This window comes from Candidatus Limnocylindrales bacterium (assembly GCA_035559535.1).
Classification (GTDB): Bacteria; Moduliflexota; Moduliflexia; order Moduliflexales; family JAUQPW01; genus JAUQPW01.
In genome coordinates this window covers 288,357-403,699 of the sequence record DATMBG010000051.1, presented here as the reverse complement: position 1 = coordinate 403,699, position 115,343 = coordinate 288,357, and the positions used below count along the sequence as shown (strand labels likewise).

Below are 115,343 nucleotides of genomic sequence, written 5' to 3'. Positions count from 1 at the left end.
TTTAAGGAAGATAGGCTCCTTGGAGCTGCCCACTGGTGTGAGAAGGTACTGGGATTTAAAGAAAAACCTCGCCTGTAAAGGCGATCCGATCATCGAATTATCGAAGTGTGTACCTTCGAATAAAATCCTCATTGAGTTCGACCCCCAATCCAGGTCCTTTGGGGGCATGCAAATAACCTTCGGCGTCCACCTGCAGAGGTTCCTGGATCATGGCCTGATTCATTTCTACGCTTAAAGTTTCAGGATCATAAGGGTATTCAAAGAACGGGCAATTTGGAACCGAAAGGGCAACCTGTAGATTGGCTACCAGACCGAGCCCATTTCCCCAGGTATGGGGAATGAACAGTTTGTTCTCCAGATAGGCCATGTGGGCAATCTGGCGCATTCGGAACAGACCGTCGGATTGCATGGCATCGGGTTGGAGGATATCATAGCAGCCCTGATCCAGAAGCCACTTGAATTCGTGGATGGGTCCGTTCCATTCCCCACCTGCAATATAGATATCGGTCTCCTGGGTTAATCGTGCGATTCCTTTGAAATTATAGATATAGAGAGGCTCTTCCAGATAGTAGACCTTTAATTTTTCCAATTCTCGGGCCATCATCAAGGCCCGTTCATAACTCCAGATCGGATGAGGTCGGGGACTGTTAAGTAACAGGGCCTGGTTGGCGTCCACCATGATCTCCATTCGATCCCCTACCTCATCCCGAACCGCTTCCACAATGGCCAGATCGTCCTTAGGATCTTCATTATGGAGGCGGAGCTTGATGGCTTTGAATCCTTTTTCCAGGTAGTGATGAACTATCTCCCGGTGCTCCTGGGGGGATCGAGGCTCCGAAGGGGCTCCATAGGCCAGGATTTTATCTTGAAAGCCTCCCCAAAGTTTATAGAGGGGTTGTCCGGCGGCTTTTCCTACAATATCCCATAGGGCCTGATCTACAAGCCAGAGGGGAGTTCCAAAGTAACGGGCACTGTAGATTGTCTCAATATGCCGTTCCGTGGCCAGGGGATCTTTTCCTATCAGGAAAGGGGTTAGGAGGTTATGAATACTGTGGACAACTTCTTCTCCAAAACAGATATGAGAAGCCCCAATCCCGGTAATACCTTCATCGGTGAAAATTTTGACCAGTGTAAACTGGATGGATTTTACGGCAGATCCCGGGACCCAGGCATAATGGTGCTCTTTAGGTAGAGGGATCTCAATGAGATTGGCTTGAATTTGGGTAATTTTCATCCTTGAGGTGTCAGGAATTGGGAGTCAGGATCCGGGAGCCGGAGGAAATATGGATCCCTGGCTGCTGACTCCTGATCCCTGCTGTTTATTTTTTGTACCTGGCTATGGCCTCTTCATCCAACTCCACGCCCAATCCCGGACCCTGGGGAACGTGAATATAGCCTTCTCCATCGACTTCGAGGGGTGTTTTAAGCATCCCGAAATAAGCTTCCTTAGTAAAGGAGGGAGGATCGTAGGGATACTCCAGATGAGTACAATTGGGAATCGAAGCCGCTAAATGGAGGTTGGCTACGAGTCCCAGTCCGTTTCCCCAGGTGTGGGGAATGAACCGTTTACCATCTACATGGGCGATTCCGGCTAACATTCGTAATTGAAAAAGACCTTCGGAGAGGGTTGCATCGGGTTGAAGGATATCGTAGCAATCCATATCCAGAAGCATTTTAAGTTCTCGAATTCCTACATTGGCTTCTCCACCTGCGATGGGAAGATCTACTTCCTTGGTAAGGCGTGCTAATCCCTTAAAGTCATATCGGTTGAGGGGTTCTTCCAGCCAGCTTACGTTGAGTTTTTCCAATTCCCGGGCGGTCATCACCGCCCGAGAGTAGGACCAGGTCGGATTGTATCCGGGACTGACCAGTACTCCGGCTTGATTGGCATCTACCATGATTTCCATCTTATCTCCGATGGCTTTGCGAACTGCTGTAACCAGGTTCAGATCCTCTTTCATCTCAGGGTAATGAATGCGAAGTTTTACAGCCCGGAAGCCTTCTTCATAATACCGATAAACGTCTTCGATACGCCGTTCGGGAGGCCGGAGTTCGCCACTACTGGCGTAGGCCTTGATTTTGTCCCGATAACCGCCCCATAATTTATAAATAGGAAGATGGGAGGCTTTTCCAATGATATCCCAAAGGGCGATTTCAATGGGCCAGGGCAGCCCTCCGTGGGGTCGAGCGTTTCGCAAAGTCTGGATATGTTGCTCCACCGCAAAGGGATCTTTTCCCAAGAGGTGGGATTTTAGGGAGTTAAACGTCGGAATCTCGCTTCCAAAGGTCGATGCAGCGGCTATTCCGGTAATTCCTTCATCTGTTAAAATTTTAATGATGGTCACCCCTATCCCTTTTTCACTTCCGCCGGGCGCCCAGGCCGGATGAAAATCTTCCGGGAAGGGGAACTCTGCTACTTCCAGGATTAGATCGGTAATTTTCATAGGTTACAGGAGACAGCGGGCGGTAAACAAGGGACCATAAAAAAGGTAGTTATCCCCTGGCTTCTGCCCACCATTTTTTAGCTTTCCAGGACCCTCTTAATTTGCTCTTCTGCCCAGGTTATAGCCGCTTTGATGGGTGTTCCCGTGACGACCTTGGCGGCCATGTTGGGGAGAATATAGAGATCGTTGATCCGCTGGACATAAGGATTCGGAGGGGAAGGCCAGCCATGGACATGGCCAAATCGGGCTTCACCGGGGAGAAGCTTAAACTTGGGATGCTCGGTCCAAAGAGGGTGATTCTCATAGGCCCGTAAGGGGGCCTGGCTATATCCCCTGGCGGCTACCAGCCAGTCAGAATAATTCTCCGGCTCATAAAGGTATCTGATAAAGTTCTTGGCCAGTTCCTGATTTTTTGAGAAATTCCAGATTCCCAAACTCGCCACCGAGAGTTCCACATGCTTCCCGGCCGGTCCGGCGAGTGCCGAGTGGATTCCCAGTTTATCGGCAATTTCCATTTTTTTATCTACCGCCGTTATATAAGGACTGATGGGATTGTGAATCCAGCAACCTTTCCCCGATAGTAAAAATCGATTGTTGCTGGCATCATCCCAGGAGAGGACTTCTGGATCCATGGCCTCTTCATATAACCTTTTGTAATAGTCCAGAGTGGCTTCGGTTTCCGGAGAGTTCAGGGCTAAACTTTTTCCATCTGCCTCCAGGACTTTACCTCCGAAGGACCAAAGGATCGACCAAAAGGTATTGTAGGCATCATTGGTCTGGCTGATGGCAATTCCTACAGGATGCCCTTCTTTCTTCAAGATCCGCCCGGCATTCAAAAGGTCTTCCCAGGTCTGAGGAATCGGATATCCGGCGTGTTGAAAGAGATCTTCACGGTATATTCCAGGCCAGGTTAAAAAGAACCAGGGAATCGACTTCCAGGAATCTTTCACAAAGTCACTTTCCTTAACAAAGGAATACCATCCTCCCCGTTTGGCCCCCAGGTCCTCAACCACATCATCTACGGAAATTAAATGTTCATGATAGAGCCAGGGGGCCGTTTCGACCATATAAACGATGTCATGTCCGGCTTGAGCATGGATCTCGGCGGCTAATTTAGTCGGAAGTTGTAGGTGGGGAATCGTATCGATTCGGATGATTACCCCTTGTTCTCGGGCAAATCTGGCTGCCTGCTCCTTTAATTTTTCATCTGCTGCCGGTACAAAGTGGTTCCAACTCAACATGGTAAGTTCCGGGGTTGCTGCCCGAACCCGGGCGGGCCTGAAGAGATAGGAGCCGGATAAACTGGCAACCGTACCGAGCGTCTTTTTAATAAACTGGCGACGATTAATGGGTACATCGTACATGGTTTGTATACCTCCTCTAGTTTCTATCAGTGGTAAAACAGACCGGGAGGTTTGTCAAGAAAAACCACTACCAAGGGAACCGATGATAAGTCTAAAAATCCCTTGACGCGTTCTATCTGTAGGCATACGCTATTCCATACCAACCTTTAAAATAAGAGTATGAAGTAAAATCATGGATATTAAAACATCCGAATACGGATTTAGAATAAACGGGTTTTCAGATTCCTATCAACCTGTTCATTCTATAAGTCCGTGTCTGGGTACAGAAGAGAAAATACCCCGATGTCAAATACCAACCGACAAATTACCCTGGCTTCAAGACCTGTAGGATATCCTAAATTATCCGATTTCAAATTAGTAGAATCCCCTATTCCGGTCCCCGGGGAGGGACAAATACTGGTCCGTACCCTTTACCTTTCCTTAGATCCCTATCAACGGGGACGAATGAGCGATGCCCCCTCCTATGCAAAGCCGGTCCAGATCGGTGAGGTTATGATCGGTGAGATCGTCGGGAAGGTAATTGAGTCCCATCATCCGGACTTTAAAGAAGGAGAAATCATTGCAGGATACCTGGGCTGGCAAGAGTATGCTGTATCCGATGGTAAAGGCCTACGAAAAGTAGACCCCACATTGGCTCCCATTTCGACAGCCCTGGGAGTTCTGGGAATGCCAGGTATGACGGCTTACTTCGGTTTGTTAGATATAGGTAAACCCCAGCCAGGAGAAACGGTCTTTGTCTCCGGTGCAGCAGGAGCTGTGGGCTCTATTGTAGGGCAAATTGCAAAAATTAAGGGTTGTCGAGTCGTGGGCTCTGCAGGAGATAATACGAAAGTTGATTTTCTTGTTAAAGAGCTCGGTTTTGATGCCGCCTTTAATTACAAGACCGTTTCGGATTATTATGAAAAACTCAAGGAACTCTGCCCCAACGGAATCGATGTCTATTTTGATAATGTGGGAGGTCCTTTGACCGATGCGGTTTTTCGCTGGATCAACGTAAAGGCGCGTGTCGTGATCTGTGGACAAATTCACGATTATAACCTGGAAAAACCGGAACTGGGTCCCCGCTTTCTCAGGCAATTGATCATTAAACGGGCTAGAGTAGAAGGTTTTTTGGTCTTCGACTATGCCGATCGATATGGAGAAGCACTCCAACAACTGGCCGAATGGTTCAAAGCAGGTAAGTTAAAGTATCGAGAGACCATCGCAGAAGGAATTGAAAATGCTCCCCAGGCCTTCATCAGCATGCTAAAGGGTGGAAATATCGGTAAACAGTTAGTCAAGATTTCAGAACCTTGATAAAGGGTTGCCGCAGATAAACGCCAAAGGATACTTATCTGGTCCGCGTTTATCTGCCTCTATCGATGGTTTTTTAGACTATCTTTTCCTGACTTCGGATCAACCTCTCTTTTACGATCCAAATCTTAAAAAGAATTTTTCCTCCTTGACTTTGCCTTGAATCAATGGGATAAAATGCATAATAATCCTGAAAAATTAAGAGGACCCAGTAGTTTAAATCTGAGGTTATAAGAGTTATCCTATGATAAAAGTCGGTTTGTTTATCCCCTGTTACATAGATCAGCTCTATCCCCAGGTAGGTATGGCTACCCTCAAAGTATTGGAGAGATTTAACGTGGAGGTAGACTACCCTTTGGATCAAACCTGTTGTGGACAGCCCATGGCAAATGCCGGATGTGCAGCAGATGCAGCTCCCCTTGCGGAGAAATTCTATCGGATCTTCAAAGATTATCCCTATGTGGTTTGTCCTTCGGGGAGTTGTACTTCCATGGTTCGTAATCATTACGATGATTACCTGAAAGGAAAACCTGGCCTGGAGGAGTTAAAGAAGAAAACCTTTGAGCTGTGTGAATTTCTTACCGATGTTTTGAAATTAGAAAAGATAGAAGGACGTTTCCCTTATAGAGTTGGATTGCATCAGAGCTGTCATGGCCTCCGTGAGTTACGTCTGGCCAAGTCCAGTGAACGGATGGGAAACCCCTTCAGCAAAGTGAGTCCCCTTCTGGAATCTTTAGAGGGTATAACCCTTGTGAAGTTGAGTCGTCCGGATGAGTGTTGTGGATTTGGGGGGACCTTTGCCGTGGGTGAGGAAGCCGTATCCTGTATGATGGGAAAAGATCGTATTGCCGATCATGAACAGTCTGGAACCGAAGTTTTAACCGGGGTTGATATGTCCTGCCTGATGCATCTGGATGGATTGATCCGTAGGGCCGGAAAACCGATCCGGGTGATGCATATTGCCGAGATATTGGCAGGAGATTAAGAAAATAGAAGTCAGGAGCCAGAAGCCAGGCGATAGGCTTTTCTGCTATAAACTTAAGGTATCTGGCCCGTGACACCTATCGAGTTATGGATCATTCAACAAGAGCGGCTCAATTTATCCGTAATGAGGCCAGGGTCCACTGGCATGATCAGGCACTCTGGTATGTCAGGGTCAAAAGGGATAAAATGGCCCAGAGCGTACCCGAGTGGGAAAATCTCCGGGAGATAGCTGCACAGATCAAAGCCCATACCATGTCCAGGCTTCCAGATTATCTGGAGATGTTTGAGGAAAATGCCACCAGACTGGGAGCTAAGGTTCATTGGGCTGTTGATGCCAGAGAACATAATGAGACGGTCTATCAGATCTTAAAAAATCATGGGGTCCAGCGGGTGGTTAAGAGTAAATCCATGTTAACCGAGGAATGCCACCTCAATCCTTTTCTGGAAGCCCGAGGAATTGAAGTCGTAGATACGGACCTGGGAGAGCGAATTGTTCAATTGGCTCAAGAACCTCCCAGTCATATTGTACTTCCGGCCATTCATAAAAAGAAGGAAGAGATCGGTGAGCTGTTTCATCGATATCTGCATACGGAAAAAGGAGCCTCCGATCCCACCTATCTCACCGAATCGGCTCGCGGTCATCTGCGGGAGAAGTTTTTGAAAGCCGATGCCGGCATTACCGGAGTGAATTTTGCCATAGCGGAAACGGGAGGATTGGTTATTTGTACCAATGAAGGGAATGCAGATATGGGGACTTCCTTGCCTCCTCTTCATATTGCCTGTATGGGCTTCGAGAAGTTGATCCCTAGAGCCCGGGATCTCGGGGTTTTTCTCCGACTTCTGGCTCGTTCTGCTACGGGCCAGCCGATTACTACCTATTCGGCTCATTTTCATGGGCCTCGTCCGGGAGGCGAACTCCATATCGTCATTGTGGACAATGGACGGAGCCAGATCCTACAAAAACCGGAATTCAGACGTACCCTCTCCTGCATACGTTGTGGGGCCTGCATGAATACCTGTCCGGTGTATCGGAGAAGCGGAGGACATAGCTATGATTCGGTGGTCCCGGGTCCCATCGGATCAATTTTATCCCCCGCCCAGGATCCTCAAAGATACTACAGTCTGCCCTTTGCGTCCAGCCTCTGTGGTTCTTGCACGGATGTTTGCCCGGTAAAAATCGATCTCCATCATCAACTCCTTGCCTGGAGAAAGGAATTGGTACTTCAGGGATTAATTCCCTTTTCTAAGCGACTGACGATGAAAGTCGTGGGATGGGTGTTTCAAAACACCTGGGCCTATGAAGGAACCGGTCGGTTAGTCCGCTGGATCGTACCCAAGCTTCCCCGATCCGTCCTTTATAATAGATGGAATGTCTGGGGAAAACAAAGAGAACTTCCGCCTTTCCCCAAAGAAAGCTTTCGGGAAATGTACCGGAAAAGGAAGGTTCAGGGGTCGGAGGCCAGGAACCGGAAGTAAAAATTTTGGTTTTTGACTCCCGGCCGCTAGTTTATGACCAGTAAACAAACCATTCTACAGGCCATCAAAAAATCTTTACCCCCTGAGGTTCCTTTGCCAGATCTTCAGGGTCTCGGAGTTTGTTATGAAAACCCGGAAGCCCAGTTTGCCGAAATCCTGAAGGCAGTTGGCGGCTCTTTTTTTCGAGTGAAAGATATAGAAGCCCTGAATCGAGAATTAAAAAATCTAAAATTTTATCAGAACGCGCGCAAAATAGTCTCTCTCCTACCCGGGGTAGGCGAACCCACCGTAGATCTCGAATCTGTAGAAGATCCGCATCATCTCGAAGATGTAGAAGTAGCCATTCTAAAAGGGGAATTTGCCGTAGCCGAAAATGGGGCAGTTTGGGTGACAGATCGAGGACTCCGCCACCGGGCCATTTATTTTATTACCCAACACCTGATCCTGGTGGTGGAAGCCCATCAACTCGTCCACAACATGCATCAAGCCTACGAGCGTTTGGCCTTTATAAATCCAGGATATGGAGCTTTTATCTCCGGACCTTCTAAAACCGCAGATATTGAACAGGCTCTGGTCATCGGCGCCCACGGGCCAAGATCCTGTACCGTGTTCCTGGTAGGATAACTATTTCTCTCCCCCATAAGATTTGTTCTCAAATTCCTTGACAGAGATAGGTTATCACGGTACGATGAGCTCATATCAACTTTAATTTGCTTATTCTTTGCTGTAGAGATACAAAGAGTATCCGAGCATATTTTCTATTCGGTATATCTGAAAAGGATGCTCTGGACCTGGCATTGTGAACCCTTCGATACCTCAGAATAAGCTCCGCGAAGCAATTTTTAGAGGTTCGAAGAGGGTTCTGTTCCCTTCGCTTCAATTTGGGCTTCAGCCCCATTGCCCCTTGTAATGACTCTGGGGGTGAGTTACAACTAACCGGGCAAGAGGGTAATTTTTTGAGTTTTGGTATCTTTGCAGCAAACTCTGAGGAGGATAGCGCAGTGAGCAAAATCAATCGCGTTGAAATCCATGAATTTACTTACGAGGCCCCCAACATAGGTTTGGATGCCAGTGGTTTCAATTTAGTCTATCAACCCAATGGACGACAAAAGTTAAGTAAGTATGCCATCGTTATCCAGACGGAGGATGGAGTTCGGGGTGAATATGTGGCCCTTTGGGTGGCAAACCGCATATCCTTAGGACAAACCCTTACGCTGGCTCCCCATTTAATCGGGCGGGATGCCATGCATCGGGAACAAATCTACGATGATTTTAAGCGAGCCCTTCGGCAGTATGATCATATGGGGCATGGACCCATAGACATCTGTCTTTGGGACCTGGCCGGTAAGAAATTCGGTGCTTCCATCACAACCCTGCTGGGGGGTTGGCGTAAACGCCTGCCGACCTATGCCAGTACCCTGCATGGTGACCGAAATGGTGGGTTGTCTTCTCCGGAAGCTTATGCGGACTTTGCAGAGCAATGTTATGAAATGGGCTATCGGGCCTTCAAGATTCACGGATGGGGCGAAGGCAACGTGGCGGAGGAAGTAGCAACCATCCGGACCGTAGGAAAGCGGGTGGGGGACCGTATGAAACTCATGGTTGATCCGGCCTGTGAATTGCGAACCTTTGCAGATGCTCTGGCAGTGGGTCGTGCCTGTGATGAAGCCGGTTTCTTTTGGTACGAGGATCCGTTCCGGGATACCGGAGTCTCCGCTTACGCCCATCGTAAGCTCCGTCAAATGATCAAAACGCCTCTCCTGGAGACCGAACATGTCCGTGGCCTTGAACCGAAAGCGGATTTCTTAATCGCGGAAGCAACCGACTTTCTCCGTGTTGATCCGGAATATGATATGGGTATCACAGGGGCTATGAAAATTGCCCATCTGGCCGAAGCTTTCGGTGTCGACGTAGAGGTCCACGCAGCCGGTCCGGCCCACCGCCATTGCATGGCTGCTATCCGAAATACGAATTTTTACGAACTGGCCCTGGTTGGCCCCAAATGCGGTAATCCCTTACCCCCGGTCTACGCCTGTGATTACACCGATGAACTGGATGGGGTTGGTAAAGATGGTTGTTTCCCGGTACCGGAAGGGCCTGGTTTGGGAGTTACTTACGATTGGGATTGGATCGCAGCCCACCGAACCGCTTTACATGTTTTTGAGTAAATCGACAGCAAGACTCTTTAAAAATTCTCCGACAATCCCAGGTACCAACCCTAAGAAAATAACCGAATTGAGATTCCTGTCACGGGTGATTACCTTAAACGAGATTCGGAGAGAATTTTAGAAAAATGGATGCTAAGAACCGGTAATTTTAAGGGACAGTAATTCTCAACACCGGAAAGTCAGGCCAAAGAGGAAACAAGAAGTGGAAAGCTAAAAAAGAACAACCTTAATCCACTTTACCTGTTTAAGGGTACTGGAGAATGTATAAAATCTGAGAAGGACCTGTAGGATCTATACGTAGAGTGGCTCTAAAAAGATAGAAGCAACAAATAGAATGGAAGAGGTTATGAAAACACTTATAACTTTACTCAACTTTGTTCTTCTTATTATAACTTTCGCCGTTCAAACAGCCCTTGCCGAATTGTCTCCCTGCTCCTACAAAGAGATGCAGAAAAATGCACCAGAGTATCTCAACCTGCAGATACTATCGGTAAAGACTGAGAAAGCATCAGAAAGTATAAACGTAGAGATTGAAGCAAAAGTGATGGCGGTCCACCAATCCAAATCCCAGGTTAAGCCAGGAGACGTTATCCACCTGCATTATGTTCACAACACGAAACCGCTGGTTGGTCCGCGCCCGATTCCGATTTTGGAAAAAGGAAAGGTATATCCGGCTTTTTTGACAAAATCAGAGGATCAGGAATTTTACGAACCTGCAGCTATGGGGAGAAGTTTCGAGGTTATAAATAAAGTAGATTGCTAACCTATCTTCGAATCGTAAAAGGCAAGGTTATCCTTCAGGTTTTTATACCCTCCTGCCTCAGAAGGGGGGTCTTGGGTTATCTTCAAATTTTACTACAAGGATGTATCTTTTCCATAGCCTCGGCTGGGTAATTCCTTAATAGAATTTCCTTTTCTTTAATCTCGGTGGGGTGACCTGCCAGTAGTTATAGAGAGAAAGATTCCCTAACTAAACTGGTTAACTATGTATACGCACCAGGATAAGAAGGTTAGCCCCATGGGGGCAACCTGGGGATAGCCCCTGGTGTAAGCCAGGGGAAACAGAGTCCTATCCACCAAATGGGGACGTTTAACCTACTAAACCCCAGCAGGGCGACCTGTTTAACAGGACGCTACCGGGGAGCTTAAAAAAATTCTGAATTCTGAATTTCCCGATTTGCGTCGGGAGCTACCAACTATTCGCCCCTGACGGGGCTTTTAGCTTAAGCTGATGCTTAGGCTCCTCGACCTCTTAACCGGACGTTCTTATCTTCCTTTACAGGCCCTCCAAATCCCCCTCTTCTCTTGTCTGGCTGCCTGCTCGGCTTCGAAGAAGTATATCTGATAATTATACGAGGTCTCGTAGTTGAAGGTTTTAGCAAAACCCTCCCGGATCATGAGGTAGTTGAAGAGCTTGCCATCCACCCAAATATATCGTAGTAATCGACCATTTATAAGGCCCTTCCCCAGGGCAGGATCTGCTTCGAGTTTTACCATCTTAGCCGTTAAAAGCTGCATGGCTCGACTTTGGGCTTCCATCCCGTAACACTGTAAAGGATTGGTCTCAGGGGCATCAACACCGATAGGTTCGACAATAAAGGACTTATTACCGATGTTCATCACAAAGGTATCTCCATCGGTAATAACCATCACAGGGACCTGGATTTCGTCGTAGAAAGGAGGCGGTGGAGGTTGGGCAAAGGAAAGACAGGAGGTAAAGCCGATAATCCCAAGAATACTTACCAGGTAATAGATCCTCTTCGAACAAATCTTCAGGCAGGTCAATGGGTCGGTCGGTATCAGCCAGAAACGACTTTCCGGTGGATTTCCATCATCACCCTTAGAACAGGGGGTTTTCGGTTTAGATCCATAAGCAGTAAGGAATTTCGATCCTTTGGGATTTTTATGATTAAACTGAGCATATAACATAAGAATAATTTCTTGCTAGGGTTTGAAAAATTTTTATACCCTGATTTGTTCCTGTCAACATTTTTTATAGACAAACCTATTTTATATTATAGATTTGGTTAAGGTTGACGGCGTAATTCTTAAAAGGAGAAAGTAAACCCAGACTTTGCAGGGGGGACGGTTTACCATCATTCACTTTGCAGGTTTGAGGGATAAGGATTTTGGATGAAATATAAAATCCTGGGTAATACCGGCGTCAAGGTTTCCAGCCTGTGTTTTGGAACCATGTCTTTCGGGACCGATGCCGACAAGGAAGCATCGGCAGCCATGTTCCATCGTTGTCGGGAAGTAGGAATCAATTTCTTTGATTGTGCCAATGTTTATGGAAAAGGACGTGCTGAAGAGATTTTAGGGGAGCTTATTTCGGGTTGTCGGGATGAAGTGATTATTACGACCAAGGTTTATGCCCCCATGGGTTCTGATATTAACAGTGGAGGTACTTCTCGACGTCATATCATGGCGGCGATTGAGGCCAGTTTGAAACGGCTCAAGACAGATTACGTGGATCTTTATTTTCTGCATCATTTTGATACTTCAGTAGCTTTGGAAGAATCCTTACGGGCCCTGGATGATTTGGTTTCTCAAGGGAAAGTTCTTTACACTGGAGCCAGCAACTTTGCGGCCTGGCAAGTTGCCAAAGCGTTGGGCATATCTGCCAAAGAAGGTTGGGTTCAGTTTAAGTGTATTCAACCCATGTACAATCTGGTCAAGCGTCAGGCCGAGGTGGAGATCTTACCCATGGCCCAGTCCGAGAACATCGGGGTTATTTCCTATAGTCCTTTGGGAGGTGGTCTGTTGACCGGAAAATATACCTCTCGACCTCAACCCGATGCCCATGGAACTTCCCCTAAGAGTCGCTTCTTTGAAAGTAAAATGTATCAGAACCGTTACGGTGAGGATTGGATGTATGAAGTGGCTCAGAAGTTTGTCCATTTTGCCAAAGAGCGAGGTTTCAATCCGGCCGGACTTGCCGTAGCCTGGGTTGCCAGTCATCCGGCAATTACGGCTCCCATTCTGGGTGCACGGAACGTTACCCAGTTGGAAGATTCTCTCAAGGCTCTGGAAATCAACATGACGCCGGAGCTTCGTGCAGAGATCTCGGCCCTATCTCCAGAACCTCCACCGGCTACGGATCGGAGTGAGGAGCGGAAAAGGTGAGCTGGGTAACCGGGTTGAGAGACGGATACTTTAAATAAAAACCAATCTTTAAACCTTTACTAAGAACGGAGTAAAATTATGGATATCGGTATTATCATGTTTGTAACCCACAAGTCCATTGATATTATTACCCTGGCCCAGAAGGCCGAAGCTTTGGGATTTGAATCCCTATGGATTCCGGAGCATCCCATTATCCCCGTCCATATGGAAACCCGATTTCCAGGAAGTCCAGATGGGAAGCTTCCAGAATTTTACAAGCAATTGGTCGATCCTTTTGTTGCTCTGGGAGCGGCAGCGGCTGCAACCCAGAAACTGAAAATAGCTACGGGGATTTGTCTGGTACCGGAGCGTAATCCGATATTGTTAGCTAAAGAAGTCGCAACGCTGGACTTGATATCTAAAGGTCGGTTTTTGTTTGGAGTAGGGGCCGGCTGGTTGAAAGAAGAAACCGAGATCATGGGTGGGGATTTTGAACACCGCTGGCGTCAGACCAAAGATGCCGTTCTCGCTATGAAAGCCCTGTGGACCCAGGATGAGTCTTCTTATCAAGGATCTTACTATAAATTTCCTCCGGTCTGGTGTTATCCCAAACCCGTTCAAAAACCCCATCCACCTGTTATTTTAGGTGGTGAAGCGGCCAACGTTTTTAAGCGTGTCATCGAATGGGGGGATGGCTGGCTACCACGAGGAAATTATATCAGCCTGGAAAAGGTCGCCGAAGGACGTAGGGAGTTGGATCGTCTGGCTATGGCCGCAGGTCGAGATCCGAAATCCATCAGTATCACCATTTATCGGGCCGATCCGAATCCTGACTCCAACGCCCGTTATGCCGAAGTAGGAGTTAATCGGGTTTTGCATCTGATCCCTTCCTTGCCTGAAGCTGAGGCGATAGATGCTCTGGAAAAGCTGGCAGCTACCGTAAAGCCAGGAACCGCCCGTTAATTTTCGGGATTGCTTGCAAAGGCGTGAAGAAGGTAGTAGCCTGGGACGTTCTTTACGCCTTTGAAAGAAAGGAATGGAAGTGAGTTTGACAGAAAAGGTCCGAACTGCCTGCAAAACCGTGGCCGAGAAGGCAACCCATGTTCGTATTCACTACGATCGTATTCCATCCTATGCGGCTTCTCTACCTTTAGAACAAATTAAATCTCCAGAGTTGGATGCAAATTGCCATTATTTAGGCCATGGAGAGGATACGGTTGCCTTCCTTTTGACACTGGATACGATTAACTTTGGATCCGGCTATTTTCCGTACTTACGTAAACGCCCCGGTATGTCGGGATACTTCACTGTTGCTTCTTCCCTCAACGATTACTATAAAAATCATGGGCCGCTTTCCCCGCAGGAACTGGTTCGGCTGACCTTAGAAGATTGTGCAAAAATATTCCATCAAGATCTTCAAAACGAGCCGGTGCGGGAGCTTATGCAGCTTTTTGCTACGGCCTTGAATGACCTCGGTCGGTATGTGCTTGAGGATTTTGATGGAAGCTTTGTTGGTTTAGTTGAAGCGGCGGATTCATCGGCGGAGCGACTGATACAGCTACTGATTAAAATGCCCTACTTTAACGATATCGAACCGTATGGCGAGGGGATGGTACCGTTCTATAAACGGGCCCAGTTGATGGCTGCAGATCTTCACCTGGCCTTTGGTGGGGAGGGACCTGGTCGATTTTACGATTTGGACCGCTTGACCATCTTTGCGGATAATCTGGTACCCCATGTTCTCCGGGTGGATGGTATTCTGCGTTATACTGAAGAATTAGCCGTACGGATTGACGCCGAAGAGTTGATTCCTTTTCGTTCTCCCGAGGAAGTCGAAATTCGGGCGTGTGCTGTTCATGCCGTGGAACTTTTGGTTCAAGAGCTAAAAAGATCGGGACAGGAAGTCACGGCCATGAAATTAGACTATCTTCTCTGGAATCGAGGACAACAACCTTATTATAAGAGGATAAAACCGAGACATAGAACGCGAACGGTTTTTTACTGAAAAACCTATTTTAACAGATCCTATACTTTTGCCGTTTTTAAATATGCCTCCAGGGAGGACCACAAAGAGTATGGGAGTATAGGAGTTGTGGGGGGTATGGGGTATAAGGGTAAATCTCCCTATACCCCCCCCCTCACTTCCACACTTCAGTACTCTCATAGTCTTTCGTGGATAAATAAAATCCATGGCTTACGAGAAAATGCAAAAGTATAGTAAGAAAGGAGAAACGAAGATGGGAAAAAAATTACTTAAGTTAGTAGGACTGGGCTTAATCCTTTTACTGGGACAGGGTATATCACAGGTCTCTGCGGCCAATATAACGAAAGTGGGTTTGGTGACCGATGTAGGCAAGATAAATGATGGTACTTTCAATGAATCCGCCTATAAAGGCATGATGCGGGCCGTTCAAGAGTTTGGTCTTAAAAGCGCTTTTATTGAAACACGCCAGCCTACAGATTATGAAAAAAACATTGAACAGCTTATATCCGAAGGGTATGAGATGATTATCACGGTGGGTTTTCTGGTTGGGGATGCGACCAAGAAAATGGCCCAGAAATATCCCAATGTGAAGTTTGCCATTGTAGATTTTGCCTACGACCCATCGGTTCCTAATATTCTGGGTCTTATCTTTGCAGAAGATCAAGCAGGCTTCCTGGCTGGTTCGCTGGCAGGTCTTATGACCAAGAGTAAAATTGTGGGAGCCGTCCTCGGAATGGAGATTCCGCCGGTAGTTCGATTTAGAAAAGGTTACGAAGCCGGGGTAAAGTACGTCTGCCCGGACTGTAAAGTACTGGCCGTTTATATTGATAGTTTTACCGATCCGGCACGGGGTAAATCTGCTGCGCTTTCCCAGATCGACGAAGGTGCAGATGTGATCTTCGGTGGGGGTGGTACAACTGGCTCTGGGGCGATTCTGGGTGCTGCCCAGGCAGGGGTATGGGTCATTGGCGTGGATCAGGATGAGTATATGACCACCTTCAAAAAAGGGGAAGCTCCCGGGGCTAAAAAATTACTGTCCAGTGCCATGAAGCGTGTGGACAATGCTGTATATGGTGCCGTGAAAGCGGCTGTTGACGGCTCTTTTAAGGGAGGAACGGCTCTATTCAATGCCGGTAATGATGGTATTGGATTGGCTCCCTTCCATGAAACCGAGACGGCCGTTCCCGATACGGTAAAAGCCAGACTCAGAGAAATTGCCGATGGGTTAAAGGCGGGGAAGATTAAAACAGGGGTCTAGAAAAAGGCGAGGAGGGAAAGGCACAAGACAAAAACCGGGAATAGGATCTGAAAAAATTAAAGTGTTTTTACTTCGGCCTTTTACCTTCTCATACCTTTTCCAGTTGATCTTGGGATACCGGAACTGTCCTTACAGGGAGTGATGGGAACCGAAGCTATCTTCTGGCTTCAACAGATCGCTTCGCTCCTGGGGTTGCTGGCCATAACCCTCCAAAAGGACCATTTTCAACTTGAAAAGGTATAGGCTTTAGTGACTTTGGTATTGGAAATGCGGGGAATCACAAAGCGATTCCCCGGGGTGGTGGCTAATGATCATGTGGATTTCCGATTGGAGAAGGGAGAGATTCATGCCCTCTTGGGTGAAAACGGCTCCGGTAAGACAACCTTGATGAATATCCTGTATGGCCTCTACAGGCCGGATGAGGGTCAGATTTTCTTGAATGGAACCAAAGTCCATTTGACGAGTCCCAAGGATGCTATTGCCCATGGTATCGGAATGGTCCACCAGCACTTCATGCTGGTACCGGTTATGACCGTTACCGAAAATATAATTCTCGGAAATGAAGTAACGCGGGGAGGCTTGTTTCTGGATTTGAAGCAGGCGGCAGATCGAATTCGGGAGTTATCCGAGCAATACCATCTGGAAGTTGATCCTCAAGCTCTTATCCAGGATCTACCCGTAGGTATTCGTCAGCGAGTGGAAATCCTTAAGGCCCTTTATCGACAATCCAACGGAGAATCTAAGTCCAAAAGCTCGATTTGGGCGGACATTCTGATTTTGGATGAGCCCACGGCGGTACTGACTCCAGAAGAATCTGAAAATTTATTCCGTACCCTAAGTTCACTGGCCCGGCAAGGCAAATCCATCATCTTTATTACCCATAAACTAAGGGAAGTCTTCCATGTGGCCCATCGTATCACCGTCTTACGCAATGGGCGGGTGGTGGGAACGACAACCTCTAAGGAAACTACGGAAACCCAACTGGCTTCCATGATGGTGGGACGTGAGGTTATTCTGGCCGTAGAGAAAAAACCCCTGGAGTTTCAGAGGGAAGTATCCGACCGAAAACCTGTCTTGCATGTTCAGGATTTGCAGGTGACAGATGATCGTGGTTCTGTCGCTGTGAAAGGAGTATCCCTGGATATTTATCCAGGCGAAATTCTGGGGATCGCTGGAGTACAAGGTAATGGACAGACGGAGTTAGTTGAAGCCTTGACCGGTTTGCGAAAAACAATCGCCGGTAGTATCCACATAAACGGAGTTGATATGACCCCCTTTATTCACTCCGGCTATTCGGGTCCGAGGAAAATCCTGGAACAAGGTGTGGCCCATATTCCCGAAGATCGCCATACCTATGGCATGGTGGATAGCTACCCCCTGACCGATAACCTGGTTCTCAATATCTATTACCAAAAACCTTTTGCACGAGGGATTGTAAGGAACCAGGCGGCTATTGAAGAACATGCAATGCGTCTGGTTACGGAGTTTGATATTCGGACCCCTAGCATTTTCATTAGAGCCGGGAATCTGTCCGGCGGTAATCAACAGAAAATGGTTGTTGCCCGGGAATTCTCTCGATCGATTATCCTACTGATTGCCGCCCAGCCTACCCGCGGCCTGGATGTTGGATCTATAGAATTTATTCACAAGCAGATCCTACGGAAGCGGGATCAAGGATGCGCGGTCCTTCTGGTTTCTGTAGATTTGGATGAGATTTTATCCCTCTCGGATCGAATTGCCGTAATGTATCGAGGTCATATCCTTGCTACCGTGGATGCGAAAGAGGCATCCCGAGAAGTTTTAGGGTTGTGGATGGCTGGAATAAAATAAATAAATGAAAAGTAGAAGGCAGATGGTACCGATCTTTAGAGAAATCCTCATCCCTATCCTGGCCGTATGTACGGCATTAATCCTGGGTGCCGTCCTGATCGAAATAAGTGGAGTCAACTTTCTTGAAGCCTATCGGGGTTTGTTTGAGGGAATGATTGGATCACGGCGTGCGCTTATCGAGACGTGTGTTGCTGCGACTCCTTACCTGTTAACAGGCCTTGCGGTTGCCATAGGATTTCAAGGGGGTTTGTTTAATATCGGCGCGGAAGGGCAGTTTTATATGGGAGCCCTGGCCTCCGTGATTGTGGGTTATGCCGTACAGGGATTACCTGCCTGGCTTCATTTACCCTTAGCTCTGGTTGTTGGAGCTATAAGTGGGGGTGTTTGGGGTTCCATTCCGGGTCTCCTTAAAGCCAAATTAGGTGCCCATGAGGTAATCAATACCATCATGATGAATTATATTGCCCTCAAACTGGTGGATTATTTGGTAAAAAATGTCTTTCGTGATCCTGCGGCCAGCATGGATCGTACGCCTTACATTCTTCCGACAGCCCAGCTACCGAGAATTTTTGGACCCGATTATCGATTGCATGCCGGTTTTCTCCTGGCACTGGCAGCTGTTGTTTTTACCCACTGGTTATTATTCAAGACGACCCTGGGTTTTGAGATTCGCACGGTCGGAGCCAATCCCGGCGCGGCCAGATATGCCGGGATGAATGTAGGCGGTAATATAGTTCTGGCCATGGCCATGGCCGGGGCCATGGCCGGATTGGCCGGGGTAGGGGAAGTATTGGGGCTGAATCATACCCTACCGGCAGCTTTTTCTGCCGGCTATGGGTTTGATGCCATCGCAGTCGCTTTATTGGCCAAATCGAACCCTATAGGTATTATACCTTCGGCCTTTCTTTGGGGTGGTCTCCGGAATGGGGCCGGTCTGATGCAGGTTCGAACCGGAATCTCCATTGATCTGATCAGTATAATACAAGCTCTGGTCATTATGTTTATTGCAGCAAATCAAATTGTGCGCTGGATATATCGAATCAACTGACAATTTGATTTTTGCTTTCTAACTTGGGCCTGTTTTATTTACTCTTCGGTGTGTTTCTCTTATGGAGTGCTTCAGCTATGGCACCCCATATGACCTCCTCTTTGCGCTTCTCTACCCTGGGAACCCTAAAACTCCCCACCCAATTTACCTTTCTGATGTGTGGAATGATTTCTATTATCCTGGGGATTTTGTATGCCCCACTCCCATTTTCCTTCCGGCTGGAGAAAAGATTAGGGAGGGTTTTTCAGCTCCTGCCCCGGAGAATCGCACCATTCCTCATGGTGTTTATTGTACTTATCTGGGCCGGTGCGGGACGACAGATCGATGTAATCGGGATGCTTGCACAAAGTTTGCGGTTAGCCACACCGATCGGTTTAGGTGCTCTGGCAGGTATCCTTTGCGAACGCTCCGGAGTGATAAACGTGGCTATTGAGGGGATGATGCTCACTGCAGCATGTACAGGATTTGTGGCAGCTCTTTATACACAAAACATTTGGTTGGGATTGATTATTGCCGTCCTATCCGGTGGCCTTACGGCTGCCCTCCATGCCGTACTCTCCATTCGATTTTTAGTAAACCAAATTATCAGCGGGATGATCCTTAATATTCTGGCCATTGGAATTACCGGATTTATTCGCAAGGCTTTTATTGTGGATAGCCCTTTACCAGCTCCCCCGGTTTTTCCGGCCTGGCAGATTCCTGTTCTCTCGGACCTGCCTCTCATCGGTCAAGTCTTCTTCCGTAATCAACCCATGGTATATGCCTTATTAATCCTGGTTCCTACCTTGCATGTTCTTATCTTCTATACCCGTTGGGGGTTACGAACCCGTGCGGTGGGTGAGCATCCCCAGGCGGCCGATACATTGGGAGTCTCTGTTTTCAAAATACGATATATCAATGTCATAGTGGGTGGTTTCCTCGCAGGGCTTGGAGGGGCCTGGTTCTCGCTGGAAACGGTGGGTAACTTTGATGATATGATGACCGAAGGCAAAGGATTTATCGCCCTGGCAGCTATGATCTTTGGAAAATGGAATCCAGGGGGGGCCTTTGGGGGCGCCCTTCTATTTGGATTTGCTGATGCCCTTCAGATCAAGCTACAAATCTCCGGCGTCCAGGTTCCCTATCAGTTCCTCAGTATGATTCCCTATCTGGTAACCATGATCGTATTGGCAGGTCTTATTGGACGTGCTACCCCACCGGCTGCGGAGGGGGTTCCATTTGTTAAACATTAAAACGATAACTCCGGCCAGAGGTCCTGAGGGTCGCCGACCTGTTTAGGGAGGTACAGAAAAATTCCAAAAAGATCCATACTGGCAGGATCTTGTTTTGTTTTATGAATACTTTCACGGAGATAACGGTGCAGGCATTGGAGCCAGTCATCAGACGGGTTGGACAGGGCTGGTGGCTAAATTGATGGAACAGAATGGAAGGTAACTCTATCCGGTGAGAAACATCGAATCGCAGGTTACCTTCCCTCACTCCCCTTCCTCCCCCTCCTGAAGCTTCAGGAGAGGGGGGAAGGGGAGTGAGGGACATAGGTGCCAGGAATGGCCTGTTAATAGCTACAAAATTCTAAATAGCCTTAAAGCCCCTTCAGAGCGTCCTGTTTAACAGGATGCTCCCTAAGGAGCTAAAAAACCTTCCACCTTATTACCTGCTCTTAACTTAATACCGTTGAAGCAGAGCCTGGGAACGAAATAAAGTACCCCCTCTAAGTAAAAAAGATCCATGCTTGCCTGTTTGCTTTTTCCTTCGATGGGTTAGGTACCGGAGTCCGGGGAGGCAATAAATATTCCATTACTCAGCATGAGGTCATGATCCCAATTTTGGTCATTCCTTGTTGCGTTAACGTTATTAATCCCGTCTCGCCCTCTACTTTCAAGGGTATAAGAATCTCTGGCCGATACAATATAACGAAAAGGATTACCCCAGCCATCCCGGTCTGGAATAGCCGTTATATAAGTGGGAATTAATACGTTGTTAAGACTGGTATTTGGAGTTGTAACAGTAGTTCCTATCGAACCTCCCAGAGGTACAATACTGTTATCTTGAAGATACTGGGCTATGGCATTGGCGATGGTTTTCATGTCTCCCATGGTTCTACGTTGTCGAGCCCTTTGAGTGGCATTTAATAAATTCGGAACGGCTATAGTTGCAATAATACCGATAATGGTGACTACCACCAGTAATTCAATTAGAGTAAAACCCAACTGGTTCTTTTTAAGCTGAACTGGCCTCATAAGTACGGACTCCTTTCTTCGGCGTAACAGATCGAATAACCTGTCGAGATGATCCTAAGTTTTAAGGTGTTCTTGCAAGAAACCAGGAGTTATTTACCTTTTATATCGTTCCTCGGGAAAATGGATATCCTTGATAAAAGGGGCATGCAATATATATGCTAATTCCTATTCCTGTTAAAATCCGGTATGACCGCCAGGAACAACTCCGGAAAGCCGCCCTGTTAAAGGGTGATCCTGGGGGATCGCCCTGCAGGTTATGTGACCTATTTATTTAGTATTAGAACACTGCAATGTATGAGTACATTGTTTACTTAGTTTTGTTTAACATTTAAGTGGCCCTCACCCCAACCCCCTCTCCCCTCACCCCCTGTCCCCCAGTAGGGGCGGGAGGCCTCCCGCTCCTACAGAGGGGGAACTGGGGGGCTAGGGGGGGAGGAGCGGTTTAAAAGTTACACAAAACTAAGTAAACAAAGTATCAGACGGGGAGTTCTTACGGGGCGCGGAGAAGTTTAGAATGTCATAGTTATAAATAGACTGCTTCTATAGGGCTTAAGCCTTTAAATTACTGTTATTTTCTTTAGGTAATATTTTCCGGTGAAAGGGTATCCGGTTTGAAAAGGTAAGAACTTAGATAGATGTTATGACAAGGAAAAGTGACGAATTTTGTCTCTCCTTTTTTATCTCTTTGGAGTCTCTAAAGCATGCCATGGTGGGGTTTAGGGTTGTTTAGACGAGGATCTTGGCAGGTTGCCAATTTTTAGCCGGTCATATCTATATCCTGCTCCTTTATTCTGAATCCACTTCGCCCATAAACGATAACTCAAAAGTATCGCCAGTATAATGGCGTAAATTGTAGGATTTCGCGTATCTGCTTTAACCAACTGGAAATAGTGGATCACCCCACCCATACCGATGAGATAAATCAATCGGTGGAGGGATTGCCATCGCTTTCCAAGGCGTTTGATCATTTTATTGGTGGAGGTAACGGCCAGGGGGATCAGGAGGAGAAAACTGGTAAAACCCACGGTAATGAAAGGGCGCTTAATCACATCTTTGGTAATTTCATCCAGGGCAAAGAACTGATCGAGTCCTGCATAGCTCAAGAAATGCAGGCAGGCGTAGAAAAAAGCGAATAACCCCAGCATACGCCGAAATCGAATCAGCCAGTCCCACTTTAAAAGATGCTTCAGCGGGGTCACGGCCAGGGTGATTAATAAGAATCTCAAGGCCCAATCTCCCATACTTCGGGTAGTTGCTTCAATAGGGTTAGCACCAAGATGACCGGTCAGGGCCTTGATGATCAATATAACCAAAGGAATCAGGCAAGCAGCAAAGACCATAGGCTTCACCACATACTGTATCCACCGATTCCGGGTCATTAGTCCTTTCTCCCTCATCCATTGTCTGTAGTACCCTGTTACCTTAATTTTCATGGGCTTTCCCCCTCTTGCTTACCTTCCCCTGGAGAGTGCTTATAAATAAGCCTCTTTCCCTGACTCTTCCTTCCTGTAATAGGGGAAGGGGGGCTTTACTCCGAAGTTCCCTCCCCCGGGAAACGGGAAGGAGATAAGATGGGAACGCTTACCAATGAGCACTCCCATAAAACACCTACCTCAGACCTGCCTCAGAAAGCCCACTTCCCCTTTCCTGAAACTTCAGGAAAGAGGGGTGAAATGGGATTAAATTAAGTCCTCCTTCTGGATCTTAAAAATAGGTTCTTAAATCCATATTGGCGTACATATGCGCAACCTGTTCTGCATAGCCATTAAACATAAGGGTTTTGCGCTTGAAAAATTCTCCCACACGCCGTTCCCGGGCCTGGCTCCAACGGGGATGATCTACTTCTGGGTTTACATTGGCATAAAAGCCATACTCATCTGGAGCGGCCAGGGCCCAGGTATTCATGGGCTGTTCTTCCACAAAACGTATCTTAACAATGGACTTAATACTCTTGAACCCATACTTCCAGGGTACCACCAGCCGAAGCGGGGCCCCATTCTGGTTAGGTAAAACCTCTCCATACAACCCAACGGCCAGGATTGTCAGGGGATTCATGGCCTCATCCATGCGTAATCCTTCCACATAGGGCCATTTAAGTATAGCCCGTTTCTGTCCGGGCATCTGTTCTGGATCATACAGGGTGGTAAATTCAACAAATTTGGCTTTGGAGGTCGGTTCAAAGCGTTTGATCAAATCCGCCAGCGGAAACCCTACCCAGGGAATCACCATCGACCAGGCCTCAACACAACGATGTCGGTAAATACGTTCTTCCAGGGTCTTAGGAATCAAATCTTCTAGATGATAAACAGCCGGTTTGTTTATCTCACCTTCTACTGCAACCGACCAGGGGCGAGGTTTGAGGGTTTTCGGGGCTATTTCGGCCGGGGATTCCTTATCGGTCCCAAACTCGTAAAAGTTATTATAGGTGGTGATAGCTGTATAGGAAGTGGGTTTTTCATCGGTGCTGTAAGGCCCTTTAACTACCTCCTCTAACTTTTCCCCTGCCTGGACCGTGTCGGGCCTCAACAGATCCGGACCTAAAGATCCGGAAGCTGCTGTCACCGCAGCCATAGAGGCAGCCCGGATGAACTCACGCCGGTTAAGATAGAGTTTTTTATCGGTAATTTCCGAAGAAGGAATATCCAAATTGGTTTTAATTTTGATGAGCATAGATTTTCCTCGCTTGACGTAATCGGTTAAAAGGTTTATGCTGGTTTTTAAATCATTTTCCTAAACTGTTTAATAAACAGTCGGTTGACAGGTAAAAATCCTTACAGGATCCTCTCCTTTTTATATTACCAACTCCGAGGTTAAAAGAGTCCACAGGATTTATAAAAAGCAAATGATTTTATAGTCCTTCAGGGGGAAGTACCTTTTTAGTTGATAAACGGGGAGATGGACCATGACTAAAACTATATGACTGTCAAAATTTTATGTAAGGATTTCTTGCATGGGACGACCGTTCACCAAACAGGTTAAATCAAGTATTTATAATACTAGTTTTAAGGTATATCCTGGACCTATAAAAAGGGAGGAATAAAATTATGGAAGGTGTTGTGCAACCGTCATCGAGTCGCAAAGGGGCTGCCATTAAGGCTTCCATTTTCATAGTTTTTATCGTGGGAGCCATTTACCTAGTTCGGTTTACCCCGGTTAAGGAATTTTTTACCCCTGAGGTTCTAGGTCGTTCTTTAGAATCCGCGGGCATCTGGGCCCCTTTGATTTATATAGTGATTTATACCGTTGGAGTTTGTTTATTTGTACCGGGTACCGTACTGACTGCTTTAGGAGCTGCTATTTTTGGACCCTACTGGGGTTTTCTCTATGTCTGGCTTGGGGCGATGGCCGGCTCCAGCGTTGCCTTTTTTATTGGACGTACGCTGGGTAGAGATTTTGCCGCTTCTCTCATCGGCGACAGGCTCAAAAAGTATGATGATGCCATCGCTCGCAATGGATTTGCTACTGTACTTTATCTCCGCTTGATCTACTTTCCTTTTACCCCTTTAAACTTCGGTATGGGACTTACCCGGGTCCGGTTTTTAGATTATTTTTTCGGTACCGCCTTAGGAATTCTGGTAGGTACCTTTATTTTTACCTTCTTCGTAGGAACCCTTAAAGAAGTCTTAGCCAGTGGAGATTGGAGTCAGTTACTCTCCGTGAAAGTTTTGTTTTCCCTGGTTTTGTTTGTTTTCTCGTTCTTTATTCCTAAGCTTGTCAAAAAGTTCAAAGAAAACTAATCAAGGAGGAACACTTTTATGAACCCCATGTCAAAGGTACTGTCCGCAAAGGTGCTACCGGATGATAAATATAATCAGATTCTTCTTTCCAATGTTTATCCACCGGATTGGAAAAATCCTGAACCGGCTCCCTGTTATAATCTGGTTGTAATAGGAGCCGGTACGGCGGGATTGGTGACCGCTGCAGGAGCGGCCGGGTTAGGTGCCAAGGTGGCCTTAATTGAAAAACACCTTCTAGGTGGCGATTGTTTAAACGTAGGGTGTGTACCTTCGAAGTGCTTAATTCGATCGTCTCGTGCTGCTGCAGAGGTTCGCAACGCCCGTCAGTTCGGTGTGAATGTTCCGGGAGGCGGAGAAGTAGATTTTCCTGCCGTTATGGAAAGATTAAGAAAACTACGAGCAAGGATTAGTTATCATGATTCAGCCAAAAGATTTCAAGAACTGGGTGTAGATGTATTCCTGGGAGAGGGTCGGTTTACAGGTCCTGACACCCTACAGGTTGCAGGGAAAACCCTTCGCTTTAAAAAAGCCGTTCTGGCTACCGGGGCACGGGCTGTTCATCTTCCTATCCCCGGACTGGCAGAAGTCGGTTGCCTGACCAATGAAACGGTTTTCTTCCTGACCGAACGTCCAAGACGCCTGCTTGTCATTGGTGGAGGTCCCATAGGTTGTGAGCTGGCACAGGCTTTCTGCCGATTAGGTTGTGAAGTAATCCTTGTTGAGATAGCGCCGCAACTCCTGATCATGGAGGACCCGGACGCTGCCAAAATTCTTACAGAGGTACTCCGACGAGAGGGAATCGATATCCGATTAAATACGACCGTCAAGCGAGTTACCATGTCCGGTAAAGAGAAGCTGGCTTACTTACAGAACGGAAATAACGAGGACGTTATCTCCGTGGATGAAATTTTGCTCGGGGTCGGACGTGCTCCCAATGTGGAGGGTCTAAATCTTGAAGTTGTAGGAGTAGAGTATGACAAGAAAAATGGGGTAGTGGTGAATGATTACTTACAGACCACCAACCCTCGTATCTATGCCGCTGGTGATATCTGTTTAAAATATAAATTTACCCATACTGCCGATGCTGCAGCAAGAATTGTGATCCAGAATGCCCTCTTCCTGGGGCGTAAGAAATTGAGTGCTCTGACTGTTCCCTGGTGTACTTACACCGACCCGGAAATCGCCCATGTCGGGATGTCTGAAAAGGATGCTCGAGAAAAGGGGATAGAAGTGAATACTTTCGTAAGGTCCATGGGTGAGGTAGATCGGGCCCTTATTGATGGAGACGAGGAAGGGTTTGTCAAGATTCACGTGAAGAAGGGGACCGATAAAATTGTGGGTGCTACCATTGTAGCCCGTCATGCAGGAGAGATAATCAGCGAGATCACCACAGCGATGGTAGGGAGTATAGGTTTAAGAACTTTGGCAGAGGTAATCCATCCTTATCCCACCCAGGCCGAAGCCATTAAACAGGTGGCAGATGCTTATCGACGCACTTTGTTGACCCCCCGGATTAAGAAACTATTCACAAAATGGTTTGCCTGGACCCGATAAGCCACTTCGTTAGTTTTGTTGTCCATGGTAAGCCGATAGGGATGAGGAAGGTTGTCTCTATAGGGTAACTCAGGTAGAAGGTAGTAGGGACGGGTTTCAAACCTGTTCTTACTATACTGTTACCTTAATTTTGACCTCATAGGGCTGCTTTCACTCCCCAGCTCCCCTCTTCCGCAGCGTGGGAGAGGGGCCGGGGGTGAGGGTCACTTAAACATTAAGCAAAATTAAAGTAACAAAGCACTAGATTGGGAGGAAGGGAAATATCGACGAGAATCTTCCCGAAGTTTTAGGATTCTAGATCGACATCGATAATGGTGATGCCTTCTCGCCGGAGAGTCTGTTCCGGCTTCGTCTCGTAGTTCAAGGAGGCAGGATCTCAGTGCGCAAGGCGGAAGGAAACAGGCCAACGATAGCCAGCCAAACAACCTCCAAGAAACTGAATCGTTTCATGGAAAATCTCCTAGTGTAAATCTTGAAGAGTCATCTGATGAGATAAAAGGCTTATTCCATCAAATAGTTTTTCTTAAAGAATTTTAAGAATTAGAAATGATCCAGGTTAACTAGCTAGTGTGCCATCATCGGTCTACAGGAGGGACAGTTAAAGTTTCTTTTTCTTCCCCCTAGGTAGCCAGCCCCGCCTGGGGGCTCATCTGCTTGCCGACTCAAACTTTGCTTCTACATGCGATTTCTACAGGTAATTCAGTAGGCCCTACGAATAACACAGTAGGGGCACGAACTGTCCGCTCCTCCCTCAGATCGCTCTGAATCCCCCCTACAGGTCCTCCATTCGGAGTTATGTGTCTGCATTAATATTAGGGCCAAGGGCGTATGCGATTCCCCAATAGGCCACGGCGAGTTGTGGATCGAGTTCTGCTCTATCCCCAGGATCTGGGCAGCCTCTTCCAGCGATGGGGTGGTTGCCAGTACATACCGATTACCTGTCCAAAGAGCTGCTCTCCAGGGGTTCCGCGGAGAGGGATACACTGGATACGACAGAGAAGGATTTGGTAGCTCGAGGGCTCCAGGCATGGATGGCCCGGGCCGGTACTCCCTTATCGGTTCCACTTTCTCCTTGAATAAGGATCGTTACATGGCTCTGCGCAATCTGCCGGGCGAGAACTGGTCCTCGCTGCATGGTCGGATTGAAACTGATCAACTCGGTTTCAAGGCTTGCCTGCCCAAGAGCTTCTTGTAGCACCGCTACTTTTTGCTCCAGCGCCCGGATCTCCGCCAGCCTTTTCGTCATAAGACTTACCTGGGAAGGGTTAAAGGGTTTCGACAAGTAGTCTACGGCTCCTCGTTTCATCGCTTTAACCGCCGTATCTACCGAGGCATAGGCAGTGATGACTACGATTTTGATCCAGGGACTTCCCGCCAAAAGCCTCGGGATAAAGTCAAGTCCGGTCTTCGTCCCCAACCGCAGATCTACAAAGGCCAGATCGAAGGGTCTCCTGGAAGCCTCCATGAGAGCATCCTGTGGGTTGTCAACTTCAACAATCAGGTAACCCGGCCCTTCCAAACAAGCCATCAGGATCTCCCAACTGTTCGGATCGTCATCTATGATAAGGATATTCAATTTAGGGGTTATAAATTTCTGATCGGTCATGGAGGATGTCCTCCCTTTTTAGCCTTGGTTTAAAAAACGATACTTACTTGACGTAATAAAGAGATGTGGGTAAGGTAAGAAATAAACCTATGAAGCCTAAACTTTACATACCCACCGATTACCGGGCCTATCGAGTAACCGAAACCGGACATCAAGAACTTATCGTAGATTTCAGTTCAGAACCGAAAAAAAGTGCCAGAGAGAAAATGAATCGGTTCATCCAAGAGAAGAAAGCAGAAGGTTGGGATATTCAGGATGAACGCGAGGGTCTTGCTAAGAGGGTTTGACCGGATTCCGATCCATTTCCAGGATTCACTTTTTCCTGAATTCCTGAATCTGCACAAATTTTCCGTTCTGAACCTGCCAGACCACAAAGGGGGCTTCTACCAGGTCGCCTTTTTCATCAAACTGAATAGATCCTGCGGCTGTGTTAAATCGGGTTTTATGGATAAAGTCTGATAATTTCTTTCCATCGGTACTTCCCGTTGCCTGGATAGCTTCCAGGAGAATATTTGCGGCCACATAGCTATTAATGGTAAACGCACTTATTTCTCTTGCCTGAGGGAATTTCTCTTTAAGCTTTTTGATGAAGGGTTGGGCTGCTTCAATCTTTTCTGGGTCCGGGTAAAACGTAATATAAGATCCCTCGGCTGCCGGACCTGCCCCCTCGATAAACTCTTGGGTAAAGGTGCCGGATCCGTTGAACATGACGGCATTCAAGCCTAACTCCCTGGATTGTCTGGCCAGCAAAATAGCTTCAGGATGAATTCCCCCAAAATAAAGAATCTCCGGGCCTTTCTGTTTGGCAGCAGTTAAAACGGCGGTATAATCTTTATCCCCCTGCACAACCCCGGTGTAGAAGACCGGTTCAACCCCCAGTTTCTTTAACTCTCCAACAACTTTATCGGCCAACCCCTGACCGTAAGTGGTCTTATCGTGAAAAACTGCTATTTTCGTTTTCTTCAAGGTATTTACGATAAAATCTGCCGCAACGATTGCTTGCTGATCATCACGCCCACAGGTTCGGAATACGTTTTTTAAGCCACGGTCGGTAAATTCTGAATTGATGGAAGCGGGGGTAATTTGGGGAATATCGAATCGGGCATAAATCGTTGACACCGGAATAGAACAACTGGAATTGAAATGGCCTACAACTCCGACGACGCCCTCATTAACAAACTTGTTGGCTACAGATACCGCCTGCTTTGGGTCATGTTGGTCATCCCCCCAGATGAATTCAACCTTTTTTCCAAGAACCCCCCCTTTCTCATTCCATTCTTCCATGGCAATGACCGCTCCAATCTTCAACAGCTCACCGAAGACTCCTTGATCTCCTGTGAGAGGACCTGCCAGTCCTAACTTAACCGTCTCTGCGGCCATGGCAGGTTGAGTAAAAAGTAAGCTTAGGAAAATAGCCGTGAAAACAAAAACCAGAATCCGCTGCATCTTTACCTCCCGTCTGTTAGATTTATTGAAAAAGTAATTTTTCCAACCTTTCATCTGACTAAAGACCTCTTTCCAAGGATTTTATAAAACATCCTCTGAATTTTTCCTTCCCCTTATCACCAAAAGACAGTTTCGCAGTCTTATAGGCAGATGTCAATGAAAAAGAAAAGAGTTCGATGGTCCCCCCTCAGAATACCGGGTATGACAGGTATGACAGGTATAACAGGTTGGTCGATAATCCTGCTTTTCCTCAACGGGATCGACCTTTGGTGGAGAATCAGTACACTGAGCTTTGAAGCGTATGCAAATGAGTTGGAAGTGAGCCAGACAGGGGTTTACCGGTCCAGATCCCTCCTGGGGGTAAAAAACAACTGTAGGAACCCGGCGGCGCCGGGTTCCCATGGGATCAAACCGTCTAACGTTTTCTGGGCCTTGGCAAGAAAAATTTAAAGACAGTATCCTGCAAAGATTTAAAGAAATTTGTAAGATTCTGATCTCCGAAAGCCCGGGATCAGATGAAGCGTCACCTGTGCGGGAGGACTCTCAGAACGAGGATGGAAAAACCGATTAAGGAAAACTCTTCTTGGAAAAAACAAAATGGGGTATTGATGGACCTTCTAAGGCCGCTAAGTTATCCGGTCTTAATCGAACTGCCTTGCTGACCAGAGTGAAAAACCGGGTATCGAGAAGGCCAATATCCTGGAATTATCAGCGAGGATAGGGACCTTGCTTTGAGATGAAGGTCTATTTCATCTTTTGTGACCCAGGTACATTTCGTAAATTTCTTGAACTGTAGTGGCCTGTTCGGGAGTTTTATCATCCCGCCATCTCAAAAACCGTGGAAAGCGTAGAGCAAGTCCTCCTTTTTTTAACTTTTCCTTGGCCACAGTGTGGACAGGACTTATCGTCAGTTCAGCACCGGTAACTTCCATCACCAAGGCCGGTTCAAACCATACGTCTGCTTCCATCCCAGTTTCTACCAGGCGATATTTCCCAGGGAGTTGATACCTTGCAAACATCTGAGGTAACGCAGCTAAATCCCGATCTGTAAATCCAGCCCCTACTTTAGTAAAGGAATAGTATTTATTGGTTTCAGGATCAAACGCAGCCACGAGTAGGGAACCGTAGGTTCCCGCCCTCCGCCCGGTACCGTAGATGCCCCCCACAACGACCAAATCAAAGGTATCGGCCAGTTCCCTCTTATACTCCTTTTTGAACTTGATCCACTTCCATCCCCGGATTCCGGCTTCGTAAAAGCTTGTGGCATCTTTAAGCACGACCCCTTCTCCCCCTTGCTCTATGGCTTCTGCAAAGAAATTCTCCATATCTTCGACCTCTTCGGTAAGGATATACTCGGCAAGTGCCAGACCGTTTTTGTTGGAAAAATGTCGCGCCAGCATCTCTTTTCGCTGGGATAAAGGGGTTTTTAAAAGAGATTTCCCATTGAAGTAGAGCATATCGAAGAGAAAATACTTCACCGGAACCTTTTCCACATATTCTTCAACCTTATGTTTCCTGCGCCGGGTCATTAAGACTTGAAAGTTCTGTAACTTGCCGCTTTGGGGATCAATGGAAACTACTTCTCCTTCGATAATGGCTTCTTTTCCTGGAAAGGCCTGTTGGATGGCTGCTATGATATCCGGAAATTGATGGGTAATCTTTTCATGGCGCCTCGAATACAGGGTCATATCTCCCTGTCTGGGAATATGGACTTGAACACGCTCCCCATCATATTTATATTCCACAAACACCTTACCTGGAATGTGTTTCTTAACCTCTTCTAAATCCTCGACTCGCTGGGCAAGCATCATACGAATCGGGATACCAACGACCGGTTGTACCTCTTGAAGGGCTTCCACACCCTTCTGGACTGCTTGATAGGCAACTTCTCCCAAATCTGAAAGTACATTAAAGGCATTCTCTAAAATAGCCTTCTTCTCTTTGGTACCGGTTAAGGCCTTGGATAATCCATACAAGAAGGTCATCTCAGCAACTCCGAGGCGCAGTGTGCCTAAAACGATTCGAACCACATATCTCGCTTCTCGAGGAGAGCATCTGGAAAGCAAAGTGGCTAAGGTTTGAATTTTTGCTTTTTGGGAGGCTTCTCCTGAAGTCCGTGCAATGATTTGAAGTTCATTAAACACTTCTTGAATGGAAAGTCCGGCACTGTTCCTTTCCGGAGCTACGCTGGCTGCAACATCTCCAAGATCCCCGATTTTTTGGAAGTGGCCCTCGACTTCTTTAAGGGATATTCCCCAGGCCTGGCTGAGGGCTCGCATAACCAGCTTCTCTGCAAGACCCAATTTCAAACCTTCATAGTCCGGTGCAACCTTCCCCCTCAAAAGATAGGCCGTAATTCGGGCTTCTTCGGGGGAAATCTCTGAAAAGAAATCGGATAAAATATCTATCATCTTGAGGTTGGAAGAGACTGCCTCCAGTTGTTCAAAGACCGTTGCAAGTTTTTCAAATTTTGTTGCTTGTTTCATAATCATCTTTATTCGGGTTCTAACTATCCTGATAATAATTTATATCTGCTTTTTTGATTTAGGAAGTAGGGGTGCACGGCCGTGCACCCCTACACAGAACTTTTTTCTCCCCTCCATTTCCTTCAAGTTCCCCCCGACCCTTAAAAAGGGTATCGTGTCAAAATATTGACAGGCCGTTATCAGCTTCGTGCGAAGCTAATACTTTGTAAAGTTAAATTTGAATAACCGTCCTGCTCTCACTCCAGGCCCCTCTCTCCCTCCCCTCCCCCCTTCCATCCCCCCATGGACGGGGGGAATCGAGGGGAGGGAGAGAGGGTATTTAGGAAGTTGACCTGGAGATCTTCTCGCTTCCCTCTCCGCCCCCACCCCTTCCCTCCCCGTCCACGGGGAGGATAAGGGAGGGGGAGAAGGACCTGGGGTGAGGGGGGAAGAGACTAACCCAGAATTAACTTTACAAGGTACTAAAAGGAATTTGACTTTTCCCTGCTTCACAGGAAAGGAGATTTTAAAACGAAGATCCTTCCCCTGTAAAACCGAAGAAGAGGCAATTTAATCAGAAGGGTATCTGGGTTTGGCATGGTTTTCGTAAGAGAGGTAGCGGGATCATAAGCATAGAAGCCGATCATGAAACGTATCTTATCTCCTCTGGCTTAATTAAGGAGATATCATTATTATCTTAAAATCGGTCATCTCTTTTAACCTGGCTACTCTTTACTTTTTAAATAGGCTTCTAAGGCTACGGCGCTGTTATGTTCTGTATCGCGTGCACTATACAGAAGGGTTACATTCCCTTCACGGGCTGCTGCCAGGATAGGTTGCCAGGCCTCAGGTTTGCTGTCTAATTCGGCAAAGTAGCGGTGTTTAAATTCTTCCCATTTTCCCGGGTCATGCCCATACCAACGCCGTAGGTCATCACTTGGAGCCACTTCTTTCAACCAACCGTCCATCTGCAGAGTTTCTTTTTTTATACCTCTGGGCCATAACCGCTCTACCAGGAAACGCTTACCATCCCTGGGTTCTGGGGGTTCATAAATACGCTTGGTCTGAATCATGAAAGTACCTCTTCTTGACGAAGTAAGGACCCAGGGTAGCAGGTCCTTTATTCTCATCGTATCAACCTTCAAAGCTAATTTGGCATTTTTTACCGGTAAAGTCAACTAACGGGAATTCATGGCTACTGCGGGGCGAATACCTGGATGTTAAGATAAATTCGATAAATGCTGGGATATCTTCAGGGGGTACACCGGCCTGCCGGCAGGCCGGTTATTTTGTACCCATCGTACCTAAGCAGGGATTATAGCCCATTATAGACTCGATTGTTCGTCGTTCCTTCTGCAGGGTTCTTACAGGAATTTTTGTTTGACCCGCAAAGTAGCCGGAGACCTCACGGTGGGTTTTTCTTGACCGTTTGTAAAGATTATTTTTGTCCGTATCTTTAAAAATGAATAAGCTCTACGCTTCATAAAAAACTTGACGATTTTATTTAAAAACGATACAGTATGATCATTCTGAAACGAGGTATTCCCGGGGCCTTTAACTTCAGGTAGAAAAAATAATAAATGGATTGTGAACAGCCTATAGACCAACATCAAACGACTCAGCCGGAAGTTTGGGTCGATCAACATGGGGATTATTTGTTCAGGTATGCTTTACTTCGACTCCAAAACGCTGAACTCGCCCAGGATCTGGTTCAGGATACTTTCCTAGCGGCACTTCATGCCCGTCACAGCTTTACGGGTCAATCTTCTGAGAGGACGTGGCTTGTAGGGATTTTGAAGCACAAGATTATCGACTATCTTCGTCGAAGTTGGCGGGAATGTCCTGTGGATGAGATCGATTCCTCTTTAAATTCCATAGAGGAATTCTTCCATAAGACAGGGCATATGAGAGATATCTCCCACGGCTGGACGGCTGATCCCGGTGCAATTCTTAAACAAAGAGAATTTCAAAGAATTTTAGAGCAGTGTTTAGCCGAACTTCCTTCCCATACGGCAACGGCCTTTTCGCTTCGCGAAATAGATGGGCTACCGGCTGAGGAGATTTGTAAGATTTTAGAGGTTTCCTCGGGTAATTTGTATGTCCTGTTATATCGTGCCCGTACCCATCTCAGACATTGTTTAGAAATACACTGGTTTGCCAAGACCAGAAAGGATTAAAGCTGATGACGTGTAAAGAAGTCACCCGATTGATATCCGAGTCTTTAGATAAGAAGTTACCTTTCTATCAACGCCTCTCCCTCCATGCACATTTTCGCCTCTGCATTTTCTGTAAGCGCTATGCGCGGCAACTCTTATTTATAAGAGAAACCTTAAGGAGCCTTTCCCAGAGAATAGAAGATCCAGTTTTTCCTCTTCCTTCTCTTTCCGAGGAGGCCCGTGAAACCATGAAACGTCGAATACGTGAGCAGGTCCTGCATTCAGACCAGGGAACAGAGCCCTCCAGGGAAACCTAGAAGAGTAAATTGCTTCCGTGCCTCACCTTTTCCGATACGGGAATAGGTCCCCACTCTCCCCTTCCCTGTGAGGGAAGGGAAGTCGGAGGGATTAGGTCCAAAAAATACCCTTGAGAGGAGGGGGAAGGGGGGGCGTAAGGCAGACGGTCGCATTCCCGGTTAAGCCTTACCCTGGTGCTATGGGGAAGGAGAGTCAAGTAAAGCTTTTCCCCAGGTATCCAGGGTTAACAGAGCTTCTTGAAGGTCCTTCACATGAACCGGGAAGGGTAAGTTGTGGATACTGCTTCCTTCTTTACAGGTAGCCTCCAACCCCAATTTCAGACGCTCCAGACTGACGTTTCCTAAGCCGATTTGACCGAGGGTTAGAGGCAGCTCCAGGCGAGAGAAGAATTCCATCAGGGGTTTTACCTCCTGCTCCCGTTTCTCCAGGAGGAGTTGAACCAGAATACCCAAACCTACGATTTCTCCATGAAAGGCCTGTCGGGTTTCCTCTAAAACCCCCAATCCATAGTATAAAGCGTGGGCTCCCGCCACCCGCATTTTAGACCCTAAACCGCTAATGATACCGGTTAAAAGAATCGTAACTTCGATCATCTCCTCCACAACCGGAGTACAGAGGCCTTTTTTAACATCCTGAAAGGATTCTACCCCTTTATCCAGGATAAGATTCCTGGCCCTTTCGGAAAGTTCCAGGGATATCCGGGAAGGGATATCCTTTTGTATTTTTCCAAAAACGACCCGTCCTTCGTACCATTTTGCAAGGGCATCTGCAAGTCCGGCTGCGAAAAGTCGAGGCGGAGCCTTTGCAATGATCTCGGGATCCACCAGCGTGAGGTCGGCACCATTTCCATTATGAACACGCTTGCGAATGTGGTTTTCATAGAGAACTGCCGAAGCAGATGCTGCAGAGCAGGTGGCGGAGCTGGTGGGAATAGTCACGAAAGGGAGCTGGATGCTGGCCCGAACCAAACGACACGTATCCAGGCTTTTACCGCCCCCGGTTCCCACCAGGATATCCCATTGTCCCTTGGAGAGGAGGATAGTGAGGCGATCAACTTCTGCCTGGTCACACTCTCCCCCAAACCGTTCAAAGTGGGGATCCAGCCCTGCTTCTCGACAACTACGGGTTAGAGGGGTACGGATTTTTGAAAAAACGATATCATCTCCTACAACGAATGGACGTTTTCCTAAGGGAGAAAGGTAGGATCCGGCTTCTTCCAAAAGGTTTTTTCTTTGAATATATCTTTGCGGAGAAAGAAAAATATCAATCCCGTTGTTCATATAGAATAAAAATAACCCGGTGCGCCTGCTTCTACGATCTGTTGTTTATCCTTCATCGAGGTTTTTTGCGTGTCAGATTCGTTCCGGGGTTATAAGTCGGTTGCTCTTGAAACTTCCATTCTCTGCCTACTTTAATCAAGGTGATGGAGTCAGAGACTTCCTTTTCCAGGGAATTTTGCCTTAATTTTAACTTAACCGAAACTCCTGCTCTAAGCGGATTGTTATACCATTTGATCCTGGTGAGTTTATAACTATCCAGTTGGATTTTTTCTTTACTATATGCAGCCAGGGTGTCCGTCTTATTTGAGCCGGAAGTATCGGCAAATACCTCAACCATAGCATTCCAAAGGTTAAATTTCCAGTTTTCATAGTAAGACTTAACAACCTGGATAACCGCTTCTTCTTCTTCCGCATGGGGAGATTGGGCGTAACCCACCGCTATAATTCCGAGCACAAGGCTTAATCCACAGATTGTTCCTTTGAAATTCATAACTACCCCTTTACGCGACCCCTGTTGTTACCGGCATGATTCGGGGTCCTCAAACAAGGACGTTTAAGCCACTACTTGGGTTGAGTAAACAATAACCATCCTGGGAGCTACAAATCCCGAATGGGTGGGATGATAAGCAGATAGGGCGAATCCGAGATTCGCCCGTAAGTACGGTTAAATTAATATTAAGATTTGCGTAATTCCCTATCGAACATGGCTTTTACTTCTTCCCAGGCAGCCTGTGCAGAGGGTGCATGATAGCTGGCTCGCTGATCACAGAAAAAGCCATGCCCGGCATCATAACGCAGAACCTTATGGCGGATGTTGTGCTTCTTGAGTTCATTTTCAATCTTATCGACTTGATCCAGGGGGATGCTGGTATCTTGAGTTCCAAACAAACAGAGAATAAACCCCTTAATATCTTTCGTTCGGTCTACAATGGGGGGTCTCCCACCGGGGGTTGGCGGGGCAGCAATACCGCCTCCATAAAAAGAAGCCGTTGCCTTAATATCTGGCAGTGTAGCAGCCAGATAGGCTACATATCCCCCAAAACAGAATCCTATACAACCGATACGATCTCCTCGAACGTCTTTTCGAGATTTCAAGTAATCAATACCTGCTTTAATATCTGCGAGTAATCCCTCGGTCGTTGTCTGCTTAGCCTGGGCAAACCCTTTTTCAATATCTTCCTGGGTGTAACCCAACTCCATACCCGGAGCGGTACGATGGTAATAATCGATAGCCAGGGCTACATATCCTTCTCGGGCGACCCGTTGGGTTACATCTCGGATGTGGGAATTAACTCCGAAAATTTCCATAAATACCAGAATACCCGGGTAAGGTCCCCCGGTGGTTGGACGGGCGAGAAATCCACCCATGGGAGACCCGTCCACCTGCATGGTTACACGCTCGGTTGTGATTTCCATAGTCTAAAACCCAAAACGTAAAACATAAAACGTGAAGCCAATGGCTTTTCACCCTTTACGCTTTACGTTTTCTCTAAGAGAATAAGAGCTTATCTAATTCACCTCGCTCATTCAGCCTGTACAGGTCATCATAGCCCCCCACATGATACGTTCCAACGAAGATCTGAGGGACCGTTTGGCGCCTGGATATGCGAATCATTTCCTCTCGAGCCTGGTCATCGTATTCAACATCGATTTCCTTGAAAGGAATACCTTTACTTGTAAGCAAAGCCTTTGCTTTCGTGCAGTAGGGGCAGTAGGATTTGGTGTAAATAACCACTTCTTTCATGAACTCGAAACCTCCTTTTGAGCATATTTTTGAGTCTACTTATATTTAGGGCTTCACCGCGGAAAATACCAATAGATATTTTTAAATAATTTCCCTACCTGAAGGAAAAACTTACAATTACCTTGACAAATTTTCTCATGTTTTATACTTGTAGAGAGGGTTTTAGAAATTGAAATTTGGATAAAAAATAGCTAAAAAATAGAGAAAATTAATCTCAACCCACATGCTTTTCCTCTGGATGGTCAGGAGGAATTGAACCTTTCAGGATTTGAAGAAGTTAGAAACTTTTTAAAGGTATTTACATCTACCTTTACAGTAGAAGGTATCTCCATGGTAGAGGGTTGATTTGATGAAGATAAGGTTTTTTCTTCCGACATTTCAGTTTTCATCCCCTACCATTAAAAAAATCGTTGAGGAAAGGAGGTGAGAGAGGATAAAAAACTTGTTTTAGCTGTTTTTCTTCATTCAGGATACAGGGTGTCTACCTACCTAAGGATCGGAATTATTCACTTTATCATTTAAAAGGAGGATATCGATGAAAAAAATTTTATATCTGGTATTGGCCATTTTGATTGCTTTTCCAACCCTGGGCTTTGCACGAGAAAAGAAAGAGCGAAAGCGGGGGTTAAAACAGCTTGAAGTGGTGGAAACGGTAGAAGTTAATGCCCCACCGGCTGTAGTATGGGACAAAATCAAGGATTTTAACGGCTTGCCTGGGTGGCATCCGGCTTTTAAAAATAGCCGATTGGACGAGGCTAACAAATCTATTCGGATTCTGACCTTGCAGAGCGGAGGTCAAATCATAGAAAAGCAGATAAGTTACGACGAAAACAATATGAGCTATACCTACAGTATAGAGAAGGCCGACTACAGGGATGTGCCGGTAGCCAATTACACGGCCACTCTCCACGTCAGACCCGGTAGAGGAGGAGGTTCCATCGTGGAATGGAGAGGGGTCTTTAACCCGCCTCCTGGAATGAGTGCCAAGGAGTCCTTAAAGTTCGTAAAGAATGTCTATACTACGGGTTTACAAAACTTAAAGAAAATCCTTGAAGAGAGGAGATAAATCTGCTTTTAGCTATGAATGGATAGGTATTACCGATAGAAGAGATCTCATAACTTCTTAGTATTTATTATCCTGATAACCCTGAGCGCTAGCAAAAGATTGTGCCTTCGTAAAAGTAGAATCTTTGCTATCGCTCAGAGGGGTAGAAAAGATGGTCAGGATAAAACGCTCTCCCACGCCAGGTCTTCCTTTCTTAAACTACCTCGTTAATTAGCTTGACAATCTATCTTCGATTTTATATACGATCTAAGTGGACGATAAAAACTGTCTGGATTCCCGTTCTATACACGATTAAGAAGGTTAAAGCAAAATCCCCCAACCCTCTTTTCTTTAAAAAGAAGGGAATCAGAAAATCTGTTCTGTCGGTTTTCCTTCTGAGGGAGAAGGTTCAGGGTTGTAGCCTGGGAATTAGATCCCTGAATAAGAAGGAAGCCTTGATATCCCTCCTTTCAGAAAGAAGGTTAAGGGAGATTTTTATCTCTCTAGATGGCCGGCCTTCCAGATCGTGTTTCAGATACCAACTTTATAGTGTGGATGGTCCTGCGATCTCTTTATGCCGGTTTGCGTTTTATAAGGCCATTGGTCCTTGCGAGGAGCCAGGTAAGCCGAAACCCGGCGTGAAGCAAAGAGGATAAAGCAATCCCCCGATAGAGAGATTGCCTCACCTCAACGGCCTGATGGTCGTTCAATTGCAAATCGGTATAGCGTCTTGCCATCTACAGTAAATCAAGGAAAGGATCTCAGGTATGATAGGATTGAAAAAGAGTGTCTTAGGCCTCTTGGCAGGTAGTTTGGGAGTTATCGGTCTCCTGATTTTCTGTGTCGCTGTTCCAGGCTATGGTCAGAATGTGGTTAATGATCGCATGTTGCTCAATGCAGACAAAGATCCTAACAATTGGCTTTTGTATGGTCGTGATTATGCCAGTACCCGGCATAGTCCACTTAATCAAATCAATATCAACAATGTTAAAAAACTGGTTCCCAAATGGGTTTTTCAATTCGGTTACCTGGATGGGCAGGACAGTGAAGCCATTGTTAATAATGGAGTTCTCTACATTACTTCTTCCTGGAACCATGTGTTTGCCCTGGATGCCAGGACCGGAAATATGATTTGGCGATACGATCACCCTTTACCCGAAGATCTGGGCAAGCACCTTTGCTGTGATGTGGTCAACCGGGGGGTAGCTCCTTACCGGGATAAAGTCTATTTTGCCACCCTGGACGAGCATCTGGTGGCTCTGGATGCCAAGACGGGCAAGGTGGTATGGGACAAAGTCCTGGGAGATTATACCTATGGAGAAAGCTTTACCTTAATGCCCATGGCTTTAAGGGGAAAAATTATCGTGGGAACCTCTGGGGCGGAATATGGAATTCGAGGGTGGATTGCTGCCGTTGATGCCGACACCGGGGAGTTAGTATGGAAGACTTATACTATTCCAGGACCCGGCGAGCCGGGCAACGATACCTGGAAGGGAGAATCCTGGAAATACGGAGGTGGCTCTGCCTGGATTACAGGATCCTATGATCCCGATTTGAATATTCTCTACTGGCCTGTGGGGAATCCGGGACCCGATATGGATCGACATATTCGTGAAGGGGACAACCTCTACACCAATTCGACTTTGGCTTTGGATCCGGATACCGGAAAAATAAAATTTTATTTTCAGTATACCCCCAACGATCCCTATGATTTCGATGGGGTTAATGAAGTCATTCTGGCCGATGTAGGAGGGAAAAAAGTTTGGTTGCATGCAGATCGAAATGGTTACTTCTATTCTATCGACCGAACCAATGGGAAGTTCATCTATGGCGTACCTCTTTCCGAAATAAACTGGGCGAAGGGTTTAGATCCCAGTGGTCGTCCCATTATGAACTGGCCCGAAAAGGATGTTCATTTTGATAAAGTCACCAGGAACATCTCTCCCTCTCTGGAAGGGGGTAAAGAATGGCACCCCATGGCCTATAATCCAAAGAAAGGGGTGGCTTACGTACCTACTTTTCAGCTCACCATGGATCTTCAAGCCATGAGACAGGAATGGAAAAGAGGGGAATTGTATTTGGCGGCAAAGGTGCTGGAATATCATCCCGGGTATGGCTCTCTGGTAGCCATTGAAGCGGCCACCGGGAAAACCAAATGGTCCTGGAATAATAAATCTCCCATGACCAGTGGGGTTCTTTCAACGGATGGCGGTCTGGTCTTCGCCGGAAATCCAGAGGGTGAATTTATGGCATTTAATGATGAGACGGGAGAGCTCTTGTGGAAATTCCAAACAGGTTCCGGAATTGTCGGTAATCCCACGACCTTCTCCGTGGACGGGAAACAGTATATCGCAGTCCCTTCAGGTCTCGGGGGTTGGATGGGCTGGGCTACCCTGGGGCAGGGGGGTGCACCCTGGTTAAAAACAGCTACGAAGGGAGGCGCCCTCTTCGTGTTCGGCCTCTTTGAGGAGTAGTCGGCCTTTGGGAAAAGGTAAGGGGTAAAATCCATCTTCCTATCGTTTCCAATTGCTTACTATCTACGTACTAAGGGGTAAAACGTAAACGTAGGGAAGGGACCATTTTCAATCCTACGTTTTACGTTTTACGTTTTACGTTTTATGGGAAAAAAACTCATCTATGCAGGTCTTCTCACGGTCCTGATTCTGGCTGCAGAAAGATCCCCGGCTGCCGATGAGGATCCCGGTAAACAGTTATTCATGGATACCTGCCAAACCTGCCATAGAATTAATGGAACTGGCGGTGATGTCGGTCCTGATCTTTCCAGTGTGGGGGCCAGACGGGATGCGGAATTTATACGACAATCTATCTTAGATCCCAATGCAGTCGTTACCGAGGGATATAAGCCGGATATCATGCCAAAAAATTTTAAAGAACTCTTCACTGAGGACCAATTGAACCAGCTTGTGACGTTTTTATCTCACTTAAAAGAACCTTCTAAGGAAGCTACAGCTACGTCCCAGGATACCAAAAATCCCTATACGGGAAACCCCCAAGCTATTGCCGAGGGGCAAGAAATTTTCCTGCGCCTTTGTGCTCACTGTCATGGAGGAAACGCCGAGGGCGGTACGTGTCCGGATCTGACCGATGACTACTGGATATTCGGTGGAACAGATAAGGTTGTTTACAGAACGATTGTGGTAGGTCGGAAAGGTACGAAAATGTCCGGATTCTGGGATTCGCTAAAAAGTGATGAGGTCTGGAAAGTTATTGCCTATATTCGATCTAAGTATAAGGGGAGTCCTGAAAAAATAGTCTGGTAAGGTATCCTTATCCGTTGAGAATTGTGAGGAAGGTGCTGTTTTTAAGTAACCTTTCACAATTCCCAACGCTACAAACCCTCTCATACAGAGATTGGTTGATTGGTTCTCCGCCCTCTGCAGGTTTTCTGACTTTTAAAATTTTCCTGCCTGAGATTAAACCCCTTCTTTCCTCTTTGGGTCTAATGAATTGGAAGTTGTGGGTAGGCTCTTTTTACCAGGTCTATAGAACATTTAAGGGTTCTTCTAACGATCGGTTATGTTGAAGAACCTGTGAAACCTTATTCGCATGGACAAAACGATTTTTTATCTCATGGTTGCTATCGTTGCGGCTTGTAAAATTGTAGAGTTGGTTCAATACTTGAGGTAAGGATTTGAAAGGCTCCTTGCTTATGTTACCGTGTATCCAGAAGGGAGATCGAAGGGTAGAATCTTAAAAATTTTCCTTCGATCTTCCATTCTAGAATGGGTATTCTTTTTATTAGAAAGCTCTTTACCAAGGGACATAAGGGGTGCAACCGGATAAAATCAAGATGAGACATATCAGCAAGAGTAAGTATGTAGTTCTCATTTTTTGTTTTCCTCCTTATCAGGGTTCCTTTCCTAACATATGTTAGGAAGACTTTTTTCTTTCAAACCCCGCCAATTAACTAACAAAAGTTAATTACAAGGGTAAAAAAAGGACCCTTAGTAAAACTAAGGGTTGGGGTAAAAAACTCAAGCTAATCGATTCGATCCTCGGAGTTAGAAATAAGCTCCGTATGAAGTAAGATTCTTATCTCTACTGCCTGCCGACATTGGATTTTCAGACTACAATACGCCGATGAGAAAGAGGATAAGAATCATGCATAAAACATAAGCAAAGATTGCTTTTTTCCTATCTCGCGAAGAGTACTTTCGCAGTAAATTCTTTCGGACACAGACCTCATAGTGATAAACAAACATCCAGATCCACAGAATGGTTCCTAAGCTATACTTAATGAGAAATCCAGGAAAGGACAGAAATTGGCCTGTCTTGGTTACAAAGAAATAGAGGTAGTGTCCATAATCCAGAGCCAGCGCAACCAGGGTAAAGAAGGTAAGGGCATCCTTTAAAGAGATCTTTTTATGGTATTTCAACTTGTAGTAGATCAGCCGACTAAAGATCCATGTGAAGTAGCAAATAGGAACTAACTGAAAGATACAAACCGATTGATACCTAATAAGCGCTGTATAGATACTCATGATCGGACTCATAATCTTTGCTCTTTTGAATTCTAGAATTTAAAGAAGCTCTTCCTGGAACTCAAAGAATTCCCATATCACCTCCTTTCTTTTAGGAATGAAAAAGGAATTAACACACGTTAAGAATTTGGTCAAGAAAAAAAATGATAAATTTTTGTTGAAAACTTATTCCATTTCCAGGACCTCTCCAAACAATCCTTTGAAAGGACTTTGATTTTCGTGGGTTTCGATATAGGTCATAGCGGCAATATAGTGGAGCATTTTGGTCTGAATATTCTTATCGATCCGTATGAGCCTCTGAACAATTTTATAAAGCAAATCTCGCCGATCAAAACGCATTCCCTCAAAAATGAGGCCGTCAAATGAACGATGGGTTCGTAAATACTCCAGTAATCGGTTTTTTTGTCCCTCATTCAGCTTTTGAATGGCTTCGATAATTTCTCGATCTATAGGGGGAAGTCTGGTGGTAGGGTCAGAGTCTGCATTATAATGGCGCCCTTCCTTCTGTTCACCTTCCAGAATGGCTGCTTCATCCATGTACTTCGTCGCCGATTTAGGGTCCCGATGAAAGTACGCATAATCCCGAAACCACTCCCGATCCACCTGGAGAGCATCGGCCAGGCTATAAAGGATTAGAATGTCTTTGGGAATCCGCATTCCATCCTCAATGTGTTTAATGTAGGCATCTGAAATTCCGGCCCTAATTGCTAAATCCTTTTTACTAAGGCCCAACTTTTTTCGTCTTGAAAGTAGAAATTCATGAAATTCCATCTTCTTACTCCCTGTTTATCTTTTGGACCTCATACCCCTCCATACCCCGGATTCCCAGCTTCCTCAACTTCACCCTACGGGGTATTGGTACTTGATTAACATTATTTCCTTTTACCAAAGAGATACCTTCTATAAACGTTTGTTCTATATAACAGATTCGCCCGCCCTGTCAAGAAAAAAGTTTTCTCCCTTTAGACCCACTTTCCAATTGACAACCTCAACAAATTTTTCTTATATTAAGAAAGCTAAAAGGTAACCCCACGAGCAGGGTCCCATCGTCTAGCGGCCTAGGACATCGGCCTCTCACGCCGAAAACACGGGTTCGATTCCCGTTGGGACCATTTTTGGGATAAAAAGAACGAAAGACCCGGCCCAGGAAGATAAAGAAGTTAATCGGGTCTCCCCGGCAGACCTTTACAGGTTAAGGGTTTCCTGTGTCTTTGGGCCTCCGGGTTTCTGCCCCCTCGGGTCTTAGGCGTTGAAGTCCATAAACTACGCCTAGTAAAATGAGTCCTGTCAGATCTGTCTTGATACCGGGTTTAATGAGTAAGAGGGCGGCAGCGATTAAAAAGCTTCTTTCCCAAAATGTCGTTTTTTTGAGAAACCACCCCTGTAATCCGGTTGCCAGGCAGAAAACTCCCAGCATAGCAGTCATCAAGGCCGTCAAGATTTCCTTCCAACTTCCAATCATCAGCAAGGTAGGACCGAAAACGAACATGTAGGGAACAATAAACCCGGTGGCACCGGCTTTCATCGCAGCAATTCCGGTCTTCCACAAATTGCTTCCACTGATCCCTGCAGCAGCATAAACCGCCATAGCCACAGGGGGCGTAATCGCGGAAAGGATGGCAAAATAAAAAACAAATAAGTGGGCTGCAATGGGCAGAACACCCAGTTTGATCAGAGCAGGAATCAAGAGGGCGGCCTGAACAATATAGGCCGGGGTGGTCGGCATACCCATTCCGAGGATAATTCCCGCCAACATCGTCAGAACCAGGGCAGGAATTAAAGAATCACTGGCTAAAGTGATTACCAGACTGGTAAACCGTAATCCCAAGCCCGTTAAGGAAATGACTCCGATAACAATTCCGGCGCAGGCGCAGGCAATTGCCACACTTAAAGTATTTTTAGCTCCTTCCTTCAAAGCCAATCCAATATCCCGCAGGCCAAAACGGGTTTCCTTTCGGATCCAGCTTACAAGGACCACGGCTACCGTAGCCCATAAAGCTGCATAAGGGGCTGTATATCCAGATATCATGAGATAAATAAGGAGAATAATCGGCAGGAAGAGGTGGCCTCGGGCGCGCAATACTTTTTTGAGGTTGGGGAGTTCCTCCTTAGAGAGACCTCGAAGATTGGTTTTGACCGCCTCATAGTGGATAGTCCAAAAAAGGGCCAGGTAGTATAGAAGGGCTGGAATGAGGGCATGTTTGGCAATGATAATGTAAGGAATCCCGGTAAACTCGGCCATAACAAAAGCAGCAGCCCCCATAACGGGCGGCATAATCTGACCTCCGGTGGAAGCTGTTGCTTCGATGGCAGCGGCAAAGTGAGGCTTAAATCCGGTTCGCTTCATGAGAGGAATGGTAAACCACCCATCCACCATCACATTGGCCACGGCGCTCCCGGAGATGGTTCCAAATAATCCGCTGGAAATGCACGAGATCTTGCCAGGGCCTCCCCGGCTGCTTCCCGTCAGAGCTGAGGCAACATCCATAAAGAGTTGCCCGGTCCCGGATTTTTCTAAAAAAGCTCCAAAGATCACAAAGAGGATCACATAAGAGGCTGAAACGGCCAGAGGGATACCAAAAATCCCCTCGGTGGTTAAATAAAGCTGATCTATAATCATTTCGAGGGAAAAACCGGAGTGTCTGAGTAAACCGGGAAGGTGATTGCCAATGACAGCATAAACCAGGAAAGTAAGGGCCGTTAAAGGTAACGCGGGACCTACCGTTCGCCGAGCACCCTCCAGAACCAGGACCAGGAGGGTAATTCCAAAAACATAATCCAGAGCTCGCAGGGGGTCTACATAGGCATAACGTTCCGTTACATAGGAATAATTTACAAACAGGTAACCTATACTGAACAGACTCAAAACTAAAGCCAGGAGATCTATAAGCCCGGGCCTGATTTCCTCAACCGGGACGGGTGCTGCTTCATCGATGACCTCCCTCAATGGCCGGGCTTTTTTGAAAGGATAGAACAGAAAGATCAGGGTCAGGGTAAAAGCCAGGTGAATTCCTCTATGAATAAGAGGTTCAGGGGTTCCTCGGGCGGCTGCGTAGATATGATAACCTGACATGGCAAGGGCCAGAAGCGTTACAACCTTAGGCAAATAAAAGACGATTTTTTTCATCATTTCACTCCTATCTCTTTAAAATATCTTAAAGCTCCAGGATGATAAGGAACCACACCCGAATCTATAGCCATCTCTTTAGGCGTGATCCCCTGAATATCCTTAACCACTTCGCTCAGGGTGGTCACATTTTCCACCAAAACCTTCGTCATCTGATAAACAAGATCCTCAGGAAGGTCGGAGGTTACAATAAGATGGGTAAAAGTTCCAAACGTTGTAACATCATAATCTATCCCAGGATAAGTTCCCTTTGGGATAATCCGCTTGACGTAGCCTGAGTTAATCGCTTGCAAGGCATTGAGTTTATCTTCTGTCAAGCTCAACAGGCGGATTTTACGATCGGTAGAAAGGTCTATAATGGAGGAGGCAGGCACGGTTGTGAGGGCCAAAAAGGCATGAAGATGTCCGTCTTTCATGAGATTCACAGCATCGGCGTAGGAAACATACTGGACTTTGGACATATCTCCATAGGAGAGTCCGTAAACTTGAAGCAGATGTCGCGCAAACTGTTCACCGGTATGACCTTTAATCCCAGGAGCGATGGCTTTTCCCTTTAAATCTGCCGGAGTCTGAATACCGGCATCCTCCAGAACCGTTACCTGAAAATATTGGGGATAGAGGAACAACAGATTCCGGACTTTTCCGGCCTTTTTGTTAAAAGGCTCTCTCCCTTCTATGGCATCCACGGCTGAGACGAAGTTACTCAGGGCTATTTGAACCTTTCCCTCTTCAACGGCCTTGATATTGGTGATACCACCCCCCGGAAGAACCGATACATTAACTCCGGGTAGGGCCTTCTGTAACAGTTCTGCTATGGCTCCGCCCAGAGGATACCAGGATCCCCCTTGAGGACCGGTCATCAGTTTGAGATCTCCGGCCAAAACCCCGGTCGGTAGAATGGAAAATCCGACTGCCTCTAAAAAAATAAAAAAAAGATATCCCATCATCTTGACTTTCATAATTTTTTATAGTTAGTGAGTATGGTACGAATCATCACTTCATTTTATAAAACGGTGTTTCGTACTATAACTCTTCTAACAACTTCAAGGAAAAAATATGCTGGAAAAAAGCTCCACAGTCGTATGGAAGCATCCTTAGCGGAAGACCGCTTTGGATTACAATTTGTTGGACACTCTTTCGTCTGGCTGAGAATGTTTTACATCTCCACAAATCGTAGAAGCCACAGGCTGCGGGTTCCTACAAAGGGTAGTATTCTAGATTTATAGGAATCTGTCAAGCAAATACCGGCCTGTGAGAGTCTCTTTATCTCATAGCGCCTGACCTTTTCCCTCTCGTCGGCAGGTTGAAACTCTTTCCTTAAGTCCTCTCAATTTATTTAATTGAACTTTGCAAAAGTTGGTTTAAAAGTATCTTGACAAGGCAAAAGTCTCAGATCATAATGGTTCCGGAAATAAAGGCGTTGAATAAGCCCTGACTGGGAGAGAATAAGCTTTATGATCGGGATTTTCATTACCTGAACAGGTTACCAATCCTGGATTCTCACCTGGCTTTTCCTTAAAGTTTCTGTTCAAACTATGGCCGGGTTATCCGGTTTTTAACCTGAACTTATCCACTGCCTTGATCTGATTGAAGGGTATCGAAGTGAGATATGGTGTTATTACTATTTGGCCCTAAAATCACAAGGAAAATGTTATGAGAACCTTAAAAATTTTCCTGATAGGGATAATTTTAGGCATTTCCCTTGTATTAAATGTTGTGGAAGCCGCCACAAAGAAAATCTTTCTTTTAGATAGCTATGATGCCACGTATGCCTGGAATATGTCGGAACAGGAAGGGGTTCAGACGGCTTTCAAAGATCAGAAGGACATCGAAATCAAAGTTCACTTTATGGATACGAAGCGGAATCCTTCTCCAGAATTTAAACAAGAGGCCGGTAAAAAAGCACTAGACGCCATAAAAGCCTATCAACCGGACCTCATTATCGCTCTGGATGATAATGCCTCGGAATATGTGATCCAGCAAATTAAAGACATCCCGGTTGTCGTTTGTGGCATCAATGAAGATCCTAAGAAATACCAATATGGAGAAAATGTGGCTGTTATTTTGGAAAGGCATCCCTTTGATCAGGTGATTAAGCTTTTAAAAGACCTGGTTCCTACGGCAAAAACCCTTGCCGTTATTACCGATGATACCAAAGAGACCTCGGGGGCTGCCGTGGAAAGGTTAAAAGGCCTGGCCCCTAAAATTAAGGAATCTACCGGGATAGACATTGTGGCTTACCATGAAATTGGAAGCTTTCAAGAGTTCCAAACCCTTGTCCAATCCTATCAACCGGGTCAGCCTCAGGCTGTAAGTGGTCTTTTAATCTATAACTTACATACCTTCAAGGATGAAAATGGTAAGGTGGTGCCCGTTAAACAAGTTGTTAAATGGTTTATTGAGCATAATCAACTTCCAGATCTGAACGTTTTCGACTGGGGTCCTCAATATGGCATGCTGGCCGCGGTGACCGTCTCTGGGCGCGTCCAGGGACTCGAAGCCGGTAAATATGCGCTTCGTATATTGGGGGGCGAGAAACCCAACACACTCCCCATTTTAGATCCTAAAACAGGAGATATCCTCCTGAACCTGGCGAAAGCCAAAAAACTGGGTATAGAAATTCCCATAGAGCTGCTTTCAGTGGCTAAGACCTTTGAGAGTATGGAAGCCCTGGATCCCAACTTCCTGGCAACTAAGTAATTAAAACGGGGGGGGGTAACAGATCGAAGAACCGGATCCGGAGAGTAGGAGGTATGAACCGAGGTTTCAAAATTGGTTTTATCATGGATCCTGTGGAAGCTTTAACGCCGGAGGAAGATACCAGTTTCTCCATTCTTATGGAGTGTCAGCGGCGAGGTCATCGAATTTTTTATATTCACTTGGAGGATTTACTGGTTTATCGAGGCGTGGCCATGGCCGAATTACAGCAAGTCAAAGTAAGCCCTCTATTTGAAGTTATCCCTGAGGGAGCCAAAGAGAAAAGACCGCTCAGTTGGTTAGATGTGGTTTTTAATCGGAAGGAACCCCCCTTTAATATGGATTATATCTATGCCACTTATATTTTGAGTTTAACGGGCGGTAAAACCTTTTTGATCAACGATCCTCAGGGAATTCGAGGGGCCAACGAGAAGCTTTATGCACTCAATTTTCCGGATATTACGCCGGAGACTTGTGTTTCTAAAAATCCCTTACGGCTTAAAGCTTTCCTCAAAGAGGTCGGGGGAGAGATGGTCATTAAACCTCTCAATGAGCGGGGAGGGCATGGGGTTTTGTATCTTCGTGAAGGAGACAAGAATCTCAATGCCATCCTGGAAGTCTCGACCCAAAACGGGCGAGAGTACATCGTAGCCCAGAGGTACCTGCCGGAATCCCGACAAGGGGATAAACGAATTTTAATACTGGATGGAGAGCCAATTGGAGCGTTTCTTCGACTCCCACCTGAAGAAGACTTCCGGGCCAACATGCACGTAGGAGGAAAAGCCGTTAAAGCAGATCTAACGGATACAGATCGGCAGATTTGTTCGGTATTATCTGAAAGGTTTCGGCAAGATGGATTATACTTTGTAGGGATTGATGTTATTGGAAATAAGGTGACCGAAATCAATGTGACCAGTCCAGCCGGAATTCCGGAGATTAATGCCTTTAATCATGTCAGGTTGGAAGAAAAGGTGGTAGATTTTTTAGAGAAAAAGGTAGAGGAGAGAAAATAAAACTTCACGCCAGTGCTCGCTTTCAGGATGCAGGTACAGGAATAAATCCGTTGGGGTTGTGGGGGAGTAAGAAGCTATCATTAAATGGAAATTTTTAATTCTGCCTACGAACCCTTGACTTTTTCTATCCATGATCCGGTACTCCTGCGAAACCGGCTCTGTAACCCATATATCACCTTCTTAAAGACAGGAAGTAGCCTGTAAGGGGAAAGATTTGGATTAGACATATCCACCCCGTTCCTTTGTAGTGTAGGGAGCAACTCAGAAATAAGTCCTCACCGATCCCCCCCTAAGTAGGACTACCGGTAGAGAGGATTTAAACCGTTAATCTGCTTGCTAATTACCCGGATTTTATTTTATTATATTGATAACTCCATGGGGCATTTAATCCTCCGCAGTTGGTTGGACAAAGCAGAGGCCCGCGGTACGCTCGTTCTCTGAATCCTTGTTCCGGCATAATTGAAAAAATAATCCCAAATTTCTATCTGCGTTCGCCATAGAGGGGTATAGAGATAGCTCGCCGACAGAAGAAGGTAAAAAGCCAGATTCTGAAAGGGTTGCCTGGCTTTAGTGGTTTGCTTCTGGAATAAGGAAAAGAGAAAAAACAACCTAAGGAGTTAAGTTATGGAAGAAATTCTCTGGAAACCTTCCGAGGAATTTATAAAAACAACGAGAATGACGGCCTTTACAGAATGGCTGGGTCGTAAAATCGGGAGAACTTTTCCGGATTATGGCTCTCTTCATCAATGGAGTATAGAAAATATTGAAGCATTTTGGGAATCTTACCTGGAATTTACAGACGTTCGATATAGCAAACCCCACGATCAGGTCTTGAATACCCACCAAATGCTGGGTGCCCGTTGGTTTTCCGGGATGGAATTAAACTTTGCCGAGAATATCTTGGCCAGGGACTTTCAGGGTCCTGCCATTGTTTATTATATTGAGAAACCTCCAGACGCCTCAAGGGTCAAGGGTTCTTATTCTGGTGAATACAGCTATTCCGAATTGAGGACCCTGGTGGCTCGATGTGCCCGGGGACTTCGGAAAGCCGGAATTAAGCCGGGGGATAGGGTTGCCGGTTATGTGGCCAATGTGCCGGAAGCAATCATTGCCTGTCTGGCCTGTGCAAGTATCGGTGCCAGTTGGAGTAGTGCTTCTCCAGACTTTGGGTTGGAAGCTCTCTGTGATCGTTTCCAACAAGTCGAACCGAAGCTTATTTTTGCGTCTACCCACTATCGGTATGGCGGTAAGACCTATTACACGGATAAGATCGTCAGGGAACTGCCTCACCGACTCCCTTCGGTTCAGACCATCGTATCGATTCCCTATCCGGTGGGAGAAGCCCCCGTATCGGGCGACATGACCTGGGAGGAGTTTCTGGGGCCAACCGATGCCCCTGAATTAACTTTTACCCAGGTCCCTTTTGATCATCCGCTCTATATCCTGTTTTCTTCTGGAACCACAGGAGCTCCCAAATGCATAGTTCATGGAACCGGTGGGACTTTACTTCAACATAGAAAGGAGTTAGAGCTCCATAGCAATATAGGTCCGGGGGATTCCTTACTTTACTTTACGACCTGTGGATGGATGATGTGGAACTGGCAGTTAAGTGCGTTATCCCTGGGTGCCAGACTGTGTCTCTACGATGGTAATCCAGCTTATCCCGAACCGGCTACCCTGTGGCGTGTAGCAGACCAACTGGGTGTCACCCATCTGGGCACGAGCGGTCGTTATATAGAGAGTTGCATGAAAAGTCAACCTCCTATAGAACCCAGAAGCTTGGGAGAAATGCCTTCTCTGCGTACTGTTCTTTATACAGGATCTCCCCTTTCCCCCAATGGATTTCGGTGGGTTTATCAGGTTGTAAAAAAGGAAGTTCATCTGGCAGGAATCTGCGGAGGTACGGATATAATCTCCTGTTTCATTCTGGGGAATCCCAACCTACCGGTTATTGCAGGCGAAATCCAGTGCAAAGGATTGGGTGTGGATGTTGTGGCATTGAATGAAAAGGGGGAAGTTGTGGTGGGAGAGCCCGGGGAACTGGTTTGTCGTAAACCTCTTCCCTCGATGCCTCTGGGTTTTCTCAATGATCCCGATGGGCAGCGTTATTATAAAGCCTATTTTGATTTCTATCCTGGACTCTGGCGTCACGGAGATTATGTGCAATTTATGCCGGGTGGCGGGGTTATCGTATACGGCCGTAGTGATGCCACCTTAAATCCGGGGGGGGTTCGAATCGGGAGTGCTGAGATTTATTCAGCTTTAGATCCTCTGGATTTTATCAAGGGATCTGTAGTGGTTGGATGGAAACCTCCCGATCAGTCCGATGAAGTCATGGTTCTTTGTGTAGTTTTATCCGGTGGACAAACCTTAAATGCTTCCATAGAGCAGGAGATCCGTCGAACCATCCGAGAAAAATGTTCCCCCCGGCATGTTCCCCGGTATATTTTTCAAATTTCAGAAGTTCCCATCACACGAAGTGGTAAAACTGTAGAACTTAGTGTGAAAGCCATACTGGCAGGTAAAACGGTTTCTAACCTGACTGCCTTAGCAAACCCGCAGGTATTAGAGGAATTCGAACAAATCCGACAAAAATTATTAAAGGCCCATTGTTAGTTATAGGCGCGAAGCCCTATGATTAACAACGGACAATGGATGGTATGATGTATTATCCCCTCAGTGAGGATGAAAGAATGATTCAAGAAATGGTTCGGAAGCTGGCCCAAAGTGAAATTGCACCGAGAGCTCGGGAAGCCGATGAGAAAGAGCAAATACCGCCGGAAAATATCCGTGTGATGGCAGAGCACGGGTTGTTTGGTATGTATATCCCGCCGGAGTATGGCGGAACCGGTATGTCCCGGCTGGCTTTTGCCATTGTGGTTGAAGAGATCTCCAGGGCGTGTGCGGCTACGGGCACGTTTATAGCTGATCAATCTCTGGGAACCTATCCCATCATTTTAGACGGAAATGAAGAGCAAAAACGGAAATACCTGCCGAAATCGGCTACCGGTGAGAAGATTTTCGCATTTGCCTTAAGCGAACCTAATTCGGGTTCTGATGTGGCCAGCATGCAAACTACGGCAGACCGGGAGGGAGATTACTATGTGCTGAACGGCCAGAAACAGTGGATCACCAATGGGGATATAGCCGATTACGTCATTGTCTTTGCTAAGACCGATAAAACCAAGGGAGCCAAAGGAATTAGTGCTTTTATTGTGGACAGTAAAACCCCGGGATTTCGGGTGGGGAAGAAAGAGTTAAAACTGGGAATTCGGGGTTCTTCTACAGTAGCTCTCCATTTTGAAAACTGTCGGGTCCATAAGGATGAAATGCTAGGCTCGGAAGGAGAAGGGTTTAAGGTGGCCATGAAAACCCTGGATATGACCCGGCCCAGTGTAGGAGCCCAGGCGGTTGGAATTGCCCAGGCTGCCTTTGATTTGGCTTTAAAGTACAGTAAGGAACGAAAACAATTTGGACAGCCTATTGGACAGTTCCAGGGAATTCAATTTATGTTGGCAGATATGGCCATGAAGATCCATGCAGCCCGGCTGATGGTTTACAATTCAGCCCAGGCCATTGATGCCCGTCAGGGTCGAGCTACCGTGGAGGCTTCGATGGCTAAGTGCTTTGCCTCAGATATAGCTATGGAAGTAACTATCGATGCGGTTCAGATTTTTGGGGGTTATGGGTATAGTCGAGAGTACCCGGTGGAACGATTAATGCGAGATGCTAAAATTACCCAGATCTATGAAGGTACCAATCAGATTCAACGGGTGATTATCGCGGAAAACCTGCTGAGGGAATAAAAATGGATATGTGAGGATAGCGTGCTTTAGACGCTACGATCTCGATGGGTCAGACAGGAAGGGGAAGGGGGGGAGCCAGGGAATGTGGGTGTAGGGAAATTAAAAATTAGGAAACAGAGTGCTTTTCTCCCGTACCCTGGGCTCTCACACTTTATTTATGCACGAGGATTTGACCCAGCAGATTCCTGGCATTTTCATGGTTAGGATCTAATTCCAAGACTCGTCTTAATTCGATTTCAGCCTGTTGGTAATTTCCCTGAGCGGTATAAATAACGGCCAGCATATAGCGAGCTTCCGGTAAATAGGAATTGGTTTTCAAAAGCTCCTGTGCCTCGATAAGGGCACTGGGGTATTTTTTTTGCTTGAAATAAACAACCCCGAGATAATAATGGGCTTCAACCGCCTGTTTGCAAAGTTCAAGGGCTTTTTTATAAAAAGAAGCTTCTTCATCGGAACCGTTGTTGAGGGTTCGCCCCTTTTGAATCATTTCTCTGGCCGTAACACAATCTTCCTCGCTCCCTGTAATACTTTCCGGTGAACGGTCTGAATTCCTTTCCAGGATTAAATGCCCCTGGGAAGAATCCACTGTGACCCGAAATTTATTCAAAAAACTTAATCCTAAAAGCCCGTCGACCTCGTTTGAAGGATCTAACCCATCATGAAGAGCCGTTTCGACATTGCGAACTTCTAACTCTCCTACCTTGATTGAGTTAACTTTAATAAGAGGTACGGTCACTTTGCCATTAGCCGTCTGTAAGGTTGTCTTTACTGTAGAAGGGGAAGGGGTTATACCTAACTCTCTGGCCGTGGCAGAAGAAATAACCGTGTAGGTCGCTCCCGTATCTACAATAAACTTTTTGGTCAATTGATTATTTAATAAAACCTCAATGAGAATCGCCGAGCCACGACGTTCAAAACCAATAACCGTCCGATTAGGCCTATATTCTGAAGAAACTAACTCAGCTTGATAAGGAAGCCAGTTATCTCCTCTTTTGACTTCCACATTTTCTACCCGACCTGTAGGCAAGGTAGTTGTATAAACATATTTACCATTTGCATCCTTCCATCTATAAACCTCTCCAAATACAGGACATATAATTATAAACCCCCATAAAACTACCCCTAAAAGATACCGAAAGGATGGGGTCATTATGATCACCGTTCTCCTAAATCCATTGAAACCTCAAGGGAAACCTATAACCAGTTTTTATGGGTAGTGACAGGTAGTTGACTAGAGTCCTGAACCTCCCATGTTCACAGGTGATGAAGGTATTCCCAGAATTTTATATCGGGTTCTGAGGATTCATTCCCTTGAAATTCAAAGTCTAGTAGTAGCAAAGCAGCCCTTGATTCGCCCTTAATTCGACTTCCAGATTATCGCATTTAGCGACGGCGTCTTCTATACATGTCATCTTCGTCTTCTTCTTCATACTCATCATAATCCTCTTCATCATCGTAGTCTTCATCATCATAATCCTCTTCATCATCGTAATAATCATCATTTCGCCTTTTATTCAGAATCACCAGGCCTTCTCCCCTAAACATATTTAACCCATCTGGAATCAGATAGAAGGTTTCATTGGGGGTCGAAGCTGCTTTATCTTCTGCAAGCAGAAGGTTTTCTTTATTCTCTGAGGTTATTAATTTTTTTGGAATAGTTAAAACTTTCATAATGGATGGTATTCTCCCGAAATTCCTCTGCCATACTTAAAAGTAGAAACAAAGCTTGATATAAAAATAACTTCTCAGTTTGTGGGTACCTGCCTTGTTTCTACTGAAACATAGAATAGCAGATAAATTCGCCTCCCATCTTGAGTGGTTAAAAATTTAACTCAGGATTATTATTTCATGCCTAGGGTTTTACTTAACTTTGAAGTTAAGTTATTGCACTCTAAATATAGTAGAGTCTCTCCCTTCTGTCAATGAGTAACCGGGGGTTAATTTTTGCTTTACAAGAAGAATAACTTTTGATAGCGTAACAGTCCTGTCAGCTTATAATATATAATGAAGGGATACCCCTGTTGAGGGCTCACAGATGAAAACCTAAGGATGTTCTCAAACCTGCGGGTGAACAAGGTGAACAAGAGGTTATGTTGAAAGTACTCCCGGATAAAATTACCAAGAAAATCACCGATAAAGTTCCAAGTAAAGCGTTACCGATTACTATTCAAATTCTTGTTATTATCCTGGTGGTGGGTTTAGTAGGGGGTATTAAGATTTTAATAAGTCCCCCTGAGAAAAAACCGGTTCCTGCTCCACCTCCCCCTCCGGCACCTGTTGCCGTACCGAAATACTTTCAAGACTATCTGGAAGTTATTACCCGAGCGGACAAAATTGTGAGTGAAAATCCAACCGCTTTTAAGAATTTAAATGAAGTCTCTCTCACGAATATCCAGGGTGTTTTTCAGATGCCCATCAAAAAACCTGTTAGCTACACACAACTCAGATTACCTGGGGATCCCCGGGGTTATCGTAATGATGTTCATCAAGGAACCGATATCTATGGACTTCCCTGGCGAGAAAAGGTCTATCCTATAGCCCCCGGTGTGATCATTCGGATTGACAAAAATTATGTGCCTTTAACCAAAGCGACCCGGGATAGAATGCTTGAGCTGACCAAGACAAAGTGGCATGGAACTCCGGGGTCTTTGACCATTCCTTCAGCGGAACAGCCCTATGGAAATGTTCTAGATAAATTACGAGGTCGACAGGTCTGGATTTACCATGGAAAGAACAAAAATCGAGAACCCGTTTTAACCATGTACGCCCACTTATCCGATGTCAATGATCAACTGAAAGTTTATGATGTGGTTGGGATAGATCACGTGATTGGATTTGTGGGAAATTCAGGAACCAGTGGAGAGGTTGAGCATAGTAAGACCAAGGAAGTTCACCTGCATTTCGAGATTTTTGTTGGGGATCGTTACTGGACTCCTAAAAAAGATTGGGAAATCGGTAAGATGCAGGACATAGCTCGTTATCAGGAACTTCAGGAAAGCGTCATTAAATTGATCCCTTCTCACTACTAAGGGTTAAGCGACGACTTTAGTGGTTCCTTTTATTTTATAGGAAAAAGACTAAAGTCGTTCCCACCTTTCCTGTAACTTCAGGGACAACGAACAGACTTCCTTTCTCAAAGATCTTTAAATTAACCGTTTTAGCATCCTTCCGGTTTCAACCCCCTCACTTCCTCGATTCCGGCTCTTTTTGGGTATCCTCGGCTGCTTTCTCCGAGGTCACCACAGGCTTGAAATCTGATCGAATTTCTGTATGGCGTACCTTTCCCCCTAAATTTGCCGTCCATGTCAGCAATCCTATACTAATCGCAGCCAGTATCAACGAGGCTTTGACAAGCCAATTTGGAAGGTTTTCCAAATGGCGAAAGTAAAACAATCCCCCCAAGGCGACCAGACCCAGGATTTCAACAGCTATCAGGGTTATGAGGGCAGCCTCTTCATGTTCTTCTACAACCGATTCTGTTACCCCCGGAAGATGTTCGATTACTTTCGCTGCTGGTTCACCTGTAAAGTATACCGGTAGTGCAAGCAGGGCGATAATAATGAAAACCCCCAAACTTACTCTTGTGAGCTCTTCACTTTTCTTTACCAGAGCAAAGGCCAATAAGAGAAAACCAAATACCATGCCTATCACCGGGAAATGATTGAGGATTAAATGGATATGTGCCAGGTTCATAAATTTTACCTCCTAAAAGATATTAGGTAGAGCTTTTAAAATTAAATCAGGGATACCTTTCTTCCGACTATCCTATGATTTTCGACATCAGGTAAGACTTTAAAACACTCTCTATAGGCAAGCTGAGTTAAGTTAAAATTAGCTATTAATTTCCAAACCGGAAGATCTATAATGAAAAAACGAGATTCCCGGAAGAGGAACCCATTTACTGTAAAAGTGTTACTTTTAAGGAGACAGGGGATGTTGTAGGGTTGCCCTTCAACAGAGCTTTCAGCCCAGAGATGGTTTAAGAGATTCTTTTATTTACCTTAACTCTATAGCATCCAGTTTACTCTGTTCCCCTTATGGGGTGTCAAGTAAAATTCCTCTACCTCTTGGAATCCCTTTTCCAGGGATAAGATCCCTGCTATCAATCCAAAGGGGACTTTCTTCTTAACTTTAACGAAGGCCTGTTATTTAGATCGATCTTTAAGGGTTTTAAAAGCTTTCTAGCCTTTAAAGATACGATAGAGATAGTAAAAGGAGGGAAAAAGTACCAACGCACCGCTTCCAAGGGCTACGAGGAGCAGGCGGAGGGTTATGGTGGGAGCAGCTGCATTAAAGACGGTGATATCCGGCACGATCAGGTAGGGAAACTGAGCAACTCCCCAACCCCAAAGGATGAGTGTGATCTGTCCTGCTGCGCAAAACCTGGCCATATGAAACCTGCGGGTCCAGAGGGCAAAGATGGCTCCCGTTGCAAAGACTGCCGTAGAGAGTTGTAAGGGCCAGGTCCACCAACTCTGACTCAGACCTTGTCGTATGAGAGGGGCTCCTGTTCCCGAGAGTAGGAAAACCAGGAGCGCAACAGGACCTACCACAAAGGCTGAAACCAGGGCACGGCGGCGAAAATCTTCCTGTAGCTCTGGATCCTCCGTTTCCAGGGTTAAGTACACTGCCGCGAGAAATGCAAATAAAACCAGGGCAAACAGGCCAACTGCCAGGGGGAATGGAGCCAGCCAGGGACGAACAAAATCGGCTACCACCCATCTGTCCTTAAGGCGAATCTGGCCTGATGCAATGGCACCCAAAACAGTACCGAGAAGCAGAGGAGTAACCAGACTGGCTATAGAGAAAACGCGACCCCACCGGCGCTGTATTCTATCTTCTTTAGTTCCATAGGTACGAAAGGCAAAGGCCGAACCCCGTAGGACAATTCCCAGGAGCATGAGGGTTAGCGGAATATGCAACGCGGTGGCAATAACAGCAAAGGCCAGAGGGAAGCCTGTGAACAGAACTACAATAACCAAAATGAGCCAGACATGATTGGCTTCCCAGATAGGGCCAATGGCCTCTGCAATCAACTCACGTTGTGCTTTAGCCCGGGGCCCCCAGGCCAGCAAGTCCCATACTCCACCTCCATAATCTGCTCCACCCATCAGGGCATAGAGGGTCAAGGAAATCATCATGACACCGGCAAGGATCCCTTCAAGGGGTAATATACTCATTGTCTTTAGGCTGTTCTGGAAGATCAGACTTCACTACCCGGGGACTCTCCCTGACCTGGTGGAGCAGTAGCCAGATTACAACCATAGCCAGGAAGAGGTAGAGTAGCGTAAACATAATAAAAGGGATCTTAAGTCCTGGCATCGGGGTTAAAGCTTCTGTCGTCCGCATGATCCCGTAGATAATCCAGGGTTGTCGTCCGACTTCTGTGACTATCCAGCCGGCTTCTATGGCCAGGAACCCCAGGGGCGTAGCTGCCGCTACGGCACGTAGGAACCCTCGTGAATCGAAGAAAGTTCTGTGTCGCCAAAGGAGCCACAGGCCCCAAAGGGCAATTCCCATCATGGCAAATCCCGCGGCTACCATGACCTGGAAAGCAATATGAACGATCTTTACCGGAGGCCACTGATCCCGAGGGACTGCATCGAGTCCCTTTACCGTTGCTTGGGGATCATGGAAGGCAAGCAGGCTCAGACCATAGGGGATCTCCAGGGCATAGCGGGTTATACCCGCTTCTACGTCCGGGATCCCTCCGATTCGTAAGGGGGCTCCGGATTCTGTTTGGAATTGTCCTTCAAAGGCAGCCAGCTTTACAGGTTGATTTCGGGCAACGGTTCGGGCGAGGATATCTCCACTCAGAGGCTGAAGAATGGCCGTAATTCCGCCGATAACCAGGGCAATGGAAAAGGCTCGTCGGTGAAACAGGTTCTGATGATCCCGTAATAAAAGAAAAGCGTGAATACCGGCCACTGCAAATCCTGTGGCTGCGTAGGCTGCAAGGATCATATGAAGTGTTTGTGAAAAAGCAGCCGGATTAAGCAGGGCGGCTATAGGGTCGATATCCACCGGTCGACCTTCCACAAGACGAAATCCCGTCGGAGTATTCATCCAGGCGTTAGCTATGACGACAAAAATACCGGAGGCGGCCCCACTCAAGGCAACTAAAAGACCGGATAAAATATGCATGTGGGATGATACCCGTTGCCAGCCGTAGAGGTAAATTCCCAGGAAAATGGCCTCGGTGAAAAATGCAAACCCTTCCAGTGAAAAGGGCATCCCGATGATAGAACCGGCCCAACCCATGAAGTTAGGCCATAATAGACCTAACTCAAACGAGAGGACGGTACCAGAAACCGCCCCAACGGCAAATAAGATGGCCGTGCCCTTTGCCCATCGTTTGGTAAGCATCAGATAAACCTCTTCACCCGTCCGCAACCAAAACCATTCGGCTATGACCATCATTAACGGCATGGCAATCCCGATAACGGCAAAAATGATATGAAAGGCCAATGAAATGGCCATTTGTAAGCGTGCAGCCAATAAGTCATCCATAACAAAGAAATTAAGAAAATCTTCGGTTAAAACCTGACTGTTGCTTAAGTTCTTGAATAGTGAAAGACCTGAGAAGGAGATTCTCTAAGTCCTCACTTCTTAAGTTTCTGCTGGGCCTGCTCCAGGCGGGATTGAATGGTTTTGTTATCCTTGGATTTCACGGCAGCTTTCTTCAACCATTCTACCGCTTCTGGATACATCCCTTTTTTGTAATACCCCCAACCCAGGGTTCCCATCACTTCAGGAAATTCCGGTTTAAGCTCCAGGGCTTTCTGAGCCTGTTGGATCCCCTCATCAAGATTAAGATCCTTATCGATTAAGATTTGAGCCAGTCGTTGGCGGACTCCAGGATCTTTCGGGGCAAGTCGAATTACCGTATTAAATTGTTTAATGGCTTCCGGGTACTTGCCTTGTTCTGCATAGATAAGACCTAATTCATTATAAGCTTCTGGATCATCGGGTTGAATTTTGGTAATCGTCTGGAATTCCTGGATAGCTTCGTCTGTTTTTTTCTGCAAAAGATACGCATGCCCTAATCGGTGATGGGCTCCCATATGATTCGGATTGGCCTGGATAGCCTCTTTAAGCTCAGCAATTGCCTGATCATATTGTCCTTTCTGACTATAAATTTCTCCCAGCCCAATATGGGCACCTGGATCTTTTGGGTTCAGTTGAACCGCCTTTTTGAAATGTTTAAGAGCTTCATCCGGGTTTCCCTGAAGATAAACAACCCAGCCCAGATTTACATAGGCATCTACATAGTCCGGTTTCAGTTTAATGGCTTCCGCCAAAGCTTTAATAGCTTCGGCTGGCTGCTTCTGGACGTTATAGATAGATCCCAGGGTATAGTAAGCCGCCGCATAATCCGGCTTTATCTTGATAGCCTCTTGGGCCAGTTGAAGGGCTTGATGGGGGTCTCCTAAGATAAGGTAAAGGGAGGCTAAACTGTTATAGGCCTCCACATAATCCGGCTTTAACTTGATAGCTTCGACGAAAGCTTTGACGGCTTCCACGTACTTACCGGTTTGAGTAAAGGCCAGCCCCGCTTTAAAATGTTCCTCTGCCGTGGTAGGCTGTTCGGCGTAGCCGGGTTGTAAAGGAACCAGAAAAAAGAAAGTCAATAAAAGTATGAGTCGTTTTTTCATGATTATCTCCTTTTTATCCTGTAAAATTTAGTTTTATTTGTAAATCTACCCTTACCGAAAAATTTATATTTTTTCCAACCCCCTGTCTCTAGGTTAGACATAAGTGTCTCTTTATAGAGACAAAAAGTTTTTTTCTAATCTCCCAGACTTTTCCAGTAATTGAGGCCTGATCTATCTTTATAAATCATTCTTTTTGTCTCTTTTTAAAAGACAAACAGGTCTATCCGAAAGAAGCAAAAATCGCTAATCTGGCCTTAAATAACCAACTTAGGACGAATTTAAGTATTCTGGCATTAGACTTGCTCCTAAAAGAGAATAGCGGTTAGCCTATACCCATAACCCTTTAATTTCACGGAGGTTTAAGATGAATTCTTCAAACTTAAAATTACTGATCTCCATTTTAATGGTGATAACTTTACTGGCAGTTAATCTAAAGGTTCTTTCGGCTTCAGAGGAAAAACAAACCATTACCGGCCACATTTACTGTGTAGTACCCACCGCAGAGGGGATTCGGTTAGAACCCGGGGTTTGTCCCGGAGGGGATCACCCCCATATCGTCAAAACCCAAGATGGACAGTTGGTTCTTCTTCAGGAGTCCCCTCTCCTCAAAGATATTCCCAAATTAACGGCAGAACAAAAGAAAAATGTGGAAATAGAAGGCAAATTTGTTGGAAAGACAACCTTCGGTCCGGAATCCGTTAAGTGGCCATGGCTCAGATAGATCCGACAGACAGAGTTTGGGCTGATATCCGCTCCTTTTCGAAATTTACCCTAATCTGTTTCACCCCGTTCGCCCTTCTATAGGCCCAGGGCGAACGGGGAAGGTCGGAGGTTTACGGCCGATTTCCCAACAGAGTGGGTATTACCGCCCCTTTGTAAGCACAAACCCCGGCAGATATTCTTAAATAGAACCACCCCTGGTGAAAATATTCCTCCAAAATAGACTTTTTTATTGACAGACTTCTCTATTTTCGATAGGTTTTCAGCATATCCCCAATTATCAAATAAGAGGAGGTTATAAAACTATGCCCAATGCCCGTCAGGTTATCGACGAAGTTAAACGGGAGCTTCAGGAGGTTGAGAATAAAATCTGTCAGCATCCTTATCTTAAGGCTCTTGAAAACGGACAGATTAAAAAAGATAAACTTAAACTCTTTGTGGGTGAGCAGAGCCACATTATCCGAAGTGACCTTTGCAGTGTCGCCTTACTTCTCTCTCGATACGGGCTCTCGCCCAGTCGAGATTTCTTCTGGATGGTTCTGCAGGGGGAAAAGGCAGCCCTTGAGGCCGTATCCCTGTTGGCCCATGCCTTACAGATGACTCCCGAAGAGCTGTCCGACTACGAACCCAAAGCCGGTGCTTATGCTTACACTGCTTACATGGCCTGGATGGCCTTATATGCGTCTGATGCAGAAGTAGCCGCCGCTTATCTGGTCAACTTTACAGCCTGGGGGGATAACTGTGCCCGAATGGAAAAAGCGTTACAGGAGAAGTATCGGTTAACGGGTATGGATCTGGTCTTTTTTTCCATTTTTAGCACACCTCCCGAAGATTTTGAAGCCAAGGCACTTGCGGTCGTTGAAGCAGGTTTATCTCGAGGCGTAGAGGTTCGCTTGATTCGCCGTGCGGCCCGGCTCCTGCAGAATTATGAGCTGATGTACTGGGATACCCTTTATAGTCTCTCTACCATTGGTTGATCAGAGATCCATGCCCAGAGGGATATCTTACCTTACTTTCTACCCTTGACAAATGCCTTTACAGTTTCGATATTCTATTTAATTCCTGAAGGGTTGTATTCCCTATTTCTTCGATAAAGAAAGATCTAAATAACCATGGGCTACTTAACACGGCGTATATCGACACTTTTAAAATCCAATCTGAACCATTGGATTGATAAAGTTTGGAGGACAGGATGGGATATAGATCCAGATTGGGAGGATCTCCTCAACGAAAATGAAACCAAACAAACCGGGCAGGATCAGCAGCAAAAGCAGAAGAGACGGCAACAGGCACAGGCCCCAACAGGTTCCTCTTTACCGGATTATTATGAAATATTAGAAGTTCACTACAAAGCGAGTCCGGAGGTTATCGAAAAAGCCTATAAAGCTCTGGCCGCCAAGTATCATCCTGATAAGCAACCACCCCATCAAAGGGCCTGGGCAGAAGCTAAAATGAAGCAGATCAACGAGGCCTATTCCTACCTACGGGATCCTAAGAAACGAAGGGAATATGATGCGAAACGTGGATATTCAGCAGGATAAGATTGCGATCTTAGATTTTGGTTCCCAATACAGCCAGCTCATTGCCCGGCGGGTTCGGGAAAGTCAGGTCTATTGCGAAATTCTTCCATTTAATGTCCCGGCCCAACGGCTTAGAGAATATAGAGGAATTATCCTGTCAGGAGGCCCGGCCAGCGTCTATGAACCGGATGCCCCTCTGTGTGATAAGGCCCTTTTTTCGCTTAACGTCCCGATTCTGGGAGTTTGTTATGGCATGCAACTGATCGCCCATCTATTACAGGGAGAAGTGGTTCGGGCTACAAAACGGGAGTACGGAAAAGCGGAGTTATTTTTTGATAGCTCCGAGGAATTTTTTCAGGGCATCCAGGCTCCATCCACGACGGTATGGATGAGCCATGGGGATCAAATTGTCAGGCTTCCAGAGGATTTTATCTCCATAGCCCATACCGACAACGCTCCCTATGCAGCCATCAAACATCGAACCCGGCCTATCTTTGGAGTTCAATTCCATCCAGAAGTCGTTCATACCGTTCAGGGTCGCCAGATGCTTAAAAATTTCCTCTTTGAAATCTGTCATTGTACGCCCGGTTGGACCATGAGTTCCTTTATCCAACAGACTCTAGAAAAGATAAAAGCACAGGTCGGATCCCAGAAAGTCCTGTGCGCTTTGAGTGGAGGGGTAGATTCCTCGGTAGCAGCAGTTTTAACCCATAAAGCCGTAGGAGATCAGTTGACCTGTATTTTTGTGAACAACGGGTTGCTCCGTAAAGGTGAGGTAGAAAAGGTTTTAAATACCTTTGAAAAAGGTTTTAACATGAACCTGCGTTACATCGATGCCTCGGATCGATTCTTAGCGAAGTTAAAAGGCATCATAGAGCCGGAGCAAAAGCGGAAGATCATCGGAGAGGAATTTATTCGAATCTTTGAAGAAGAGGCCGGAAAGATGGGAGGAATTCGATTTTTGGTCCAGGGAACCCTTTATCCCGACGTGATTGAAAGTGTCTCTATTAAAGGACCTTCAGCAACTATCAAATCCCACCATAACGTGGGGGGGCTTCCTGCCCAGATGAATTTTGAATTGATAGAACCTCTCCGGGAGCTTTTTAAAGATGAGGTCCGGATGGTTGGAGAAAAATTAGGCCTACCGGAAGAAATTGTCTGGCGACAGCCCTTTCCGGGTCCTGGACTGGCCATTCGTGTTTTGGGAGAAGTTACTCCAGAACGATTAGATCTGGTCCGATCAGCCGATGAAATCGTGGTTCATGAGATCCAAAAAGCCGGACTCTACAAACAGATCTGGCAATCCTTTGCGGTCTTATTACCGATTAAATCGGTGGGAGTCATGGGAGATAGCCGGACTTATGAGTATGTACTGGCCATCCGAGCCGTTTATAGCCTGGATGGAATGACCGCCGACTGGGTTCCACTCCCTTATGAGCTTCTGGGAAAAATTTCTAACCGTATTATCAATGAAGTCCGGGGAATTAATCGGGTCGTCTATGATATTAGCTCAAAACCCCCCAGTACCATCGAATGGGAATAGGGTGAGAGCTGGGCGTCATCAGGGGGTTAGTCGGAGATTTACCCAAAATAATCTCCGGCGACCTTTACTTCTCCCGGATCAAATCCATAAACTACACAGATGAATCGGCTTATTACGACACTTTTCATCCTGGTTATTATTTTATTGACCCTTTTTACCGTGGCGGCCATCGAGGAGGTGAATAGCTTAAAATCTGCCTTAACCAAAACAGTCAGGCACTTTCGAGGTGCCGCAGCCCTTTCTCTCCCTTCGATGGTTAAATCCGACAACTCCCCTGCTAAAGAGGAGATCGAAGGGGGAGATTCTCAAGGGGACAGGTACAAAAACGTGAGTTTCAGCCTTACAGAGGAAAATCTAAATCGCCTGTTATCCCGGCAGAAGGTTTTTCTAAATGGCTCTTTAATCTGGCAAAGGGAGGCATCTTCTCGATTAGCCGATGGAAATATTACCGTGGATTCCTTCAATACCCTTCATGCCTTTGGGGTTAAAATTCTTCAATATCCGGGCTTTTCGGACTGGACTCTGGCAGTGCAGGAAGAAGGAATTGGGATTAAACTCAACGACTTAAGAATCATGAACCTCCCCGTTCCCTTTTCTACCTGGCTTTTCAGCAGGGTATCGGGTCGAGCTAAAGAGGATTGGGTTTATCTTCGTATTCCGGCCCGGCAAATCGTAGAAAAAGTAGAGATCTACGATGGAAAGCTCATGGTCAGTGGAAAAATCCGTTAACCCGACATTAAAGATTTTATCCTACAGGCATTGACCCTCCCATGCAGGAATGCCAGCTCTCCCATCCAGAGCTGGACAGGGTAACAGCTTATAAACTCTGGGCTATCATCGACCCAGGCCGGAGCATTCCTCTACCGGCGATTTCATGGCGAGATCTACTCTACGCCGCCTTTATCCTTGCCGAGTTAATAGGAGAAAGGGAAGGGAGGGGGCTAACCTCTTCAATTCTCCTTCCCCTCACTCCCTCTTCTTTATAGGTTCCAGGATAAGGATAAGAAGCCCTGTCAGGGACGAACCGTGGGTAGTCCCCGCCGCAGGTCGGGGGACTCAATAATTCAGAATTTTTTCAAACTCCCTAGCCGTATCCCGTTAAACAGGTCGTCCCGCTGGGGTTTAGTTTCCTCTGGCCCACGCCAGGGGCTATCCCCAGGTAGCCCCGTCGGGGCTAACCTTCTTATCCTGGCGCCTATGTCCTTAACCCCCTCTCCCAAAGCTTCGGGAGAGGAGGTACTTGGGGAGTTGATCTGGAGATTTGCCGGCTCCCCTCACCCCCACCCCTTCCCTGCCCGTCCACGGGGAGGGGAAGAGGGGCCGGGGGTGAGGGTAGGAGAGCCATACAGAATTAGCTTTATAAAATAATACTGGTTAGAAAAGGATTTTGGCGTATCTTAAAGAAGTGATGGAATTTAAGAATTGCCAAGGCTTTATACCATTTCCGTATAAAGTGTAGCCTGACGGGTAGGAACAGCCCTATGCCGTTGCCTTATGGAGAGACAATCCTGTAGGGCAATTCGACCTTCCGGCAGCCCTTTCGCGGTAAATGGATATTAGAAATAAAGGCTTATAGTGGTCCTTTATCCTCTCCAATAGGGTTATGAAATATGTGTATAAATTTTTATTAACCTTTATCCTGTTTGTTGCTCCCATTTACGGGATTGATTTGCTCCGGGGTAACTTTTCTCAATGGAAAAATATTCCTAATCCTGCCATCTCCCTGAGAGGAGGAAAGGACATTGGGTTTTCAGCCAAAACCGGAGAGGAGGTCAACCAACGGTTTGAGCCTGGAAAAGCCTCAACCCAACTATCAACCCTTGAAGATATTCAACTTCATGTTACAGATATGCCTTTAGGTCGTCTTTCTCGGTGGAAAGGAATTACCACCATCACCGTTTATATAGGTGGGGGAAAAGAAGAGGTCAACTTCCTGGACCAGAAGTATATCGTGGACAGTCACCAGTTTCTAACCGAAACCCTGGAAGAAATTAACCGGGAGTTTGAGGATGGAAAAGTCCCTATCCGATTGATAGAGGTTGGGGATACTCAGCAAGCAGATATCTTTTTGGGGTATTTTAGAGAATCTCACTATATTAAGAAGTACCGTAATGCGGATCTTACCCTTCTTTCCTATGTCATGTCTCGGTATGCAGGTGCCACAGTTATTTATGATCAAAAGGGGAGCGTATGGTCGCTCAGTAAAGATTACGACGATGGAAGTTATGCCGGGGTGGATGCTCTGGTAGAGGATGTATCCAACTTAGTTAAGCGAACCTGGGCGTTGAAGGCTTACGAAGGAACTCAACCGGTGCTTCCCAAGAATCGTTTGGATGCTTTGAGGTTGTTGGTTAAAGGAATTGCAAAACATGAGCTATTTCATGCTTTAGGACTGGCGCATGTGGAGGTAGACCGGGGTGAGGGTTGCTCTATCATGGCAACGAGCTCAGATCATATTTGCCTCAAACCCGCATCATGGGAATTGAATGCTTTAAAAGAAAAATGGAGTGGTTAAAGATTTTGCAGGATCGAAGGTAGTAACCTCTCATCCTCATTCTACATGGCAGTCCAAAGAGTCTGAAAGGTTTCAGGGGTATCTTCTGTATGGAATTTCTCCAATTCACTTTATTGCTATTTTAGGCAATTAGGAGTATGATATGCGTGTTGCACAGCAATATTTTCTGATAGGACTTGAAAGGAGAATACTATGTTTTTTGAACTTCGGCAATATCGCATCAAACCCGGACAGCGGGAAAGATGGGTGAAACTAATGGAAGAAAAGATAATACCCTTTCAGATCTCGAAAGGGATGGTAGTTGTGGGTAGTTTTGTGGGTCAGCAGGAAGAGGATCTCTACGTTTGGATACGGCGATTTGAGAGTGAGGAGGAGCGGGAGCGATTGTACAAGGAAGTCTACGAGAGTGATTTTTGGAAAAACGAAATTAAACCTCAGGTCGACGAGATGCTCGACCGTTCAAAAATACAAATCACCCGACTTGAGGCAACCCCCAAGTCCGTTATACGATAGGGAGGTCGGCCATGGACGTTTTTGAAGCGGTGCGGACGGTATTAGCCGTCCGGAGTTACCAGGATAAATCCATTCCACCGGATGTTGTCCGGCGGATTGTGGAGGCAGGGCGACTGACCGGGAGTAGTATGAACGGTCAACCCTGGCATTTTATTGTAGTCGAGGATCGAAATATGTTACGCCAACTGGGAGCGTTGGCCCGAACAGGACCTTACATTGCCCAGGCACCGTTAGCGATTGTGGTGGCGATTGAGAGGACGAAGTTTTCGGTCTCTGATGCGAGCCGGGCGATTCAATCCATGATCTTAACGGCATGGTCTGAAGGGGTGGGTTCGAACTGGGTAGGTTTTTTAGGATTAAACGCCGTCAAGCCCTTGCTGAACATCCCCGATGATCTGGACGTGTTGGCCATTGTTCCCTTTGGCTATCCAACGCAGGCCATTGGTAAAGGTAAGAAGAACCGCAAACCTCTTTCTGAGGTAGCCCATCGTGGGCGGTTTGGCCAACCCTTTGAATAATACCGGCCGGTTCGATGATTAAAATCCCCCGGGCTTACCAACCACATTGACCACTTTGGTCTTGAAGCCCCTGGGAAATTTGCGGCAACCTGTGCGGGGACTATTCTAACCCAACAGGGAGCGATGCCAACAGGATGCCTTGCATCTCTGCGAATCGGCCCTTCACCTTAACCAACAGGCTTAAATCTTCTTCTTATCGTCCTTACTTCAAGGGAAACTCAGGCTATCCCCCTTTGTGGATCAAATAATCCATTATTTCGGTTCTCCTTTTTCTTTGAGCTCTTCTACCGCATAAACCCTGAGGACAATCCCTGGGGACTGTCCCCTCTTAAAAGGGATCCCAGGGATCATCCTACGTCCTTACGCAACATTTTTATGATGGTGAAGGGATCCTACAGGTGGTTTTTTATTTCAGCCAGTTGTTCCATCGTTACCAGCATACTATCCAGGGTTTCGGAGATTAATTCCGGAACCCCATAAAACAAATCCAGGACCAGATAACTGATTCCGGCCTCCCGATACTTGTGGATGTTTTCAAGGATTTGAGAGGTGGGTCCCACTAAAGGATATTTACCCGAGTGGGGTTCGGGTTTTTGATGGATTTGCAATTGGGCCCGGAGGGCGACGGGAATTTTTTCGGCGTCCCGCCCCTTTTTTGCAGCTATTTCCCTAAACTGCTGAACCATCTGCTTGGCTTCGGATGGGGTCATAAAAGTGGGATGCCAGACATCTCCGAACTCTGCAGCGCGCCGCAAGGCTCCTTCACTTTTACCTCCAATCCAGATGGGAGGATGGGGTTTTTGAACAGGTTTTGGAAGGAATTTTATATCTGAAAATTGGAAGTATTTTCCTTGAAATTTAGGATCTTCACCGGTCCAGATCTCTTTTAGAATTTGAAGGGATTCGTTGCTGAGAGATCCTCTTTTTTCAAAGGGGACTCCAAGGGCATCGAATTCTTCTTTACACCAGCCTACTCCGAATCCACAAATAATCCTTCCGTCCGAAAGCTGATCGGCGGTAGCCAGGGCTTTAGCCAGAAATAATGGGTTTCGATAAGGAAGAATAATCACACTGGTCCCTAAGGGAATTCGATGGGTAATCGCCGTTAAATAAGACAATACCATCAGAGGCTCATAAAAAACTTCCCCAAACCGGGCAATATAAGGCTTAGGAATACCGATATGATCCGTAACCCAGATAGAATCATAGTTCAATTCCTCGGCTTTTTGGGCTACTCTGGTAATGGCTTTCTTGGAGGGAAACTGATTATAATGAGGTATGGTAATTCCAAATTTCATAGATATCTCCTTTAAAAGGTGTGGGATTCGCCGTCGGGAAAACAAGAAAAGAAAAGTTCTCTTCAAGGGTAACGATAAAAGGATTACCAGTCGGTGTCAAGATTAGAAAGCAAGAATTTTTTAATCGCTGTATCTTTATAGATTGAAACAGTTTTAATTGACCGGGATAGGACGCCCTGTTAAGGTTTCTTTAAAACCTGCCAGGTTTCAGGAGGAAGGTGACAATAATTGGCACTTAGTAGACGGAATGTGCATTACGAAGTGAATTCTCCGTAATACACAAACTGCCGTTTATCAACCCATGGTACAGGCTGTTATTATGGCTGCCGGGAAATCAACCCGAACTTATCCCTTAACCCTTACCCGACCCAAGCCCCTCCTTAAAATTGCCAATAAGCCCATTTTGGAACATCAGTTGGAGCAGTTAGTGGGTTTGGTAGAAGAAGTAATTCTTATTGTTGGATATCGGAAAGAGATGATACAGGCCTATTTCAGGAGCTCTTACCAGGGCCTTCCACTTCGATATGTGATCCAGGAAGAACAACTCGGCACAGGACATGCAGCAATGCAAGTACGAAGTTTGATTCGGGATCGTTTTGTTCTTTTAAATGGAGATGATCTCTATCATCGGGAGGACATTCAAGGATGTTTACAATATCCCTGCGCTGTCCTGGCCCAAGAAGTAAAAGACGCGAGAGACTACGGGGTTCTTATAATAGAACAGGGTCTTGTGAAGGATATAATAGAAAAATCCCAGGATCCACCCACTCGATTTGCCAATACTGGGCTATATGTTCTGGATGAAGCCGTTTTTGATATTCTCGAGGGGATCCAGCGAAGTCCTCGAGGGGAATATGAAATAACCTCGGCTATGAAAATACTTGCCCAGAGGGTATCCATTGTTTGTCGGTTTGTTCAAAAGTACTGGATTCCCATTGCTTATCCCTGGAGTCTGTTACAGGCCAATGAGCTTTTAATGAAAGAAGCCCGAAAGGATTATACAGAGTATGGAAGTGGAAAGCTGTGGGGAGGGTCTGGGATTCATATTGGAGAAGGGGTAAAAATAGATGGAATAGCATGGGTCGGTTCGGATTGTGTGATTGAATCGGAATGCTGGCTCAAAGGATTTGTGACCCTTGGGAAGAGTTGTTTTCTGGGTTCTGGAACGGTGGTGGAAAATTCTTTAATCGGAGATAGAACTCAAATAGGTTCTAGGTGCCAGATCTCAAATTCGGTTTTGGGAGAAGAAGTCCAGATTGGCTCCGGATTTAGAACCCTGTGTGAGCTGCCGGGAAATCCTACTGTCCGGGCCAGGGTAAAAAATTCCTGGGTAGATACCGGTCTAACAAAACTCGGGGTCATCTTGGGAGATCGTGTTCGGGTAGGGCAGAATGTGATAACCCATCCCGGCGTGTATGTGGACCCGGAAGTAGAGGTTCCGACAGGAAACGTTTTGAAGTAGGTTAAACGTTTCGTTTGATGAAGTGAATTCGCTGATTTCTTTATAATTATTAGAACATAGGCGGACTCGCTCCAGGTTACCCGGCATTTTGCTCCACAACCCGTCGGAAGGGTTTGTCAGATAAATGAAAAAAGAAGCAGAAACGATCCAAAAAATGTTTGCCAGGATCGCGTGGCGGTATGATTTTTTAAACCATTTCTTGAGTCTTTCCTTTGATCGATACTGGAGAAAAAAAGCGGTTCGAGAAGTTCGGTTGCCTGAAGGAGGGCTTGTTCTGGATGTCTGTTGTGGAACGGGAGATATGGCCATCGCTTTGCATAAGACGGTGCGAACCGAGCTGGCTTCATCGCCCCGGGTTCAAGTTGTTGGGGTGGATTTTTGTTACGAAATGCTTCAGTTAGCCCAGGAAAAAGTGAGAAAGACCCGACTCCCTATTCTGTTCCTTCAGGGAGACGCCCTCCAGCTCCCTTTTCCTGATTCTACCTTTGATACCGCTATGGTTGCCTTTGGAATACGGAATGTAGTAGATCGTAAGACCGGTTTGATCGAAATGTTGCGGGTTATTAAACCCGGAGGTCGATTGATCGTACTGGAGTTTTATAAACCCTCGCTCCCGTTGTTTTCGGCCTTTTATCTTATCTATTTCCGATATGTTTTGCCTTTTCTCGGTCGCATACTTTCCCGGGATACCCGGGCTTATTCTTATCTTCCGGCTTCCGTATTGGAGTTTTACACTCCTGAGGAATTTGGAAATCTCATGATTCAAGCAGGTTGTCAAGAAGTTCAATTTAGACGCCTGACGGGAGGTATCGTAGCCGTGCATGTAGGAGCTAAACCCGGTCAGTAATCCATCACCTTGGGTGCTACGAAACTTAGGAGTTAAACGTGAAGAATTTAGAAGAAACCATTGAACAACAAGGATTTAAAGTCCCTGCTTCAAGGGGTAAACGGAACCCTTTCAATATCAATGCAATCCTGATTTTTTCTATTTCGGTTATAACACTTATTTACCCTCAGCTATCGGGCCATTCGATTCTTTCTACTTTACCCGATCAATACGAGTTGTGGGGGCATCTCTTAACTTTTCTCTGTGCTTTATTTTTATCTCTTTACGGGACTCCCAGGGCCAGAGAGGCCGCCCTCCGATATAACATTGTCGATAAACCGGACGGTCGACTCAAAGTCCAGAAACATCCGGTACCTTATTTAGGTGGGATGGCTATTTATCTGGCTTTTCTCTTGACCATATCTTTAACCTTTCAGTTCGATCAGCGAGTTCTCGGACTGATTTTAGCAGGTTCTATGGTTGTTATTCTGGGACTTTTCGATGACCTGGGTGCTTTGACCCCCCAGGTAAAGTTTCTTGGTCAGTGCCTGGCGGTAGTCGTCCTTATCAAATCCGGGATCGTAATAGAAATTGGGATTTTCCCCGATTGGCTTAAACTTACCCTGACTGTTTTTTGGATGCTGGGAATCATTAATGCCATCAATATCATCGATATTATGGATGGACTTGCGAGCGGGGTGGCATTTTTTGCGTCTTTGATCCTCTTTGGAGTGGCTTATCTGAACGGTGCCGATATGATTGCGACCTTAACCATGGGACTGGCCGGAAGTCTTCTGGGATTTTTACGATATAACTTTCAACCAGCTCAGATTTACCTGGGAGATACTGGAAGTATGTTCATTGGCCTGATGTTAGGAGCTTTGGCCATGATTGGAAGCTATAGCTCAGAGAATTCGCTGGCCCTCCTTTCCCCTGTTTTAATCCTGGGAGTTCCTATTTTTGATACCCTCTTTGTGATGTATTTGCGATGGCGAAAAGGTCGCTCCATGTTTTTAGGAAGTAAAGATCACTATGCGCTTCGTTGCCGTGCCCTGGGATGGTCGGTCAAACAGGTGGTTCTGGTCAGCTATGGGGTTACGGTGATTTTAGGCCTCATAGCCTTGTGGCTTATCCAGCAAACTTCGGAAGTTTTACCGACTTTTGTCCTTGTTATCCTGGGACTTCTAACTTTGGTTGTGGCCAGGCGGTTGAGTCACGTGAAGATGGATTAATTGAAAAGTGTGGGGGTATGGGAGTATGGGAGTGGGGGGGTGTGGAAGTATGGAAGTTCTATCTTCTACTCCCACACTTCCACACCCCCCCACTCCCATACTCCCATACCCCCATACTTCCGTACTTCCATCCTAAATCTTCATGGGGGAAATCATTATTATCGGAGCAGGGTTGGCGGGTTTAAGTACCGCCTTTCATTTGGGACAAAACTATCAGATCTTTGAAAAAGAATCGGAGGTTGGGGGATTATGTAGATCCTTTGAAATCAACGGCTTTTCCTTTGATTATACCGGACACCTTCTTCATATGCGAGACCCTTATACGAAGGACCTCGTGGCCCGACTTTTGCCCGATGCTTTTGCCTCCCACTCCCGTCGGGCCTATATTTATTCCAAAGGTACCTACACAGAATATCCTTTCCAGGCCAATACCTATGGACTCTCCAAAGAGGTTATTAAAGAATGCATTGCAGGGTTTGTGGAAGCCTATTTGAAATTCCCAAATGGCCCCCAGTCAGCCGAATCTCTCTCCTTTGAAGATTGGGTATATCAAACTTTTGGGGCCGGAATTGCCAGGCATTTCATGATTCCTTATAATCAAAAACTCTGGCGGACTCCCTTGAAAGAAATAACTGCAGATTGGGTTTCCTGGTCCGTACCTCGGCCAACTTTAGATGAAATTCTAAATGGAGCCCTGGGGATTAAAAATCGCGCTTTTGGTTATAATCCTTCGTTCCTTTATCCCAAGCAAGGGGGAATTTGTCAGTTACCCCAATCTTTTACGAAGTATATTCAAAACCTGCATCTAAAAAAGAAAGTTGTAGAGATTTCCTTGCAACAGCGGACAATTTGCCTTGACGATAATACTGTTTATTCCTACGATGCCCTGGTCTCTACCATGCCCCTGCCCTCTCTCCTCCGCATTATCCGGGATTTACCTGAAGAAATTCGAAAAGCAGGTAAAACCCTTCGGTATTTGTCGGTTTATGATGTCAATTTAGGCGTTAAACGCCCTGGGATTTCCGACAAACACTGGATCTACTTTCCTGAACCTCAGTTTCCTTTTTATCGCGTTGGATTTCCCATGAATTATGCTCCTGATACCGTTCCCAAGGGGTGTAGTTCCATGTATGTTGAAGTCTCGCACCTACCGGAAGAGAAGATACCGGCCTCTCAATTGATGGAAGACGTCATGGCCGGGCTCATTCAATGTGGAATTCTACGGGATGAGGATGAGATTTTAGCCTCTAATATCGTGGATATCCCCTGTGCCTATGTCATCCACGATAGAAACCGGCAAGAAGCCTTGAAACTTATCCATCCTTACCTGGAAAGTCAGAATATCTATGCCATCGGCCGTTATGGCCGATGGGAGTACTCTTCCATGGAGCAGGCTATTTTAAGTGGTCGTGATATGGCCCTTAGATTACAAAGATTTTAACTATCTCGACCCTATTAAATGACCGAAAAACCCAGGTGGGACGACCTGTTTGTAGCCCGTACGGTCCCACCCCGGATCTTTTAGCTCCGTAGGAGCAACCTATTTATAAAGACGATACCAGAATCTCACAGGCCGCCCTTACGAGGCTTAGGGTGTTCAGGTAAGATGATTGCTACCAAAGGAAGCCCCCTTTTCCTCTCTATCCCTCTCTTCCCCCGCATGCGGGGAAGAAGGCGTAGGGAATTGACAGATCGCTCCTACGAAGCTTTTAAGGTTAAAACCGAATTTAGCCTTGTCGAGCTATAACCCCTAAAGGCTAATCTCAACTGAGGTTACGGAGACTATCGACAACCCTTGACAAAAGGGCTTTTTTCATTTAAGCTTATTTCATCGAGGGGTTGAACTTTAAATGGACGAAATAGTGCACAAGAAAGGGATTCGTTTATGTTATTTTTGTTTCTGCTGATAGGTTTCTGGTTTTTTATTAATCCTGCTCTGCAAGCCCAGAACGTTTCGGTTGATGAGATTATCCATCAACTTCAAACCCGATATAACAATACCCAAGACCTTCAGGCTCATTTTAGTCAGGTAGCTGCCTTGAAGTCCCTGGGAGGTAAACAAAAACAAAAGTCTGAAGGAGTCGTCTATTTCAAAAAGCCTGGAAAAATGCGTTGGGAATATCTACCCCCCAATGAGCAACTTTTAGTCAGTGATGGAGAAACCCTTTGGCTCTATCTTCCCGGTGATGAACAGGTTATTGTCGAAAAGATACAATCAGTTTATAGCTCACGGATCCCTATTAATTTTTTGGCCGGAGGAGGAAAGCTAAAAGAAGATTTTCATATCCAACTGGTTCCGGATACAGAAGGGCATCCCCCGAATACCTACCACCTTGAATTGGTTCCTAAAACGGCTCAACCCGATTTTTCAAAACTCATTCTCTCTGTAGACCCCTCTACCTATTTGGTTGTTCACACTTCAGTGTATGATTTGTATGGAAATATAACCGACGTTTACTTTACCGATATTCAGACCAATGTCAACTTACCTGAGGATAAATTTCATTTTCAAATTCCCAAGGGGGTAGAGGTTATTCAGCAGAAATGATTCGGTTTACAGAGGGATTTAAAAGTATGGGAAAAAAAATTTTAATCATCGACGATGATAAAGACATGATCAACTTGTTGCAATTACGATTGGAACAACAAGGCTATCAGGTTATTTTTGCAAGGGATGGGGCAAGTGGGTATGAGTTGATAGAAAAGGAAAATCCCGATCTTATTATCAGTGATTTATTAATCCCTCGACTTCATGGATTTGAGTTATGTAAAAAAGTTAAGGAAAATGCCCAACTCAAACATACTCCCATTATTTTAATGACGGCGGTTTATAAGAAGACTTCTTACAAAGTAGAGGGGAAAAAGTACGGAGCCGACGATTATATTCAGAAGCCCTTTGAATTTTCAGATCTCTTAGCTAAGATAGAAAGGTTAATTCCACCTCTGCCCGTGGATTAAAGTTAATTTTTCCGAATGTAGCTCAATACCCGCTGAACGTAATCGGAATCTGGATTGTAGTGCCAGAGGGCCTTTTCTAGATTTTCCTGACCTCCTTTATTTAGAAGGTAATTAGCTGCCGTCAGGATTGCATCTTCAGGGGTAAAGGGATCTTTCCGACCGTCGCCATTTCCGTCAACCCCATAGCGAATCCAGGTTTCTGGCATAATCTGGAAAGGACCTAGAGCACCGGATTTGGAGCCGTAAATTTCATAAGGATCCCAGTTTAACTGTTGACAGATTTCCAGAAAGTAAACTTTTTGATCTTCCGATAAAACCCTCATAACCGGATAACTTCCCAGGTTCTTGCCTACACTACTTTCCTCGGCATGGAGTCCCCAGAATACCTGCCAGGGGAGTCCAGAGACACGTTCTGCCCATCGATAAAGTTTATAGAGCTCTCTATCTCCTTGATAATAAGGGTTTCCAAACAGAGTATCCAGGATATTTTCCAAAATTGAGACAAAAAACTTAAGGATTTCCCATAAAAGCCGGAAAGTCTCTAGAATCAGGTCCAGGAAGAAGGAAAAAATATCATCGCCTCCACTCTCTTCGGCCCGAATAGAAATCGGTCCCAGATAATTATCCAGTTCCATCAGCACGACAAGCGAGATAATACAAACTATAATCATGAGAATTTTAGGACCCGCTTCAGGTCTTAACATGATTTTCTGTTCTTAGTCCGCCTATCGTTGTCCAGGACTTTGGTCCCTTAACCTGCCCTCGAACCTATAGAAAGACTCTAAATTATCTACTCACCATGGACAACGAACAGCGGACAATAAATCCTTCTTATTAGCGTCGGCCTGCAATGGAATAAATTGTTACAGATCGTCGGCTATCTGCCTTGACCCTCACTCGACTCACAGCCGTTACATCGCCGGGTAGGGCAAACCGCTGGGTGTTAATCCCCTGACCCAGGAAAACTTCCCTTCCACGGGTATCCGTGATCCAGACCTGATAAGAGCCATCGGCATCGATGAGGAGATCATCTTCTCCCCAAACATTGGTAATCGGTCGGTTCCAACTCACTTCTATTTCTCCATTGGGAGGCATCCGATACCCGTTTCCTCTACCGCGGAGAATACTTCGGGCAGCTATAACCTCATTGGTATCTATTCTATCCGACCATAATCCTACGAGTTCATCGGGATAATAGTCAAAAACACTACTTCCTCCCTCTCCTCTCCCACCTTCTCCCGGGTGGAGGGCCTGAACCCCATCGATTTCTGTTTCTCCGGCATGTCGATTCATGAGTAAAACCAATTGAGCAGAACGAACCGAGGGAGGAAACTCAAAACTGGCCGTTCCGATGATCCCCTGACCCACCAAAATCCACTCAGGAGCACCGTAGTTAGCCACGTACACATCATAAGGACCGGAATACCTTCTGGATTCTGAAGTATAGACGGTCAAATCGGGACCCGGTCCATTAACAGCTTCTTCACCGGGTGCAAACTCATAGATAATCCGGGCATCCGGACCCTGCATAACGGCAACCCGCCCATCTCCGGCTCGGGTCCCATCCATGGGATCAAGAACATTTCTCGTATACTCCGGCAAATAAGAATCTGCCCAACCCGCACCCCTTGGAAGAGTCCTTAATTTGGGTCGCTCAATAGCCTGTAAATTCCGTTTTGGAAGTTCTTTCCTCTTGGGAATTTCCGGCAAGTTTCCAGGTCCTTCTGCTCCATACGAGAGGCTTCCTAGAAAGAGAATCATCATACTCAATAAAATCCCTCTAACAGCTCTTTTCATAGCCCGTCATTTCATGCAGGACTCATGGTTCAGAACCCTTAAACTCTGAACTAGGAATCCGACATCATGGATGATCAATCCGTTCATAGATTTTTCATAAAGAATCCCTCGCACTTTACAGGCAAGGAGGATTAAAGACAATCTTCTTTATATTTTATAACAGCTTTTTGGATTACAGGGATTAACCCCTCTGTCAGGTCATACTTTTCCATTTCTGCCAGAGAGACCCATCTGGCATCGAGAATATCTGAAGCTGGTTTTAAAACTCCCTCCTTATATTTAGCTACATAGTCTATAATGATGTAGTGGTACTGAACCCGACCCCTTTCGTCTTGAATGACGCGACTCACTACTTCCACAACATCTCCTATTTCCACGGAAATACCACATTCTTCCAGGATCTCTCTTTTTAAAGCTTCCACCGGACTTTCTCCCAATTCTACGACCCCTCCGGGTAAGGTCCATTTTCCAATATTCGGCTTTCTTCCTCTTTGGACCAGTAAAACGTTCCCTCTGTGAAAAGTAACGGCACCCACAGCCGGGACGGGAAGATGAGGATATGTACGATAATCGGACACCTGATCGGGGAACACAGAGACCCCATATTCTACGACCCGGTGACATGGGGTACAAGACTTCGGGAGGTGAAACCCCAGGGAATCCAAACTTATTCCTAAGGTCTCTTCGTCCCGGAATACCGTATCCCTGGATCGCAGGAAACTGCGTCTCTGGGTTCTTTATATCAATTTCAATGGAGCTTCCAGAATATCAATAATTTCTTGGGTAAATCGGGCGACTGGAGCGCCACTGACTGCTCTATGATTATAAACCACACACAGCTTCATGATCCATCGGATATGAATTCCACCGTTTCTTACTACAGGCATCTCCGTAATTTTCCCTACCCCTAGAATAGCATTTTGAGGATAATTGATGATAGGCGTAAAGATTTCTACACCCAGTCCCCCCAGATTCGTAATGGTGAAGGTTCCTCCCAGGAGTTCATCGGGGGTTAATTTACCTGTTCTGGCTTTTTCTGATAAATCCTTTGTTTCTCTAGCTATTTCAAAGAGAGTTTTTCGATCGGCATCTCGAATAACCGGTACAATAAGCCCATCTTCTAGAGCAACAGCCATACCGATGTTAATATTCTTAAAAATCCGGATTTCCCCTTCCGTTATGGTGGAATTCATGATGGGATATTTAAGAAGGGCCAGGGCGGTAGCCTTAATAATCATATCGTTGTAGGTAACCCGCACGCCGTGTTCCCTTTCCCACTCAGCCAGCTTCTGTTCCCGAAGTTTTACGGTTTCTGTCATGTCCGCCTCCATGATCTGAGTAACCCGAGGGGAGTTTGCCCAACTCTCAGCCATACGCTCAGCAATGACTTTTCTCATTCCTTTAAGGGGTATGACTTCCCGATACTCAAGGGGGCCTGGAGGTTGTTTTTGTTTACTCTCTGCGGCCCTTAGGATATCCTCTCGAACAATTCGACCTCCCGGACCCGTTCCGACTACCGTACTCAGATCCACCCCTAACTCTTTCGCCAGGTTCCTGGCAGCCGGAGAAATCCTCTGCCTTTCTTCAGGTTCTACCTTTTTAGGAGCAACTTCCGGTTTTATCTCTTCGACCGCTTTAGTTTCGACGGCTTTGGCCGCTTCTGCCATAAGCTGAGTAGGAGCAAAGGCAGCTTCATCCAGGGCTTCATTTTCTGCCGTAATGACCGCAATGGTTTTCCCTACCGGGACCACAGATCCCTCTGGAGCCAGAATCTTTCGAACAATACCCGATTCAGGCGCCGTTACTTCATATTCAACCTTTTCCGACTCGATTTGGGCCAGTGGCGATTCTTTCTCAACTTTATCCCCTTCTTTGACCAGCCAGGAAACAATGGTACCCTCCTGCATGGCCATACCCAGTTTCGGCATAATTACCGTAACTGCCATGTATCTACCTCCTTAACTTGATTATTTATAAGGATTCAATCCTTTATTTCTATAATATTTTCAACCGCTTAGCTGTATACTTAGAGCTCTATGTCCAGAGATCTACTTATAGATATCCATAAATATTCTCAGAGTCAACATTTTTATAATTTTAATTTAAGAAAAATCAGGTAAAATCTTCTCAAGGGAAGGGAAGATTTCTAAAAAACCGACTTTTCATTTTTCTCTCCTGCCCAAAAACCACTTGACAATGAAGCCTTTTATGGGTGATTATTTTATAGTTTTAAGAATGGATTGGTGAAAATTAAAATTCCTTCGTTTTGTAAATCTCTGTTCTAAAGCTTTATAGGAGGCCTTCGTGGTTAACGAAACTCTCGCAACGCTGATTCGGTTACAGGCTCTAGATTCAACGCTGTCCAAATTGGAGAAAGAAATAGCAGAGGTTCCCAAACAAATAGAAGCACTCCGCCAGCAGGCCCAGCAGTCAACCCAACGGGTTGCAAAAGCCCAGGCTGAGGTTCAACAGATGGAAAAGGAGCGTAGAAACTTAGAACTGGAACTGGAAGGGAATGAAACTCAAATCAGTAAATATCGTAATCAATTATTACAGGTAAAGACCAATAAAGAATACTCTGCCCTGCAACTGGAGATAGATACCCTTAAAAGCAAAAACGCTATGATTGAAGAACGTATTTTATATCTCCTGGATGAAATCGAGATGAGAAAAAAAGAAGTAGCCAGAGTGAGTAAAGAGGTTGCGGCGGAGCAGGAAAAGATAAAAAAATTTACCCAGGATAAAGAGGCTGATAAAGCTCGACTTGAAGCAGAACTGATACGGGTACAAAAAGAAAAGCAGACTTTACTTGAAACCCTTTCAGATAAAAGCCTGGTTCAAGAATATATCCGACTTTTAAGAGTGCGTGGCGGAATTGCAGTTGCTGCCGTAGAAAACGGAATTTGTACGGGATGTCATGTCTCTTTAACTCCTCAGATGTTTGCAGAAGTAAAAACGCGGGAAAAACTTCTTCGTTGTCCAACCTGCTTGAGATTTTTATATAGCTCAAAGTGAGAAGCACACAGCGATTTTTAATCGGGATCGTGGGTGCTTCACATATAAATCCTGGCCTGTTAAATACTTATATAGCGACGTCGGCTATTCTATTTGATTCCCGTTTACTGGCTTATAAACTCACGCAAGTTTATCCAGTTCGATCTTTCCACGGATGACCCTTATTTAAACAAGCCCACTACTTAAACCCAATGTATGATACTAAATCCGATATATAATAAGCAGGCTGATCTGTTAGCCAATCCAGCTATCGATCGGAGGAATACCTATGAGGAATCTATTTCTGGAACGTTTAAATAATGAAGTTCTTCTCTGTGATGGGGCAATGGGAACGATGCTTTATGCCAAGGGGATCTATATTAATCGGTGTTTTGATGAACTTAATTTATCCATGCCGGAATTGGTTCGAGAGGTCCATCGAGAGTATGTTGCCTGCGGGGTAGATATACTGGAAACCAATACCTTTGGTGCCAATCGATTTAAGCTTCATAGCCATAATTATGGAGATAAAGTCCGGGATATCAATATCCAGGCTGTGCGTATTGCACGGGAAGTTGCCGGGAAGGGTATCTTCATTGCGGGTGCCATAGGACCTCTGGGAAAACCTGTAGAACCCTTAGGAAAAATAACCCAGGCCGAAGCCCGAGAAGCTTTTAAAGAACAGGCGGAAGCTTTGTTGGAAGGCGGTGTGGATCTCTTTATTCTAGAGACTTTTTCCAGCTTACATGAGATTCGCCTGGCCCTTGAAGTGGTTCGGCAACTTTGTGATCTACCGGTAGTGGCCCAGATGACTTTTGGCGATGACGGGAATACCCTTTTGGGTGATCGACCTTCAAAAGTCGTTAAGTCTTTGGAAGAGTGGGGAGCCGACGTGGTGGGAGGGAATTGTAGTGTGGGACCCCAGGTTATGTTAGAAGCCATGACGGAAATGGCAAAGGTTAGTACGATGAAACTATCTGCTCAACCCAATGCGGGAGTTCCCCAACTCATTGACGGTCGTTTTATCTATCTATGTTCTCCGGAGTATATGTCTACCTATGCCAAGCGGTTTATTCGAACCGGGGTTAAAATTTTAGGGGGATGTTGTGGTACAACGCCTGCGCATATTAAGGCTATCGGGACTGCTGTAAAGGCCTTAAAGCCTCATAAGGTTCAAATTACTGTACAGATTCCAGAATCTTCAAAAAAATCGGTTGTTCCAGTCCAGGTAGCCCAGAAATCTCAGCTGGCTAAAAAACTCTCGGAAGGTAAATTTGTGATTAGTGTAGAAGTCAGCCCACCAAAAGGAGTGGATCCTTCTAAGATTCTCCAATGGGCTCAAATTTTTAAAGAAAATGCCATCGACGCCATCAATGTTCCAGACGGAGCCCGAGCCAGTGCCCGAATGAGTCCCCTGGCTTTAACCTATTTGATTGAATCCAAAGTAGGTATTGAGACCATTCTCCATTATTGCTGTCGGGATCGAAACTTATTAGGAATGCAATCTGATCTGCTGGGTGCCTATGCCTTGGGATTAAGGAATATTCTAGCTATTACCGGGGATCCTCCCAAGCTAGGAGATTATCCCAACGCCACGGCAGTTTTTGATGTAGATGCCATTGGACTGGTACGGATTATCAGTCATCTGAATCGGGGAGAAGATTTAGTGGGAAATTCCATTGGATCGCCCACCTCTTTCCATATTGGAGTGGGTGCTAATCCGGGAGCTATTAATATCGATGAGGAAATCCGTCGGTTTGAACTTAAGGTCGAAAGTGGTGCAGAGTACGTTTTAACCCAACCGGTTTACGATGTACGCCTGCTAGAGAGTTTTCTTAAACGGACTTCCCATGTAAAAATTCCTATGCTGGTCGGGATTCTTCCTTTAAGGAGTTATAAAAATGCCGAATTTCTCCACAATGAGGTTCCCGGTATGCAAATCCCCGATGCAATACGTGAACGGATGCGACAGGCGCCGCCAGGTGAAGCAGCCGCTGAAGAAGGAATTCGAATTGCCCAAGAAGCCTTGAAAGAAGCTAAGGATATGGTTCAGGGAGTTTATATTATGCCTCCCCTTGGAAAATACGAGGCGGCCCTTCGAGTCATTGAGATCTTGAGATAAGTTTCATAGGATCCCCGAAGGACTCCGAAGAACAGGAAACAGGTTATTTAAAACTTCGGGGCCCTTCGTGGATAACATATTTTTAATGAAAGCAGCCCTTTTGTATGGCCCCAACGATATACGGCTAGAGGAGGTCGAAGTTCCTGAAGTAGGACCCTATGAGGTTCTGGTTAAGGTAGGTGTTGCGTTAACCTGCGGCACAGACTTAAAAACGTATCATCGCGGTTATCACATGATGATCAAGCAACTTCCAAGTCCTTTCGGTCATGAATTTGCCGGGGTGATTGTCAAGGTAGGGAAAAAGGTTAAAAATTTCCACGTAGGTATGCGGGTGGTAGCGGCTAATTCGGCTCCTTGTAACAGTTGCTTTTATTGCCGGGTTGGACAGCCCAGTCTCTGCGAAAATCTAGAGTTTTTGAATGGGGCTTATGCGGAATATATCAAGGTTCCGGAATCCATCGTAAGACAAAACCTTCTCCAGATACCACCCCATGTATCTTTCCGCCAGGCCGCCATCTGTGAACCTTTGGCTTGTGTGATCCATGGAATTGAGGAATCCAACGTTAAAATGGGAGACACGGTGGCCGTCATTGGAGCAGGGCCTATCGGCCTTATGCTGGTTCGTCTGGCTAAACTCAAAGGAGCCCGGGTTATTGTCATTGCCAGAAATAACTTTAAACTAGAAAAGGCTAAGCAATTGGGTGCCGATGAAGTCATCAGCATCTACGAGGATTTTAATCCTGAAAAAACCATCAAGGAGATGACCGAGGGCCGGGGAGTGGATGTGGCCATCGAAGCCGTAGGATTGCCGGAGATCTGGGAACGAACCATCGATATTACCCGTAAAGGGGGTACTGTTAACTTCTTCGGAGGTTGTGAAAAAGGAACCTCTGTACGGATAGATACGGAAAAACTCCACTATCATGAGAGAAAAATCATCGGGGTTTTTCATCATACCCCCCGATATATTGCCACTGCCTTAAATCTCATTGCCCGAGATCCCCTAAGTTTTGATAGTTTGATTACCCATGAATTCCCTCTGGAGGATCTGGATAAGGCCTTTAAAGTTATTGACGATCGGCAGGCCTTGAAGATAGCCATCATACCTTAAAAGGAAAATTTTTTAGAAACGTGCAACTTGCAACTCTCTCCGGCGTCTACTTAAATAGAAGTTCTGAGGAGAGATGAGAGATACGGCATAACTGTTGCAGTGGATTTGGTTTAGAATAGACCCTTCAGGTTCTCAAAATAGGCCCTCAAGAGAGTTTACCCCAGAAGGCCTACGACTTTGTAAGGTTAATTCGGTTTGATTCTCTTCCCTTACCCCTCTTCCGAAGCTTCGGAAGAGGGGTAAGGGTGAAGGTAGAGTCGACAGGCTTCTCGGGTTTTCTGGTATAAGGTGGGCTCTACAGCTACAAATTTACAGGTATGGCGGATAGATCCTGCCGTATTAGAAGGAGTTCAAAATCATGCAAGTTGCTCAATCATATATCTTCTCAAAGTACCTGGTCACTTTTTTGGTACTTATAAGCCTCCTCGTTGGAGGTTGTGTGGGGATTCAACCGGGAGGCGGCTTTAATTTGGTTTCCCTGCAGCAGGAGTGGAGACTGGGAAATAAATTAGCTCAAGATATAGATCGAAAATCCAACCTGGTTACCAATCCTTCCAGTGTAGCTTATATCAATCAACTGGGACAACGCCTGGTTCAGCAAACAGAATTCCGAAATCTTCCCTGGGAGTTTCATATTATTCGAAGTAGAGAAATTAATGCCTTCAATATCCCTGGTGGGCATGTTTATGTCTATACAGGACTTATCCAGAAAACCAGCACAGAATCTGAACTCGCCGGAGTCCTGGCCCATGAAATCGCCCATGGGGTCGAAAGGCATGCCACACAGGCCCTGTCCACTCAATATGGCCTCGGTATTATCACCTCCCTCCTATTAGGACAAAACCCCCCGGTCTATGAACAGCTTCTGGCCCAGATTCTCGGTGCAGGATACATGGCAAGCTATAGTAGAGGCGCAGAAAGACAGGCAGATCAGCTAGGGGCTCGGTATATGTACCAGGCCGGCTTTGATCCTAATGGAATGGTAATCTTCTTTCAAAAGCTTTTGGAAGAAGAAAGAGATCGACCCGGTTTGATCGAAAAGTTCTTTTCTACCCATCCTTTGACAGAGGAACGGATCCGAAACGTTAGCTACGAGATTAGCCGATTTCCTCCAAGACCCGACTTGATTACCGATGAACCTCAATTTCACGATTTTAAGAATAGTCTGGTTGGAGGAGATAGCTATGAACGGGATTGGAGACGGGTGCGGATACCCCGAAGGTACCGCTACTGATGTGGGCGATGCCTGTGTCGCCCCTTCCTTGATCTTGCTAAAAGAGGAGGAGTTATGCCTTTTCTAAAATATGTTGTAATTTTTTTTGTGTTGCTTAGCGTGTTGCTTGGCGTTTCTACAGATGTTCAATCGGGGAGAGGTCTTAATGCAGTTTCTATTCAGCAGGAATGGAGGTTTGGTGATCGACTGGCCCAGGGTATATCCCGAAAAGTAAATATCGTTACAGATCCTTTCAGTGTAGCCTATGTCAATCAACTCGGCCAACGAATTGTTCAGCAAACAGAGCTTCGAAATCTTCCCTGGCAGTTTCAGATCATTCGGGACAACGATGTCAATGCCTTTAATATTCCCGGGGGCCATGTCTATATCTATACGGGCCTGGTTCAAGAGACCGATACAGAGTCTGAGCTGGTTGGAGTCATGGCCCATGAAATCGCCCATGGGGTTAAAAGGCATGCTACAGAAGCTTTGATCCGACAATATCAACTTCGCACCCTCGGCTCCATCCTCCTGGGTCAAAACCCTCCGGCTTATGAAAGACTTTTAGCCCAGATTGTTGGAGCAGGATATCTGGCGAAACATAGTCGGGATGATGAACGAGAAGCAGACCGTCTGGGGGCTTATTATATGTATCAGGCTGGATTCGATCCCAATGGAATGGTTATCTTCTTTCAAAAGATCCTGGCCGAGGAAAATCGACAACCGGGCCGATTGGCCAGGTTGTTTTCCTCCCACCCGCTAACCCAGGAACGTATTCGAAATGTAAGTTATGAGATCAGCCGATTTCCCCCTAGATCGGGTTTGATCACCGATGAGCCTCAGTTTCATACCTTTAAAAACAATCTCCTGGGAAGGGGGGCAACCTATGGAAGATGGGGTATAGGACCCGGACCAGGAAGGAACCGGTACTAAATCAACGGTCCCGGATACGGGGGGAATTTCTACTTTCGTTTTCAGGGGAACAGGAGTGGGTTTGAAACCCACTCCCATCGGACCGTTCAGAAATTTGTTCCAGTTGAGCTAATTTATTAGTTTTTCCAGGAAAGTCCTCAGAGCAAACCTTTTCTCCTGGACTTGGTTTTAAGTTCACGGGTAGACAGAAAAGGTTACTTACCTGAACCCGATACCGGGATATCTCCGGGAATACCCCACGGAACTAAACTGAAGCCACCTGTGGATAAAAGAACATACCAATTTCCTTCACTGGGTCGCCAGACGGCTATATCTGCAATTCCATCCCCATCATAATCCCCGGGCGTTGGAATATCTCCAGAAATACCCCAAGGAATCAAACTGAAGGCACCCGTCGGGAAAGTAATCCACCAATTTCCTTCACTGGGTCGCCAGATGGCAGGATCGGTTATCCCGTCCCCATCATAATCCCCGGGAACCGGAATATCCCCAGGTAAACCCCAGGGTACCAGACCGACTCCACCCGTTGATAGAAAAAGGATATACCAATTTCCTTCACTGGGTCGCCAGACGGCTACATCGGTAATCTTATCCCCATCATAATCCCCTGGAACCGGAATATCTCCAGGTAAACCCCATGGGATTAGAAAGACACTCCCCATCGATGAAAGGATATACCAATTTCCTTCACTGGGTCGCCAGACGGCTACATCGGTAAGCGAATCTCCATCATAGTCCGCCGGAACCGGAATATCTCCCGGTAGGCCCCAGGCCAATAAATTGATAAAGCCGCTACTTGAGAAAAGGATCCACCAGGTCCCATCTCCAGGCCGCCATATGGCTTTATCAGCAACTCCATCCCCATCGTAATCACCCGGTACCGGAATATCTCCTTCCACGCCCCAGGTTTGAATTCCGGGATTCCCCTGGAAGCCTAAAGTATACCAATTTCCTTCGGTGGGTCGCCAGACAGCAAAATCTGTCGTACGGTCTCCATCATAATCGTCGGAATCTATCACGAGATGGATCGGAAAACCCGGGGTTGGAGTGGGTGTCGGCGTAGGGAGGAAGGAACTTAATCGGGAGGTAAAGATATCAAAGCTACCGGTACTTGTCAGGATCGTTGTATCGAAGGTCGCCGTACCCTGAAACTGACCGGTCAGGAAGATATCCCCCGATCCCAGAGCGACAAGACCGTTTCCTACATCATCGCCGCTTCCACCGGCCTGCTTAACCCACAGCAGGTTACCTGAGGTATCATACTTGGCGATAAAAATATCATCTCCTCCAGCACTTGTTAAGGAAGTTGTATTGAAGGTTGCAGTTCCTTTAAATGAACCGGTCACCACACCGTTACCCGCCCTATCGGAAGCAATGGCAGTTCCAACATCCAGGTTCGTTCCACCGGCCTGTCTCACCCACAACAGATTACCAGAAATGTCATATTTGGCAATGAAGATATCCAGGTCCGCCGCTCCACCTGCTGCCGTCAATCTCACTGTATCAAAAGTTGCAGTGCCCTGGAATTGTCCGGTAAGGATGCTATTTCCCCCTCCATCTACTGTAATACCATTTCCCGAATCGTTGGAACCCGATCCGCCGGCTCGTTTAGCCCATATCACATTACCCGCCGTATCATATTTAGCGATGAAGATATCAAAGTCATTCACCCCCCCGGCAGCCGTAAGTGTGAGATTGCCAAAGGTCGCTGTACCTTGAAACTGTCCGGTAAGGAAGCTGTTACCCGATCCATCTATCACAGCACTGTTCCCCACATCGAAGCCTACACCACCGGCCCGTCTGGCCCATATCACATTACCCGAGGCATCATACTTGACGATAAAAATATCGCTTCCTCCGGTGCTGATCAAATTGGTAGTCCCAAAGGTTGCAGTACCCTGAAAAAATCCCGTAATGATACTGTTACCCAATCCATCTACAGCCACGCTGAGTCCAACATCCCCGCTGGTTCCACCTGCCCGTCTAACCCAAATCAGATTACCTGAAGCATCATACCTGGCAATGAAAATATCTTCAAGACCGGCACTGGTTACCGAGACGGTGTCAAACCTGGCCGTACCTCTAAACGAACCGGTAACGGTGATATTTCCTGATCCATCTACGCCAACACCGAATCCTTCATCGATATCTACACCCCCCGCTTGCCTGACCCACAGCAGATTACCAAAAGCATCATACTTGACGATAAAGATATCCGAGTCTGAAGTTCCGCCTGTACTGGTCAGGGTAATGGTACCGAAGGTTACAGTACCTCTGAACGAGCCTGTAACAATACTGTTACCCAACCCATCGGTCGCAATGGCATTGCCAAAATCACTGCTTGTGCCACCGGCCTTCACAGACCAAATAAAGTTGGGAATTTGAGCATTGACCGAACCGGTCGTAAAAATCAAGATCTTTAGAAGTATAAAGAATCCCAGAACAAACACCCTCGTAACTCTAAGTTGCCCATCCCCAGAAATCATAATTTTTGATACCCATTCTGATGGAATATGTCGTATAAACCTTATAGGGGCGACCGGCCGGTCGCCCCTATTCCTTTTGAATACAACATCATCTATCAGATTTGGTATAATAGGCAGGCCAATAACCTCTCTGGAATCACTCTTCCCCGTTTCCGTTCTCCGGCGCCGTTTTAAAATCTGCTTCGCAGATTTCGATGATCCCTTCGGCCATTCTTCTAATACTCATTTTATAAAGTGCGCGCTCTTCCTCTGTTAAATCTTCGTTTTCAATAAGCTCTTTGGCAGCCTGCACAATAGAAATCAGGCAGTTATTAATCCTTTGCATTCGATAATCATTTACCATATCATGGCTAAAATACTATACAAAATTAAAAACGTCGATAGTTATCATTATTACCATAATCCCATTCTCTTTGAGCATCCAGGAAATTGGGTCTTCCAGAACTGTTTTCTATGTCCATTTCGTTTAATCATTTCCCGGGCCGTCTTTATTTGCAAATCGGGATCATGTATCCGGGCCCTCACCTCACTGAGTTTAATAGTTTTGGGTAAAAAACCATATTTAATTGCGAATTTACGAAGGGTTTTCGGTTTGAATTGTAAAATCCCTCGGTTTGTAGCGCCATTTCTGTCTAAACCTATCGCCTTAGGATTACCCCCACTTTCACATCTTATGAGCCGCGAAAGGATCTTCTCGATAAGAGCCTCTCGTTCTTCGGGAGTAAGATCCGAAAGATTTTTAGTCTTATCTAAAAGCGGTTTTGGATGAGGATAAGCTTCTCCTTGTAAAAAGGCTAAATTCAGTACTGCACTTACTACAACTACGGCAAAAAGCAAAAATTGATTTGGATTTGTCATAGTAGGTAGTCGGCTGTACGACGTTTTTAAGTTTTTTGATTAGATTTCGTCCCATAGTTACTCTAGCCAGATTTAAAACCCGGCTAATCTGTTAACCGGAAAGGCCCTTTCCACACAAAAACAGAAGGCTATAAGAGGAACCTTTACCTGTCAAGAATTATTCAAGATTTTTTTCTTGAACCTTAGAAATATTCTTGTTATAAAGAGGTTCGGCTTGGGTAAACTCGTCAGTGCCACCGGGTTACCTGGATTCAAGGGATTCTTCCAGAAATAGGGAGGATTCTTTGGTATTCCGGGTGCCTGAGTGGCTAAAAAATTAAAGGAGGGGTTATGTGTCTATGTGGTGATCCCCGTTTCAAAATCACAAGGCGGGACTTCCTCAAGAAATCTTCGGCGATAGCCGCCGGTTTGGCTGCTCTGGGGGAAGCTTTTTTAGAATATTCCAGTCCTGTGGGTATTGCAGAAGCTCAAATGGATAGACAGAAAGAAGGGCCCAAAGTCCAAACTGTTCTAGGTCCTATCTCTCCCGATGAATTGGGTGTTACCTTCATGCATGAACATGGGCCGGTTATCGACTGGTCAGGCCTCTACGAACAGCCTATGGCTCCTATCCAGGGAGAGTTTCGCCAGAAAGTTATCCAACAGGCTGTGAAGTCCCTGGAAGAATTTCACAGTCAACTTGGAAGCTGGGCCAAAACAGGGACCATTGTAGAGGTCACTCCGATCCGGGTGGGTCGTTACCCTGATCTCATTGTCGAAATGGCAAAAAAGAGTGATATTCATGTAGTGGGCTGTACAGGTTTCTGGGGAGAGGCCTTAGCGCCTATGCATCCCTGGGCCATTTCCATGCTGATGGAGAAGGATGGGATCGACAAAGTTGCTAAACTCTACGTTAAAGAGATCACAGAAGGTATGGAAGATCCATATGGTAAACCGGGAGAGACCTTTACCAACATTAAAGCCGGCATCATCAAAATTGCTACCAGCAAGTACTTAACGGCTTTAGAACGTCGGGCTAATACAGCAGCCGGTCTGGCTTCCATTCAAACCGGGTGTCCCATTACCATCCATACCACCAACGGAGGAGGTCTGGAACTGGCTCAAATGCTTATATCGCTGAAAGTGAATCCTAAGAAAATCATTGTGGGCCATCAAGGTTATATGGACGATCGAGAAAATGTAAAAGCTACGGATTATCATAAAAAGTTGGCAGAACTCGGGGTTTGGGTCCAGTTCGACCGGATAGGATACGATAACTATCCGGTAGATAACCGGGCCGAATTCATAAAACCCCTGGTAGAGGCCGGCTTCGAGGACCAACTTCTCCTGAGTCATGATGCCGTACCTTACTTTTACAAGACTTTCTGGCAAGAGGAGAAACGAGAATCCGACTGGTGGCTATTCAGGGAACATCCCTGGAGCCTCATCCTTTCCGAGGTTGTTCCAAGATTGAGCAAAGCCGGAATTCCTGAAAGGGCTATCGGGAAGATGTTAATCGAGAACCCGAAGAAAGCCCTGGCTTTCTAATCAGTCGCCAGAGGATACTTTCTTACACCCCTGGGCGCCTTCTAAGGGTTCTCTGGGGTTAAAAATCAAACCGTAGAGTTCCCGAAGAAGGCGCAAAGAGAAAAGGATATGACCGAAAACCCTCCCAAGTTTCTCTGGAATGAAATGAACCGGCTGGAAATTGAAAGAGCCCAAAAAGCAGGTTATATGGTCATTATTCCGGTTGGCTCCATTGAGCAGCACGGACCCCATTTGCCGGTTGATACGGATATTCATAGTTCTTTGGAAATTGCAAAGAGGGCCGCCCTCAAAAGGAGAGATGTTCTGGTATGTCCACCGGTCTGGTTTGGGTATTCCCCTCATCATATGGGATTTCAAGGTACCCTTACCCTTCGACTGGAAACCTTCCTGGATCTGCTCAAGGATATCTGTGATAGTCTTTATCACCATGGATTTAAAAAAATCCTCATTTTAAATGGACACGGAGGAAATCGGGCCTTAATTAATTTAGTAGTCAATGACTTTATGCGAACCCATCGAACTAAAATATTGGCAACTTCCTATTGGGACCTGGCAGCCGATGAGATCCGGGCCATCCGAAAAAGTGAACCGGGTGGAATGGGACATGCCTGTGAGCTTGAAACTTCCCTTCAGCTTTATTTACGTCCAAATCTGGTAGATACCAGCCAGATAAGTAAAGAAACCTGGACCCCTAAATCACGGTTCGGTATTTCTTATGGAATAAAGGATCTTTTGGATTCGGGGTCTGTAACCATCGGTTTTGATTTTGCAGAATCTACTTCTAAGGGAATTATGGGAGACCCGACCGTTGCTTCGGTGGATACAGGAGAAAAAATTGTAGCGGCTGTGGTTGATCGACTCGTAGATTTATTGGAAGAATATAAACAACTTTAATCCGTTGTCCGTTGCTCTTCCTAAATTGACTACGGACAACAAACCGTGTAGGAGGTGACCCATGGCCAGTCAGGCAGTTTCTCAGCTTGCTCTAAGTCTAACGGATGCCTATCAAGCCGCACTCCCTAAATCTAAAGCACTTTATGAACAAGCCCAGAAGATTTTTCCAAGTGGGGTAACCCATGATGGGCGATACATGACGCCTTTTCCTATTTATGTTAAAAGAGCTAAAGGGTCCAGAAAGTGGGATGAAGACGATAGAGAATATGTCGATTATTGGGTTGGACATGGAGCTCTTATTTTAGGACATGGTCATCCGGTGGTTCTTAAGGCGGTCCAGGAACAACTGGAGAAAGGAACTCACTACGGGGCCTGCCATGCTCTGGAAGTTGAATGGGGGGCTCAGATTATCAAAATGGTCCCTTCTGCCGAGAGGGTTCGCTTTACCAGCTCTGGAACCGAAGCAACTCTCATGGCCATTCGACTGTCCAGGGCTTTTTCAAATAAGACCCGGGTGGTCAAGTTCGAAGGCCACTTTCATGGCTGGCATGATAATGTAGCTATAGGAGTTAACCCCCCTTATGAAGTCCCTATCTCTCCAGGACTTTTGGATGATGTCATCGGAAGCGTAATCCTCTGTCCCCCCAATGATACGAAAGCTTTGGAAAAAATCTTAAAGGAACATCATCAGGATATCGCTTGTGTGATTATCGAACCTACCGGTGGATCCTATGGAATGATTCCTACCGATCCGGCCTTTCTGCCGGAGTTGAGGCGACTAACGGCCCAATATGGGGTCATCTTAATCTTTGACGAGGTTATCACAGGATTTCGGGTTGCTCCTGGCGGTGCCCAGGAATTTTATAAGATTAAACCGGACTTAACCACAATGGCCAAAATCGTTGCAGGTGGACTTCCCGGCGGAGCCGTTGCCGGGCGAAAGGACATTATGGAATACCTTGAGTTCAGAAAAGATGATCCCCACTGGAATCGCCATAAGAAGATGTACCATCCAGGAACCTACAATGCAAATCCCCTTTCGGCCAGCGCAGGTCTGACGACTTTAAGAATCCTTGAATCCGGGGAAGATATCCAAAAGGCCAATGCCATTGCCAAAGCTCTTCGGGATGGAATGAATGAAGTTATCCGAAAGCTGGGGGTGGATTGGTATGTTTATGGAGATTTTTCAGATTTTCATTTCCTGATAGGAATTGATCCGGCTCAGGCCTCCGATCCTAACTTCAAAGTTTATAACCTGGATTACCATCTTCTAAAGGGTAAAGCAAACCCAGACCTCATCTATAAACTCCGACAGGGAATGATTCTTAATGGAGTAGACATCATGCGAGAAGGGGGGATGACCTCTTCGGCCCATACCGAGGAGGATGTAGAAATTACCGTAAAGGCTTTTGAAGCAACCCTCCGGGCCCTTCAGGAAGAAGGAAGTATTTGATATATTTTCTCCCGAAGGGCCCTCAAATCACCAGGGCAGTCCTCCGGGGGCTGCCCTTACCGGCCAGATCCCATTCCCCCACGAAAAGATAAAAGATAGCTTCAGAAAAATTTTTAAATTTATTTTATTTTTTCTTTGCATTCTTTGTGTCGTTGCGAGAAACTCTTCCCCCAAGGGTAAGTTTAATTTGATCCTCCAGGGCATAGGTTGAAAAAGTGCTAAAAACAGCAGTAAGCAGGATTAAAACTCGATGGTATTATTCCTTCGTATTTTATAAACTCTCGGAAGGACTTTCTTCATTGCTCATCCCTTTCTTTGTCAAGGATATTTTAAAGGGTGAACTGGGGACTGTTGGGGTCGTTCTCTCCTTAACCTCTATTGCGGCTGTTCCCGCTTCGATCCTCTGGGGAACTCTTTCCGATAGACTTCATAAACGAAAGGTTCTCATTGTTCTGGGATTTGCAGGTTCTGGAGTTTCCTTCCTTCTCATGAGCCTGGCTCAAAATACCTTTCAATTCGGTGTTCTTTCTTTTTTCTTTGGTCTGTCCTCTGCAGCACTGGCTCCCGTTTCGGCAATCCTGGTGATGGAAACCTCCCGAAGGGAGGACTGGAGCGAATCCTTTGGCATCTTTAATAAAGTGGGTGGATGGGGTTGGGTGGGGGGATTGGTCCTGGGGGTTATTCTCATTCCCCTCCTTAGCCATACCTTTGCCAAAGCTATAAGTATGCGCCTGGCTTTTGTTCTCATGGGGATTCTCTCTTTGCTTGCAGCCTACTTAGCCAGGATCTGGATTCCAGAACCTAAATCCCGAGAGGATCGGATGGAGTATGTCAAGGTCGTAGGCCGTTACCCTGGCTTTGAAGTTATCGAAAAGGTCATGTACCTCCCCCGAAGACTCGTTTTTTTTCTAAATCCCGGCCAGTTGGGAAATCTTGGAGAGACTCTCAGCCGTCCCTTAAAGTGGTATTTTTTAGCCACCTTCCTCATCTTCTCAGGGGTTTTAATGTCCTACACCGTGTTTCCCCTTTACCTCCGGGATCGAATCGGCATTCCGGAGTATTGGGTTTATATCATTAATATCGTCCGAACGAGCTCCTCTTCATTCTTTTACGCCTATGCAGGGGTATGGGTCAAACAAGCGAAACGTGGAAAACTGCAGATTATCGGAACAACCTGTCGGTCCGCCATCTTTTTATTCTATGGTCTCCTCGGCTTCGTGGAATTGGGATTTCTGAAGATCCCCCTGATTATCCTGGTGGATGCCCTTTCTGGATTTTTTTGGGCCCTGATCGTGGTGTCTGGATCTACCATTGTGGCTTCCTTATCTAAAAAAGGATTGGAAGGAGAAGCTTTGGGCGTTTATAATACGGTTATCGGATTTTCTAAGATCTTTGGCACCCTTGTGAGTGGTTATTTAACTCAATGGCTGGGATTTTTTCCCAATTATGCCATGGCTAGCTTACTCATCACACTAGGGGCTATCATAACCATTAAAATAAACCTTCAAGGATGATTCATATTCTTTGTATTTATAGAGTTTAAGGGCTGGGTGGTCGCCCTGCCGGTTATAGGATATTTCTATTTAAGTATTATACAGGGGTAGAGTAAAAGATAAGATCCTCAGAACCTTCCAGTACTTTGTTACTTTAATTCCGACAAGGCGAGTTCTCGTTGGATTCCACCCCCAGGTGGATCTTTTCTATCCAACCAAATTGAAGTAATAAAGTACGAGGTTCCCCACAATTTTATGAGACAATCCCTGGAAATTCTTTTTTTTGTGGTTACGGTTACCATGGTTTTTGTGGTTTTACTGACACCCAAAACCCTTTCTCCCTTTCAGCAGAATGTTGAACCATCCCTGAATTCTTTAAGTTCCCTGGATAAAAATAGAACCCTTTTTATCCAGGGCGTCTCTTATTTTGATCGAGGGGAATATGAAAAAGCCTGGAAAAGTTTTGAAACTTTGAAAGGCCAATATAAAGAACTTGAAGAGTATGTTTTGTTTTACCTGGCTCAAACCCTTAACCGCCTGGAGAAATATGAAGAAGCCCTCTCGATTTATCAATACCTCGATAAAGTATACCCAGAATTTCCTCTGCTTTATGAGGTTCGGCAAGCAGAGGCTGAGATTTTGCTCCGCAAGCAAAGATATGGGGAAGCTGCCCAATTACTTGGGGAACTGGTGAAGGTTCCCTCTGTGGTAAATAAGGCAGAACTTTACTACAAGCTGGGACAATCCTTAGAAGGGCTACAGAGCTGGAAAGAAGCCGTTGAAGCTTATCAACAACTCATTCTTTATTATCCTAATCATGAGGATACCTGGGAGGCAGAAAGAAGGATGAATGGAATTCTTAAGGAGAAGGGACTGTCTCCACCTCTTTTGACCGAGCAGATGCTTTATGACGGTGCCAGGGCTGCCTTTACAGCCAAAGTTTATCAAAAAGCCATCGATTTATACCGTATCCTTCTAGCCCAATACCCCCAGAGTCCCTTTCGTATAGAGGCTTCCTTTGAATTAGCAGAGGCTTATAACAAAGCCGGAAAGAAAGTGGAGAGTATTAACCTCTTAAATAATCTGATAAGGGATTCTAAGGATGAAAATGTTATTGCCCGAGCGCTTTATGAAATGGGGAATTTACACAGTCATAAAGAAGCCCTTTTGAGGATCCTTACCGGATATTCCAAAAGTATGTGGGCAGATAAAGCCCTTTACCTGCTGGGTCAGCTCAGCGAAAAGCAAGGGAAACTTCTAGAGGCTGCAACCTGGTATACCAGAATACGAGAGCAATATCCCGATAGCTCACTGGCAGAAGATGCCCTCTGGCGTGCTGGATGGGATTACTACCAGCTTGGTCAATATTCCAGAGCAGACAGTCTATTCTCAACGATTATTCAAACTTTTCGGGATTACAAAGACGAGGCCCTTTACTGGAAAGGGCGATCTGCGGAAAAACAGAACAAAATAGAGGAGGCCCTGGTAAACTATCGGGAGCTCATAGATCATCATGAAGAATCTTATTATGCAGTTCTGGCCGAGATGAGGTTAAAAAAGTTAAAGGCAGATCCGGAGAATCAACAGCCGGAAACGAAGAAAGAAAATCAACGGCCAGATGCCTATGAGGGGGAAGCTTTGGATCTTTTCACAACAAATAAATGGCAGACCTTTTTGAATACCCTGAAGGGTAGAATAGAGGAAACTACTTATAATCGGACGTGGAGTCATCTTCCCAAAGCCCTCGAGCTAAGTCAGGTTTACTTAACGCCTTATGCATCCAGGGAAATTCAGTATCTCCTGGAAGGATTCAAACCCCAAACCCCTTCCCAAGAAGATTTACTTTTTAAATATCTCATGGGTCGGGCCTATTGTGAAGTCAAAGACTACCTAGCTTGTATCAAATTGGTTATGCAAATTAAAGAGGATCTCAAACAACTCCAGATCCAAAACTTTCCGTATAGGTTGGAGAAGTTAAAATATCCTTTAGCATACGAGAAAGAAATTCAGAAATATTCAGAAAAGTATCGGTTAGATCCTTTCCTGGTAGCAGGTCTAATCAGACAGGAAAGCGGATACAATGTTAAATCCCTTTCTCCTTCCAACGCGATGGGCCTTATGCAAATTATTCCTCCCACCGGGAAGTATATTGCAGAACAGGTCAATTTTAGAGGATTCCACCCGGACCTTTTATACGAGCCGGAGACCAATATTGCCTTTGGAACCTGGTACTTAGCCTATCTGCTGAATCGATTTAACGGAAACCTTTTTAAGGCTGTGGCCGGTTATAATGCAGGACCCGGGGCTATAGAAAGATGGTGGAAGGATTTTGAACGCCTGGATTCCGATGAAATAGTAGAAAATATCCCTTTTCGCGAGACTCGAAATTATGTCAAACTGGTCTTAAGGAACTGGAATGTTTATCGAAGGATTTATGGAAGCACGAAACCTTAAAAATGGAAAATTCTTCTGCCTCCTGGAGGATATCTCTTCTTAAACTCTACAAAGATTCTCAATTTTTTACTTGTTTTGGTATCTATTTTGCAAATCTAAGTTTAAAGACTTACCTGGTGATAAGAATCCTGATTTTTTACTTGATCTTTTTGAATTGAAAAGATATCTTTCTAAGAGAGGTTTATTCACCAAGAAGCCTATTTAACATAACCTTTTTACTTAAAATATGATAAAGTGATTTCTTATAACTAACTTGGTGAATAAAAACCAATATTTATTGAATCGGAGGATGAGATGCCGCGTGCATGAGTGTACAGAAGCGTTAAGGATCCTTTCCATCGGCTGACATTCAAGCACATACGCGCATGTGATCTCATGGAAGACGAGGAAATCAGAAATAAGATTATACAGATGATTACGGAAGCTATCCAAAATAGCTTGAGAGACTCTCAGGAGCTTTCAAATGCTTTGGAGTTAGCCGGGCAGGAAGGTTATGAGATTGTTTTATCGGTCTTCTCGGGGATCCTCCTTCATAAAAGAGATGACCTGCAAGATAAGTCCGAAGAAGAAGAAACTTTACCTGCAGAGGAGGTGGTAGACACCAGTCAAAGGGAGGAAGGATTTGAGCCATCGGATCAACCAGTTTCCTTCGAGCTTAATCAATTGGATATTGAGTTTTTAAAGTCTTTAGGCTTGACTTTGGAGTAGAAAGCCTTTATAAGCCTGAGACACTGCTGTATAACCTCTGAAGGGGCTTGGGATTCTAAAAGATGGAGCCAAGTAATTCGGGGGTTTTGTCGAAACCAGGTAAGTTGTCGTTTCGCATAGTGACGGGTTTCTTTTTGAATGTCTAGAACGGTTTTATCCAAACTCCCTCCTTTTAAGATGAATTCAGTCATCTGTTTATAGCCCAGCGATTGCATCGCATGCAGGCTTGGCTGATAACCTTTTTCTAAGAGCGTCTTAACTTCCTCAACAAAACCTTGTGCGATCATAGCTTCTACCCGACGGTTGATTCGGTGGTAGAGCTCTTCCCGGGGTCGGGTCAGACCCAGAAAGCAAGTCGGATAGCGGAGGTGTCCCCACGAACTCTGTTTATGATGATAGGAAAGGGGTTTACCGGTGAGATGATAAACCTCCAATGCCCGAATAATTCGAACCAGGTCATGGGCATGGAGGCGTAAGGCCGTCTCGGGATCTATCCTTTGGAGTTTGCAGTGTAAATAATCACTTCCATAAAGACCGGCCAACCGTTCCATTTCCTGACGAAAATCTGGGTCCGCCCCCGGCCCTTCAAAAATTCCTTCCGTAACCGCACGAATATATAGGCCGGTTCCACCCACCAACAGGGGGATTTGTCCACGGGTATGGAATTGCTGTATCACCTGCCCGGCATCCCGGGCATAATCTGCGGCAGAATAAATCTGATCTGGTTCTATCAGATCGATCAGATAATGCCGAACCAGCTCCTGTTGGCTTCGGGTAGGTTTAGCCGTACCGACATCCATGTATTTATAAACCTGTCTGGAATCTGCACTTATAATTTCTGTCTTCAGCCGTTGGGCCAGTTCTAGAGCAACTTCAGTTTTACCTACTCCGGTAGGTCCTACTAAAACGATGAGAAACACGGGGATGAGGAGTTTTAGGACGCGGAGATATGGAGACGCGGAAACTTTTCCCCGTGTCCCCCAAGTCCCCGGGTCTCCATATCTCCGCGTCCTGTATTAAACGGATTCAATCCAGCTTTTATTTAAGTCCAGGCTCTGCAAATATTTTCTAAAATCATCCCCTAAATCAGCCCTCCGAAGCGCAAATTCAACGGTTGCCGTTAAAAAACCCAATTTATTTCCGATATCATAGCGGATCCCTTCAAATTCATATCCATAGATCACCTGTTTTGAAAGTAAGGCTTTCAACCCATCGGTCAGTTGAATTTCACCCCGTTGATCGGGTTTAACCTCAGCCAGCACATCAAAAATTTCAGGGGTTAAAATATACCGCCCCATAATAGCAAGATTCGAGGGGGCCTCTTCAGGAACCGGTTTTTCTATCATATCCAGGACCCGATAAATTCGAGGCTCTATTTCTTTAGCATCGATAATTCCATAACTCTGAACTTCTTTCTTATCAACTCGTCTGACGGCCACCACAGAACAATTATACCGATTATGTACCTCTATCAATTGCTTAATACAAGGGGATTTAGAGTAAATAATATCATCTCCGAGCAAGACGGCAAAAGGTTCTTCGCCTATGATATCCTTTGCCGTTAGGATGGCGTGCCCCAGTCCGAGGGGTTGTTTTTGCCGTACATAACACACGGTGAGCATTTCAGAGATATGACGGATCTCATTCAATTCCTCTATCTTTCCTTTATTATGTAAATTATATTCCAGCTCAAAGGAAATATCAAAATGGTCTTCAATGGCTCGTTTACCTCGGCCTGTAATAATAACAATATCTTCAATACCCGCTTCGACGGCTTCTTCAACTACATATTGAATGGTGGGTTTATCCACTACCGGGAGCATTTCTTTAGGTTGTGCTTTGGTAGCCGGAAGAAACCGGGTACCCAAACCTGCTGCCGGAAAAACCGCTTTACGAATTTTCATAACCTCAGTGGGGAGCAGGCAGTAGGTAGTGAGCTGTTTGATTTTTCATTGCTCACTGCTTACTGCCTACTGCTCACTGTCTTTTAGGGTGCGAGGAAAAATACAATAGCGAGAATGGCATAAACTGCCAGCAATTGAATCCCTTCCAACCAGTTGGATTCCCCATCCAGGGAGATAAGGCTTACAACCGCTACAGAGATGGCTACTGCAACCACTTCTAGTAAGGTAAATTCCAGATCCATGGGAGTACCCATTAAATAACTCGTGATGACCAAAACCGGAGCGACAAACAAAGCGATTTGGATACTTGAGCCAACTGCAATATTCATGCTTAAATCCATTTTATTTTTAATCGCCACCAGGACGGCAGTACTGTGTTCTGCTGCATTACCAATGATAGCAATTACAATAATTCCCATAAAGAGTTCGGTAAGTCCCAGGACCTGTGCCGTAGGTGAAAGGGAAGTAACCAGGAACTCACTGATAAAGGCAATGGTAACGGTGGATATGAAAAGGATGAGAAGGGATTTTTTTACCCCCCAGTGGGATTCTGTTTCATCCCGGGTTTCTGAGTCGGTCTCACGAACCAGATGCTTGTGAGTTTTAAGGGAAAAAATAAGTCCACACAGGTAAACCAGGATAAGGATTATCGAAATGGCCAGGCTGAGTTCTTCGCTGAGAATAAATTTTTGAGAGGGATTCTGAAAGTGGGCAGTTTGGGTAAAGACGGCCGGAATCAGCAGAGATATAACCGATAAGGTTAACATGGTAGACCCTACACTGGCTGCCAAGCTATTGAAGTTCTGTTTTTCCCGTTTTAATCCACCCAAAAAAATAGCAAGTCCCAAGACGAAAAGGATATTTCCTACAATGGACCCGGTAATAGACGCTTTAACCATGTTAAAGAGTCCCGCTCGAATTCCCATTAAAGCGATAATTAGCTCGGCTGCATTACCAAACGTAGCGTTCAACAAACCACTTATACCCGCACTGGTTCTACTTGCCAGATGCTCGGTAGCCTTACCCATAAGTCCGGCTAAAGGAAGAATAGACAAGGCAGAAGAGATGAATATAAAAGGAGGACGGGCATGGGTGAACTCAAGGAAAAAACTGACAGGTACAAAAATCAGAAGAAGTGTCAGCGCATTGTCAATATTGAGCTTAAATTTGCTAATACTCAAACGAGGACGTTTAAGCTACTTATTACGTAATACGTAAAACGAAAGCCATCAGATAGAAAGCCCTCCGTTTTACGCGTTACGTTTCACAGATTAAGATCCTACGTTGAACCTGGCCTATAAGAGACTCTCCCTTCAAAACGATTAGTATACTCGTTCTGCTTCTTGGCCAGCTTTTCACTATAATGGTTAAAGTTTCGATCCCCACCGGGCTCTGGACTTTCTACGATCCCTTCGAGATGGCTTAAATTGGTGTAATGATCGGCAGCATAAATCAACTCGATGGCCGTATTAGCATCAGGTCCGATGACTTCAACCCGGGTACCCATATGGCCCAAGGCTTCAACCAGTTTAACAAAATCCCCATCTCCGGTAACCAGAACGGCTACATCTAAATATTTGCCTAAGGTAAGCGCGTCAATAGCGAATTCCAAATCGATATTACCTTTGATACTTCCATCGGGTAGGCGACGAATAGGTTTGCTGACCACCCGGTATCCCAGATGGCTCAGGGCTCTCATAAAATTGTGCTGACCTTCATCCTCCGGATCATAGCTCATAAAGGCCGAAGCTCTGACTAATTTTCGATTTTTTTGGGCATGCGCTAATAAAACATCATATTTTATTTTTCCAAAAGTTTTCCAAATATTTTGGACATCTACAAATATACCCACTCGATCCATTTTACATACTCCTTATTAATTTTAAATCAAATACACGGTTTCTATTAACTCTCCCCTTAAGGACCTTACCGGCTTAGTTAACCAGGAGCTATTAAATTTTACCTTTCATACTGTCAAAGAGCAAATTCGCTTATAGTAGGATAACTATCTTGAAAAAATATGTCAAGGATTTCCTTAGTTAGATTACCTGGAAGTAGTTTCCTTTTTTAATTTGACAAACCCACCGGATTCTATCATAGTGATAAACATATACCGGGACAAAATACTTCTCACCCTTAGCTATAAAGACATTCAAAAGGGTGTTTTGAAGATAAGATAGCCGAATAGCCTTCATATAGGTATTCGAAATAGAAAGGAGAGGAAGTTTACGATTTATGAAATGGACCGAAAAATATTCAAAGCGAATGGAACGGGTTGCGCCTTCAGCTATTATGGAAATCTTAAAGGTAGTGACACAGTCTCAGTTTATTAATTTTGCCAGTGGGTTGCCGGATGCCGAACTCTTTCCCCTGGAAGAATTACAGAAATTATGTAATGAGGTTTTTCAAGAGGAAGGCAAAATAGCTTTACAGTACAGTGCAGCGGAGGGGTACCCCGCTTTAAGGAGCTTTATTGCCGAGAGGTTAACCCGACAGGGTGAGAGGACTTCCGCCGATAATGTGCTCATTACCCATGGCTCTCAGCAGGGTCTGGATTTAGCCGCCCGAATTCTCCTAGACCCTGGCGATAAAATTATCATCGAAAACCCCTCCTACCTTGCAGGACTCCAGATTTTTGATAGCTATCAAGCCGAGTATCTCCCAGTTTCTATGGATGGGGAAGGTATGATAGTGGATCAGGTGGAAGAACTTCTAAAAACCCAGACCCCGAAAATGATTTATACCCTTCCTAACTTTCAGAATCCGACGGGAATAACTCTTTCCTTAAACCGACGGGAAAAGCTGGTTGCTCTGGCCGAGCGCTATAACGTTCCTATTCTGGAGGATAATGCCTATGGAGATTTACGCTATGAGGGAGATTCTTTACCTTCCCTGAGAGCCTTTAAAGGGGGACACGTAGTTATCTCAACGGGAACTTTCTCAAAAACCATTGCTCCGGGAATTCGCGTGGGGTGGATTGCAGCGGAAAAGGAACTCATGGACCGAATAGCCCAGGTAAAGCAGATTACCGATTTACATACTAATACTTTCTGGCAGCGGGTGGTATATCGTTATTGTATCAATGGCCAGTTGGAACCCCAGATTCAGCGGCTCTGTAAAGCTTACAAGAAAAAGCGGGATATCCTCCTGCAATGCCTGGAACACTACTTTCCCCGGGAAGTCAGTTGGACTCACCCGGAAGGCGGTATGTTTCTCCTTTTAACACTTCCGGATTCCCTGCATGCTGAGGACCTGTTAAAAGTTGCCATGGAAGAAAAAAAGGTCGCTTTTGTTCCAGGTCGAACCTTCTTTCCCCGGGGGGATGGTCACAATACCCTTCGATTGAATTTTGTAAGTCCCAAACCTGAAGAAATTGAGGAAGGCGTGCAAAGGTTAGCGGAAATCATCCGGAGTTCCTGGACCTTTGAAGGGGGCTTTCATAAAGGGCTTTTTGGAGTCTAAAATCTAACTCCTTAAAAATCCGTAATTTTTTCCTTGACACGATCCAGGGAAATATCACACAGTTATACCTATCGTATTTTGGAAGCCTGGTCTTCGAATAAACTTGAATGTCCTGCCAATCCCCTGAACCCTGCCTCCCCAGGGTGAAAGATGGGAACGAGAGGAGAGGTAGCTGTGAAATCCTTTATTTCAAAGCTGGCTTTAATTGCTTTGGTGATGATCCTAAGTAGCAGTTTAATGATTTCTAAATCGGTCTACGGCCGAATTACCAGCCAGGAGAAAACTCCGGTAGGAAGTCAAAACCCGGTGGCAATTCCTGTTCCCGGTAATCCTCCCATTTATCCGGCTTATCCCCCCACAGAGCCACCTCCCGGTTACCCCCAAAATTACCCTCAACCAGATCAGCCTCCCTTAGATTTTAGACCGAACCGACCTCCTATGGACATCCGGCAGATTCCAGGTGGACCTCCCGATTACGGTCCTTCAATGGGTTATGCCTATCCCTATGCCTATCCACCTTATCCTCAAGAACCGGGATCCGGCCCATACGGACCTTATTACCCCGGCTTAAATGATCCCTATAACCGGGATTACGAGGTTCCCCCTCTTCCCGGTCAACCCTGGGATTATTATTCACCGAATACCCCCTTCAATGCTCCTCCACCGGAACCTTATGGACTGTCTCCTCAGCAACTTTATAGTGAAGCCATGGGGTATTTTAACCGAGGAGACTATACTCAGGCAGCCATAAAATTTGAACAACTGGCCTATGGGTATCCTACCAGTGATCTTGCAGATAATGCGTATTACTGGGCCGGTGAAGCTTACTATGCACAAAAAGACTATTACCGGGCTATTCAATCCTTCCAGCAGGTTCTGGATCGCTACCCCAATGGAAATAAAGTTCCAGATGCTTATCTGAAGTTGGGCTATGCTTACGCAGAGTTGAGACAGTATGATAAAGCTCGAGCTACACTCAATGAGGTAATCCGACGCTACGGACGTATCGATAGGATTCGCACTAAAGCCAATAAGAAGTTAAGTGAAATTAGTCGGCTGTAGAGGGTCCCCTGGTTTATCGTGGGTTGTCTGTTACCCGTTGTTTAGAATAGCCTGCTTGATGATCTTCTTTTCAAGGGAATTGTAAAACGGCTAGATCTGAAACAACGGATAACAGACAAAAAAACTATGAATTCCTTATTGAAACTGTTCATCCTGGCAGTAAGCATCGGTATAGGTTTTTTTAATGTTTCTGTGAAGGCACAACCAAAATCTCAGAAGGATTTATCTGAAGAAGATTACGTAGTTAAATACGGAGATACGCTTCGAGGCATAGCTGGAAGATATTTGGAGAGCCCGGAAGACTGGAGAAAACTCCAAAAAGAGAATCCGGCTATAAAAAATCCCCATCGTATCTATCCGGGAGATACCTTAGGGTATTCGGGGGCCTGGAGCAAGAAGGTTGGAGAGGAAAGAGGATTTGACAGACTGGCAAAACCCTGGTATGGACTTCCCATCGAGAAACCCATTGAAGTACCCCCTTTTCGACCACCTCCCTTGATCGTATCTTCTGTAGATGAGATTGAATCAGCCGGTTTTTTAGTGCCGGAACGGGCTGCTGAGCTTAAATTAAAAAAGGTGGCTACCATTATCAATTCTGAAGAGGGTAAATTGGGTTTGACATTTGGAGATTTGATTTATGTAAATAGAGGTAGAGCTCAGCAGGTAAAGCCTGGAGATATCTTGGTGGCCTATCGCATAGAAAGGGAGGTATTTCATCCCATAACCTCTCAATTTATAGGAACCCTTATTAAGGTTTTGGGACGCGTTAAAATAGATTGTCTGGAGGAGAATATCTCGTGTGCAGAAATTATTAAAACCTATGATTACATGCAGCAGGGGGATGAGCTGGTTCCTGCTTCAGAGTTATCTATTCCCTATGCAAAACCTCCAGTAGGCGATTCAAAAACTTGCTGCTTGGTGGTAGATGGAGAACTTCAGGCCTTCATATTAACCGAAAAGGAAGCTCGAATCGGAATTGCAGCCAATGATATAGTTTATTTAGATGTAGGAGCCTTGCAGGGCGTTCAACCGGGAGATCAGTTTATCATTTATAGGAAAATAGGTGAAGGCTATCCCAAAAGGGCTTTAGGACGTCTTGTAATCCTTAGCGTACAGGAAAACACGGCAACGGCGTTGGTTACAGAAAGTATCAAAATGATCGAAGTTGGCGAGAGGGTTACCTTGAAACGATAATTCTGGCTTGACAAAGGTCAGCTTAAGGTACACAAGATAAATAGGTAAATCTCTAGTCCAAATGATAGGATGAGATATCTATAGGTCTTACCTATGGCTAGAGAGGAGACGTATCACACCCAAAAGCGCTAAACTGCTAAACCCGGGGTGTACCATTCCCGCCCCCTGCTTCACAGGGGAGAGAAGAATGCGGTTGAATCCTCTCTCCGGGGGGAGGAGTGGGTCCTAAGGGTATTATTTCACCTGGCGTTTGGCGCCTAAGGGGTTTGATTTCACCCTTTATTAGGATCTTTTAGAAGACAAATGAGTGCGAGGAGGTTAAAATGACTTACGAAGCAAAAAACTTTGATCATTTATTAGGTACTCCAGGTTTTAGCGATCAGCTCTTAAAAAATCACTTTACCCTTTACCAGGGTTATGTCACCAATACCAACAAATTGCTGAGTACTCTGACCCAGTTACATAAAGAAGGAAAAGCCGGAACGCCGGAATATGCCGAATTAAAACGTAGATTTGGATGGGAATTTAACGGCATGCGTCTGCACGAATATTATTTCGGTAATATGGCAAAGGGTGGAAACCCTCTAGATAAAGGTTCACCCTTTTCTCAGAAATTGACCCAAGAATATGGCTCCTATGAAAATTGGGAAAGTGATTTTAAAGCCACCGGTACCATGCGCGGCATTGGATGGGCCGTTCTTTATCTTGATCCCATTGCCAATCGGCTTTTCAATACCTGGATTAATGAACATGATGTGGGACATCTTGGAGGTGGTATTCCCCTTCTTATTATGGATGTCTTTGAACATGCTTTTATGATTGATTATGGATTGAAGCGTGCAGATTATATTGAGGCATTTTTCAGGGCCATCGACTGGGGAGCCGTAGTAAGAAGGTTTAGTAAAGCCCCCCAAATAACTTTATAAGGAAACCCATTCCGTTATATCAGATCGAAGGAATTGAGCTTTTTAAAAGATCGCTTATGGGTGGAAAAGGGATAATCGGGTAGAGGATTATCCCTTTCTTTGTTTTTATACAACACTTGACAAAAAATTCCCTTTGGGATATGTTGGTGCTCATCGTATTTTCGTATGGATTATCTTCGGGTAAACGGCTGTTCTCAGGTTATAAAATGGGGCCTACACAACAGGCGGATGTAGGGTTAAATCCGTAGGATTTATGTAGGATCCATAAAAGACTAACGGGTGTATCTTTGTCCTAGGTGTCATCTTTCTTTAGAAGAGTACTTTTATCAGGATATTTTGCTTTATAAGTGCTCTCCCTGTAAAGCTTTCTGGTTTCCAGAATCTCGATTTGGACAGGTTAAAAATCTCGGATTCGATGGACTTGGTGACCCACATATATCTCCTGAACCGGGAACTGGCAACCAAGCGAGTGAATTTCTCTTGTGCCCCCAATGCCAGATTAATTTAACAAGGTTTATCTATGCCTACTCTTCGGGAATTCAGTTACATCATTGTAAAACCTGTAAAGGAATCTGGGCGGGTCAAACTCAATTATCCGCCATCAGTCGGGTTCTCAATGACTACAAGGAATCTCTAGAGGAAGCTAAACTCAAAATACTTCCGTTAATTTTTAAGGTTAAAGAAAACTTTAAAGAACAGGAAGTAGCTCAACTTAATCGTTTGAAAGGAGCCAGAATTCTGAATAAACTTTTATCTAAATTAGGATTTTAACACGGATATAAGAGAACATAATAAAACCAATCAAGGCGTGGGATGTGGAGCGTTACTTTTATTTTCTCTGGAGCGCTCGCCATTCTCCGTCCTATAATAATTTTAAAAGACCTAGATAATGAGTTTGACGATCCGTAATACAACCCTTTCTGTTATTCAAGGTGATTTAACCGAATTGGAAGTCGATGCCATTGTAAGCGCGGCTAATGATAAACTTTGGATGGGATCCGGGGTTGCCAGTGCCATCAAGACCAAAGGGGGTCGAATTATCGAAGAAGAGGCTATCGCCCAAGGACCGGCTCCGGTGGGAGAGGCTATTGTCACCACAGCGGGAAATCTTCCTTCTATTTATGTTATTCATGCAGTGGGCGCAGAACAGGGTGCCAAACCCAGTAGGGATAGCCTTGCTAAATGTACAAAAAATAGTCTTCTTAGGGCCGAAGAAAGGAATCTGAAAAGTATTGCTTTTCCGGCTATAGGAACCGGAGTTGCAGGTTTTCCAGTAGAAGAATGCGCCCGCATCATGCTGGGAGTTATTTGCGATCACCTTAAAGGAGATACCTCCCTTGAAAAGGTGATCATAGCTCTCTTTGATAAAGGAAGCTATATGAGCTTCAGCAAAGTTCTGGATGAAATAAAAGCGAATCTTTAATTTCCTGCTGGCGTAGGGGGTACTGGCTAAGGATTAGTTTAAGAATCGTTGTCAATTCTAAAAAAATATTTTAACAGATATATCGCTGTTTTTCTCCTCCTTGCTTTACTTCTAAGATCCTGGTATTTTCTAAAACCCAAGGCCGAAATCCTATTCAAAGAGGTCGTAGAGCTGAGAAGTGGAAATATCTTTCCAGATCCTCCTCCGGAGCCGGAGAAGGTTACTCTCAGACCCAACCCGGTTCCCTGGAATTTTCGTCGAGAATTCGCAACCATTGTAAAGGTAAAAGATGGGGATACAGTAGAAACCGATCGGGGGGAAACAATTCGGTATATCGGAGTGGATACTCCGGAAATATACCGGTTTAATGGAAAAGACTGGCAACCGATGTGGGAATGTTATAGCTTTGAGGCCGAAACAAAAAATGCAGAATGGGTCCAGGGTCAAAAAGTCTTTCTGGAATCAGACCGGGAAGACCACGATAAATACGGACGACTCCTCCGCTATGTCTTTGTAAAAAGAGGAAGACATTGGATATTTGTTAATGAGTATTTACTCAGGCAAGGATATGGAAGATACTATGATCCTAAAAGTTATCTTCCGAAATATGCCAGACTCTTGCAAGAAGCCGAGAGGGAAGCTAAATTAAATAAAAGGGGATTGTGGGGAGCCTGTTATAATTCAAGGGGTCTGGAGCGGACCATTAAGGGGGACATTACCCAATCTGGAGAGAAACGATATTTTATCCCTTCCTGTTTAAGGTATGGAGAAACTATCGTTGATACGCTGTCCGGCGAGCGATGGTTTTCGACAGAAAGGGAAGCCCGTATAGCCGGATGGAGAAAAGCTAGAGAATGCCCATGAGTTTATCTGTTTTACGAGTCCTCAGGGATCCCTTTTGGGGAAAAAAGGATTTTTTAACCTATAGCCTTCTGGTATCCGGGTTTCTTCTCTTCCAGATTTTCTTTCCTGCCCAACCCGTTCGGGCTTTAACCATGGAGGAGGTCGCCCGTGAAATTATGAGCCCTGCCTGTCCGGGCCAATTGCTCATCGACTGTCCTTCCGGAGAAGGAGGTCAGCTACGAGAATTAATCCGTCAAAAAATTGCCCAGGGTGAAACGAAAGAACAGATTATTCAATATTTTGTAGACGTTTATGGAGAAAATATCCTTGCCGCACCACCCAAGAAAGGCTTTTTCTTAACCCTCTGGTATTTGCCTTATCTCATCCTTCTAAATGGAATAGGAGTTATAGCTCTGATCAGTCTCATCTGGGTAAGACGAAAGAAAAGTTCCACTAGCCTACCTGTTCATCCCTCCTCTTCCACCGAAGAAACTAAGTACCTGGACCGGGTCGAAAAGGAATTAAACGAATTTAAATATTAAAAGCCAGAACTCTTCTTTTTTTACGTCCGCCCTTTGGACTTGGGATTTATACAATCAACATGGCGTCCCCATAGCTATAAAATCGGTAACGATGCTGAATAGCTTCTTGATAAGCTCTTTGCATAAGTTCTCGTCCGCCAAAGGCATAGACCAGCATTAAAAGGGTAGATCGGGGCAAGTGAAAATTCGTTATGAGAGCCTGAATTACATTGAATTTAAATCCCGGGTAGATGAATAGGTCTGCCCATCCACTTCCCGGAACCAGCCTTCCATGTTTCAAATAAATAAACTCCAGAAGACGGGTGGTCGTTGTTCCAACGGCTATAATACGTCGCCCTTCCTCCCTTGCCCGGGTTAGAATATGGGCAGCTTCTTCGGAAAGGGTATACCATTCGGGATCGATTTTATGTTCTTCGATAACTTCGTTTTGGACAGGTCGAAAAGTTCCAGGTCCTACATGGAGGGTAACCATGACGATCTCTATGCCTTTTTCCAATAATTTTTTCAGCAACCCCTCAGAAAAATGAAGACCAGCCGTAGGAGCCGCCACAGAACCCTCTTCCCTGGCATAAACTGTTTGATAACGCTCCCGATCCAGAGCAGAGATCCCTTCGGGCCTTTTGATATAAGGTGGAAGAGGTATTTCTCCAAGCTTATCCAGGCAAGCTCTAAAATCTCCTGGATTCTGAAATTCTACCACACCCTTACCTGTGGCATCCTTCTCTTTTACAACGCCTATAAGTTGATGATCTCCAAAGACAAGTATTTCTCCGATCCGAATATGGCCCCGGATGAGAGCTTCCCAGGTATAAGTTTCAGAAGTCTCCCTTTCCAGAGGCCTCAGGAGCAGCACTTCTACTTTACCTCCCGTAGAACGTTTTCGACCTTTAAGCCGGGCCGGGATGACCTTGGTGTCATTGAGAACCAAAACGTCTGGAGGAGTTAAATATTCAGAAAGATGATGGAATTTTGTGTGGCGGATTTCCCCCGTAGTTCGGTTAACCACCATTAAACGGGACTGTTCCCGAGACTCGGTCGGATATTGAGCAATAAGTTCTGGAGGAAGATCAAAATCGAATTCGGTTAAATACATAGGCAAATTTTTAAGTTGACCGTCTGGAGAGAATATGGCATTTTATTAAGAAAAACAATATCTATCTGACCTAAGAAAGGACTTTAATACATGAAATCATGGAATACCCCTAGCATACACCTTATAATTTTATTGAGCTTTGCTCTGTGCCTAATCAATTTCTCATCCAGCTCCCTTCAGGCAGAGGATTGGTCAAAAGTGATTGAGACTGCCGAGGAGAATTTAAGGAGTTGGAATGTAACTCCTGCCTACAAGCAGATTTCCCAGGCTCTTGAAAAAGATCCTCAAAACCCTCAACTTCTTGCGCTCCTGGCTAAAATTTACTTCCTTCAAGGAAATTATGCAAAGTCTTTAGAGATCTTGGAGCAAGTCAATACAAAAACCCCCCATGATCAACAAATCCAGGGATTTCAGAGTTTTGTTAAAACTCTAGAGGAACTCACCCGATCTTTTACCCAATACGAAAGTGCCCATTTTATTCTACGATTGGATCCTAAAATAGATCGGATTTTGGTAGATTATGCCCTGGATACTTTAGAAAAAGCCTATGAAAAGATCGGGAAAGAATTTCAATACTTTCCTGAGGAAAAAATTTTGGTGGAAATTTATCCCGATGCAGATAGTTTCAATGCAGCTTCCAGCCTTTCCAAAAGAGACATTGAAGTCTCGGGTGCTATTGCTATTACTAAATTCAACAAAATTGTAATGGCATCCCCCTGGACCTTACTCCGGGGATATCGGTGGATGGATACCTTAACCCATGAATATGTCCACTATGTCATCGTACGGACCAGCAACAATAACACTCCCATCTGGCTACACGAGGGAACCGCCAAGTATCATGAAAAACTCTGGAAAGATATTAGAGGGGATTATCTGACTCCTTTTTCAGAAGATCTTCTGGCCAGGGCTTTGGATACCAATACCCTGATCGGCTTTCAACAAATGGAGCCTTCTCTGGTGAAATTGAATAGTCAGGAAGAGGTTCAATTGGCCTTTGTGGAAGTCGCTTCTGCGGTGGAATATATTACCACGACCGGTGGCTCCGGAATCCTCCCCAAAATCATGAATATCCTCAAAAAAGGTGTTCCGGCTTCCGTTGCCGTAAGCGAAGCCCTGGGAAAGAGCTATGGAGATTTTGAAAAGGGGTGGAAAGAATTTCTCAAAGGTAAAAATTTAAAGAAAACCCCTGGGCTGGAAGGGGAGAATTTTAAACTCAAAGGTCCCAATCCCGAGGAGGAAGCGTTATTCGAGGAAATTCAATCTTTCCAGGCCCGTGAGCAGGTCAAACGCGGAGATGATTTTCGTAGAATCGGGCGGAGACAGGCCGCAGTTCTGGAATATCAAAGGGCGTTACGGAATGCTCCCAACTCACCTTTTATTCTCAACAAGCTGGCTCTAGCCTATATGGAGCTTGGAGATCTGTATAAGGCTAAAGAACAACTTGAAAAGGCCGTGGCCAGTAATCCGAACTATGTCACGACCTATACCAACCTGGGAGATATTTATCTGGCTCAGGGGGATTATACCCGGGCCATACAAAATTACTGGGAATCTAACCAGATCAACCCCTTCAACCCGGCCATCCATAAAAACATAGGTATTGCCTACTTCAAGTTAGGGAATCTAGAGCAGGCTGTCAAGGAATGGAAAAACGCCCTCATTCTGGATCCCGGGGATGTAAGTATTGTACAACTTCTGGAGCAGACCAGGGCTTCTCAATGAAGGGCTACGAAAAGCATGAAAGTGTGAGGGGTATGGGAGTGTGGGAGTATGGGAGTGTGAGAGGGAGTTATGGAAAAAATTGTTAAGGATTATGAGAAAGACTTTTATGCCTGGTTGATGAAAAATGCAGAATTAATTCGTCAAGGAAAATTTTCAGAAGTTGATACGGAAAACGTAGCAGAGGAACTGGAGGCTATGGGTAGAAGTGAAAAGCAAGAGTTAATGAACCGGTTGACCCTTTTACTCGTTTATCTTTTAAAGTGGCAATTCCAACCCGTAAGACGTTCAAAAAGTGGGAAAAATACTATAATTACTCAACGCCTGGATATACAGGAATTGCTGAACGAAAGTCCTAGCCTTCGTCAGGAACTTGAGCAGGGAATCGAGATAGCTTATCAAAAAGCTAAGTTGAAAGCTGAAGATGAGACAGGTATTGACCTGAGGCACTTTCCAATAAAGTGCCCCTTTTCTTTCGAACAAATATTAGATGATAATTTTTTCCCCGAACAAGAATGATGGACTCTTTAACTTTTCTTAACAGGGAAAGGTAAAAGGAAACGTAAGCCTCATCGTTTCTAACAGCCGGTACCTGTTTTACTTTGCCATAGACCGGTCTGAACTGAACCCTGGATTTACCCGTGTGAAAAGGGTGAGGTTTAAGATGAGACTTAATCCCGTCCTAGCACGAATACCGTAGAGATAGACCCAGGTCCCCCCAAGGTGTGAGCCAGACCTCGGCGGGCGTTTTTCACCTGCATTTTCCCGGCTCGACCTCGTAGTTGGTCGCAGATGTGGGCAATCATACGGACTCCCGAAGCGCCTACCGGGTGACCGCAAGCCTTTAAGCCACCATCGGTGTTGACCGGGAGTTCCCCATCCAGTCGGGTAACCCCGTCTCGAATAAGCTGCCAGCCTTTACCCTTTTCACAGAAACCCAGGTCTTCATAATTGATGATTTCGGTAATGGTGAAACAATCGTGACATTGAACCACATCGATTTCCCGCATCGGATTTTGGATGCCAGCCTGTTTGTAAGCAATAGCCGCAGCTTCCCGGGTCGATCGAAAGCCAGTAAAAGAAAAGGTAGGGTCGAATTGGGCGGTATAGTAGCCGCCTGTTACGGCGGTTCCAACACCCTGAATCACCACATAATCCCTGGTAAATTGAGGAGCTAAATCAATACGGGTTAAAATAACAGCGGCAGCTCCGTCGGTTGTAGGACAACAATCCAGAAGTCCCAAAGGCTCGGCTATCCGAGGGGCTTTTCGTACCATATCCTCGGTAATCTCCTTTTGAAAATGGGCCTTGGGATTTAAGCTACCGTGATAGTGATTTTTTACGGCCACCTTAGCCAGATACTCTTCTCCAATCCCATACTCTTCCAAGTACCGGGTGGCCAGCAGGGCAAACATTCCAGGTGCCGTACGCCCCTTGGCGTACAGGGGATGTCCGCGTTCTACATGCTGGGCAACCAGGCTTCCTCGGGGTGGAACTTCGCGCATCTTTTCGACCCCTACAGCCAGAACCAAATCATATTCACCCGCTGCAACGGCTAAGGCGGCATTTCGTACGGCTTCCATACCTGTACAGCAATAGTTGGAAACTCGAACAACGGGGATGGGATACAGGTTAAGGGGTTCGGCAACCGCAGTTCCAGCAACTCCTTCAAATCCCCAAGAAAAAGGAAGGTAAGTCCCTAACCAGGCTGCCTGAATCTGTTTGGGTTCAATTCCGGCGTCCTGGAAAGCTTCAAGACAGGCTTCTACCAGCATATCGGTATACCCCATCTCGAAGTTCTCTCCAAACTTGCACAGGCCGGTTCCAATAATGGCTACTTGATTTGCAATGCCCATATTTATCTCCTCATTCTAAATTTCACAAAGTCTTCTAAAGACTGGAATTGCAGATAAGGATTCTGTTTTCTTTCCTCCTCCAAGGTCGAAACCGGTGTTTTTCCGTAATTATGTCCCGGGTAGAGGAGGGTTCGGCCATCCAGTTTCCCTAACCGGTTGTACAGGCTATCATACATCTGTTCAGGATTTCCACCCGGCAGATCACAACGTCCACAAAATCCTATAAATAGAGTATCTCCTGAAATGAGTTTATTATCTAAAAGAAAACATTGGGAACCCGGGGTATGCCCTGGGGTGTGAAGAAAGGTGACCGGGATGTTCCCAACCCGGATAACGTCTCCACTTTCTACTTTGACGGTATCCGACCAGATTCGCTTCATGAACTCGGCTTCTGCTTTTTGTATATAAACTTTTGCCTGAACATGGTTTAAGAGTTCTTCGATCCCGTTAGTATGATCTGGATGATGATGGGTGATGAAGATTTTAGTAATATTCATTTCATCCTGTTGGGCAATTTTCAGAATTGTATCTACGTCCCAGGCCGGATCTACCACAGCTGCTTCTCGGGTTTCAGGATCCCCTATGAGATAAACGAAATTTTCCATGGGTCCCAACTCTATTTGCTTGAGATATAAGGAGGATGGCATCATGCAGGCAAAATCCCGGATTTCAAAATTCCAAATTTTTCCAGTTTGGAACTCTGAATCAGGGATTTAAAACTTTGTGTAACGTTATACCTTACCTTAGGGAAAGTCAATAACTTTTCTCTTCTTATTCCTCAGGAGTCGGGAGTCAAAATCCGGGAATCAGAATTCAGGAATCA

Annotated in this window: 104 protein-coding genes and 1 tRNA gene (1 of these 105 only partly in view); 64 read left to right on the top strand and 41 right to left on the bottom strand. The window is 45.6% G+C overall.

Translation table 11 applies throughout. The features are described from left to right. Positions 1 to 78 carry the 3' portion of an amidase gene (locus tag VNM22_20255; protein HWP49502.1) on the top strand. It extends 1,275 nt beyond the left edge of the window, so 78 of the gene's 1,353 nt are visible here — the last part of the coding sequence; the start codon falls outside the window, past its left edge; its stop codon occupies positions 76 to 78. 19 nt (positions 79 to 97) lie between these two features. Here VNM22_20255 and VNM22_20250 read toward each other — a convergent pair whose 3' ends face one another. The 3 genes from VNM22_20250 to VNM22_20240 all read right to left on the bottom strand — a co-directional run bounded on the left by VNM22_20250 (position 98) and on the right by VNM22_20240 (position 3,808). Beyond that, positions 98 to 1,234, bottom strand: a complete 1,137-nt coding sequence (locus tag VNM22_20250; GenBank protein HWP49501.1) for a mandelate racemase/muconate lactonizing enzyme family protein — start codon at positions 1,232 to 1,234, stop codon at positions 98 to 100. Positions 1,235 to 1,319: 85 nt separating this feature from the next. Further along, positions 1,320 to 2,444: a mandelate racemase/muconate lactonizing enzyme family protein gene (locus VNM22_20245; GenBank protein HWP49500.1), complete on the bottom strand. Its 1,125-nt coding sequence runs from the start codon at positions 2,442 to 2,444 to the stop codon at positions 1,320 to 1,322. 77 nt (positions 2,445 to 2,521) lie between these two features. After that, the gene (locus VNM22_20240) at positions 2,522 to 3,808 is read right to left on the bottom strand and encodes an extracellular solute-binding protein (GenBank protein HWP49499.1); all 1,287 of its coding nucleotides are present in this window, start codon (positions 3,806 to 3,808) and stop codon (positions 2,522 to 2,524) included. A 282-nt stretch (positions 3,809 to 4,090) separates the two neighbouring features. Between VNM22_20240 and VNM22_20235 the strand changes: the two genes are divergently transcribed. The 6 genes from VNM22_20235 (at position 4,091) to VNM22_20210 (ending at position 10,492) form a co-directional block, all read left to right on the top strand. Next, a complete protein-coding gene (locus VNM22_20235) occupies positions 4,091 to 5,104 on the top strand; it encodes an NADP-dependent oxidoreductase (protein HWP49498.1) in 1,014 nt (337 codons plus the stop codon). Positions 5,105 to 5,345: 241 nt separating this feature from the next. After that, complete coding sequence (locus VNM22_20230; GenBank protein HWP49497.1) at positions 5,346 to 6,086, top strand: (Fe-S)-binding protein; 741 nt, start codon at positions 5,346 to 5,348, stop codon at positions 6,084 to 6,086. Positions 6,087 to 6,172: 86 nt separating this feature from the next. Then, entirely contained in the window at positions 6,173 to 7,561 is a 1,389-nt protein-coding gene (locus VNM22_20225; protein ID HWP49496.1) for a lactate utilization protein B, read from the top strand. Between the two features lie 33 nt (positions 7,562 to 7,594). Then, positions 7,595 to 8,185 (top strand): LUD domain-containing protein, encoded by a 591-nt coding sequence (locus VNM22_20220; protein ID HWP49495.1) that lies wholly within the window; start codon positions 7,595 to 7,597, stop codon positions 8,183 to 8,185. Positions 8,186 to 8,562: 377 nt separating this feature from the next. Continuing rightward, positions 8,563 to 9,729, top strand: coding sequence for an enolase C-terminal domain-like protein (locus VNM22_20215; GenBank protein HWP49494.1), 1,167 nt, complete (start codon positions 8,563 to 8,565; stop codon positions 9,727 to 9,729). 334 nt (positions 9,730 to 10,063) lie between these two features. Further along, positions 10,064 to 10,492 carry a hypothetical protein gene (locus tag VNM22_20210; protein ID HWP49493.1) on the top strand — a complete coding sequence of 143 codons (429 nt, stop codon included), beginning with the start codon at positions 10,064 to 10,066 and terminating at the stop codon, positions 10,490 to 10,492. 503 nt (positions 10,493 to 10,995) lie between these two features. On the opposite strand, the gene VNM22_20205 is transcribed toward VNM22_20210, so the two are convergent. After that, complete coding sequence (locus tag VNM22_20205; protein HWP49492.1) at positions 10,996 to 11,658, bottom strand: thermonuclease family protein; 663 nt, start codon at positions 11,656 to 11,658, stop codon at positions 10,996 to 10,998. A 204-nt stretch (positions 11,659 to 11,862) separates the two neighbouring features. Between VNM22_20205 and VNM22_20200 the strand changes: the two genes are divergently transcribed. The 7 genes from VNM22_20200 (at position 11,863) to VNM22_20170 (ending at position 20,186) form a co-directional block, all read left to right on the top strand. Next, positions 11,863 to 12,855, top strand: coding sequence for an aldo/keto reductase (locus VNM22_20200; protein HWP49491.1), 993 nt, complete (start codon positions 11,863 to 11,865; stop codon positions 12,853 to 12,855). A 78-nt stretch (positions 12,856 to 12,933) separates the two neighbouring features. Further along, a complete protein-coding gene (locus VNM22_20195; protein HWP49490.1) occupies positions 12,934 to 13,797 on the top strand; it encodes an LLM class F420-dependent oxidoreductase in 864 nt (287 codons plus the stop codon). A gap of 85 nt (positions 13,798 to 13,882) precedes the next feature. Continuing rightward, positions 13,883 to 14,839 (top strand): queuosine salvage family protein, encoded by a 957-nt coding sequence (locus tag VNM22_20190; protein HWP49489.1) that lies wholly within the window; start codon positions 13,883 to 13,885, stop codon positions 14,837 to 14,839. Positions 14,840 to 15,071: 232 nt separating this feature from the next. Continuing rightward, positions 15,072 to 16,076 carry a BMP family ABC transporter substrate-binding protein gene (locus VNM22_20185; GenBank protein ID HWP49488.1) on the top strand — a complete coding sequence of 335 codons (1,005 nt, stop codon included), beginning with the start codon at positions 15,072 to 15,074 and terminating at the stop codon, positions 16,074 to 16,076. A 249-nt stretch (positions 16,077 to 16,325) separates the two neighbouring features. After that, positions 16,326 to 17,906, top strand: a complete 1,581-nt coding sequence (locus tag VNM22_20180) for an ABC transporter ATP-binding protein (protein ID HWP49487.1) — start codon at positions 16,326 to 16,328, stop codon at positions 17,904 to 17,906. 4 nt (positions 17,907 to 17,910) lie between these two features. Then, positions 17,911 to 18,954 (top strand): ABC transporter permease, encoded by a 1,044-nt coding sequence (locus VNM22_20175; GenBank protein HWP49486.1) that lies wholly within the window; start codon positions 17,911 to 17,913, stop codon positions 18,952 to 18,954. Between the two features lie 77 nt (positions 18,955 to 19,031). Further along, complete coding sequence (locus VNM22_20170; GenBank protein ID HWP49485.1) at positions 19,032 to 20,186, top strand: ABC transporter permease; 1,155 nt, start codon at positions 19,032 to 19,034, stop codon at positions 20,184 to 20,186. A 528-nt stretch (positions 20,187 to 20,714) separates the two neighbouring features. Here VNM22_20170 and VNM22_20165 read toward each other — a convergent pair. From VNM22_20165 to msrP, 3 genes are all read right to left on the bottom strand, one after another. After that, positions 20,715 to 21,194, bottom strand: coding sequence for a prepilin-type N-terminal cleavage/methylation domain-containing protein (locus tag VNM22_20165; protein ID HWP49484.1), 480 nt, complete (start codon positions 21,192 to 21,194; stop codon positions 20,715 to 20,717). Between the two features lie 716 nt (positions 21,195 to 21,910). Continuing rightward, positions 21,911 to 22,627, bottom strand: coding sequence for a protein-methionine-sulfoxide reductase heme-binding subunit MsrQ (locus VNM22_20160; protein HWP49483.1), 717 nt, complete (start codon positions 22,625 to 22,627; stop codon positions 21,911 to 21,913). 271 nt (positions 22,628 to 22,898) lie between these two features. Next, entirely contained in the window at positions 22,899 to 23,864 is a 966-nt protein-coding gene (msrP, locus tag VNM22_20155; GenBank protein ID HWP49482.1) for a protein-methionine-sulfoxide reductase catalytic subunit MsrP, read from the bottom strand. A gap of 374 nt (positions 23,865 to 24,238) precedes the next feature. Between msrP and VNM22_20150 the strand changes: the two genes are divergently transcribed. Further along, positions 24,239 to 24,931: a TVP38/TMEM64 family protein gene (locus tag VNM22_20150; GenBank protein ID HWP49481.1), complete on the top strand. Its 693-nt coding sequence runs from the start codon at positions 24,239 to 24,241 to the stop codon at positions 24,929 to 24,931. Between the two features lie 18 nt (positions 24,932 to 24,949). Continuing rightward, on the top strand, positions 24,950 to 26,485 hold the full coding sequence (locus tag VNM22_20145; GenBank protein HWP49480.1) for a mercuric reductase: 1,536 nt from the start codon (positions 24,950 to 24,952) through the stop codon (positions 26,483 to 26,485). A gap of 934 nt (positions 26,486 to 27,419) precedes the next feature. On the opposite strand, the gene VNM22_20140 is transcribed toward VNM22_20145, so the two are convergent. Next, on the bottom strand, positions 27,420 to 28,091 hold the full coding sequence (locus VNM22_20140) for a response regulator (protein HWP49479.1): 672 nt from the start codon (positions 28,089 to 28,091) through the stop codon (positions 27,420 to 27,422). An 89-nt stretch (positions 28,092 to 28,180) separates the two neighbouring features. Between VNM22_20140 and VNM22_20135 the strand changes: the two genes are divergently transcribed. Next, positions 28,181 to 28,378 (top strand): hypothetical protein, encoded by a 198-nt coding sequence (locus VNM22_20135; GenBank protein HWP49478.1) that lies wholly within the window; start codon positions 28,181 to 28,183, stop codon positions 28,376 to 28,378. 25 nt (positions 28,379 to 28,403) lie between these two features. On the opposite strand, the gene VNM22_20130 is transcribed toward VNM22_20135, so the two are convergent. After that, the gene (locus VNM22_20130) at positions 28,404 to 29,537 is read right to left on the bottom strand and encodes a branched-chain amino acid ABC transporter substrate-binding protein (protein HWP49477.1); all 1,134 of its coding nucleotides are present in this window, start codon (positions 29,535 to 29,537) and stop codon (positions 28,404 to 28,406) included. Between the two features lie 156 nt (positions 29,538 to 29,693). Between VNM22_20130 and VNM22_20125 the strand changes: the two genes are divergently transcribed. Next, positions 29,694 to 29,987 (top strand): hypothetical protein, encoded by a 294-nt coding sequence (locus VNM22_20125; GenBank protein ID HWP49476.1) that lies wholly within the window; start codon positions 29,694 to 29,696, stop codon positions 29,985 to 29,987. Between the two features lie 299 nt (positions 29,988 to 30,286). Here the strand turns inward: VNM22_20125 and VNM22_20120 are convergent, their stop codons facing one another. Both VNM22_20120 and VNM22_20115 read right to left on the bottom strand, forming a co-directional pair. Then, positions 30,287 to 32,023 carry an ATP-dependent DNA ligase gene (locus tag VNM22_20120; GenBank protein HWP49475.1) on the bottom strand — a complete coding sequence of 579 codons (1,737 nt, stop codon included), beginning with the start codon at positions 32,021 to 32,023 and terminating at the stop codon, positions 30,287 to 30,289. 704 nt (positions 32,024 to 32,727) lie between these two features. After that, on the bottom strand, positions 32,728 to 33,075 hold the full coding sequence (locus VNM22_20115; GenBank protein ID HWP49474.1) for a DUF488 domain-containing protein: 348 nt from the start codon (positions 33,073 to 33,075) through the stop codon (positions 32,728 to 32,730). A gap of 507 nt (positions 33,076 to 33,582) precedes the next feature. Here VNM22_20115 and VNM22_20110 point away from each other — a divergent pair. Next, positions 33,583 to 34,179, top strand: a complete 597-nt coding sequence (locus tag VNM22_20110; protein ID HWP49473.1) for a sigma-70 family RNA polymerase sigma factor — start codon at positions 33,583 to 33,585, stop codon at positions 34,177 to 34,179. Positions 34,180 to 34,184: 5 nt separating this feature from the next. Then, positions 34,185 to 34,475 carry a hypothetical protein gene (locus VNM22_20105; GenBank protein HWP49472.1) on the top strand — a complete coding sequence of 97 codons (291 nt, stop codon included), beginning with the start codon at positions 34,185 to 34,187 and terminating at the stop codon, positions 34,473 to 34,475. Positions 34,476 to 34,652: 177 nt separating this feature from the next. Here VNM22_20105 and VNM22_20100 read toward each other — a convergent pair whose 3' ends face one another. From VNM22_20100 to grxC, 4 genes are all read right to left on the bottom strand, one after another. Continuing rightward, on the bottom strand, positions 34,653 to 35,756 hold the full coding sequence (locus VNM22_20100) for an iron-containing alcohol dehydrogenase family protein (protein HWP49471.1): 1,104 nt from the start codon (positions 35,754 to 35,756) through the stop codon (positions 34,653 to 34,655). Between the two features lie 52 nt (positions 35,757 to 35,808). Further along, positions 35,809 to 36,246, bottom strand: coding sequence for a hypothetical protein (locus VNM22_20095; protein HWP49470.1), 438 nt, complete (start codon positions 36,244 to 36,246; stop codon positions 35,809 to 35,811). A 185-nt stretch (positions 36,247 to 36,431) separates the two neighbouring features. Continuing rightward, positions 36,432 to 37,172 (bottom strand): dienelactone hydrolase family protein, encoded by a 741-nt coding sequence (locus tag VNM22_20090; GenBank protein ID HWP49469.1) that lies wholly within the window; start codon positions 37,170 to 37,172, stop codon positions 36,432 to 36,434. A 73-nt stretch (positions 37,173 to 37,245) separates the two neighbouring features. Continuing rightward, positions 37,246 to 37,500: a glutaredoxin 3 gene (gene grxC / locus VNM22_20085; protein HWP49468.1), complete on the bottom strand. Its 255-nt coding sequence runs from the start codon at positions 37,498 to 37,500 to the stop codon at positions 37,246 to 37,248. 535 nt (positions 37,501 to 38,035) lie between these two features. On the opposite strand from grxC, the gene VNM22_20080 reads away from it, so the two are divergent. Then, positions 38,036 to 38,566: an SRPBCC family protein gene (locus VNM22_20080; protein ID HWP49467.1), complete on the top strand. Its 531-nt coding sequence runs from the start codon at positions 38,036 to 38,038 to the stop codon at positions 38,564 to 38,566. A gap of 551 nt (positions 38,567 to 39,117) precedes the next feature. Here VNM22_20080 and VNM22_20075 read toward each other — a convergent pair. Beyond that, positions 39,118 to 39,282 (bottom strand): hypothetical protein, encoded by a 165-nt coding sequence (locus tag VNM22_20075; protein HWP49466.1) that lies wholly within the window; start codon positions 39,280 to 39,282, stop codon positions 39,118 to 39,120. Positions 39,283 to 39,312: 30 nt separating this feature from the next. Here VNM22_20075 and VNM22_20070 point away from each other — a divergent pair, with 30 nt between their 5' ends. Together VNM22_20070 and VNM22_20065 are read left to right on the top strand one after the other, a co-directional pair. Then, positions 39,313 to 41,019 (top strand): methanol/ethanol family PQQ-dependent dehydrogenase, encoded by a 1,707-nt coding sequence (locus tag VNM22_20070; protein HWP49465.1) that lies wholly within the window; start codon positions 39,313 to 39,315, stop codon positions 41,017 to 41,019. A gap of 144 nt (positions 41,020 to 41,163) precedes the next feature. Continuing rightward, on the top strand, positions 41,164 to 41,826 hold the full coding sequence (locus VNM22_20065) for a c-type cytochrome (protein ID HWP49464.1): 663 nt from the start codon (positions 41,164 to 41,166) through the stop codon (positions 41,824 to 41,826). 807 nt (positions 41,827 to 42,633) lie between these two features. On the opposite strand, the gene VNM22_20060 is transcribed toward VNM22_20065, so the two are convergent. Further along, positions 42,634 to 43,059, bottom strand: a complete 426-nt coding sequence (locus VNM22_20060; protein HWP49463.1) for a hypothetical protein — start codon at positions 43,057 to 43,059, stop codon at positions 42,634 to 42,636. A 153-nt stretch (positions 43,060 to 43,212) separates the two neighbouring features. Then, positions 43,213 to 43,818 (bottom strand): helix-turn-helix domain-containing protein, encoded by a 606-nt coding sequence (locus tag VNM22_20055; protein HWP49462.1) that lies wholly within the window; start codon positions 43,816 to 43,818, stop codon positions 43,213 to 43,215. A gap of 268 nt (positions 43,819 to 44,086) precedes the next feature. Here VNM22_20055 and VNM22_20050 point away from each other — a divergent pair. Then, positions 44,087 to 44,159 (top strand) — tRNA-Glu (locus tag VNM22_20050). An 80-nt stretch (positions 44,160 to 44,239) separates the two neighbouring features. Here the strand turns inward: VNM22_20050 and VNM22_20045 are convergent. Both VNM22_20045 and VNM22_20040 read right to left on the bottom strand, forming a co-directional pair. After that, positions 44,240 to 46,177 carry a TRAP transporter permease gene (locus tag VNM22_20045; GenBank protein ID HWP49461.1) on the bottom strand — a complete coding sequence of 646 codons (1,938 nt, stop codon included), beginning with the start codon at positions 46,175 to 46,177 and terminating at the stop codon, positions 44,240 to 44,242. Beyond that, the gene (locus VNM22_20040; GenBank protein HWP49460.1) at positions 46,174 to 47,133 is read right to left on the bottom strand and encodes a TAXI family TRAP transporter solute-binding subunit; all 960 of its coding nucleotides are present in this window, start codon (positions 47,131 to 47,133) and stop codon (positions 46,174 to 46,176) included. Before VNM22_20040 ends, VNM22_20045 begins: the two co-directional genes overlap by 4 nt. A gap of 694 nt (positions 47,134 to 47,827) precedes the next feature. On the opposite strand from VNM22_20040, the gene VNM22_20035 reads away from it, so the two are divergent. The 4 genes from VNM22_20035 (at position 47,828) to VNM22_20020 (ending at position 53,690) form a co-directional block, all read left to right on the top strand. Next, positions 47,828 to 48,874 carry an ABC transporter substrate binding protein gene (locus VNM22_20035; GenBank protein HWP49459.1) on the top strand — a complete coding sequence of 349 codons (1,047 nt, stop codon included), beginning with the start codon at positions 47,828 to 47,830 and terminating at the stop codon, positions 48,872 to 48,874. Positions 48,875 to 48,927: 53 nt separating this feature from the next. Next, complete coding sequence (gene gshB, locus VNM22_20030; protein HWP49458.1) at positions 48,928 to 49,884, top strand: glutathione synthase; 957 nt, start codon at positions 48,928 to 48,930, stop codon at positions 49,882 to 49,884. A gap of 624 nt (positions 49,885 to 50,508) precedes the next feature. Further along, a complete protein-coding gene (locus tag VNM22_20025; protein HWP49457.1) occupies positions 50,509 to 52,500 on the top strand; it encodes an acetoacetate--CoA ligase in 1,992 nt (663 codons plus the stop codon). Positions 52,501 to 52,544: 44 nt separating this feature from the next. Further along, on the top strand, positions 52,545 to 53,690 hold the full coding sequence (locus tag VNM22_20020) for an acyl-CoA dehydrogenase (GenBank protein ID HWP49456.1): 1,146 nt from the start codon (positions 52,545 to 52,547) through the stop codon (positions 53,688 to 53,690). Between the two features lie 151 nt (positions 53,691 to 53,841). Here VNM22_20020 and VNM22_20015 read toward each other — a convergent pair whose 3' ends face one another. Both VNM22_20015 and VNM22_20010 read right to left on the bottom strand, forming a co-directional pair. Continuing rightward, positions 53,842 to 54,840, bottom strand: a complete 999-nt coding sequence (locus VNM22_20015) for a TIGR02281 family clan AA aspartic protease (protein ID HWP49455.1) — start codon at positions 54,838 to 54,840, stop codon at positions 53,842 to 53,844. A 233-nt stretch (positions 54,841 to 55,073) separates the two neighbouring features. Beyond that, on the bottom strand, positions 55,074 to 55,361 hold the full coding sequence (locus VNM22_20010; protein ID HWP49454.1) for a hypothetical protein: 288 nt from the start codon (positions 55,359 to 55,361) through the stop codon (positions 55,074 to 55,076). A 419-nt stretch (positions 55,362 to 55,780) separates the two neighbouring features. Between VNM22_20010 and VNM22_20005 the strand changes: the two genes are divergently transcribed. Beyond that, positions 55,781 to 56,719: a M23 family metallopeptidase gene (locus VNM22_20005; protein HWP49453.1), complete on the top strand. Its 939-nt coding sequence runs from the start codon at positions 55,781 to 55,783 to the stop codon at positions 56,717 to 56,719. A gap of 154 nt (positions 56,720 to 56,873) precedes the next feature. Here VNM22_20005 and VNM22_20000 read toward each other — a convergent pair whose 3' ends face one another. The 4 genes from VNM22_20000 to VNM22_19985 form a co-directional block, all read right to left on the bottom strand. Further along, the gene (locus VNM22_20000) at positions 56,874 to 57,383 is read right to left on the bottom strand and encodes a hypothetical protein (protein HWP49452.1); all 510 of its coding nucleotides are present in this window, start codon (positions 57,381 to 57,383) and stop codon (positions 56,874 to 56,876) included. Between the two features lie 488 nt (positions 57,384 to 57,871). Next, positions 57,872 to 58,870, bottom strand: a complete 999-nt coding sequence (locus VNM22_19995; protein HWP49451.1) for a cytochrome d ubiquinol oxidase subunit II — start codon at positions 58,868 to 58,870, stop codon at positions 57,872 to 57,874. Continuing rightward, complete coding sequence (locus VNM22_19990) at positions 58,851 to 60,200, bottom strand: cytochrome ubiquinol oxidase subunit I (protein ID HWP49450.1); 1,350 nt, start codon at positions 60,198 to 60,200, stop codon at positions 58,851 to 58,853. The genes VNM22_19995 and VNM22_19990 overlap by 20 nt, the downstream gene beginning before the upstream one ends. Positions 60,201 to 60,292: 92 nt before the next feature. After that, complete coding sequence (locus VNM22_19985) at positions 60,293 to 61,345, bottom strand: tetratricopeptide repeat protein (GenBank protein HWP49449.1); 1,053 nt, start codon at positions 61,343 to 61,345, stop codon at positions 60,293 to 60,295. Positions 61,346 to 61,709: 364 nt separating this feature from the next. On the opposite strand from VNM22_19985, the gene VNM22_19980 reads away from it, so the two are divergent. From VNM22_19980 to VNM22_19945, 8 genes are all read left to right on the top strand, one after another. Next, a complete protein-coding gene (locus VNM22_19980) occupies positions 61,710 to 62,066 on the top strand; it encodes a hypothetical protein (GenBank protein ID HWP49448.1) in 357 nt (118 codons plus the stop codon). A gap of 304 nt (positions 62,067 to 62,370) precedes the next feature. Then, entirely contained in the window at positions 62,371 to 63,042 is a 672-nt protein-coding gene (locus VNM22_19975) for a hypothetical protein (protein HWP49447.1), read from the top strand. A 135-nt stretch (positions 63,043 to 63,177) separates the two neighbouring features. Continuing rightward, positions 63,178 to 63,606 carry a DnaJ domain-containing protein gene (locus VNM22_19970; GenBank protein ID HWP49446.1) on the top strand — a complete coding sequence of 143 codons (429 nt, stop codon included), beginning with the start codon at positions 63,178 to 63,180 and terminating at the stop codon, positions 63,604 to 63,606. Further along, complete coding sequence (gene guaA / locus VNM22_19965) at positions 63,575 to 65,128, top strand: glutamine-hydrolyzing GMP synthase (protein ID HWP49445.1); 1,554 nt, start codon at positions 63,575 to 63,577, stop codon at positions 65,126 to 65,128. The genes VNM22_19970 and guaA overlap by 32 nt, the downstream gene beginning before the upstream one ends. A gap of 99 nt (positions 65,129 to 65,227) precedes the next feature. Beyond that, the gene (locus VNM22_19960) at positions 65,228 to 65,857 is read left to right on the top strand and encodes a hypothetical protein (GenBank protein HWP49444.1); all 630 of its coding nucleotides are present in this window, start codon (positions 65,228 to 65,230) and stop codon (positions 65,855 to 65,857) included. Between the two features lie 874 nt (positions 65,858 to 66,731). Further along, positions 66,732 to 67,643: a hypothetical protein gene (locus tag VNM22_19955; protein HWP49443.1), complete on the top strand. Its 912-nt coding sequence runs from the start codon at positions 66,732 to 66,734 to the stop codon at positions 67,641 to 67,643. Positions 67,644 to 67,835: 192 nt separating this feature from the next. Beyond that, the gene (locus VNM22_19950) at positions 67,836 to 68,156 is read left to right on the top strand and encodes an NIPSNAP family protein (GenBank protein ID HWP49442.1); all 321 of its coding nucleotides are present in this window, start codon (positions 67,836 to 67,838) and stop codon (positions 68,154 to 68,156) included. 11 nt (positions 68,157 to 68,167) lie between these two features. Continuing rightward, positions 68,168 to 68,674: a nitroreductase family protein gene (locus VNM22_19945; protein HWP49441.1), complete on the top strand. Its 507-nt coding sequence runs from the start codon at positions 68,168 to 68,170 to the stop codon at positions 68,672 to 68,674. Positions 68,675 to 69,066: 392 nt separating this feature from the next. Here VNM22_19945 and VNM22_19940 read toward each other — a convergent pair whose 3' ends face one another. Continuing rightward, positions 69,067 to 69,972: an LLM class F420-dependent oxidoreductase gene (locus VNM22_19940; GenBank protein HWP49440.1), complete on the bottom strand. Its 906-nt coding sequence runs from the start codon at positions 69,970 to 69,972 to the stop codon at positions 69,067 to 69,069. A gap of 319 nt (positions 69,973 to 70,291) precedes the next feature. Here VNM22_19940 and glmU point away from each other — a divergent pair, with 319 nt between their 5' ends. From glmU to VNM22_19910, 6 genes are all read left to right on the top strand, one after another. Then, entirely contained in the window at positions 70,292 to 71,434 is a 1,143-nt protein-coding gene (gene glmU, locus VNM22_19935) for a bifunctional sugar-1-phosphate nucleotidylyltransferase/acetyltransferase (GenBank protein HWP49439.1), read from the top strand. A 124-nt stretch (positions 71,435 to 71,558) separates the two neighbouring features. After that, on the top strand, positions 71,559 to 72,281 hold the full coding sequence (gene ubiE / locus VNM22_19930; GenBank protein HWP49438.1) for a bifunctional demethylmenaquinone methyltransferase/2-methoxy-6-polyprenyl-1,4-benzoquinol methylase UbiE: 723 nt from the start codon (positions 71,559 to 71,561) through the stop codon (positions 72,279 to 72,281). Between the two features lie 38 nt (positions 72,282 to 72,319). Then, positions 72,320 to 73,492 carry an MraY family glycosyltransferase gene (locus VNM22_19925; GenBank protein HWP49437.1) on the top strand — a complete coding sequence of 391 codons (1,173 nt, stop codon included), beginning with the start codon at positions 72,320 to 72,322 and terminating at the stop codon, positions 73,490 to 73,492. Positions 73,493 to 73,634: 142 nt separating this feature from the next. Then, complete coding sequence (locus VNM22_19920) at positions 73,635 to 74,933, top strand: FAD-dependent oxidoreductase (protein ID HWP49436.1); 1,299 nt, start codon at positions 73,635 to 73,637, stop codon at positions 74,931 to 74,933. A 444-nt stretch (positions 74,934 to 75,377) separates the two neighbouring features. Further along, on the top strand, positions 75,378 to 76,040 hold the full coding sequence (gene lolA / locus VNM22_19915; protein HWP49435.1) for an outer membrane lipoprotein chaperone LolA: 663 nt from the start codon (positions 75,378 to 75,380) through the stop codon (positions 76,038 to 76,040). 26 nt (positions 76,041 to 76,066) lie between these two features. Next, entirely contained in the window at positions 76,067 to 76,450 is a 384-nt protein-coding gene (locus VNM22_19910; GenBank protein HWP49434.1) for a response regulator, read from the top strand. Between the two features lie 2 nt (positions 76,451 to 76,452). On the opposite strand, the gene VNM22_19905 is transcribed toward VNM22_19910, so the two are convergent. The 4 genes from VNM22_19905 to VNM22_19890 all read right to left on the bottom strand — a co-directional run bounded on the left by VNM22_19905 (position 76,453) and on the right by VNM22_19890 (position 80,193). Then, complete coding sequence (locus VNM22_19905) at positions 76,453 to 77,154, bottom strand: lytic murein transglycosylase (protein ID HWP49433.1); 702 nt, start codon at positions 77,152 to 77,154, stop codon at positions 76,453 to 76,455. Positions 77,155 to 77,284: 130 nt separating this feature from the next. Further along, positions 77,285 to 78,247 carry a hypothetical protein gene (locus tag VNM22_19900; protein ID HWP49432.1) on the bottom strand — a complete coding sequence of 321 codons (963 nt, stop codon included), beginning with the start codon at positions 78,245 to 78,247 and terminating at the stop codon, positions 77,285 to 77,287. Positions 78,248 to 78,378: 131 nt separating this feature from the next. Next, positions 78,379 to 78,840, bottom strand: a complete 462-nt coding sequence (locus VNM22_19895; protein ID HWP49431.1) for an NUDIX hydrolase — start codon at positions 78,838 to 78,840, stop codon at positions 78,379 to 78,381. Positions 78,841 to 78,984: 144 nt separating this feature from the next. Continuing rightward, positions 78,985 to 80,193, bottom strand: a complete 1,209-nt coding sequence (locus VNM22_19890; protein HWP49430.1) for a dihydrolipoamide acetyltransferase family protein — start codon at positions 80,191 to 80,193, stop codon at positions 78,985 to 78,987. 358 nt (positions 80,194 to 80,551) lie between these two features. On the opposite strand from VNM22_19890, the gene VNM22_19885 reads away from it, so the two are divergent. From VNM22_19885 to VNM22_19865, 5 genes are all read left to right on the top strand, one after another. After that, entirely contained in the window at positions 80,552 to 81,262 is a 711-nt protein-coding gene (locus VNM22_19885) for a C4-type zinc ribbon domain-containing protein (protein HWP49429.1), read from the top strand. A 268-nt stretch (positions 81,263 to 81,530) separates the two neighbouring features. Continuing rightward, positions 81,531 to 83,363: a bifunctional homocysteine S-methyltransferase/methylenetetrahydrofolate reductase gene (locus tag VNM22_19880; GenBank protein ID HWP49428.1), complete on the top strand. Its 1,833-nt coding sequence runs from the start codon at positions 81,531 to 81,533 to the stop codon at positions 83,361 to 83,363. Positions 83,364 to 83,448: 85 nt separating this feature from the next. Further along, positions 83,449 to 84,474 (top strand): zinc-binding dehydrogenase, encoded by a 1,026-nt coding sequence (locus tag VNM22_19875; GenBank protein ID HWP49427.1) that lies wholly within the window; start codon positions 83,449 to 83,451, stop codon positions 84,472 to 84,474. Positions 84,475 to 84,832: 358 nt separating this feature from the next. Then, the gene (locus VNM22_19870) at positions 84,833 to 85,708 is read left to right on the top strand and encodes a M48 family metallopeptidase (GenBank protein ID HWP49426.1); all 876 of its coding nucleotides are present in this window, start codon (positions 84,833 to 84,835) and stop codon (positions 85,706 to 85,708) included. A 54-nt stretch (positions 85,709 to 85,762) separates the two neighbouring features. Next, the gene (locus tag VNM22_19865) at positions 85,763 to 86,620 is read left to right on the top strand and encodes a M48 family metallopeptidase (protein ID HWP49425.1); all 858 of its coding nucleotides are present in this window, start codon (positions 85,763 to 85,765) and stop codon (positions 86,618 to 86,620) included. Positions 86,621 to 86,814: 194 nt separating this feature from the next. On the opposite strand, the gene VNM22_19860 is transcribed toward VNM22_19865, so the two are convergent. The 3 genes from VNM22_19860 to VNM22_19850 form a co-directional block, all read right to left on the bottom strand. Continuing rightward, positions 86,815 to 89,106 carry a VCBS repeat-containing protein gene (locus VNM22_19860; GenBank protein ID HWP49424.1) on the bottom strand — a complete coding sequence of 764 codons (2,292 nt, stop codon included), beginning with the start codon at positions 89,104 to 89,106 and terminating at the stop codon, positions 86,815 to 86,817. Between the two features lie 136 nt (positions 89,107 to 89,242). Then, a complete protein-coding gene (locus tag VNM22_19855) occupies positions 89,243 to 89,431 on the bottom strand; it encodes a hypothetical protein (GenBank protein ID HWP49423.1) in 189 nt (62 codons plus the stop codon). A 68-nt stretch (positions 89,432 to 89,499) separates the two neighbouring features. After that, on the bottom strand, positions 89,500 to 89,964 hold the full coding sequence (locus VNM22_19850; GenBank protein ID HWP49422.1) for a transglycosylase SLT domain-containing protein: 465 nt from the start codon (positions 89,962 to 89,964) through the stop codon (positions 89,500 to 89,502). Between the two features lie 330 nt (positions 89,965 to 90,294). Here VNM22_19850 and VNM22_19845 point away from each other — a divergent pair, with 330 nt between their 5' ends. The 6 genes from VNM22_19845 to VNM22_19820 all read left to right on the top strand — a co-directional run bounded on the left by VNM22_19845 (position 90,295) and on the right by VNM22_19820 (position 98,493). Then, complete coding sequence (locus VNM22_19845) at positions 90,295 to 91,491, top strand: twin-arginine translocation signal domain-containing protein (protein ID HWP49421.1); 1,197 nt, start codon at positions 90,295 to 90,297, stop codon at positions 91,489 to 91,491. Positions 91,492 to 91,599: 108 nt separating this feature from the next. Next, positions 91,600 to 92,385, top strand: a complete 786-nt coding sequence (locus tag VNM22_19840) for a creatininase family protein (GenBank protein ID HWP49420.1) — start codon at positions 91,600 to 91,602, stop codon at positions 92,383 to 92,385. A gap of 61 nt (positions 92,386 to 92,446) precedes the next feature. After that, positions 92,447 to 93,838, top strand: coding sequence for an aspartate aminotransferase family protein (locus tag VNM22_19835; GenBank protein ID HWP49419.1), 1,392 nt, complete (start codon positions 92,447 to 92,449; stop codon positions 93,836 to 93,838). Between the two features lie 215 nt (positions 93,839 to 94,053). Next, complete coding sequence (locus VNM22_19830; protein HWP49418.1) at positions 94,054 to 95,352, top strand: MFS transporter; 1,299 nt, start codon at positions 94,054 to 94,056, stop codon at positions 95,350 to 95,352. A gap of 234 nt (positions 95,353 to 95,586) precedes the next feature. Next, positions 95,587 to 97,785: a transglycosylase SLT domain-containing protein gene (locus VNM22_19825; GenBank protein HWP49417.1), complete on the top strand. Its 2,199-nt coding sequence runs from the start codon at positions 95,587 to 95,589 to the stop codon at positions 97,783 to 97,785. A 375-nt stretch (positions 97,786 to 98,160) separates the two neighbouring features. Further along, positions 98,161 to 98,493 carry a hypothetical protein gene (locus VNM22_19820; protein ID HWP49416.1) on the top strand — a complete coding sequence of 111 codons (333 nt, stop codon included), beginning with the start codon at positions 98,161 to 98,163 and terminating at the stop codon, positions 98,491 to 98,493. On the opposite strand, the gene miaA is transcribed toward VNM22_19820, so the two are convergent. From miaA to VNM22_19800, 4 genes are all read right to left on the bottom strand, one after another. Further along, positions 98,445 to 99,413: a tRNA (adenosine(37)-N6)-dimethylallyltransferase MiaA gene (gene miaA / locus VNM22_19815; protein ID HWP49415.1), complete on the bottom strand. Its 969-nt coding sequence runs from the start codon at positions 99,411 to 99,413 to the stop codon at positions 98,445 to 98,447. The two genes, VNM22_19820 and miaA, sit on opposite strands and share 49 nt — an antisense overlap. Before the next feature lie 96 nt (positions 99,414 to 99,509). Continuing rightward, positions 99,510 to 100,397, bottom strand: coding sequence for a UTP--glucose-1-phosphate uridylyltransferase GalU (gene galU / locus VNM22_19810; GenBank protein HWP49414.1), 888 nt, complete (start codon positions 100,395 to 100,397; stop codon positions 99,510 to 99,512). A gap of 83 nt (positions 100,398 to 100,480) precedes the next feature. Next, complete coding sequence (gene cax / locus VNM22_19805) at positions 100,481 to 101,578, bottom strand: calcium/proton exchanger (protein HWP49413.1); 1,098 nt, start codon at positions 101,576 to 101,578, stop codon at positions 100,481 to 100,483. A gap of 98 nt (positions 101,579 to 101,676) precedes the next feature. Continuing rightward, entirely contained in the window at positions 101,677 to 102,258 is a 582-nt protein-coding gene (locus VNM22_19800; GenBank protein ID HWP49412.1) for an NYN domain-containing protein, read from the bottom strand. 374 nt (positions 102,259 to 102,632) lie between these two features. Between VNM22_19800 and VNM22_19795 the strand changes: the two genes are divergently transcribed. From VNM22_19795 to VNM22_19760, 8 genes are all read left to right on the top strand, one after another. Next, on the top strand, positions 102,633 to 103,859 hold the full coding sequence (locus VNM22_19795; protein HWP49411.1) for a PLP-dependent aminotransferase family protein: 1,227 nt from the start codon (positions 102,633 to 102,635) through the stop codon (positions 103,857 to 103,859). A 174-nt stretch (positions 103,860 to 104,033) separates the two neighbouring features. Next, positions 104,034 to 104,921, top strand: coding sequence for a tol-pal system protein YbgF (ybgF, locus tag VNM22_19790; GenBank protein ID HWP49410.1), 888 nt, complete (start codon positions 104,034 to 104,036; stop codon positions 104,919 to 104,921). A gap of 126 nt (positions 104,922 to 105,047) precedes the next feature. After that, entirely contained in the window at positions 105,048 to 106,115 is a 1,068-nt protein-coding gene (locus VNM22_19785; protein HWP49409.1) for a LysM domain-containing protein, read from the top strand. A gap of 323 nt (positions 106,116 to 106,438) precedes the next feature. Next, on the top strand, positions 106,439 to 107,041 hold the full coding sequence (locus tag VNM22_19780) for a Fe-Mn family superoxide dismutase (protein ID HWP49408.1): 603 nt from the start codon (positions 106,439 to 106,441) through the stop codon (positions 107,039 to 107,041). A gap of 279 nt (positions 107,042 to 107,320) precedes the next feature. Beyond that, entirely contained in the window at positions 107,321 to 107,812 is a 492-nt protein-coding gene (locus VNM22_19775; GenBank protein HWP49407.1) for a zf-TFIIB domain-containing protein, read from the top strand. A gap of 118 nt (positions 107,813 to 107,930) precedes the next feature. After that, entirely contained in the window at positions 107,931 to 108,464 is a 534-nt protein-coding gene (locus VNM22_19770; GenBank protein ID HWP49406.1) for a macro domain-containing protein, read from the top strand. Between the two features lie 48 nt (positions 108,465 to 108,512). Further along, positions 108,513 to 109,328 carry a thermonuclease family protein gene (locus VNM22_19765; GenBank protein ID HWP49405.1) on the top strand — a complete coding sequence of 272 codons (816 nt, stop codon included), beginning with the start codon at positions 108,513 to 108,515 and terminating at the stop codon, positions 109,326 to 109,328. Next, positions 109,325 to 109,849 (top strand): cytochrome c-type biogenesis protein CcmH, encoded by a 525-nt coding sequence (locus VNM22_19760; protein HWP49404.1) that lies wholly within the window; start codon positions 109,325 to 109,327, stop codon positions 109,847 to 109,849. Before VNM22_19765 ends, VNM22_19760 begins: the two co-directional genes overlap by 4 nt. A gap of 46 nt (positions 109,850 to 109,895) precedes the next feature. On the opposite strand, the gene queA is transcribed toward VNM22_19760, so the two are convergent. Further along, positions 109,896 to 110,942, bottom strand: a complete 1,047-nt coding sequence (gene queA / locus VNM22_19755) for a tRNA preQ1(34) S-adenosylmethionine ribosyltransferase-isomerase QueA (protein ID HWP49403.1) — start codon at positions 110,940 to 110,942, stop codon at positions 109,896 to 109,898. A 198-nt stretch (positions 110,943 to 111,140) separates the two neighbouring features. Here queA and VNM22_19750 point away from each other — a divergent pair, with 198 nt between their 5' ends. Both VNM22_19750 and VNM22_19745 read left to right on the top strand, forming a co-directional pair. Then, positions 111,141 to 112,667 carry a tetratricopeptide repeat protein gene (locus VNM22_19750; protein HWP49402.1) on the top strand — a complete coding sequence of 509 codons (1,527 nt, stop codon included), beginning with the start codon at positions 111,141 to 111,143 and terminating at the stop codon, positions 112,665 to 112,667. A 69-nt stretch (positions 112,668 to 112,736) separates the two neighbouring features. Then, positions 112,737 to 113,183, top strand: a complete 447-nt coding sequence (locus VNM22_19745) for a DUF29 domain-containing protein (GenBank protein HWP49401.1) — start codon at positions 112,737 to 112,739, stop codon at positions 113,181 to 113,183. 152 nt (positions 113,184 to 113,335) lie between these two features. Here VNM22_19745 and VNM22_19740 read toward each other — a convergent pair whose 3' ends face one another. Both VNM22_19740 and VNM22_19735 read right to left on the bottom strand, forming a co-directional pair. Next, positions 113,336 to 114,520, bottom strand: a complete 1,185-nt coding sequence (locus VNM22_19740) for an acetyl-CoA acetyltransferase (GenBank protein HWP49400.1) — start codon at positions 114,518 to 114,520, stop codon at positions 113,336 to 113,338. A gap of 2 nt (positions 114,521 to 114,522) precedes the next feature. Further along, the gene (locus VNM22_19735; GenBank protein HWP49399.1) at positions 114,523 to 115,170 is read right to left on the bottom strand and encodes an MBL fold metallo-hydrolase; all 648 of its coding nucleotides are present in this window, start codon (positions 115,168 to 115,170) and stop codon (positions 114,523 to 114,525) included. Between the last annotated feature and the right edge of the window lie 173 nt (positions 115,171 to 115,343).

Bases quoted from the DNA above. Each gene is read 5' to 3' on its own strand.
- VNM22_20250 (HWP49501.1), bottom strand. From the start codon at position 1,234: ATGAAAATTACCCAAATTCAAGCCAATCTCATTGAGATCCCTCTACCT.
- VNM22_20245 (HWP49500.1), bottom strand. From the start codon at position 2,444: ATGAAAATTACCGATCTAATCCTGGAAGTAGCAGAGTTCCCCTTCCCG.
- VNM22_20240 (HWP49499.1), bottom strand. From the start codon at position 3,808: ATGTACGATGTACCCATTAATCGTCGCCAGTTTATTAAAAAGACGCTC.
- VNM22_20235 (HWP49498.1), top strand. From the start codon at position 4,091: ATGTCAAATACCAACCGACAAATTACCCTGGCTTCAAGACCTGTAGGA.
- VNM22_20230 (HWP49497.1), top strand. From the start codon at position 5,346: ATGATAAAAGTCGGTTTGTTTATCCCCTGTTACATAGATCAGCTCTAT.
- VNM22_20225 (HWP49496.1), top strand. From the start codon at position 6,173: ATGGATCATTCAACAAGAGCGGCTCAATTTATCCGTAATGAGGCCAGG.
- VNM22_20220 (HWP49495.1), top strand. From the start codon at position 7,595: ATGACCAGTAAACAAACCATTCTACAGGCCATCAAAAAATCTTTACCC.
- VNM22_20210 (HWP49493.1), top strand. From the start codon at position 10,064: ATGGAAGAGGTTATGAAAACACTTATAACTTTACTCAACTTTGTTCTT.
- VNM22_20205 (HWP49492.1), bottom strand. From the start codon at position 11,658: ATGTTATATGCTCAGTTTAATCATAAAAATCCCAAAGGATCGAAATTC.
- VNM22_20200 (HWP49491.1), top strand. From the start codon at position 11,863: ATGAAATATAAAATCCTGGGTAATACCGGCGTCAAGGTTTCCAGCCTG.
- VNM22_20195 (HWP49490.1), top strand. From the start codon at position 12,934: ATGGATATCGGTATTATCATGTTTGTAACCCACAAGTCCATTGATATT.
- VNM22_20185 (HWP49488.1), top strand. From the start codon at position 15,072: ATGGGAAAAAAATTACTTAAGTTAGTAGGACTGGGCTTAATCCTTTTA.
- VNM22_20175 (HWP49486.1), top strand. From the start codon at position 17,911: ATGAAAAGTAGAAGGCAGATGGTACCGATCTTTAGAGAAATCCTCATC.
- VNM22_20170 (HWP49485.1), top strand. From the start codon at position 19,032: ATGGCACCCCATATGACCTCCTCTTTGCGCTTCTCTACCCTGGGAACC.
- VNM22_20165 (HWP49484.1), bottom strand. From the start codon at position 21,194: ATGAGGCCAGTTCAGCTTAAAAAGAACCAGTTGGGTTTTACTCTAATT.
- VNM22_20160 (HWP49483.1), bottom strand. From the start codon at position 22,627: ATGAAAATTAAGGTAACAGGGTACTACAGACAATGGATGAGGGAGAAA.
- msrP (HWP49482.1), bottom strand. From the start codon at position 23,864: ATGCTCATCAAAATTAAAACCAATTTGGATATTCCTTCTTCGGAAATT.
- VNM22_20150 (HWP49481.1), top strand. From the start codon at position 24,239: ATGGAAGGTGTTGTGCAACCGTCATCGAGTCGCAAAGGGGCTGCCATT.
- VNM22_20145 (HWP49480.1), top strand. From the start codon at position 24,950: ATGAACCCCATGTCAAAGGTACTGTCCGCAAAGGTGCTACCGGATGAT.
- VNM22_20140 (HWP49479.1), bottom strand. From the start codon at position 28,091: ATGACCGATCAGAAATTTATAACCCCTAAATTGAATATCCTTATCATA.
- VNM22_20135 (HWP49478.1), top strand. From the start codon at position 28,181: ATGAAGCCTAAACTTTACATACCCACCGATTACCGGGCCTATCGAGTA.
- VNM22_20130 (HWP49477.1), bottom strand. From the start codon at position 29,537: ATGCAGCGGATTCTGGTTTTTGTTTTCACGGCTATTTTCCTAAGCTTA.
- VNM22_20125 (HWP49476.1), top strand. From the start codon at position 29,694: ATGAAAAAGAAAAGAGTTCGATGGTCCCCCCTCAGAATACCGGGTATG.
- VNM22_20120 (HWP49475.1), bottom strand. From the start codon at position 32,023: ATGAAACAAGCAACAAAATTTGAAAAACTTGCAACGGTCTTTGAACAA.
- VNM22_20115 (HWP49474.1), bottom strand. From the start codon at position 33,075: ATGATTCAGACCAAGCGTATTTATGAACCCCCAGAACCCAGGGATGGT.
- VNM22_20110 (HWP49473.1), top strand. From the start codon at position 33,583: ATGGATTGTGAACAGCCTATAGACCAACATCAAACGACTCAGCCGGAA.
- VNM22_20105 (HWP49472.1), top strand. From the start codon at position 34,185: ATGACGTGTAAAGAAGTCACCCGATTGATATCCGAGTCTTTAGATAAG.
- VNM22_20100 (HWP49471.1), bottom strand. From the start codon at position 35,756: ATGAACAACGGGATTGATATTTTTCTTTCTCCGCAAAGATATATTCAA.
- VNM22_20095 (HWP49470.1), bottom strand. From the start codon at position 36,246: ATGAATTTCAAAGGAACAATCTGTGGATTAAGCCTTGTGCTCGGAATT.
- VNM22_20090 (HWP49469.1), bottom strand. From the start codon at position 37,172: ATGGAAATCACAACCGAGCGTGTAACCATGCAGGTGGACGGGTCTCCC.
- grxC (HWP49468.1), bottom strand. From the start codon at position 37,500: ATGAAAGAAGTGGTTATTTACACCAAATCCTACTGCCCCTACTGCACG.
- VNM22_20080 (HWP49467.1), top strand. From the start codon at position 38,036: ATGAAAAAAATTTTATATCTGGTATTGGCCATTTTGATTGCTTTTCCA.
- VNM22_20075 (HWP49466.1), bottom strand. From the start codon at position 39,282: ATGGCAAGACGCTATACCGATTTGCAATTGAACGACCATCAGGCCGTT.
- VNM22_20070 (HWP49465.1), top strand. From the start codon at position 39,313: ATGATAGGATTGAAAAAGAGTGTCTTAGGCCTCTTGGCAGGTAGTTTG.
- VNM22_20065 (HWP49464.1), top strand. From the start codon at position 41,164: ATGGGAAAAAAACTCATCTATGCAGGTCTTCTCACGGTCCTGATTCTG.
- VNM22_20060 (HWP49463.1), bottom strand. From the start codon at position 43,059: ATGAGTCCGATCATGAGTATCTATACAGCGCTTATTAGGTATCAATCG.
- VNM22_20055 (HWP49462.1), bottom strand. From the start codon at position 43,818: ATGGAATTTCATGAATTTCTACTTTCAAGACGAAAAAAGTTGGGCCTT.
- VNM22_20045 (HWP49461.1), bottom strand. From the start codon at position 46,177: ATGATGAAAAAAATCGTCTTTTATTTGCCTAAGGTTGTAACGCTTCTG.
- VNM22_20040 (HWP49460.1), bottom strand. From the start codon at position 47,133: ATGAAAGTCAAGATGATGGGATATCTTTTTTTTATTTTTTTAGAGGCA.
- VNM22_20035 (HWP49459.1), top strand. From the start codon at position 47,828: ATGAGAACCTTAAAAATTTTCCTGATAGGGATAATTTTAGGCATTTCC.
- gshB (HWP49458.1), top strand. From the start codon at position 48,928: ATGAACCGAGGTTTCAAAATTGGTTTTATCATGGATCCTGTGGAAGCT.
- VNM22_20025 (HWP49457.1), top strand. From the start codon at position 50,509: ATGGAAGAAATTCTCTGGAAACCTTCCGAGGAATTTATAAAAACAACG.
- VNM22_20020 (HWP49456.1), top strand. From the start codon at position 52,545: ATGATGTATTATCCCCTCAGTGAGGATGAAAGAATGATTCAAGAAATG.
- VNM22_20015 (HWP49455.1), bottom strand. From the start codon at position 54,840: ATGACCCCATCCTTTCGGTATCTTTTAGGGGTAGTTTTATGGGGGTTT.
- VNM22_20010 (HWP49454.1), bottom strand. From the start codon at position 55,361: ATGAAAGTTTTAACTATTCCAAAAAAATTAATAACCTCAGAGAATAAA.
- VNM22_20005 (HWP49453.1), top strand. From the start codon at position 55,781: ATGTTGAAAGTACTCCCGGATAAAATTACCAAGAAAATCACCGATAAA.
- VNM22_20000 (HWP49452.1), bottom strand. From the start codon at position 57,383: ATGAACCTGGCACATATCCATTTAATCCTCAATCATTTCCCGGTGATA.
- VNM22_19995 (HWP49451.1), bottom strand. From the start codon at position 58,870: ATGAGTATATTACCCCTTGAAGGGATCCTTGCCGGTGTCATGATGATT.
- VNM22_19990 (HWP49450.1), bottom strand. From the start codon at position 60,200: ATGGATGACTTATTGGCTGCACGCTTACAAATGGCCATTTCATTGGCC.
- VNM22_19985 (HWP49449.1), bottom strand. From the start codon at position 61,345: ATGAAAAAACGACTCATACTTTTATTGACTTTCTTTTTTCTGGTTCCT.
- VNM22_19980 (HWP49448.1), top strand. From the start codon at position 61,710: ATGAATTCTTCAAACTTAAAATTACTGATCTCCATTTTAATGGTGATA.
- VNM22_19975 (HWP49447.1), top strand. From the start codon at position 62,371: ATGCCCAATGCCCGTCAGGTTATCGACGAAGTTAAACGGGAGCTTCAG.
- VNM22_19970 (HWP49446.1), top strand. From the start codon at position 63,178: ATGGGCTACTTAACACGGCGTATATCGACACTTTTAAAATCCAATCTG.
- guaA (HWP49445.1), top strand. From the start codon at position 63,575: ATGATGCGAAACGTGGATATTCAGCAGGATAAGATTGCGATCTTAGAT.
- VNM22_19960 (HWP49444.1), top strand. From the start codon at position 65,228: ATGAATCGGCTTATTACGACACTTTTCATCCTGGTTATTATTTTATTG.
- VNM22_19955 (HWP49443.1), top strand. From the start codon at position 66,732: ATGAAATATGTGTATAAATTTTTATTAACCTTTATCCTGTTTGTTGCT.
- VNM22_19950 (HWP49442.1), top strand. From the start codon at position 67,836: ATGTTTTTTGAACTTCGGCAATATCGCATCAAACCCGGACAGCGGGAA.
- VNM22_19945 (HWP49441.1), top strand. From the start codon at position 68,168: ATGGACGTTTTTGAAGCGGTGCGGACGGTATTAGCCGTCCGGAGTTAC.
- VNM22_19940 (HWP49440.1), bottom strand. From the start codon at position 69,972: ATGAAATTTGGAATTACCATACCTCATTATAATCAGTTTCCCTCCAAG.
- glmU (HWP49439.1), top strand. From the start codon at position 70,292: ATGGCTGCCGGGAAATCAACCCGAACTTATCCCTTAACCCTTACCCGA.
- ubiE (HWP49438.1), top strand. From the start codon at position 71,559: ATGAAAAAAGAAGCAGAAACGATCCAAAAAATGTTTGCCAGGATCGCG.
- VNM22_19920 (HWP49436.1), top strand. From the start codon at position 73,635: ATGGGGGAAATCATTATTATCGGAGCAGGGTTGGCGGGTTTAAGTACC.
- lolA (HWP49435.1), top strand. From the start codon at position 75,378: ATGTTATTTTTGTTTCTGCTGATAGGTTTCTGGTTTTTTATTAATCCT.
- VNM22_19910 (HWP49434.1), top strand. From the start codon at position 76,067: ATGGGAAAAAAAATTTTAATCATCGACGATGATAAAGACATGATCAAC.
- VNM22_19905 (HWP49433.1), bottom strand. From the start codon at position 77,154: ATGTTAAGACCTGAAGCGGGTCCTAAAATTCTCATGATTATAGTTTGT.
- VNM22_19900 (HWP49432.1), bottom strand. From the start codon at position 78,247: ATGAAAAGAGCTGTTAGAGGGATTTTATTGAGTATGATGATTCTCTTT.
- VNM22_19890 (HWP49430.1), bottom strand. From the start codon at position 80,193: ATGGCAGTTACGGTAATTATGCCGAAACTGGGTATGGCCATGCAGGAG.
- VNM22_19880 (HWP49428.1), top strand. From the start codon at position 81,531: ATGAGGAATCTATTTCTGGAACGTTTAAATAATGAAGTTCTTCTCTGT.
- VNM22_19875 (HWP49427.1), top strand. From the start codon at position 83,449: ATGAAAGCAGCCCTTTTGTATGGCCCCAACGATATACGGCTAGAGGAG.
- VNM22_19870 (HWP49426.1), top strand. From the start codon at position 84,833: ATGCAAGTTGCTCAATCATATATCTTCTCAAAGTACCTGGTCACTTTT.
- VNM22_19865 (HWP49425.1), top strand. From the start codon at position 85,763: ATGCCTTTTCTAAAATATGTTGTAATTTTTTTTGTGTTGCTTAGCGTG.
- VNM22_19860 (HWP49424.1), bottom strand. From the start codon at position 89,106: ATGATTTCTGGGGATGGGCAACTTAGAGTTACGAGGGTGTTTGTTCTG.
- VNM22_19855 (HWP49423.1), bottom strand. From the start codon at position 89,431: ATGCAAAGGATTAATAACTGCCTGATTTCTATTGTGCAGGCTGCCAAA.
- VNM22_19850 (HWP49422.1), bottom strand. From the start codon at position 89,964: ATGACAAATCCAAATCAATTTTTGCTTTTTGCCGTAGTTGTAGTAAGT.
- VNM22_19845 (HWP49421.1), top strand. From the start codon at position 90,295: ATGTGTCTATGTGGTGATCCCCGTTTCAAAATCACAAGGCGGGACTTC.
- VNM22_19840 (HWP49420.1), top strand. From the start codon at position 91,600: ATGACCGAAAACCCTCCCAAGTTTCTCTGGAATGAAATGAACCGGCTG.
- VNM22_19835 (HWP49419.1), top strand. From the start codon at position 92,447: ATGGCCAGTCAGGCAGTTTCTCAGCTTGCTCTAAGTCTAACGGATGCC.
- VNM22_19825 (HWP49417.1), top strand. From the start codon at position 95,587: ATGAGACAATCCCTGGAAATTCTTTTTTTTGTGGTTACGGTTACCATG.
- VNM22_19820 (HWP49416.1), top strand. From the start codon at position 98,161: ATGGAAGACGAGGAAATCAGAAATAAGATTATACAGATGATTACGGAA.
- galU (HWP49414.1), bottom strand. From the start codon at position 100,397: ATGAAAATTCGTAAAGCGGTTTTTCCGGCAGCAGGTTTGGGTACCCGG.
- VNM22_19800 (HWP49412.1), bottom strand. From the start codon at position 102,258: ATGGATCGAGTGGGTATATTTGTAGATGTCCAAAATATTTGGAAAACT.
- VNM22_19795 (HWP49411.1), top strand. From the start codon at position 102,633: ATGAAATGGACCGAAAAATATTCAAAGCGAATGGAACGGGTTGCGCCT.
- VNM22_19785 (HWP49409.1), top strand. From the start codon at position 105,048: ATGAATTCCTTATTGAAACTGTTCATCCTGGCAGTAAGCATCGGTATA.
- VNM22_19780 (HWP49408.1), top strand. From the start codon at position 106,439: ATGACTTACGAAGCAAAAAACTTTGATCATTTATTAGGTACTCCAGGT.
- VNM22_19770 (HWP49406.1), top strand. From the start codon at position 107,931: ATGAGTTTGACGATCCGTAATACAACCCTTTCTGTTATTCAAGGTGAT.
- VNM22_19760 (HWP49404.1), top strand. From the start codon at position 109,325: ATGAGTTTATCTGTTTTACGAGTCCTCAGGGATCCCTTTTGGGGAAAA.
- queA (HWP49403.1), bottom strand. From the start codon at position 110,942: ATGTATTTAACCGAATTCGATTTTGATCTTCCTCCAGAACTTATTGCT.
- VNM22_19745 (HWP49401.1), top strand. From the start codon at position 112,737: ATGGAAAAAATTGTTAAGGATTATGAGAAAGACTTTTATGCCTGGTTG.
- VNM22_19740 (HWP49400.1), bottom strand. From the start codon at position 114,520: ATGGGCATTGCAAATCAAGTAGCCATTATTGGAACCGGCCTGTGCAAG.
- VNM22_19735 (HWP49399.1), bottom strand. From the start codon at position 115,170: ATGATGCCATCCTCCTTATATCTCAAGCAAATAGAGTTGGGACCCATG.